The 115,343-nt window shown below is 51.9% G+C and carries 91 protein-coding genes, 2 pseudogenes and 1 riboswitch (1 of these 94 only partly in view); of the genes and pseudogenes, 43 read left to right on the plus strand and 50 right to left on the minus strand.

Annotated features, from left to right (window positions below):
• The 10 genes from R2103_RS02815 to gatC all read right to left on the minus strand — a co-directional run.
• Nucleotides 1-311 carry the 5' portion of an SCP2 domain-containing protein gene (locus tag R2103_RS02815; protein ID WP_317530025.1) on the minus strand. It extends 277 nt beyond the left edge of the window, so the window shows 311 of its 588 coding nt (coding positions 1-311); its start codon is at nt 309-311; its stop codon lies off the left edge, out of view.
• 138 nt (nt 312-449) lie between these two features.
• On the minus strand, nt 450-3,695 hold the full coding sequence (locus tag R2103_RS02820) for a type I restriction endonuclease subunit R (RefSeq protein WP_317530026.1): 3,246 nt from the start codon (nt 3,693-3,695) through the stop codon (nt 450-452).
• Nucleotides 3,688-4,062, minus strand: coding sequence for a type II toxin-antitoxin system VapC family toxin (locus tag R2103_RS02825; RefSeq protein WP_317530027.1), 375 nt, complete (start codon nt 4,060-4,062; stop codon nt 3,688-3,690). The genes R2103_RS02820 and R2103_RS02825 overlap by 8 nt, the downstream gene beginning before the upstream one ends.
• An 8-nt stretch (nt 4,063-4,070) precedes the next feature.
• Nucleotides 4,071-4,265 carry a type II toxin-antitoxin system VapB family antitoxin gene (locus R2103_RS02830; RefSeq protein ID WP_317530028.1) on the minus strand — a complete coding sequence of 65 codons (195 nt, stop codon included), beginning with the start codon at nt 4,263-4,265 and terminating at the stop codon, nt 4,071-4,073.
• 78 nt (nt 4,266-4,343) lie between these two features.
• Nucleotides 4,344-4,883 (minus strand): transposase, encoded by a 540-nt coding sequence (locus R2103_RS02835; RefSeq protein ID WP_317530029.1) that lies wholly within the window; start codon nt 4,881-4,883, stop codon nt 4,344-4,346.
• Nucleotides 4,884-4,928: 45 nt separating this feature from the next.
• Nucleotides 4,929-6,101, minus strand: coding sequence for a restriction endonuclease subunit S (locus R2103_RS02840; RefSeq protein WP_317530030.1), 1,173 nt, complete (start codon nt 6,099-6,101; stop codon nt 4,929-4,931).
• Nucleotides 6,098-7,723, minus strand: coding sequence for a class I SAM-dependent DNA methyltransferase (locus R2103_RS02845; RefSeq protein WP_317530031.1), 1,626 nt, complete (start codon nt 7,721-7,723; stop codon nt 6,098-6,100). Before R2103_RS02845 ends, R2103_RS02840 begins: the two co-directional genes overlap by 4 nt.
• An 86-nt stretch (nt 7,724-7,809) precedes the next feature.
• On the minus strand, nt 7,810-9,249 hold the full coding sequence (gene gatB / locus R2103_RS02850) for an Asp-tRNA(Asn)/Glu-tRNA(Gln) amidotransferase subunit GatB (RefSeq protein WP_317530032.1): 1,440 nt from the start codon (nt 9,247-9,249) through the stop codon (nt 7,810-7,812).
• A gap of 46 nt (nt 9,250-9,295) precedes the next feature.
• Nucleotides 9,296-10,744: an Asp-tRNA(Asn)/Glu-tRNA(Gln) amidotransferase subunit GatA gene (gatA, locus tag R2103_RS02855; protein WP_317530033.1), complete on the minus strand. Its 1,449-nt coding sequence runs from the start codon at nt 10,742-10,744 to the stop codon at nt 9,296-9,298.
• 100 nt (nt 10,745-10,844) lie between these two features.
• Complete coding sequence (gene gatC / locus R2103_RS02860; RefSeq protein ID WP_090317486.1) at nt 10,845-11,132, minus strand: Asp-tRNA(Asn)/Glu-tRNA(Gln) amidotransferase subunit GatC; 288 nt, start codon at nt 11,130-11,132, stop codon at nt 10,845-10,847.
• 129 nt (nt 11,133-11,261) lie between these two features.
• Here gatC and R2103_RS02865 point away from each other — a divergent pair, with 129 nt between their 5' ends.
• From R2103_RS02865 to R2103_RS02895, 7 genes are all read left to right on the plus strand, one after another.
• Entirely contained in the window at nt 11,262-12,320 is a 1,059-nt protein-coding gene (locus tag R2103_RS02865; RefSeq protein WP_090317483.1) for a rod shape-determining protein, read from the plus strand.
• Between the two features lie 77 nt (nt 12,321-12,397).
• A complete protein-coding gene (gene mreC / locus R2103_RS02870; RefSeq protein WP_317530034.1) occupies nt 12,398-13,288 on the plus strand; it encodes a rod shape-determining protein MreC in 891 nt (296 codons plus the stop codon).
• Nucleotides 13,289-13,334: 46 nt separating this feature from the next.
• Nucleotides 13,335-13,820, plus strand: coding sequence for a rod shape-determining protein MreD (mreD, locus tag R2103_RS02875; protein ID WP_317530035.1), 486 nt, complete (start codon nt 13,335-13,337; stop codon nt 13,818-13,820).
• Nucleotides 13,817-15,745: a penicillin-binding protein 2 gene (mrdA, locus tag R2103_RS02880; protein WP_317530036.1), complete on the plus strand. Its 1,929-nt coding sequence runs from the start codon at nt 13,817-13,819 to the stop codon at nt 15,743-15,745. The genes mreD and mrdA overlap by 4 nt, the downstream gene beginning before the upstream one ends.
• 62 nt (nt 15,746-15,807) lie before the next feature.
• Entirely contained in the window at nt 15,808-16,908 is a 1,101-nt protein-coding gene (rodA, locus tag R2103_RS02885) for a rod shape-determining protein RodA (protein WP_317530037.1), read from the plus strand.
• A complete protein-coding gene (locus R2103_RS02890) occupies nt 16,905-17,876 on the plus strand; it encodes a septal ring lytic transglycosylase RlpA family protein (protein WP_411172585.1) in 972 nt (323 codons plus the stop codon). The genes rodA and R2103_RS02890 overlap by 4 nt, the downstream gene beginning before the upstream one ends.
• A gap of 641 nt (nt 17,877-18,517) precedes the next feature.
• On the plus strand, nt 18,518-21,844 hold the full coding sequence (locus R2103_RS02895) for a PAS domain S-box protein (protein WP_317530039.1): 3,327 nt from the start codon (nt 18,518-18,520) through the stop codon (nt 21,842-21,844).
• 33 nt (nt 21,845-21,877) lie between these two features.
• Here R2103_RS02895 and R2103_RS02900 read toward each other — a convergent pair whose 3' ends face one another.
• The 6 genes from R2103_RS02900 to R2103_RS02925 all read right to left on the minus strand — a co-directional run bounded on the left by R2103_RS02900 (nt 21,878) and on the right by R2103_RS02925 (nt 30,501).
• On the minus strand, nt 21,878-22,567 hold the full coding sequence (locus R2103_RS02900; RefSeq protein ID WP_317530040.1) for a thiopurine S-methyltransferase: 690 nt from the start codon (nt 22,565-22,567) through the stop codon (nt 21,878-21,880).
• Nucleotides 22,564-26,172 (minus strand): urea carboxylase, encoded by a 3,609-nt coding sequence (gene uca, locus R2103_RS02905; RefSeq protein WP_317530041.1) that lies wholly within the window; start codon nt 26,170-26,172, stop codon nt 22,564-22,566. Before uca ends, R2103_RS02900 begins: the two co-directional genes overlap by 4 nt.
• Before the next feature lie 27 nt (nt 26,173-26,199).
• Nucleotides 26,200-26,859 carry an urea amidolyase associated protein UAAP2 gene (locus R2103_RS02910; RefSeq protein WP_317530042.1) on the minus strand — a complete coding sequence of 220 codons (660 nt, stop codon included), beginning with the start codon at nt 26,857-26,859 and terminating at the stop codon, nt 26,200-26,202.
• Nucleotides 26,856-27,581: an urea amidolyase associated protein UAAP1 gene (locus tag R2103_RS02915; protein WP_317530043.1), complete on the minus strand. Its 726-nt coding sequence runs from the start codon at nt 27,579-27,581 to the stop codon at nt 26,856-26,858. Before R2103_RS02915 ends, R2103_RS02910 begins: the two co-directional genes overlap by 4 nt.
• A 24-nt stretch (nt 27,582-27,605) precedes the next feature.
• Nucleotides 27,606-29,042: an APC family permease gene (locus R2103_RS02920; RefSeq protein ID WP_317530044.1), complete on the minus strand. Its 1,437-nt coding sequence runs from the start codon at nt 29,040-29,042 to the stop codon at nt 27,606-27,608.
• 62 nt (nt 29,043-29,104) lie between these two features.
• Nucleotides 29,105-29,210, minus strand: a riboswitch (guanidine-I (ykkC/yxkD leader).
• A 298-nt stretch (nt 29,211-29,508) separates the two neighbouring features.
• Nucleotides 29,509-30,501: a VWA domain-containing protein gene (locus R2103_RS02925; RefSeq protein WP_317530045.1), complete on the minus strand. Its 993-nt coding sequence runs from the start codon at nt 30,499-30,501 to the stop codon at nt 29,509-29,511.
• Between the two features lie 454 nt (nt 30,502-30,955).
• On the opposite strand from R2103_RS02925, the gene R2103_RS02930 reads away from it, so the two are divergent.
• From R2103_RS02930 to R2103_RS02940, 3 genes are all read left to right on the plus strand, one after another.
• On the plus strand, nt 30,956-32,173 hold the full coding sequence (locus tag R2103_RS02930) for an alanine--glyoxylate aminotransferase family protein (protein WP_317530046.1): 1,218 nt from the start codon (nt 30,956-30,958) through the stop codon (nt 32,171-32,173).
• Between the two features lie 130 nt (nt 32,174-32,303).
• Nucleotides 32,304-33,278, plus strand: coding sequence for a glycosyltransferase family 4 protein (locus R2103_RS02935; RefSeq protein ID WP_317530047.1), 975 nt, complete (start codon nt 32,304-32,306; stop codon nt 33,276-33,278).
• 1 nt (nt 33,279) lies between these two features.
• Nucleotides 33,280-35,175 (plus strand): nucleoside-diphosphate sugar epimerase/dehydratase, encoded by a 1,896-nt coding sequence (locus tag R2103_RS02940; RefSeq protein WP_317530048.1) that lies wholly within the window; start codon nt 33,280-33,282, stop codon nt 35,173-35,175.
• Between the two features lie 69 nt (nt 35,176-35,244).
• On the opposite strand, the gene R2103_RS02945 is transcribed toward R2103_RS02940, so the two are convergent.
• Complete coding sequence (locus R2103_RS02945) at nt 35,245-37,017, minus strand: ABC transporter transmembrane domain-containing protein (RefSeq protein WP_317530049.1); 1,773 nt, start codon at nt 37,015-37,017, stop codon at nt 35,245-35,247.
• 112 nt (nt 37,018-37,129) lie between these two features.
• On the opposite strand from R2103_RS02945, the gene rfbA reads away from it, so the two are divergent.
• From rfbA to R2103_RS02965, 4 genes are read left to right on the plus strand one after another with little or no spacing between them, the layout of a single operon-like run.
• Nucleotides 37,130-38,047, plus strand: coding sequence for a glucose-1-phosphate thymidylyltransferase RfbA (gene rfbA, locus R2103_RS02950; RefSeq protein ID WP_317530050.1), 918 nt, complete (start codon nt 37,130-37,132; stop codon nt 38,045-38,047).
• Nucleotides 38,047-38,592 carry a dTDP-4-dehydrorhamnose 3,5-epimerase gene (gene rfbC / locus R2103_RS02955; RefSeq protein ID WP_317530051.1) on the plus strand — a complete coding sequence of 182 codons (546 nt, stop codon included), beginning with the start codon at nt 38,047-38,049 and terminating at the stop codon, nt 38,590-38,592. The genes rfbA and rfbC overlap by 1 nt, the downstream gene beginning before the upstream one ends.
• A gap of 11 nt (nt 38,593-38,603) precedes the next feature.
• A complete protein-coding gene (gene radA / locus R2103_RS02960) occupies nt 38,604-39,953 on the plus strand; it encodes a DNA repair protein RadA (RefSeq protein WP_317530052.1) in 1,350 nt (449 codons plus the stop codon).
• 32 nt (nt 39,954-39,985) lie between these two features.
• On the plus strand, nt 39,986-40,765 hold the full coding sequence (locus R2103_RS02965) for a ceramidase domain-containing protein (RefSeq protein ID WP_317530053.1): 780 nt from the start codon (nt 39,986-39,988) through the stop codon (nt 40,763-40,765).
• 82 nt (nt 40,766-40,847) lie between these two features.
• Here R2103_RS02965 and R2103_RS02970 read toward each other — a convergent pair whose 3' ends face one another.
• Both R2103_RS02970 and tyrS read right to left on the minus strand, forming a co-directional pair.
• A complete protein-coding gene (locus tag R2103_RS02970; protein ID WP_317530054.1) occupies nt 40,848-42,218 on the minus strand; it encodes a DEAD/DEAH box helicase in 1,371 nt (456 codons plus the stop codon).
• Nucleotides 42,219-42,482: 264 nt separating this feature from the next.
• Nucleotides 42,483-43,685 (minus strand): tyrosine--tRNA ligase, encoded by a 1,203-nt coding sequence (gene tyrS, locus R2103_RS02975; RefSeq protein ID WP_121165659.1) that lies wholly within the window; start codon nt 43,683-43,685, stop codon nt 42,483-42,485.
• A gap of 260 nt (nt 43,686-43,945) precedes the next feature.
• Between tyrS and R2103_RS02980 the strand changes: the two genes are divergently transcribed.
• Entirely contained in the window at nt 43,946-45,175 is a 1,230-nt protein-coding gene (locus tag R2103_RS02980; protein WP_317530055.1) for a M23 family metallopeptidase, read from the plus strand.
• 78 nt (nt 45,176-45,253) lie between these two features.
• Nucleotides 45,254-46,354 (plus strand): anhydro-N-acetylmuramic acid kinase, encoded by a 1,101-nt coding sequence (locus R2103_RS02985; protein ID WP_317530056.1) that lies wholly within the window; start codon nt 45,254-45,256, stop codon nt 46,352-46,354.
• A 32-nt stretch (nt 46,355-46,386) separates the two neighbouring features.
• On the opposite strand, the gene erpA is transcribed toward R2103_RS02985, so the two are convergent.
• The 6 genes from erpA to rplM form a co-directional block, all read right to left on the minus strand.
• Entirely contained in the window at nt 46,387-46,731 is a 345-nt protein-coding gene (gene erpA / locus R2103_RS02990; RefSeq protein ID WP_090317411.1) for an iron-sulfur cluster insertion protein ErpA, read from the minus strand.
• 54 nt (nt 46,732-46,785) lie between these two features.
• Entirely contained in the window at nt 46,786-47,247 is a 462-nt protein-coding gene (locus tag R2103_RS02995) for a polymer-forming cytoskeletal protein (RefSeq protein WP_317530057.1), read from the minus strand.
• A 12-nt stretch (nt 47,248-47,259) separates the two neighbouring features.
• Nucleotides 47,260-47,994 (minus strand): DUF6776 family protein, encoded by a 735-nt coding sequence (locus R2103_RS03000; protein ID WP_317530058.1) that lies wholly within the window; start codon nt 47,992-47,994, stop codon nt 47,260-47,262.
• Nucleotides 47,995-48,055: 61 nt separating this feature from the next.
• Entirely contained in the window at nt 48,056-49,084 is a 1,029-nt protein-coding gene (gene argC / locus R2103_RS03005; RefSeq protein WP_317530059.1) for an N-acetyl-gamma-glutamyl-phosphate reductase, read from the minus strand.
• A 105-nt stretch (nt 49,085-49,189) separates the two neighbouring features.
• Complete coding sequence (gene rpsI / locus R2103_RS03010; RefSeq protein WP_292983454.1) at nt 49,190-49,582, minus strand: 30S ribosomal protein S9; 393 nt, start codon at nt 49,580-49,582, stop codon at nt 49,190-49,192.
• 5 nt (nt 49,583-49,587) lie between these two features.
• The gene (gene rplM / locus R2103_RS03015) at nt 49,588-50,022 is read right to left on the minus strand and encodes a 50S ribosomal protein L13 (RefSeq protein WP_292985927.1); all 435 of its coding nucleotides are present in this window, start codon (nt 50,020-50,022) and stop codon (nt 49,588-49,590) included.
• A gap of 236 nt (nt 50,023-50,258) precedes the next feature.
• Here rplM and R2103_RS03020 point away from each other — a divergent pair, with 236 nt between their 5' ends.
• Both R2103_RS03020 and R2103_RS03025 read left to right on the plus strand, forming a co-directional pair.
• Nucleotides 50,259-51,971 (plus strand): glutamine--tRNA ligase/YqeY domain fusion protein, encoded by a 1,713-nt coding sequence (locus R2103_RS03020; protein ID WP_317530060.1) that lies wholly within the window; start codon nt 50,259-50,261, stop codon nt 51,969-51,971.
• A 45-nt stretch (nt 51,972-52,016) separates the two neighbouring features.
• A complete protein-coding gene (locus R2103_RS03025; protein WP_108697314.1) occupies nt 52,017-52,277 on the plus strand; it encodes a DUF5062 family protein in 261 nt (86 codons plus the stop codon).
• A gap of 202 nt (nt 52,278-52,479) precedes the next feature.
• Here R2103_RS03025 and R2103_RS03030 read toward each other — a convergent pair whose 3' ends face one another.
• The 3 genes from R2103_RS03030 to R2103_RS03040 are packed head-to-tail and all read right to left on the minus strand — an operon-like array spanning nt 52,480 to nt 53,816.
• Nucleotides 52,480-52,896 carry a hypothetical protein gene (locus R2103_RS03030; protein ID WP_317530061.1) on the minus strand — a complete coding sequence of 139 codons (417 nt, stop codon included), beginning with the start codon at nt 52,894-52,896 and terminating at the stop codon, nt 52,480-52,482.
• Nucleotides 52,800-53,102 (minus strand): hypothetical protein, encoded by a 303-nt coding sequence (locus tag R2103_RS03035; RefSeq protein WP_317530062.1) that lies wholly within the window; start codon nt 53,100-53,102, stop codon nt 52,800-52,802. The genes R2103_RS03030 and R2103_RS03035 overlap by 97 nt, the downstream gene beginning before the upstream one ends.
• A 3-nt stretch (nt 53,103-53,105) precedes the next feature.
• Nucleotides 53,106-53,816 (minus strand): TetR/AcrR family transcriptional regulator, encoded by a 711-nt coding sequence (locus R2103_RS03040; RefSeq protein WP_317530063.1) that lies wholly within the window; start codon nt 53,814-53,816, stop codon nt 53,106-53,108.
• Nucleotides 53,817-54,268: 452 nt separating this feature from the next.
• On the opposite strand from R2103_RS03040, the gene R2103_RS03045 reads away from it, so the two are divergent.
• Nucleotides 54,269-54,496, plus strand: a complete 228-nt coding sequence (locus tag R2103_RS03045; RefSeq protein WP_317530064.1) for a hypothetical protein — start codon at nt 54,269-54,271, stop codon at nt 54,494-54,496.
• 305 nt (nt 54,497-54,801) lie between these two features.
• Nucleotides 54,802-54,897 (plus strand): annotated as a pseudogene (locus tag R2103_RS03050) (FxDxF family PEP-CTERM protein); the annotation flags it as partial.
• A 111-nt stretch (nt 54,898-55,008) separates the two neighbouring features.
• Here R2103_RS03050 and R2103_RS03055 read toward each other — a convergent pair.
• Entirely contained in the window at nt 55,009-57,234 is a 2,226-nt protein-coding gene (locus R2103_RS03055; protein ID WP_317532049.1) for a Tex family protein, read from the minus strand.
• Nucleotides 57,235-57,406: 172 nt separating this feature from the next.
• On the opposite strand from R2103_RS03055, the gene R2103_RS03060 reads away from it, so the two are divergent.
• From R2103_RS03060 to R2103_RS03070, 3 genes are read left to right on the plus strand one after another with little or no spacing between them, the layout of a single operon-like run.
• Entirely contained in the window at nt 57,407-60,205 is a 2,799-nt protein-coding gene (locus tag R2103_RS03060) for a DEAD/DEAH box helicase family protein (RefSeq protein WP_317530065.1), read from the plus strand.
• 16 nt (nt 60,206-60,221) lie between these two features.
• The gene (locus R2103_RS03065) at nt 60,222-61,922 is read left to right on the plus strand and encodes a class I SAM-dependent DNA methyltransferase (RefSeq protein WP_317530066.1); all 1,701 of its coding nucleotides are present in this window, start codon (nt 60,222-60,224) and stop codon (nt 61,920-61,922) included.
• A complete protein-coding gene (locus tag R2103_RS03070; protein ID WP_317530067.1) occupies nt 61,919-63,115 on the plus strand; it encodes a restriction endonuclease subunit S in 1,197 nt (398 codons plus the stop codon). Before R2103_RS03065 ends, R2103_RS03070 begins: the two co-directional genes overlap by 4 nt.
• Nucleotides 63,116-63,172: 57 nt before the next feature.
• Here R2103_RS03070 and R2103_RS03075 read toward each other — a convergent pair whose 3' ends face one another.
• Nucleotides 63,173-63,469 (minus strand): putative signal transducing protein, encoded by a 297-nt coding sequence (locus R2103_RS03075; protein ID WP_411172641.1) that lies wholly within the window; start codon nt 63,467-63,469, stop codon nt 63,173-63,175.
• A 105-nt stretch (nt 63,470-63,574) separates the two neighbouring features.
• Here R2103_RS03075 and R2103_RS03080 point away from each other — a divergent pair, with 105 nt between their 5' ends.
• Nucleotides 63,575-63,802: a hypothetical protein gene (locus R2103_RS03080; protein ID WP_317530069.1), complete on the plus strand. Its 228-nt coding sequence runs from the start codon at nt 63,575-63,577 to the stop codon at nt 63,800-63,802.
• Nucleotides 63,803-64,012: 210 nt separating this feature from the next.
• Nucleotides 64,013-64,312, plus strand: a complete 300-nt coding sequence (locus tag R2103_RS03085; RefSeq protein WP_317530070.1) for a Fic family protein — start codon at nt 64,013-64,015, stop codon at nt 64,310-64,312.
• 25 nt (nt 64,313-64,337) lie between these two features.
• Here R2103_RS03085 and R2103_RS03090 read toward each other — a convergent pair whose 3' ends face one another.
• Complete coding sequence (locus R2103_RS03090) at nt 64,338-64,667, minus strand: DUF2007 domain-containing protein (RefSeq protein ID WP_317530071.1); 330 nt, start codon at nt 64,665-64,667, stop codon at nt 64,338-64,340.
• Between the two features lie 46 nt (nt 64,668-64,713).
• Between R2103_RS03090 and R2103_RS03095 the strand changes: the two genes are divergently transcribed.
• Nucleotides 64,714-65,604, plus strand: a complete 891-nt coding sequence (locus R2103_RS03095; protein WP_317530072.1) for a recombination-associated protein RdgC — start codon at nt 64,714-64,716, stop codon at nt 65,602-65,604.
• 21 nt (nt 65,605-65,625) lie between these two features.
• Here the strand turns inward: R2103_RS03095 and R2103_RS03100 are convergent, their stop codons facing one another.
• The 7 genes from R2103_RS03100 to R2103_RS03130 all read right to left on the minus strand — a co-directional run bounded on the left by R2103_RS03100 (nt 65,626) and on the right by R2103_RS03130 (nt 73,833).
• Nucleotides 65,626-66,324, minus strand: coding sequence for a DUF6781 family protein (locus R2103_RS03100; protein ID WP_317530073.1), 699 nt, complete (start codon nt 66,322-66,324; stop codon nt 65,626-65,628).
• Between the two features lie 42 nt (nt 66,325-66,366).
• Entirely contained in the window at nt 66,367-67,683 is a 1,317-nt protein-coding gene (gene serS, locus R2103_RS03105) for a serine--tRNA ligase (protein WP_317530074.1), read from the minus strand.
• 36 nt (nt 67,684-67,719) lie between these two features.
• Nucleotides 67,720-69,054, minus strand: coding sequence for a replication-associated recombination protein A (locus R2103_RS03110; protein ID WP_317530075.1), 1,335 nt, complete (start codon nt 69,052-69,054; stop codon nt 67,720-67,722).
• Nucleotides 69,032-69,658: an outer membrane lipoprotein chaperone LolA gene (gene lolA, locus R2103_RS03115; protein ID WP_317530076.1), complete on the minus strand. Its 627-nt coding sequence runs from the start codon at nt 69,656-69,658 to the stop codon at nt 69,032-69,034. Before lolA ends, R2103_RS03110 begins: the two co-directional genes overlap by 23 nt.
• Nucleotides 69,659-69,711: 53 nt before the next feature.
• Nucleotides 69,712-72,009 (minus strand): DNA translocase FtsK, encoded by a 2,298-nt coding sequence (locus tag R2103_RS03120; RefSeq protein WP_317530077.1) that lies wholly within the window; start codon nt 72,007-72,009, stop codon nt 69,712-69,714.
• A 179-nt stretch (nt 72,010-72,188) separates the two neighbouring features.
• The gene (locus R2103_RS03125; RefSeq protein ID WP_317530078.1) at nt 72,189-73,058 is read right to left on the minus strand and encodes a GGDEF domain-containing protein; all 870 of its coding nucleotides are present in this window, start codon (nt 73,056-73,058) and stop codon (nt 72,189-72,191) included.
• 283 nt (nt 73,059-73,341) lie between these two features.
• A complete protein-coding gene (locus R2103_RS03130) occupies nt 73,342-73,833 on the minus strand; it encodes an RDD family protein (protein ID WP_317530079.1) in 492 nt (163 codons plus the stop codon).
• A gap of 299 nt (nt 73,834-74,132) precedes the next feature.
• On the opposite strand from R2103_RS03130, the gene R2103_RS03135 reads away from it, so the two are divergent.
• Genes R2103_RS03135 through R2103_RS03145 form a run of 3 tightly spaced genes read left to right on the plus strand, consistent with a single transcriptional unit; the run spans nt 74,133 to nt 76,027 of the window.
• Nucleotides 74,133-74,840, plus strand: coding sequence for an energy transducer TonB (locus tag R2103_RS03135; RefSeq protein WP_317530080.1), 708 nt, complete (start codon nt 74,133-74,135; stop codon nt 74,838-74,840).
• A gap of 3 nt (nt 74,841-74,843) precedes the next feature.
• Nucleotides 74,844-75,605, plus strand: coding sequence for a MotA/TolQ/ExbB proton channel family protein (locus tag R2103_RS03140; RefSeq protein WP_317530081.1), 762 nt, complete (start codon nt 74,844-74,846; stop codon nt 75,603-75,605).
• Between the two features lie 2 nt (nt 75,606-75,607).
• Nucleotides 75,608-76,027, plus strand: coding sequence for an ExbD/TolR family protein (locus tag R2103_RS03145; protein WP_132425422.1), 420 nt, complete (start codon nt 75,608-75,610; stop codon nt 76,025-76,027).
• A 44-nt stretch (nt 76,028-76,071) separates the two neighbouring features.
• Here the strand turns inward: R2103_RS03145 and R2103_RS03150 are convergent, their stop codons facing one another.
• The 4 genes from R2103_RS03150 to R2103_RS03165 all read right to left on the minus strand — a co-directional run bounded on the left by R2103_RS03150 (nt 76,072) and on the right by R2103_RS03165 (nt 81,537).
• On the minus strand, nt 76,072-78,579 hold the full coding sequence (locus tag R2103_RS03150) for a cation-transporting P-type ATPase (protein WP_317530082.1): 2,508 nt from the start codon (nt 78,577-78,579) through the stop codon (nt 76,072-76,074).
• Between the two features lie 201 nt (nt 78,580-78,780).
• A complete protein-coding gene (locus R2103_RS03155; protein ID WP_317530083.1) occupies nt 78,781-78,936 on the minus strand; it encodes a hypothetical protein in 156 nt (51 codons plus the stop codon).
• 364 nt (nt 78,937-79,300) lie between these two features.
• A complete protein-coding gene (locus R2103_RS03160) occupies nt 79,301-80,602 on the minus strand; it encodes a deoxyribodipyrimidine photo-lyase (protein ID WP_317530084.1) in 1,302 nt (433 codons plus the stop codon).
• A gap of 26 nt (nt 80,603-80,628) precedes the next feature.
• On the minus strand, nt 80,629-81,537 hold the full coding sequence (locus R2103_RS03165) for a TIGR01777 family oxidoreductase (RefSeq protein ID WP_317530085.1): 909 nt from the start codon (nt 81,535-81,537) through the stop codon (nt 80,629-80,631).
• A gap of 404 nt (nt 81,538-81,941) precedes the next feature.
• Between R2103_RS03165 and R2103_RS03170 the strand changes: the two genes are divergently transcribed.
• Both R2103_RS03170 and R2103_RS03175 read left to right on the plus strand, forming a co-directional pair.
• Nucleotides 81,942-83,708 (plus strand): DUF262 domain-containing protein, encoded by a 1,767-nt coding sequence (locus tag R2103_RS03170; RefSeq protein ID WP_317530086.1) that lies wholly within the window; start codon nt 81,942-81,944, stop codon nt 83,706-83,708.
• Between the two features lie 270 nt (nt 83,709-83,978).
• Nucleotides 83,979-84,770, plus strand: coding sequence for an adenosylcobinamide-GDP ribazoletransferase (locus R2103_RS03175; RefSeq protein ID WP_317530087.1), 792 nt, complete (start codon nt 83,979-83,981; stop codon nt 84,768-84,770).
• On the opposite strand, the gene zapE is transcribed toward R2103_RS03175, so the two are convergent.
• Genes zapE through R2103_RS03190 form a run of 3 tightly spaced genes read right to left on the minus strand, consistent with a single transcriptional unit; the run spans nt 84,767 to nt 88,142 of the window.
• On the minus strand, nt 84,767-85,978 hold the full coding sequence (zapE, locus tag R2103_RS03180; RefSeq protein ID WP_317530088.1) for a cell division protein ZapE: 1,212 nt from the start codon (nt 85,976-85,978) through the stop codon (nt 84,767-84,769). The genes R2103_RS03175 and zapE overlap by 4 nt on opposite strands.
• A gap of 17 nt (nt 85,979-85,995) precedes the next feature.
• Entirely contained in the window at nt 85,996-87,372 is a 1,377-nt protein-coding gene (locus tag R2103_RS03185; protein WP_317530089.1) for an AmpG family muropeptide MFS transporter, read from the minus strand.
• On the minus strand, nt 87,369-88,142 hold the full coding sequence (locus R2103_RS03190; protein ID WP_317530090.1) for an exodeoxyribonuclease III: 774 nt from the start codon (nt 88,140-88,142) through the stop codon (nt 87,369-87,371). Before R2103_RS03190 ends, R2103_RS03185 begins: the two co-directional genes overlap by 4 nt.
• Nucleotides 88,143-88,169: 27 nt before the next feature.
• Here R2103_RS03190 and pyrE point away from each other — a divergent pair, with 27 nt between their 5' ends.
• Nucleotides 88,170-88,814 carry an orotate phosphoribosyltransferase gene (pyrE, locus tag R2103_RS03195; protein ID WP_317530091.1) on the plus strand — a complete coding sequence of 215 codons (645 nt, stop codon included), beginning with the start codon at nt 88,170-88,172 and terminating at the stop codon, nt 88,812-88,814.
• Between the two features lie 105 nt (nt 88,815-88,919).
• A complete protein-coding gene (locus R2103_RS03200) occupies nt 88,920-89,534 on the plus strand; it encodes a PEP-CTERM sorting domain-containing protein (RefSeq protein WP_317530092.1) in 615 nt (204 codons plus the stop codon).
• Nucleotides 89,535-89,740: 206 nt separating this feature from the next.
• On the opposite strand, the gene R2103_RS03205 is transcribed toward R2103_RS03200, so the two are convergent.
• Both R2103_RS03205 and R2103_RS03210 read right to left on the minus strand, forming a co-directional pair.
• Nucleotides 89,741-90,043, minus strand: coding sequence for a HigA family addiction module antitoxin (locus R2103_RS03205; protein ID WP_317530093.1), 303 nt, complete (start codon nt 90,041-90,043; stop codon nt 89,741-89,743).
• Nucleotides 90,043-90,384: pseudogene (locus R2103_RS03210) on the minus strand (type II toxin-antitoxin system RelE/ParE family toxin). The gene R2103_RS03205 and the pseudogene R2103_RS03210 overlap by 1 nt, the downstream one beginning before the upstream one ends.
• A 198-nt stretch (nt 90,385-90,582) precedes the next feature.
• Between R2103_RS03210 and R2103_RS03215 the strand changes: the two are divergent.
• The 3 genes from R2103_RS03215 (at nt 90,583) to R2103_RS03225 (ending at nt 95,111) form a co-directional block, all read left to right on the plus strand.
• Nucleotides 90,583-91,317, plus strand: a complete 735-nt coding sequence (locus R2103_RS03215; protein WP_317530094.1) for a hypothetical protein — start codon at nt 90,583-90,585, stop codon at nt 91,315-91,317.
• Between the two features lie 187 nt (nt 91,318-91,504).
• Entirely contained in the window at nt 91,505-91,972 is a 468-nt protein-coding gene (gene bfr, locus R2103_RS03220; RefSeq protein WP_317530095.1) for a bacterioferritin, read from the plus strand.
• 325 nt (nt 91,973-92,297) lie between these two features.
• A complete protein-coding gene (locus R2103_RS03225; protein WP_317530096.1) occupies nt 92,298-95,111 on the plus strand; it encodes a CHASE domain-containing protein in 2,814 nt (937 codons plus the stop codon).
• 17 nt (nt 95,112-95,128) lie between these two features.
• Here R2103_RS03225 and R2103_RS03230 read toward each other — a convergent pair whose 3' ends face one another.
• Nucleotides 95,129-95,734 (minus strand): DUF882 domain-containing protein, encoded by a 606-nt coding sequence (locus R2103_RS03230; protein WP_317530097.1) that lies wholly within the window; start codon nt 95,732-95,734, stop codon nt 95,129-95,131.
• 50 nt (nt 95,735-95,784) lie between these two features.
• Nucleotides 95,785-97,422, minus strand: a complete 1,638-nt coding sequence (locus tag R2103_RS03235; RefSeq protein ID WP_317530098.1) for a murein L,D-transpeptidase — start codon at nt 97,420-97,422, stop codon at nt 95,785-95,787.
• Nucleotides 97,423-97,668: 246 nt separating this feature from the next.
• On the opposite strand from R2103_RS03235, the gene R2103_RS03240 reads away from it, so the two are divergent.
• The 7 genes from R2103_RS03240 to R2103_RS03270 all read left to right on the plus strand — a co-directional run bounded on the left by R2103_RS03240 (nt 97,669) and on the right by R2103_RS03270 (nt 109,000).
• Nucleotides 97,669-98,973, plus strand: a complete 1,305-nt coding sequence (locus R2103_RS03240) for a M18 family aminopeptidase (RefSeq protein ID WP_317530099.1) — start codon at nt 97,669-97,671, stop codon at nt 98,971-98,973.
• A 422-nt stretch (nt 98,974-99,395) separates the two neighbouring features.
• The gene (locus R2103_RS03245; RefSeq protein ID WP_317530100.1) at nt 99,396-100,736 is read left to right on the plus strand and encodes a SulP family inorganic anion transporter; all 1,341 of its coding nucleotides are present in this window, start codon (nt 99,396-99,398) and stop codon (nt 100,734-100,736) included.
• Nucleotides 100,737-100,872: 136 nt separating this feature from the next.
• The gene (locus tag R2103_RS03250; RefSeq protein ID WP_317530101.1) at nt 100,873-101,556 is read left to right on the plus strand and encodes a response regulator transcription factor; all 684 of its coding nucleotides are present in this window, start codon (nt 100,873-100,875) and stop codon (nt 101,554-101,556) included.
• On the plus strand, nt 101,543-102,826 hold the full coding sequence (locus R2103_RS03255) for a HAMP domain-containing sensor histidine kinase (protein WP_317530102.1): 1,284 nt from the start codon (nt 101,543-101,545) through the stop codon (nt 102,824-102,826). Before R2103_RS03250 ends, R2103_RS03255 begins: the two co-directional genes overlap by 14 nt.
• A gap of 151 nt (nt 102,827-102,977) precedes the next feature.
• A complete protein-coding gene (locus R2103_RS03260; RefSeq protein WP_317530103.1) occupies nt 102,978-104,369 on the plus strand; it encodes a P-loop NTPase fold protein in 1,392 nt (463 codons plus the stop codon).
• Nucleotides 104,370-104,687: 318 nt separating this feature from the next.
• A complete protein-coding gene (locus R2103_RS03265; protein ID WP_317530104.1) occupies nt 104,688-107,519 on the plus strand; it encodes a hypothetical protein in 2,832 nt (943 codons plus the stop codon).
• On the plus strand, nt 107,441-109,000 hold the full coding sequence (locus R2103_RS03270; RefSeq protein ID WP_317530105.1) for a hypothetical protein: 1,560 nt from the start codon (nt 107,441-107,443) through the stop codon (nt 108,998-109,000). The genes R2103_RS03265 and R2103_RS03270 overlap by 79 nt, the downstream gene beginning before the upstream one ends.
• Before the next feature lie 13 nt (nt 109,001-109,013).
• On the opposite strand, the gene R2103_RS03275 is transcribed toward R2103_RS03270, so the two are convergent.
• A complete protein-coding gene (locus R2103_RS03275) occupies nt 109,014-115,238 on the minus strand; it encodes a DUF4214 domain-containing protein (RefSeq protein ID WP_317530106.1) in 6,225 nt (2,074 codons plus the stop codon).
• Nucleotides 115,239-115,343 lie beyond the last annotated feature (105 nt).

Genomic DNA, 115,343 nt, shown 5'->3' on the forward strand with positions numbered 1-115,343 from the left:
TGCTTGCCAATCGCGATCAATTCATCCGCCAGCGCTTGGTCGCCGGTAATGGCGATCGAATCGAATGCGCTTGTTTCCCGTGTCAGCAGCTTGGACACAATCAACGGTGAAAAAGTAAGCGTCGCGTCCGTGCTTATAGCGTTGCTGGCTTGTTGCATTTCTCCCGCCGCATCGATGAGCATACTGAAGTTAACCAACGGCGGCACCCGGATACCGATCGTTTTGCCGGCAAAAGTTTGCAATCGCTCGCATGCCCACCGCTCACTGCGTAAAACATGATTGATGGACGTGGTTACAACGGATGTCAGCATTATATTTAACGTTAGAAGATTGTAATAAGCGGAATAAAAGAAAAAGCCCCGGTTATTTCTTCCACCCTTACAACAGGCTCTCGAGTATAGCACTATAACCGCTATCCATTATACCGGTCTGCATGTCTTCCTGCATGCTCAGGCTGTTGCCAGCTCATTGGCAATCATCGCAGCCTGCTTCAACACCCTTTCAGTCGCCAGCAATTGCATATCCGGCGGGTAACCGAATTGGCGCAGCGTGCGTTTCACGATCACTTTTAGCTTGGCTTTCACGCTTTCCTTGATGGTCCAGTCGATGGAAGCATTTTGACGCACGCGCTGGGTCAGAACGATGGCCAGTTCGCGTAATTGATCGTTTTGCATCAGCTCGCGGGCGCTATCGTTACTGGCGACGGCAGTGTAGAAGGCATACTCAAAGGTGGATAAATCAAGTTTGCCGGCTTCCTTATCAGACGCAACGATTTCCTTGCTGATCTTGATCAGTTCCTCGATTACTTCGGCAGCGGTCAGAATTTTGTTGTGATATTTCTTGATGGCATTTTCCAGCATTTCCATCAACGAACGGCTTTGCATCAGATTGACCTTGGCACGTACTTTCAGCTCATCGTTGAGCAGTTTTTTCAGCACTTCCAACGCGACATTCTTATGCTGATAATCTCTGAGTTCGGCCAGGAAGTCTTCGGACAGGATGGAAATATCGGGTTTTTTGATTCCGGCGGCATCGAAGATATCAATCACTTGTTCCGATACCAAAGCCCGGTCAATGACTTGCCGGATGGTGGTTTCAATGTCCTCATCGGTTTTGCCGCCGCCGCTGCTGTCGAATTTGGCCAAGCGCGCTTTCACCGCCTGAAAGAAAGCCACTTCATCTTTCACGTCCAGTGCCTGATCATGCGGGATGGCAATGGCAAACGCCTGAGACAGTGCGGTCACTTCATTGATGTAGCGCTTCTTGCCGTCGTCCAAGCCGAAAATATGATCCTCAGCCGCCAGGATTAAAGCTAGTTTTCTCGAAGTATCGGCCTCAAAATAATCTTCATACGCAAAGCCGTGGTACATCGCCGCTACCACTTCGAGTTTCTCCAGCATGAGCTGTACCGCCTGCTCCTGCATCAAGGTGGGATCGCCTTTGCCGCCCGCATCGGAATAGAATGACAACGCTTCTTTCAAGTCTGACGCGATGCCGAGATAATCCACCACCAATCCGCCGGGCTTGTCGCCATAAACACGGTTCACCCGTGCGATGGCTTGCATCAGGTTGTGGCCTTTCATGGGTTTGTCGATATACAGCGTGTGCATGCTGGGCGCATCAAATCCGGTCAACCACATGTCGCGCACGATCACCAGCTTCAGTTCGTCGCTGTTATCCTTCATGCGTTCAGCCAGTAGCTTGCGTTGCTGCTTGGTGGTGTGGTGTTGCGCCATGGCCGGGCCATCGGAGGAAGCCGTCGTCATCACCACTTTGATTACGCCTTTGTTCAAGTCGTTGGAATGCCAGGCTGGCCGCAGCTTGATGATCTCACGATAAAGATCAGCCGCAATGCGGCGCGACATGCACACCATCATGCCTTTCCCGGCAAACACTTCCTGGCGTGCTTCAAAATGGCTGACCAGATCCTGCGCGATGTTCCGGATGCGGCGTTCACTGCCGATCAATGCCTCCATTTGCGTCCATTTGGCTTTAGCCTTCTGGGTATCGGTCAATTCGTCCTGATCCAACTCATCATCCAGTTCCTTGATCAGTTTGCGGCCTTCCTCGCTTAACGCGACTTTTGCCAAGCGGCTTTCATAGTAGATGCGCACCGTGGCGCCGTCTTCCACCGCCTGCGCAATATCGTAAATATCCACATAATGGCCGAATACCGCTGGCGTGTTGATATCGGTTTTTTCAATCGGCGTACCGGTAAAGCCCAGATAAGTCGCATTCGGCAACGCATCGCGTAAATACTTGGCAAAACCGTACACCACTTTCTTGCCGATCACTTCACCGTCGGCATTTTTGTCGTCCACCGTTTTGGCCGAGAATCCGTATTGCGTGCGATGTGCTTCATCGGCGATCACCACGATGTTGTCGCGATCTGAGAGTTCTTCATACACATTGCCTTCTTCCGGCTGGAATTTCTGGATCGTGGTAAAAATCACGCCACCGGAGGCGACACGCAACAGCTCTTTCAATTGCTGGCGGTTTTCCACCTGCCTGGGTTCTTGCCGCAGCAATTGTTTGCACGCGGCAAAAGTATCGAACAGTTGATCATCCAGATCGTTGCGGTCGGTAATGACGACAATCGTGGGATTATTCAGCGCCAGCACGATCTTGCCGGTATAAAACACCATCGACAATGATTTGCCGCTGCCTTGCGTGTGCCATACGACACCGGCTTTTTTATCGCCCTTGGGTTGCTGCGTCACATCCGGCAGCCCATAGCTGGCCGGGCTTTGCATGGCTTTGGAAGCCGCGCTCATATCGGCGGCGCGCAACGTGGAAGCCACGGCGGCATTGACGGCGTAATATTGGTGATAGGCAGCAATCTTCTTGACCGTATGGATGCTGATCACGCCGGTTTGCGGGTCTTCCTTCTTGGATTTCTCGAATACCACAAAATGCCGCACCAAATCCAGCAAGGTTTTTTTGTTCAGCATGCCATTGATCAACGTTTCCAATCCCGGTTGTTGGGGGAAATGACGTTGGGGCAAATGATTATTTGCCTCTACCATACCGTCAACATCATCGGGAATCTTCCACGTCATGAAACGGCTGAATCCCGCCGACAGCGAACCGGCTTTGGCTTCCAATCCATCCGAAATCACCAGCAAGGCATTGTAAGTAAACAAACCAGGGATGGCTTGCTTGTAGGTGTCGATTTGCTTGAAAGCGGATTGCAGCGTGGCGTTTTCATCGGCGGCATTTTTCAGCTCGATCACCACCAGCGGCATGCCATTCACAAACACCACCAGATCCGGGCGTTTGTTCTGGTTGTTGTCGATCACGGTGAACTGGCTGGCCACGACAAATTCGTTATGGCCGGGGGTGTCGAAATCAATCAACCAGACGATCTCGCCGCGTTCATTGCCTTCGTGCTGGGTGCTGACTTTAACCCCTTCGGTCAGCAGGCGATGAAAGGTTTCATTGTTACTGAGTAATTCAGGTGAATGAATACGCGCAACTTCCTTCAACGCAGCCTGCAGTACTGTATCCGTCATGCCAGGATTGATGCGATTGAGCGCTTTTATTAATCGCCCGGTGAGCAGCACCTCGTCATAGCGGCTGCGTTCCGGGTGATCGCCATCGGGGGAAATATCGGGTGCGTGGATAGCGCTGTACCCGAGTTGCTCGAACAGTTGGATCGCTAAGGTTTCTATCGCGGATTCGTTGAGTTTAGGCATGGTGAACCAGTGCCGCCAAATTAAGACGTAATGCAACTGCCTGAAGCCGCTTATCCTGTGTCCAAAGCCGAGTATTGCCGGATAATTGTGTTGAAGCTAACAGATGCGCGTCGATCAACCCGATACCCAAACCATATAAAGCATGTTTTTCGATGAACATATTCACTTCATCGGTAAAAGCAACGGGGGCTTGGGGCAGGTTATCCAGTGCGGCCAGAATGGTTTCACGCTGGCGCAAATTGCCCAGCGCCAGTTCGCCACGAACAAAGGGATGACTTAATACGCTGTTTCCGGTCAGCAGGCGGACTAAATGCGGATCGTTATTGCGCAGATGGTTAATCCAGACCGAGGTGTCGACCAGAATCATTCCGGCGGTTATTCGCTGGTTTGCCGGCGAGGGATGATTTCCAACTGCGCTTCGGTGCCACCCAAGCTGGCCAGCCTTCTGGCGCTTTCGCGCTCGATCAGGGCTTTCAAGGCTTCTTTAACCAAGGCGGACTTTTCCTGAACGTGGGTCAGGGCCTGCGCTTTTTCCAGTAATTCATCATCCAATACGATGGTGGTTCTCATGGCTTTCCTCCGGATACGTCATCGAATGATGCGCTTTGTTGTGCACGAAGACAAGTAGGGGCCAATAATCATTGGCCCCTAGACATGGTAGGTATCCGTTTCCCAGCGCTGCGGATTGGTTTGAATGTATTCCGCAATTTTCAGGTAAGCATCCTCGTTGCGGATAATGTGCTCGTAATAATTGCGCTGCCAAACCGCATGAATATCGGTATTGGCGCGAAACCACCGGGTAACGCCAATTTTGAATCCCCTCACCATCGATCCAATCGTGCGGGATGTGCCATGTTGTAATGGCCGGGGTGTTTTTTTGGATGGTTGGGGCAAATAATCATTTGCCCCTACGTTATTTACCCCAACGGTAATAATCCCATGCACATGATTGGGCATCACCACGAATTCATCCAATGTGACCTGCGGAAAATGCTCGGGTATCGCACACCAGCATTTTTCAACGATCTGCCCCGCTGTATTCAACACCATAACCCCATCAACAATTTCCCCGAACAACGGCGCCCGGTTATGGGTGCAAACGGTAATGAAATAGGCCCCAGCCTGTGAATAATCATAACCTTGCAATCGAATCGATTTGCGCTGATGGATGGTTGGATTGTAGGTCATGGTGTTCTTTTATGTGGTGTTGTTGGGGCAAATGATTATTTGCCCCTACGGATAATCGACCCGCACCTCGCCGCTCATCAGTTTGGGGAGCAGGGTGTCGCGCAGGGATTCTAGGGTGCGGATTTGAATATGGTTTTTCTCAATTTTCTCCCATAAATTTTGAGCGATAACTGAAAATTCTTCCAACTTGCTATGTGGTGGAAGTTGGAAAGCAATAGAACCAATATCCGAAGGTTTCAAAGATGGATAAGTTGACGTAGAGCCTTCGGCTATCGTATGTAAATAATCCGTCATTTCATCATTGGTCAGAAGCAAGTATATGAAGTGTGGATCAATTTTTGTGCATGTTAAAACACAGAAACCAGTAGATACGACTAAATTTTCAATTGGATTCTTGATAATCCCATAGTGCTTTTGATCCGGCCTTACTGTAGAAATCAGAACATCATTATGCTGTACGAGACGTTTTGCCCTACTTGGTGCGTCATTCAAGGAAAAAGATTGAAAGCTCTCAATTTTTCCGCTAATTAGAGATCCGGTATCCAGATATTCGATTGTTTGGTATGGATAGTTTTTGTCGATACTTGCACGGTTTAACTCAACGAAATCGGCAATCTTTACTTCTTCCCAATTATCCTTCGCTTCCTCCACAAACCACTGCCTGAAAAGCGTTTCAGCCATGGCTTCGAGGGTTTTGTTCTGGCGGTGCAGCAGGTCGATTTTGTCGTCAAGACTGCTGAGGACGGAGGCGATAGCTTTTTGTTCGGGGAGAGATGGAAATGAAATATCAATTGATTTTATTTTTTCTCGTCCAAGCTCGACTTGACCAGTAGAGCCTTCGGCATAACTTTCAATCTCATCTTCTCGTTTTCTAAGATTATAAAAGACATATTGAGGGTAAGCTTTGTGATGATTTATACGAAGTATTGAAACATGACTATCTACAAGAAAAACACCATTCAGTTTAAACATTGCCACACGTCCGGCGGTACCAATCCCCGTTGAATTGATTAAAATATCACCAATGCGCAAGAGCTTATCATTTAGATAACTTTTCTCAACATTGTGATATTTAATATGGTCGATAGAAATAACCCCATGTCTTATACACTTCTGATTGATCACAGGAATGCCTTCGCCTTCTACATATTTTGGCGAGATCCCTCTATTTACATATTCTGCAATTTCGCCTATCGAGCATTCCTCCCACTTACTCACACCTTCACCCTCGCTAAACTCTCAACAATCGCCCGGTTCAACGCTGCTTCTTCCTGCAACTGCGCTTCAAATTCTGCCTTCAACGCGGCAAAGCGCTCGGGGAAAATAAAATCGTCTTCTTCGTCCGGCAGGCCGACGTATCGTCCCGGTGTCAGCACGTAATCGAGTTCGGCGACACGTTCCACCGGAACTGAGGCACAGAAGCCTTTGATGTCTTGATACGGCTGGATTCCCGCCTGTGCGGGAATGACGGCGGCGTTGCGCCAGGCGTGGTAGGTGCTGGCAATTTTTTGGATGTCGTCATGCGACAATTCGCGCGTGCGGCGGTTGATCAAATGGCCGAGGTTGCGGGCGTCGATGAACAGAATTTCGTGGGGGTGGCGGTGTTGTTGGGGCAAATGATTATTTGCCCGTACATCATTTGCCCCAACGTTATTTGCCCCTACGGTTGCGGCAATGCGATTCCGATTCAAAAACCACAATGCCGCCGGGATCTGCGTATTCAGAAACAATTTGGCGGGCAGGTTGACGATGCAGTCGATCAGGTTGCCATCGGTAATGAGGCGCTTGCGGATGTCGCCTTCGCCGGAGGTTTTAGAGGTGAGGGCGCCTTTTGCCAACACCACCCCGGCAATGCCGGTGGGCGATAGGTGATAGACGAAATGCTGTAGCCAGGCGAAGTTGGCGTTGCCGGGCGGCGGCGTGCCATATTGCCAGCGCGCGTCGCCGCGCAGTTGTTCGCCGCTCCAGTCGCTGACGTTGAACGGCGGATTGGCGATGATGAAATCGGCTTTTAGGTCTTTGTGCGCATCGTTCAGGAACGAGCCTTCGTTGTTCCATTTGACTTGCGAGCTGTCGATGCCGCGGATGGCGAGGTTCATTTTCGCCAGCCGCCAGGTGGTTTGGTTGCTTTCCTGGCCGTAAATGGAAATGTCGCTGATGCGGCCCTGATGTTCTTCGACGAATTTTTCCGATTGCACGAACATGCCGCCGGAGCCGCAGCACGGATCGAATACCCGGCCTTGGTATGGTTCGAGCATGTTCACCAGCAATTCGACGATGCTGCGCGGAGTGTAGAACTGGCCGCCTTGTTTGCCTTCCGCCAGTGCGAATTCCCCGAGGAAATATTCGAACACATGGCCGAGTACGTCTTGACTGCGCGCTTTGGCATCGCCGAGCGCAATATTGCCGATCAGGTCGATCAATTCACCCAGTGAGGTGGGATCGAGGTTTTGCCGCGCGTAGACTTTCGGCAGCACGCCCTTGAGCGATGGATTTTCCTTTTCAATCGCGTCCATGGCGGTATCGACATGAGTGCCGATAGCGGGTTGCTTGGCGTGCGCCACCAGATGCGGCCAGCGCGCTTCGGCGGGAACGAAGAAGACATTTTCCGCCTGGTATTCATCCTTGTCTTCCGGGTCGGCTCCGGCGAGATCGCCTTCACCTTTTTCAAGCCGGTCATGCAGTTCCTCGAACGCATCGGAAATGTATTTCAGGAACATCAATCCGAGCACGACATGCTTGTATTCGGCCGCGTCGATGTTCTTACGTAACTTGTCGGCGGCTTTCCACAGTTGCTTTTCCAGCGGTTCTTGTTTGATCTCTTTCGTGGCTTTCTTCATACCGGCTTCATTTCCTCGATGACAGAAAGCGCTTTACGGCCTCATTCTGTTGATCCGGTGCAAGGGCAAATCCATCAGGCGGTTGTTTAGCCGTCCAGCTTTTTCTTCAATATGGCGTTTACTTGCGCGGGATTGGCTTTGCCTTGGGTGGCTTTCATGATTTGACCGACCAGCGAGTTGAAGGCTTTTTCCTTGCCGGCGCGGTAATCGGCGACTTGCTGCGCGTTGGCGGCGAGGACTTGATCGACAATTTTCTCGATGGCGCTGTCGTCGGAAATTTGCTTCAGTCCTTTTGCGTCGATGATGGCGTCGGCATTCTTGTCCAGTTCGCCGTTCCACATACTTTCGAATACCGTCTTGGCGGCTTTGCCGGAGATTGTGCCGTCGCCGATGCGTTTCAGCAGCGCGGCAAGCTGCGCCGGGTTGATCGGGCAGGCGGTGATTTCGATGCCTTCCTTGTTCAATTGCGCGCTGATCTCACCCATAATCCAGTTGGCGCACAGTTTGGCTTGCGCGGGCAGTTCCCGGATGGCGGCTTCAAAGTAATCCGCCATTTCGCGCGAGCCGGTCAGCACGGCGGCATCATAGGCGGACAATGCAAATTCCGCTACATAACGGTCGCGGCGCGCTTGCGGTAGTTCCGGCAGGGCGGATTTGACTTGTTCGATCCAGCTTGCGGAGATCTCCACGGGTAACAAATCCGGGTCGGGGAAGTAGCGGTAGTCGTTGGCGTCTTCCTTGCTGCGCATGGTGCGCGTTTCGTCTTTGTTGGCGTCGTACAGCCGGGTTTCCTGGCGGATCGAACCGCCGTCTTCGAGAATTTCTATTTGCCGCCGGGCTTCGTAATCGATGGCTTTTTCCAAAAAGCGGAACGAGTTCAGGTTCTTGATTTCGCAGCGCGTGCCGAGTTTTTCCGTGCCGCGCGGGCGCACCGAGACATTCGCATCGCAGCGGAACGAGCCTTCCTGCATGTTGCCGTCGCAAATGCCGATCCAGCGCACCAGCGCGTGCAGCGTTTTGGCGTACGCCACCGCTTCCGCGCTGCTGCGTATATCCGGCTCGGAAACGATTTCCAGCAACGGCGTGCCGGCGCGGTTCAGGTCGATGCCGCTCATGCCGTGAAAATCCTCGTGCAATGACTTACCGGCATCTTCTTCCAAGTGCGCGCGCGTCAAGTGGACGGTTTTTTCAGCGCCGTCGACTTGAATCGCAATCGTGCCGCCTTGCACCACCGGCAATTCGTACTGGCTGATTTGATAGCCTTTCGGTAAATCGGGATAAAAATAATTCTTGCGCGCGAAAATAGACGGCGAATTGATTTTCGCGCCGACCGACAAGCCGAACTTGATCGCCCGTTCCACCGCGCCTTTGTTCAACACCGGTAGCACACCGGGCAGCGCCAGGTCGATCACGCACGCTTGCGTGTTGGGCGGCGCGCCATAGGCGGTGGAAGCGCCCGAGAAGATTTTGGAGTGCGTTGAAAGTTGCGCATGTACTTCAAGACCGATGACAATTTCCCACTGCATAATGAATGTTCCAGCTAAATATGTATTTCACAAATGAAGGTTAGTTTTAAACGGGCGACCGGCTATGCCAATCCGTAGCCAATTGGTACTGGTGCGCAACGTTGAGCATCTGCGCTTCCTTAAAATAATTGCCAATGATGTGCAAGCCGATGGGGCGGTTTTTGTCGCCGAAACCGATCGGAATCGACATGGCCGGCATGCCGGTCAGATTGGCCGCGCTGGTGTAGATGTCAGACAAGTACATCTGGATCGGGTCGCCGCTTTTTTCACCCAGATTGAAGGCGACCGTCGGTGTCGTCGGACCCATGATGATGTCGCATTGCTGGTAGGCTTCGGCAAAATCCTGCGCGATCAGGCGGCGCAGCTTTTGCGCTTTGATGTAATAGGCATCGTAGTAACCGTGCGATAACACATACGTGCCGATCAGAATACGCCGTTTCACTTCGGGGCCGAATCCTTGCGCGCGCGATTTGCGGTACATGTCGGCCAGATCGCTGTACGACTCGGCGCGATGGCCATAGCGCACGCCGTCAAAGCGGGATAAATTGCTCGATGCTTCGGCGGGCGCCAGCACATAATAAACCGGGATTGCCAGCGGCGCGTTCGGCAAGGAAATCTCAACCGTTTGCGCACCCAGTTTGCGGTATTCATCCAACGCTTTGTCGATTGCGCTGGCAACGTCGCTGCTCATGCCCTCGGCGAAATATTCCTTCGGCAGACCGATACGCAAGCCCGCTAACGGTTTTTGCAGATCGCGCGCATAGTCTTCGGCTTCGCGTTGCAGACTGGTGGAGTCACGCGGATCGAAGCCGGTCATGACATTCAGCAGCAGCGCCAGGTCTTCCGCCGATTTGGCCATCGGGCCGCCTTGATCCAGGCTGGAAGCGAAGGCGATCATGCCGTAGCGCGACACCAGTCCGTAGGTTGGTTTGATTCCCGAAATGCCGCACAGCGCGGCGGGCTGGCGGATTGAGCCGCCGGTATCGGTGCCGGTCGCTGCCGGGGCCAATCTGGCGGCCACCGCGCAGGCTGCGCCACCCGAGCTGCCGCCGGGTACCGCAGCATGATCCCAGGGGTTTTTCACCGGACCATAATAAGATGTTTCATTGCTCGACCCCATGGCGAATTCGTCCATGTTGGTCTTGCCGATGTTGACTGCACCGGCTTGATTGAAGCGTTCGATGACACCGGCGTCGTACGGTGAGACGAAATTCGACAACATTTTTGAACCGCACGTGGTCAGCCAGCCTTTGGCGCAGAAAATGTCTTTTTGCGCGATCGGAATACCGGTTAATGGACCGGCTTGTCCGGCGGCGATCATTTGGTCGGCTGCGCGCGCTTGCACCAGACTGATGTCTTCGTTGACGGTGATGAAGGCATTGTATTCCGGGTTAAGCTGCTTGATGCGTTGCAGGAATTCGCTGGTCAGTTCAGTGCTGGAAATTTTCTTTCCGGCAAGCTGAATCGAGAGCTGTTTAAGGCTGGCGTTAAACATGGATTTACTGATGAGAGAAAAATAAAATGTTGCGTATAATTGCGCTGTTCTTTAAGTCTTGTGCTTTCTTTGGCTTGCCTTGCTACGATAGTCTGTTCTGCTATTCAATAACTTGCGGCACCAGATACAGACCGGCTTCGACTTGCGGTGCTATTGATTGATATAATTCGCGTTGGTCGGTTTCAGTAACTTCATCTTCACGTAAACGCTGCACGACGCTTTGCGCATGAGACATGGGTTCCACTGTCGATGTATCGACCGCTTGCATGGATTCAATCAAATTGAAAATACCGGATAACTGAGTCAAAGTTTCTTTGGCCTCATTGTCGTCAATTTCGATATACGCAAGATCGGCAATGCGTTTTACGTCGCTAACAGATAAAGTCATTTTAATCGGTAACCTTATATTCAAATAACTATTAGAGTATCATGCCCCGTTTTAACCGGCGTATTATTTTTTGATGGTTTTATTTATTATTCGCTCTCATCATAATTATTAATAACGGATTCTGCCACTATGTTTAATTTCTTGAACAACAATATCCTTGGAAGCTATTTCTCAACAGACATGGCGATTGATCTGGGCACGGCGAATACGCTGATTTATGTCCACGGCCAAGGTATCGTGTTGGACGAACCCTCTGTAGTCGCAATCCGTGAAGAAAGCGGAGCCAACGGCAAAAAAATGATCCAGCAAGTGGGTCTCGCCGCCAAGCAAATGCTGGGCCGCACGCCGGGTAACATTACCGCGATCCGTCCGATGAAGGATGGTGTGATTGCCGATTTTACCGTTACCGAGCAGATGCTCAAGATGTTTATCCGCAGAGTGAATCCGCCGCGCCTGCTTTCCGCCAATCCGCGCATTGTCATTTGCGTCCCGTACGGCTCCACGCAAGTGGAACGCCGTGCGATTCGCGAAGCAGCTTATGGCGCAGGCGCACGTAAGGTGGAGTTGATCGAGGAGCCGATGGCGGCGGCGCTGGGTGCGGATATGCCGGTTGAGTCGCCCACCGGTTCGATGGTGGTCGACATCGGCGGCGGTACCACCGAAGTGGGCGTGATTTCACTGGGTGGTATCGTGTATTCCAATTCGGTGCGGGTGGGCGGGGATAAATTTGACGAAGCGATCATTAATTATATCCGCCGTAACTACGGCATGCTGATCGGCGAGGTCACCGCGGAAATCATTAAAAAGGAAATCGGTTCGGCTTTTCCCGGTTCGGAAGTGCGCGAAATTGAAGTGAAAGGCCGCAATCTGGCGGAAGGCATACCGCGCAGTTTCACCATTTCCAGTAACGAAATTCTGGAAGCGCTGGCGGAACCGTTGAACAGCATCGTCAGCGCGGTTAAATCGGCACTGGAGCATACGCCGCCGGAATTGGGTTCGGATATCGCCGACAAAGGCATGGTGATGACCGGTGGTGGCGCGTTGTTGCGCGATATTGACCGGTTATTGATGGAAGAAACCGGCTTGTCCGTTATTGTCGCCGATGATCCATTGACCTGCGTGGTGCGCGGCGCCGGTATCGCGCTGGAGAACATGGATCGGTCCATCGGCATTTTTGCCCGCGATTAAATCTATTAGTTGGTTAATTATTTTTATCTCTTTCCTTATTGGTTGAAAAATAAATCGATAGTTGAATACGGGACGTAATGGAAACAGTTCCTCAGTTTTTCAGACATGGCCCCGGCCCGTTCACGCGGCTGTTTGTATTCACCTTATTGTCCTGTTTACTCATCGCTGAAGATACGCGTCTCAAGTATTTCCCGCAATTCCGCCAGACCATCGGGGTGATCATCTTTCCATTGCAGAAAATTGCATATATTCCCGCCAGCATTTACGACCAAATCGGCGAATTCATCGCCAGTTTCTATTTGCTGGAAGAAAACGAGAAGCTCAGACGGCTCTATCTGGACAATCGTGAACAGCTGCTGAAATTGGATGCCCTGGAAGCCGAGAATGCGCAACTGCGCAAACTGCTGGGCGCGGTGCAGCAAATTGAAACGGCCACTAAAACCAAAGCGGTTCTGGCAGAAATTCTGTACACGCCGCGCGACCCGTTCAGTCATAAGATTACTTTGAATAAAGGCAGTCGGCATCATATCCAGCTGGGTCAAGCGGTGATTGACGATCAAGGCATCGTCGGGCAAATCACGCAGCTGTATCCCTGGTCGTCGGAAGTTACGCTGCTGACCGATAAGGATCATTCGGTGCCGGTGCAAGTGGTGCGCAACAGTTTACGTTCGGTGGTGTCCGGCACCGGTAGAAACGATGAATTGGAATTGCGCTATTTATCCGTTAACACCGATATTCAGCGTGGTGATCTGCTGGTGACCTCCGGAATCGGCGGGGTTTATCCTCCCGGTATTCCTGTTGCGGCGGTGTTAAGAATCGAACGCGATCCGACCGGTGATTTCGCGCAGATTATCAGTACCCCCGTTGCCGGTGTGGACCGGAACCGGCAAGTTTTGATTCTGGCGCTGGTGCAACCCGAATCCAACGAATCTCAAGAGACGCCTGCAATTGAACCCGGGAAAAATTAAAGCGGGCCATGTCAACAAGGACCAGTACATCAGACAGGATGTGTTCGTGCCTGCCAGTAATTGGTTTGTCGCCGCCAGTTTGATTGTTGCGTTGATTCTGAATTTCTTGCCGCTAGAGGGCGAATTCCTGTTGTTACGCCCGGACTTTTTAGCGCTTACGATCGCGTATTGGAATATTAATTATCCGCACAAAATGGGTATGAGCGTTGCTTTCGGCTTGGGGTTGATGATGGATGTCGGTAACGCTGGCATACTGGGGCAGCACGCCTTGGCTTATTGTATCGTGGTCTATCTCACTTTGGTTTTTGGCCGCCGGTTGCGGCTGTTCACGCCGGTAAAACAAGCGCCGCAGATTGGTTTGGTGTTGTTGATGATGCAGTGGATCATTGTATTGGTTGCACTATCGACGGATTCTTTATTACCGGATTGGCAATATTACCTGGCTACGGTGGCGGGAGCGTTACTGTGGGTGCCGGTTTCTTATCTGTTTACGCTGCTGCTGCGGCAAAAACCAGATCCTGATGCTTTATGAAACAACATGTTGAACTGAGAAATCATCCGGCCGAATTACATAAATTCCGTCTTCGCCTCAGCATCAGCGCGGGTTTTGTATTGATCCTGTTGTTGATTCTGTATGCGCGTTTCTATTACTTGCAGGTTATCCAGCAGGAACACTATCAGACGCTAGCGGAAGCGAACCGGATTTCCATTTCGCCGCTGGTGCCCAATCGCGGGCTGATTTATGACCGCAGCGGCAGGATACTGGCGCAGAATTATTCCGCCTACACGTTGGAAGTCGTGCCCAGTCAGATCAAGGATCTTGAAGCGACATTGAATGAATTGGCGGACATTATCGAGATCACGCCGACCGATCGCCAGCGTTTCAAAAAATTGCTGAAGGAAAGTAAGCGCTTTAAAAGCCTGCCGGTTCGAAGCCGCTTGACCGATGAGGAAATCGCCACTTTTGCGGTGAATCGTTACCGTTTCCCGGGGGTTGAAATTAAGGCGCGCGTGCTGCGGCAATACCCGGAAAAGGAGATTGTGTCGCATATTGTCGGCTATATCAGCCGCATCAACGATCAGGATCTCGATCAGCTGGAACGCGACGGCGAGCTGCATAATTATCGCGGTTCCCAGCACATCGGCAAAATCGGTATCGAACAGAGTTATGAAAAACAATTACACGGCATCACCGGTTTTGAGGAAGTCGAGACCGATGCGGCTGGCCGCTCCATTCGCGTATTGTCACGCACGCCGCCGCTTTCCGGCAGTAATCTGATTTTATCGCTGGATCTCGGGTTGCAGGAAGCCGCGGAAAAAGCATTCGGCGACCGCCGTGGCGCGCTGGTTGCGTTGGATCCAAATAACGGTGAAGTGCTTGCGTTTGTCAGCAAGCCGGGCTACGACAACAATCTTTTTATCGGCGGTATCGATCAGGAAAACTGGAATCTGCTCAACAAGTCGATTGACAGACCGCTCAACAACCGGGCGCTGCGCGGTGTGTATCCGCCCGGTTCGACATTCAAGCCATTCATGGCGCTGGCGGCGCTCGAACTGGGAAAACGCACGCCGGAATACAGCATGAGCGATCCCGGTTTCTTTTCCCTGCCGGGCGTCGATCGCCGTTACCGCGACTGGAAACCGGGCGGGCATGGCCGGGTTGATTTGCATAAATCGCTGGTTGTTTCATGCGACACCTATTACTACAGCCTTGCCAACGATCTTGGCATCGACAATATCCATAGTTTTATCGGTCAATTCGGTCTGGGCAAAAGAACCGGGATCGATATCGAAGGCGAAGTGGCCGGATTGCTGCCTTCGTCTGCCTGGAAGATGAGCCAATATAAACAGAAGTGGTACGCTGGCGATACCATCTCCGTATCCATCGGACAGGGCTATAATCTGGCCACGCCGCTCCAGCTGGCGTTCGCCACCATGGTTATCGCGAATAACGGCAAGGCGTATGCGCCACGTCTGGTGAAACAGATTCAGAACAGCCAGACCGGCGAAGTGGAGGATATCCCGGCGAAGCTGCTGTACAGCCTGAATCTCAAGCCGAAGAATCTGGAGGTGGTCAAGAACGCGCTGGTGGATGTGACCCGTCCCGGCGGCACTGCGGCAAAAGCCGGTGCCAATGCAGCGTATACGTTCGCCGGTAAAACCGGCACTTCGCAAGTGATCGCCATCAAACAAGGGGAGCGCTACAATGAAAAAGCGATCAACGAGCGGCATCGCGATCATGCGATGTTTATCGCCTATGCACCGGCCGAGAATCCCAAAATTGCCCTGGCGGTGCTGGTGGAAAATACCGGAACCGGCGGTTCGACTGCGGCACCGATAGCGCGGCAAGTGTTCGATTATTTCTTATTGGGAAAACCGTCCGAAGCGGCGATTGCGCAATTGGCCGAACCGGCCGCGGATCATGATCATAATCATCACCATCATGATCATTTATAGGTAATACAAACCGGCAGGCGATTACGGATGAAGAATCCGCCAATATACTGAAACTCTCCAGCATGGACGACATTAAAAAAATCTGGCACTTTCTGACACGCTATATCGATAGTTTTTTGCTGATCGGGCTGCTGACATTGATGGCTGTCGGATTGATCGTGCTCTACAGCGCCACCGGGGCGAATATGGCCAGGGTCAGCAATCAAGTGATCAACATGCTGATTGCGCTAGTGATCATGTGGCTGGTTGCGAATATTCCGTTGCAGCAGATTATGCGGCTGGCTTTGCCCATGTATATCCTCGGGCTGGTTTTACTGGTTGGCGTGGCTTTGTTCGGTGAAATCAACAATGGCGCGAGACGCTGGTTGAACATCGGCGTGACGCGCATTCAGCCGTCCGAATTGATGAAAATCGCTATACCGCTGATGATGGCCTGGTATTTCGACAAACATGAGATCACGTTGCGTCTGAAAGACTATATCGGCGCGACGGTGCTGCTATTATTGCCGGTTTTGCTGATTCTGCGGCAGCCTGATCTCGGCACCGCCATTCTGATTGCCTCGAGCGGTTTTTACGTGCTGTTTCTGGCGGGGTTGTCGTGGCGCATCATTATCGGATTAATGGTGGCGGTGGCGGGCAGTTTGCCGGTATTCTGGACGGTCATGCATGATTATCAGCGGCGGCGCATTATCACGCTGCTTGATCCTTCACAGGATCCGCTCGGTGCGGGGTATCACACCATACAATCTTCCATCGCCATCGGTTCCGGCGGGATTGTGGGCAAAGGGTGGCAGAACGGCACGCAGACGCAATTGGATTTTCTGCCGGAACAGAGCACTGATTTTATCTTTGCGGTTTTTTCCGAAGAGTTCGGATTGATGGGGAATACGGTATTGCTGCTGCTGTATTTATTGGTGATCGGCCGGTGCCTGGTGATTACCGCCAATGCCTCGACACAGTTTACGCGCTTGATTGCCGGTTCAATTACACTGACTTTCTGTACTTATATCTTCGTTAACATGGGCATGGTTAGTGGTATCCTTCCGATCGTCGGTGTTCCGCTGCCATTGATCAGCTATGGCGGCACGTCGATGGTGACAATGTTGCTTGGTTTTGGTATTTTGATGAGTATTCAGACGCATCCTAAACTTGTAAAGACATGACAAACCTGTATTCAAGATTTCACAAGGCGCATCACTATTTGTCCGCAAGAACCGCGCCGGGCGCTGGAATGGCCTCGGTGATGGTGTTAGCGTTATTGACCGCTTGCAGCACTACACCGCAATATCCCGGCACTATCGCATCGAAGCAAAAAAACAAATGGGTTGCGTCTCTACCGGATACCGGCAAGGGCCCCGGTTCAGCCGCCAGAAAAAGCGGAGGATATTATCTGGACGATGGTCCGGAGGATAATCCCCCGGCTGACTTGCATCTGGTTCCGGATGCGGTGCCCAAGGCCGAACCGTTGCGGCAGGCCAATATGCAGCCTTATGTTGCCTTGGGAAAGAATTTCAAACCGATGACGGAATTGAAGTCGTATAAAAAACGCGGCATCGCTTCCTGGTATGGCCGCCGTTACCATGGCAATAATACCGCCTCGGGTGAAGTCTACGACATGTATGCCATGACCGCGGCGCATCCTACCTTGCCCTTACCCAGTTATGCCCGGGTGACCAATCTGGATAATGGCAAATCCGTGATCGTGCGTTTGAATGATCGCGGGCCGTTTTTGTCCGACCGCTTGATCGATTTGTCGTATACCGCAGCCTATAAGTTGGGCATTCTGGCGGGTGGCAGCGGCCGTGTTGAAGTCGAAAGCATCGTGCTGGAAGGTTCGGCCGCATTGGCCAGCGCCAAACCGTCGGCATCGCTGTCCGCAGCCGATAGCGATGCGGTGATGAATATGGTTTACTTGCAATTGGGTGCATTCGGCTCATCCGATAACGCGCATAATTTTCTCACGCAAGTCCGGCAGAAGCTTCCATCGCTCAAGGACGCCGTCAGTATTACAAAAAATAACGGCTTGTATAAAATTCACGCCGGTCCTTATCCCGACCAAACGGTTGCGAAACTGGCAGCCAACACCATCAGCCAGCAACTGGCGATAACACCCGTACTGGTGACCGACTAAGCCGGGGCAAAAAAAATCCCTATTGCAAGCAATAGGGATTAAAGGGCCTCGTCATAAAATCATTCATCGCACAAGCTACGGTCGAATGTAAAAACATCTTCCTCAGTAAAAGTATCACGACAATTTTTACATTCCGGCTTCGATATTTCTATCGATATTGCGATAACTGATTTTAAGTTTAATACCTACTGAGTACCTTTGAAGATGAAAACAGAGAGGAAATATACCCTTATATTCAAATTATGCTTGTGACATTTGTCACATACGGGTGTAACCTCGATGTAAAGATTCATTAACAGATTAATTTAAAAGTATTTACATGTTGAAATTGGTAGATTGGATGATTTACCGTTAAATACGTTCAACGCGGTGTATTTTCAGCACTGGCCAGCTTTTGCAGCATTTATGCCGTGCCGCTGAGTATGGTAGCGCTGCTTTGATGCCGGTCACCGGTTTTTGCGGCGAGTGATAATAGCCGTTAATTCCACCCATTTCTATAGGATGAATTCCCTATTTTTTAACAACTGCATATACGCTATAATTCGCAGGCATTTGTATTTTAGAGAGAAATTTTATCTCTCGATATCCGAAGATTGAGCAACAGCACGACTCCGAATTTTTTCTTATTGTAAGTTCATTGCATGAATAGTGATGGTTTTGTTCCGAAGGATCCTTTAGATTGTGATACAGCAATTCCCGCTTCGATTGTTCTGAGTGAAAAACAGTTGAGAGAATTGTTCGATGATACGAAAGATTTAATTCAGAGTGTTGCACCGGATGGCCGTCTTCTTTTTGTCAATCGCGCCTGGCGCGAAGCGCTCGGTTATACAGCCGGCGAAGTGGCAACATTGACTATCTTCAATATCGTTCATCCCAGCCACCATGTGCAGTGTCAGGAATTCATTCAGCGGATCATGGCGGGAGAAAATACCGGATTGATTGAGATCCCTTTTCAGACTAAGGATGGGCAAACCATCATGGTCGAAGGCAATGTCAGCTTGTACGTTGCAGATGGTCAGCCGGTTGCGACGCGCGGCATTTTCCGGAATATTACCGGACGCAAGGCGGCCGAAGCGGAAAGCCTGGCGCTGAAGCAAAATCTCGAACACACTGTAATTCAGCGGACTGTCGAGCTGCAAGCCAGTGAAAAGCGTTTCCGTAATTTGGTCACCAGCATACCGGGCGCAGTGTATGAATTTTGTGTCGATGCCGCCGGATGCCGTTCACTTCCCTTCATGAGTGAAGGCATTGCCGATTTGATTGGGCGCACTGCGGCTGAATGCATGGCGGATGTTGAAATTTTGTTTCAAATGATACCCGGCCATGCGGTACCGGCTTTGGAAAAATCCATCCGGGATTCCATGGAAAAGCTGATCCCCTGGTTTTATGAGTTTCCCGTGCAAACTTCGTTCGGAGAGAAATGGTTGCGTGGTCATTCGATACCGCAGCGCGAGGCGGATGGCAATACGCGCTGGCAGGGTGTCTTTGTCGATATTACCCGGCAAAAACAGATGGAAATCGCGCTGCGCAATAATGAGCAGCTTTTCCGCAGTTTGACCGAAGCCTCGTCAGTCGGCATCTTTCGCACCGATGCGGCGGGTAAATGTTTATATGTGAATGAACGCTGGTGCCATATGACCGGTCTGGATGCCAGTGCAGCGGCAGGTCATGGATGGATTGCAGCCATTCATCCGGAGGACCGGGAAAGAGTCATCGCGGAATGGAATGAAGCAGTGCAGTGGCAACAGCCGTTTATGTGCGAATATCGTTCTCAAACTAAAGAACAAACAACGGCCTGGATTCTGGGGCAAGCACAGGCGGAACGCGATCAGAATGGCGATGTGCGGGGGTTCGTCGGCACAATTACCGATATTTCCGACCTGAAAATGAAGGAAGCCGAATTGGCGGAATCGCGCAATCTGCTGAAAACGATCGTCGATACGGTTCCGGTACGGATTTTCTGGAAGGATAAGCAGTCGTGTTACCTCGGTTGCAATCCTATTTTTGCGCGAGATGCCGGGATGGCATCACCGCAGGAGATTATCGGTAAAGTTGATTACGATCTGAGCTGGACAAAGGAACAAGCCGATCACTACCGTAATGACGACAAGTGGGTGATCAGTTCGGGAACATCCATGCTGTATTACGAAGAACCCTTGAACAATGCCGCCGGTGAAAAGCTTTGGATAGAGACTTCCAAAGTGCCGCTGCTCAGTACCCAGGAGGAAATCATCGGCGTGCTCGGAATTTATCAGGATATTTCCAAGCAAAAGCAGGCGAGTGACTCGATGCGCCTAGCGGCCGCGATTTATCAGTCGAGCAATGAGGCCATTATGGTCATGGATGAGAACAACCGGATTATTCAGGTTAATCCCGCCTTTACCCGCATGACCGGCTACGAGATGGCGGATGTGCTGGGTAAAGATCCGGCCATGTTCCGCTCAAACCGGCACGATGAAGCCTTTTATCAGGAAATGAAGCGCAAGCTTCTGGATGAGAGCCATTGGCAGGGGGAAATCTGGGATCTGCGCAAGGATGGCTCGATTTATGCCAAATGGCTCAATATCAGTGTGATCCGTCATCCATCCGGGCATGTTCATTATTACGTTTCGCAGTTTTCCGATATCACTGAGAAAAAGAAAAAAGACGAAATCATTCTGTTTCAAGCTAATTACGATCCATTAACCGGATTGCCCAACCGTAATTTGTTTAAGGAACTGCTGGATCAGGAAATCAAGAAGTCGCAGCGCGGCAAATCACCGTTGTCGTTATTACTGATGGACTTGGATCATTTCAAGGATATCAACGATACGCTGGGGCATGACAAAGGGGATGAACTGCTGAGAGAAGTGGCTTCGCGCATTAAATCCTGTGCCAGTAAAACCGATATCGTTGCCCGTTTGGGCGGGGATGAATTTGCGATTATTCTGTCGAAGTGCGGCGACAATAAGGCGGCGGAAACGATCGCGCAGCAGATTACACAGAAACTGAACAAACCTTTTAAACTCCGGCATAACCGGGCTGATCATTACATTTCCACCAGTATCGGTATCGTTTTTTATCCGCAAGACGGCGCCGACCGGAAAAGCCTGATGAAGCATGCGGACCAGGCGATGTACGCAGCGAAACTGGAAGGGCGTAACCGTTTTTGCTACTTCACCCCTTCCATGCAACAAGCGGCACATGAAAAAATGCTGTTGATGCAAGATTTGCGGCAGGCCATCGTCAAGAACGAACTGCGTGTTTATTATCAGCCGATCCTGGAGTTGTCCAGCGAACGCATCGTCAAGGCCGAAGCGCTGCTGCGCTGGAATCATTCGAAACGAGGCATGATCAGTCCGGCTATCTTCATCCCGCTGGCGGAGGAAAGTGGTCTCATCCTGGAAATCGGCGAAATGGTATTCCGGGAATCGATCGATCTAATCGATCAATGGCGGAAAAGGCTGGGTTATATCATACAAATCAGTGTGAATATTTCGCCGGTTCAGTTCAAACACATGAACGATTACCGCTGGCTCGACAGTCTGATCCAGCTGGGACTGCCCGGCGACTGCATCAACGTGGAAATTACCGAAGGCTTGTTGTTAAAGGATTCCGCCGTGGTGCAGCAGAATTTGCTGGAACTTCGCAATAATGGTATTGAAGTCTCCATCGATGATTTCGGCACCGGGTTTTCCTCGTTATCTTATCTGAAAAAATTCGATATCGATTTTCTTAAAATCGACTACTCCTTTGTGCATCAGTTAATGGGCAATGCAACCGACCGTGCGCTGGTGGAGGCTATCATCGTCATGGCGCATAAACTGGATATCAAAACCATCGCGGAAGGAGTTGAAACCGAAGCGCAGCAGGATCTGCTGACGCATTTCGGCTGCGATTATGTGCAGGGCTTTCTTTATTCGGTCCCGGTTCCCCAGCAAGAATTTGAACAATTATTGATCGACCAGGAAAACCGCAAAAAAGCGTAAGTTGACCAGCAATTCTGACGGTCTGCCGCAATGTCACCGCGCGAATGTTTTCAGCAGAACCGTGCTTTCCTCCAAGCGGCTGACTCCGCGCTCCCGGAAACGCGGATTTTGTGCCAGCACATTGTGCTGCGACAGCAGGGTAATTCCGGCATGCGCCCGGAACAGCGTGGTTACTTCATGCAAGGATACCGCAAAGGGCGGGCCGTTCATTTCATACTGCGGATAGTCGAGTGTGATGAGCAGGATTTGCGTATTTGCCGGAACAATCCGCAGAAGATGCTCCACATAACGTTTACGCAGATCGGGCGGTAACGCGATGAACGCGGCGCGGTCGTATACGGCGCTGACATTGCACATGTCTTCTGTACTCAGATCGAAAAAATCGCCGCACAAAATAGCGATATCATCCGCTTCCCAGCGCGTGAAGCGGCCATGCGCATGGCTCTGGGCTGTCAAAGCGTTTTCGCTGAAAAATGCCTGCGCCGCCGTGGCGCTTAACTCGACACCCCGCACTGCATGTCCCTGTTGACGCAGCCATAGCATGTCCTGACTTTTGCCGCACAGCGGCACGAAGACGGTACTGTCACGGCTTAGTTGCAACGTGTGCCAGAACTCAAGCAAATACGGATTGGTCCCGTTCTGATGAAAACCGGTGTCATTCCGCTCCCACCGTTCCAGCCAGTATGTTTTTCTGCTGTGTTCTTGCGGATTATCGTCAATCATGGCGCAGTCTTCTTCAGTACCGCGAGCAATTGCCCGGCGGAGACACCATCCCCCTGGCGGCACAGAATGCGTTCGACGGTGCCGCTGAGCGGAGCTTCCACGGCAATTTCCATTTTCATCGCTTCGATGACGATCAACACATCACCAGCCTTAACCTGCTGGCCTTCCTGGGCCAGTATTTTCCACACGGTGCCGGTGACTGGCGAGGCGATGGCGTGACTGCCCTCGGGTAAATCCAGCTCGCTTTGCGCATCGGCTTCGTCGAGATCCGATTCGCTGGCGAACTCCATTTGCCCGTTGATGCTCCAGCGCTCGCGCTCGGCTTCAAAGGCGGCTTGCTGCCGGGTTTTGAAGTCATGGATTGCCGCTTGGTTTTGTTGCAGAAACAGGTGATGTTGCTGCAAACTGAACGTGGTTTCTTCAACGCGCAGTTGAAATTGCCCGCGGATAAAATCCTTGCGCAGTTTCAGCAGCTCGCTTTCGCTGACCGGATAAAAACGGATCTGGTCGAAGAAACGCAGCAGCCAAGGTTTGCCATCTTTAAAGTCGGCGGTTTGACGGTAGCGGTTCCACACTGGCAGCGTGCGTCCGACGAATTGATAACCGCCCGGGCCTTCCATGCCGTAAATGCACAAATACGCGCCGCCGATACCCACGGCATTTTCCGGCGTCCAGGTGCGCGCCGGATTGTACTTGGTGGTGACCAGGCGATGCCGCGGATCGGCCGGTATCGCGACCGGCGCGCCCAAATATACATCGCCCAAGCCTAGAATCAAGTAACTGGCGTCAAACACGATCCGATGCACCGCTTCGATACTATCCAGTCCATTGATACGGCGGATGAATTCGATATTGCTCGGACACCACGGCGCATCGTTGCGCACCGATTGCATGTATTTCTCGATCGCCAAGCGTGTCGCCGCATCGTCCCAGGATAGCGGCAGGTGCACGATGCGCGACGGCACCGACATGCTGGCGCTGTCCGGCAGCGATTGTTCCGCGGCGAGCAAGGTTTGCAGCAGGCTGTCGCGCGGCAGAATTTGCGCGTCGAAATGAATTTGCAGCGAACGGATTCCCGGCGTCAGATCGATAATGCCGGGCAAATTGGCGTGTTGCAGCCATTCCATCAAGGCATGCGCGCGAAAACGCAAATCCAGATCGAGCACCATCGGGCCATATTCCACCAGCAAGTTACGATCGCCGGATTGGCGGTACGTCACTGCCATTTGCTGCGGGCCTTCGGCGATCTGATGCAGAATCGGGCTCGGCAACGTTGCAATCGCACCGCTGGATGCTAATGCGGGCGGCGAACGCAACAACCGGATCGATTCGTTCTGCTGTTTTTCCAGCGTTTGTGCTTGTTCCATGGTCAGCGGGCGGAAACGGATCTGGTCGCCCGGTCTGAGTTGTCCGACCTTCCATAATTCAGCATGAGCCACGGTTACGGGACAAACGAAACCGCCCAGACTCGGGCCGTCCGGCCCCAGAATGATCGGCATGTCGCCGGTAAAATCGACCGCGCCGATGGCGTACGCCGTATCGTGAATATTAGACGGATGCAAACCGGCCTCGCCGCCGTCGCTACGCGCCCACTGCGGTTTCGGGCCGAGCAAGCGCACACCGGTGCGGCTGGAATTGTGATGCACTTTCCAATCCGTGTTGAAGAACGTTTCAATATCCGCATCAGTGAAAAAATCGGGCGTGGCGTGCGGGCCGTACAACACACCGATTTCCCATTGATGCGTGTAGCAAGGGATCAATTCCGCTGCCAGCACGGTTTGCGCCGGTTCATATTCCGCTGCGATGTGCAGCACATCGCCCGCCCGCAGCGCACGCCCGGCATGGCCGCCGAATTGCCCCAGCGTGAAAGTCGATTTGCTGCCCAGATAATCCGGGACTTGAAATCCGCCTTGCATCGCGAGGTATGCCCGGCAACCCTGATTCTTGATCTTGCCGAATTGCAGAATGGCTCCGGCTTTGATTTCGTACGATTGCCATAAGGGCAGCGGCTCGCTGTCCAGATAGACTTCAATCGTCGCGCCGGTCACGGCGATGAGGCAATCGCTGTTGAAACGCAACGTTGGGCCGGTCAATGTGATTTCCAGCGCTGCTTTGTCTGTGGAATTATTGACCAGCCGGTTGGCCAGGCGGAAAGCGAGCGCATCCATCGGCCCGGAGGGCGGCACGCCGATTTGCCAGTAGCCGAGCCGTCCGGGGTAATCCTGCACGGTGGTTTGCACGCCGGGGACTAAAACATCCAGGGTATGCGCATGGTAGTGAAAGCCATTGAGAAAGCCGGTGGTGTAATGGCCGTTCTGAAAAGCGGTGCTGTGCAGAATTTGCTGCAAGTAATCCAGATTGGTTTCGATCCCCTGCAACGAACTGCTTTCCAATGCACCCTGCAATCGCGCGATGGCTTTTTTCCGGTCTGGCGCGTGCACGATGATTTTTGCCAGCATCGGATCGTAAAACGCGGATACATCGATGCCGAGTTCGACCCAGGTTTCAACGCGTGCCGATGCGGGAAATTCCGCTGCGGTGAGTGTGCCGCTGGAAGGTTGAAAGTCTTTGGCCGGATTTTCGGCGTAAACCCGCGCTTGAATCGATACGCCACGGGGTTCGATGGTAAAGGAATCAAGCGGCGGCAAATCGCCCGCGGCTTGCCGCACCATCCATTCCACCAGGTCAATGCCGGTTACTTCCTCGGTCACGCCATGTTCCACCTGCAAGCGCGTATTGACCTCGAGAAAATAAAACTGGTTGCTGGCGGCGTCAAAGATATATTCCACCGTGCCAGCGGATTGATAATTGACCGCTTTGCCGAGGCGTACCGCCGTGTCCAACAAGGCTTGACGGAGTTGCGGCGTCAGGTGGGGCGCGGGTGTTTCCTCGATGACTTTCTGATTGCGCCGTTGCATGGAGCAGTCACGTTCGCCCAATGCGACGACTTGGCCGTGACCATCGCCAAAGATTTGTACTTCGATGTGGCGTGCCTGGTCGACAAATTTTTCCAGGAACAAACCGGCATCCTTGAAATTATTTTGCGCGAGATTCTTGACCGACTCATAAGCACCGCTGAGCTCATCTTGGTTCCAGCACAAACGCATGCCGATGCCGCCGCCACCGGCGGTGCTTTTCAGCATCACGGGATAGCCGATATGCTTGGCTTGATGGCAAGCATCGTCGAGATTCGCCAGCAAACCGGTGCCGGGCAACAGCGGTACCTGGTTTTCCAGCGCCAGTGCCCGGGCTGTGTGTTTCAGGCCGAACGCACGCATTTGCTGCGGAGTAGGGCCGATAAAACAGATGCCGTGCGCTGCACATTGCCCGGCAAAATCGGCGTTTTCGCTGAGAAACCCGTAACCGGGATGAATGGCCTGCGCGCCGGATTGCTGCGCGATGGCCAGGATCTTATCGGTGCGCAGGTAACTTTCAGCCGCGATACCGTCACCGATGCAATAAGCTTCATCGGCCTCATTGACATGCCGCGATAATGCATCGGCTTCGGTGTATACCGCGATGCTGGTGACGTTCATGCGGCGCAGCGTGCGGATGATGCGGCAAGCAATGGCGCCACGGTTGGCGATGAGCACTTTATTGAACATACGATCCTCCGGAATCTGAAACTGACGTTAATCCCAAATCAGTAAACGTATCGGTGTCGGATTATAGGCATTGCACGGATTGTTCAGCTGCGGACAATTCGAGATCAATACCACGACATCCATTTCCGCGCGCATTTCGACATACTTGCCGGGGGCCGAAACACCATCGGCAAACTCCAATTCGCCCGTTTCCGTGACCGGCACGTTCATGAAGAAGTTGATGTTGCTGGGCAGGTCGCGCTTGCTCATGCCCAATTGCTGGCACAGCGGATCGTGTGCCAAGGCATGCAGAAAATTGTCGCGGCAACTGTGCATCGGAAATTTTTCCAAGGCATAGCGCACCGTGTTGCTTTCCGCCGCGCAAGCACCGCCCAGGGTGTCGTGCCGCCCACAGGTATCGGCAACGATTGTGAGCATGACGTTGCCGGAATTGGAATACAGCTTGCTGCCGGTGGTCAGATACAGTTTATTCTGCCGGTTGATGGTATCGGTCGCGCTGTAGCGCTCTTGCGCATCGTGCGCATTGTAAAACAGCGTGTCGACCGCTTGATTGCCTTCCAGATCGACAATACGGAATGTTTGTCCGCGTTTGATTGCTTTGACCCACGGTTCACCGGCCGGGCAGATTTCATTGATCACCGCTTGTCTGGGATCGAGCTGGCTTACAAATAGAGTAGAGGTATTCATTTTTCACCCTCGCAATAAAAGTGTTGTGCGTTCTGCAGTGCGCGAATATTTTCGGCGATATGCAGGCATTCGCTGGCAGCATCCGATGGTGTATCAAACAGTTCCAGATTAACCGCGCCGGGTTGATACGGCTTTCCCGGATCCAGCGGATGCGGCGCGGCGGACAATATCATCAGGGTATTCATGACAAAGCTGAGGTCGACATAATCGCCTGCTTTGCTGTGATTGACCTGATATTGCAGTTCTCCCAAGTGATCGGCAGTCACTTTGCTGAAAAAATTGATATTGGCGACGACATCGCGCATGCCCAATCCCCATTTCCCGAGTTCGATCAGCACGCCATCCAAGCCGCTGCGGAACATGTCATTGCGGTGTTCCTGATAACGTGCGGTGCCATATTTTTGCTGGATCAGATTGGCATCGCTCAGACCGCATACGGTATCGTTCCAACCGGCGGTATCGGCTGTGATGCAACAAAATATCCGTCCCATATCGGAATGGCACGCATGGCCTTTGGTGAGGCGGAAAGTATGCTGCGATTTCAGGGTGTCCGCCATGTTATAGCGCTCCAGCTTTTCTTCCTGATTGAAGAATAGCACAGCAGCATTCGCGCCTCCGCTGACATCGGTCAGACGCAGCGTGGTACCGCGGCGCACGATGCCGGACCAGTGGCATCCGCCTGGGATTAGTTGTTGCCAGATGATGTTATTTTGCTGATTCATGATGAATTCCTTATAAAAATGGATTTATTGGGATTGCATCCATTTCTTGCACAGTATATAGAGGGTTGTGATGGTTAAAATACTGCTCAGCACCAGTGGTGTCGCCCATAACTGCCACCACGGCGCGTCAGGAGAAATCGCATAGGGGCGCGGCCAGGCGATATTGATGAGTTCAAATAGCGACCAGATAAACGCCAGGCCATTGATGATCAGTCCCCATGCACCCAGTTTTAATTCGCCCAACGCGGGATTCCATCGCCCTGTGAGCCGGGCGAACAAGGCAAAGCCCGTGGTGAACGTGAACATGGCGTATAAACCGCCAGTACCGAAAGCGATGATGGTGGCCACGGCATCGTCATTGAGCCCGAAAATCAATCCGCAACCCGCCAGCAGAACGGTAAAGAGAATCGCATTGCGCGGCGTTTTGCTTGCCGTGACTTGACTCAATACCGCGGGCATATTGCCTTCGCGCGCCATGGAAAAAACAATGCGCGAGGTGTATTTGACCATGGATGCGCCGCAGGCCAAGAAAGCCGTCATCACGATAGCCAGAAACGGTTTTTCAAACCAAGCGCCGATGCTGCTGGCGATCAGCGGCGTGACCGGATCGGTGGTATGGCTGGAATTTCTCAAGGTGTCATGCTCAAAAGCCAAAATCAGCGCAGCTGAATTGAACAAGACGACTGTGCCGACAACGAGTAGCGACATGAAAATGGCGCGAGGAACCATGCGCTTCGGTTGATGCGTTTCTTCCGCAGTGGTGGAGCAGGCATCGAAACCGATAAAAGCCCAACCGGCAATGGCCAGTGCCGCCAGAAAAGCCGCCGTTTCACCGGGCGCTGTGCCGGTACCCATATGCTGGAACAATTCCATGACAGGATGCTGGCGGAAGAAAAAAAATAATAACAGCGCCACGCCGAATGACCCGGCAACTTCCGCGTAAACGCCCAGTTTGATCACCAGATTGAAAATACTGACCGGGGCGAGATTGAGGAGCGTGCAAAGCAGCAGAAACAGAGCGCCCCACAGTACCATCATGCCGCCGCCGTCACTTGTCGAGCCGCAAAAAGTGGCCAACCAGAAGCCGCCGGTATACGCGGTCGTGGTGACCATGGCGATGGTGGAGCAAATGTAAATCACACCGGCATATTGCCCGGCGATGGCGCCGCCGAGTTGCCGCGCCCACTTATAGGCGCCGCCAGCAATCGGGAACTGTGAAGATAATTCGGCGTAAACGGTAGCCACCAATAACTGCATGAGCAAGCAAACCGCCAGCGCGGCAAACCAGCCGCCACCGGCGACCACCGTTTGCACACCGATGATGGCGTACAGTCCGGCCACCGGTGAAACCACCGCAAAACCGAGCGTGAAACTGTGCCATACACTCATGCTGCGGCTAAGCGTATCGCTTGTCACAGGGGCATTTTGCGAAGCAGAGATTTGTTTTGTTGAACCTGACATAACCAGTCTCCATACCAAAGGGTTTAGCGGGATTGTAATGTACTTCGAGCACATTACGCTTAATCTCCCGGGCTTTTATCCCTCCGTGGAGCCTCGTTATCGCGAGACCGGAAACTCTTGGACCTGACGCCGTTGACTGCACCGGCCGGAACCCTAGTTTCCCATTGCGTTACCGCTTTTTGAGTTGTCTATGCCGCCAATCGTTCAGTGAGCGTTTTAGAAAGCGAGTAACGGACGGCATTTTAAGTTTGAATTTTGGAAAAAGCAATGGGAAGGTGTGAATTGTTCGGTTGTTGGGAATATTTGTCATTAAGGCACTGTCTTGTATATGAAAATATTGAATTGGGATGTTAGGGAAGCATTGGAGAGTTATAAAGCGGTTATGCTTGAAGCAGCATGAGCAACTGAGAAAATAAAGAAGCCGCACTGTTTAGAAGTGCGGCTTCAGTTTATGCTGCGCGTATGATCAAACAATGCGGCGGCGGTATGCACAGCCTACTAACAACAAGCCTAATCCGAGCATTGCATAGGTGCTGGGTTCCGGTACTGCGGTGAGGATCAGTTCTGCAGTGGCACTATTGCCCAACGTATCGTATGCAACGGCAGTAAACACATTAGCACCGAAGAATAGCGTAGCATCGGGTAATACGAAGTTGCCTAAGCCGTCGATAGCGATGTGGCTGATGAACGAGCCGTCATTCATCGTCACGTCTACGTAATCGATACCCACTAGGTTGCCGGCTGTGCCATTGAACAGGTTAATCAGGCTCGTCAGGTCACTAGCATTAGTATAGATACCGTTGCCCGCCGTAGCGATGTTTTGCATAGTCACTGCGTCATGGCCAGGGATACCAACCGTGTGGATCGCATCGATACCTAAGCCCAGCGCGGCGGCTGCACTGGCGACCGGATTACCGCTGCTTACACCGTCGGATACCACCACCATCATTTGGGTGCGGCCGTCAGTGTGGTTGGGACCAGTAAGTTCGGTGCTCGCGCGATTAATACCGGCACCGATGTTAGTTCCACCCGAAGCATCAATTGCTGTGATTGCCGAGAGTACTGCAGCTGAGCCGCTGGATAGCGGTGTGAGTCCTTGCAGTAGCAGAGCATCACTGTCGAAATCGATAACACTTACCGAAGTGCTATCCACTGGTAGAGCGTTTACCAGTGCTGCCGAGGCTTCCTCCAACCAAGCATTACGGGATTTTCCGCTGCTTATAGTTCCCATACTACCCGAAGAATCGAGCACTAAGGCTAGGTCGAGGCCGGTGCCACCGATAATGCCACTAGCGTTGGCATTGCCAAACGGATTGACTATTTCGCCTACAGAATAGGTCGCCAGAGGAGAAGGTCCGGTCCACGATACCGCCACCGCGGCCAAGGATGCACTTGATGCACAAAATCCAACTGATGCTACCGCGGAAACCGCAAGCCAATGTTTAATAGTTCGTTTCATAAGAATACTCCTTTTGTTTTTTATTAATGGATGTTAGTGGTTTAAACAAACTCATTATTGTTAAGCCTTGTCATATCTTCCTGATCCATTCATTTACCTTTAGAATTACTAGGATGAATCATCTGATCAGGTTCAAAAAATGGTTTTTGATCATATCACTTCTATGCGGCAATGAGGTGCTCAGCGAGGAGGTACCCTCTTAATTGTGATTCAATACAACGCGCAGATTCTTAGGTCCGGCTAATTGGTCTTCGTTGCTTGCTTAGCTTAGATCTACTTCTTGCAATCAATTCATATTATTTCATTTTTCTTAGAATGATATGAAAATCTCTTAGCCTATCCATAAGGATAATTTATTGAGCACATCGTTGTTTATAGTAAACTCTGCGTTCACTTGTTAGAATCACCCTTTTTCAAAAATAAATCAGACTCTATTATTAATTTAGGATTGTTCATGAATACCGAAGATTTTCGCCCCGAAAAAGAAGTCAAAGTTTTTTATCCGCCGCAACGTGTTTTGATGGGACCTGGTCCGTCGGATACGCATGCGCGCGTGCTGAACGCCATGGCGCGTCCGACCTTAGGTCACTTGGATCCCGTTTTCACTGAGATGATGGAAGAAATCAAAGGCTTGATGCGCTATGCATTCCAAACCAAGAACCGCATGACCTTCCCGGTTTCCGGGCCTGGCTCGGTGGGTATGGAAATGTGTTTCGTCAATATGATCGAACCGGGCGATAAAGTCATCGTGTGCCGTAACGGCGTGTTTGGCGGCCGTATGATCGAAAACGTCGAGCGTCATGGCGGTGTTGCCGTGGTGGTCGACGATAAATGGGGTGAGCCGGTTGATCCGCAGAAAGTGGAAGATGCGCTGAAAAAGAATCCCGATGCCAAAATTGTTGCGTTTGTTCACGCCGAAACTTCTACCGGCGCGCAGTCCGATGCTAAAACATTGTGCGAAATCGCGCGCAAATACAATTGCCTGACCATCGTCGATACCGTCACTTCGCTGGGTGGAACGCCAATTCGAGTGGACGAATGGGGCATCGATGCGATTTATTCCGGCAGCCAGAAATGTTTGTCTTGTCCGCCGGGTTTGTCACCCGTGAGTTTCTCCGACCGCGTGACCGAGCTGGTTAAAAATCGTAAAAGCAAGGTGCATAGCTGGTTTATGGATATCAGCCTGCTGTTGAATTACTGGGGATCGTCCGCACGGACTTATCACCATACCGCACCAACCAATGCGCTGTATGGATTGCATGAATCCTTGCTGATGCTGGCGGAAGAAGGACTGGAGCATTCCTGGGCGCGCCATCGCTATAATTATGAGGCGTTAAAATCCGGGTTCGCGACATTGGGTATGAATTATGTGGTGAAAGAGGAACATCGCTTGCCGCAACTGAACTCTGTGTTTGTGCCTGCCGGTGTCGATGAGAAAGAAGTGCGCCGCCGCTTGTTGGATGAGTACAATCTTGAAATTGGCGCTGGGCTGGGAGATTTCGCCGGAAAAGTATGGCGTTTTGGCTTGATGGGTACCTCCTGCCGGGTGGAAAATGTGATTTTCTGCTTGAATGCGCTGGAAACCATACTATCTGACTTGGGTATGAAAGTGGAACGCGGTGCCGCAGCTGCAGCCGCTCACAAGAGCTATGCGGCTAAGCCTATGTTCTAAGGTTGTTTCAGGCTAGCTGAGTTGGTTCTTCCGATGCCACTTTCTTGTCATGCACGATGAGAAAGTGGATTATTTTTTTATTGATTCACCCCGGATAATCCGGTCACTAAAGTAGGTGTTGGATTTTCCCGTGACAATTATCACAGCGCCGCTGTTATCGTTTGTTTTATCATTCTTCTTCATTTTATGGTTGATTAAAAGAAAGGCGCGTTGGGGGCTGGATCATCCTAATGCGCGTTCGCTTCATACTGTGCCCGTACCGCGTACCGGCGGACTGGGCTTGTTATCGGGTGTAATCATCACATGGTTGTGTTTTTCCGTAGTGATTCCGCTAACCGTTTGGGCTGGTGTCGGTTTACTGATGGTAATATCATTGCTTGACGATATCCGGCATGTGCCGGTGTGGTGCCGGTTACTGGTTCACAGTATCGTTGCTGCGGTGTTTTCCGCGGTTCTTTTACTGGATGTCTACGGTTGGCTGACTGTGCTATGCGTTACGGCCGCAGTGATCTGGATGTCTAATCTGTATAATTTCATGGATGGTTCGGATGGGTTGGCCGGTGGAATGACGGTGATCGGGTTTGGATACTATGGTTTGTTTGCGTACTTGGTCGGGAATAACGATTTTGCCGTGATCAATTTTTCGATAGCGGCGGCGGCTCTGGCTTTCCTATGGTACAACTTTCATCCCGCGCGTATTTTCATGGGCGATACGGGTGCAGTCTCGCTTGGGTTTCTGGCAGCGGTATTGGGGCTATTGGGATGGCTCGATCAACTATGGTCGTTATGGGTGCCAGTGCTGATATTTTCACCGTTCATCGCGGATGCGACGGCAACGATAACCAAGCGCCTGATGCGCGGCGAGAAAATCTGGCAGGCGCATCGTGAACACTATTATCAGCGTATGGTGCAAAGCGGCTTGGGTCATCGCAATACTGCGCTTTTAAGTTATGCGCTGATGCTGGCTGTCGGCGGCAGCGCGGTCTGGGCAGGCGGACAGGATCTTACGGTGCAAAGCAGGGTCGCCATGGCCTGGGGAAGCATTTATTTGCTGTTCATGTTCCTCTCTGATTGCCACCGGAAATATTATTCCAACCGGGGATAGCATGCTTCTCAAAAAATACGGAATTCGCACATTCATTGCTTTCACCCATGATTTCATTGCGATCGCTGTGGCGTGGTGGCTGGCTTATTTATTCCGTTTTAATTTTGAAATTCCAGCTGACTCGGTTCAGTTGTTGCTGGAAATGCTACCCTGGCTGGTGCTGGTGCAAGGTGGCTTCTTTCTGTGGTTCGGATTGTATCGAGGGTTGTGGCGGTATGCCAGTCTGCCCGATTTGAAGCGGATTTTTGTGGCAGTGATGTCCGGCTCGATGACCGAGTTGCTGCTCCTGTGGTTGTTTGGTCTGCTGGCTAAAATTCCAGGGGCGGTGGCCGTGTTGGTGCCATTGCTGTTGATGCTGATCATGGGCGGCAGCCGTTTGATCTATCGTGCCTGGAAAGAGCGCCGGTTGTACGGCTTGGAGAGTAATGAAGCCAAACTGGTTTTGATCATTGGCGCGGGCAGCACCGCGGTGAATCTGGTCAAGGCTTTGACGGGAAGCCGGGAGTGGCATGTGGTCGGTATGCTGGACGACGATCCACGCAAATTGGGCACACGCTTGCAAGGGATCCGGGTGCTGGGCAGGATCGACGAGTTGCCGCACTGGGTGCACACCCTGAATGTCGAGCATGTGATTATCGCCACACCGTCGGTATCCCGTCAGATTCACCGCAAGGCTCTGGAAATGTGCTCGGAAATCGATGTGAAAGCGATGACGGTGCCGTCGTACGCGGATTTGATCAGCGGTAAGTCCATGGTGACGAGTATCCGTGAAATCCAGCTGGACGACTTGCTCGGTAGAGCGCCGGTGGTTTTGGACGATGACGGTCTGCACGGTTTGTTGACCGGAAAAGTCATTCTGGTGACGGGAGCGGGCGGTTCGATCGGTTCCGAGCTGTGCCGCCAGCTGGCCGCATTTGGACCGGATCGTATCGTTTTCCTGGAACTGAACGAATTTGCGCTCTACAGCATTCAGGAAGAATTTTTGCCGCGCTTTCCCGCGATGAAAATGTCGTTTGTGATTGGCGATATCAAGGATCGCGCGCGCATGATGCAATTGTTCGAGCAGTTCCATCCCGCTGTGGTTTTTCACGCCGCCGCTTACAAGCACGTGCCACTGATGGAAGAAGAGAATGCTTACCAGGCACTGCTGAACAATGTGTTGGGGACATACGTGCTGGCGCAGGTCGCGATCAGTTTCGCGGTGGAAAAATTTGTTCTGATCTCGACCGACAAAGCGGTCAATCCGGTCAGCGTCATGGGCGCCAGCAAACGCCTGGCGGAAATGGTATGCCAGGCCTTACAACAATCCATTGCGGCTAAGCAAAATCAACTGGACCGGAATAACCAATCGCGCCCGACTTGTTTTGTGATGGTACGTTTCGGCAATGTGCTGGGCAGCACCGGCAGCGTTATTCCGAAATTTCGCGAGCAAATTGCCAAAGGCGGCCCGATTACCATCACCCATCCGGAAATGACGCGTTACTTCATGTCCATCCCCGAAGCGGCGCAATTGGTATTGCAAGCGGCATTGATGGGCGGAACCAATGGCGGCGGGGAAATTTTCGTGCTGGATATGGGCGATCCGGTCAAAATTGTCGATCTCGCCAATGACTTGATCCATTTATCCGGATTGGGAGAAGATGATATCCGTATCGTTTTCAGCGGATTGCGGCCAGGAGAAAAGCTGCATGAAGAGTTGTTGTCCGCCAGCGAAAGCACATTGCCGACACCGCATCAAAAATTGCGTATTGCCCAAGCACGCCAAGTGGATGAGCAATGGCTGTCCGATATGACGGCGTGGTTGAACAAAATTTCGGTATTAAGCGATCAAGAAGTCCGGGATCAACTGGTGAACTGGGTGCCGGAATATAATAGTAAGGAATGGAACGGCAAGTAGTGCGCACCTGAATATCAGCGCGTCCTTGCATCGACGGAAGAAACGGCAGCGGGGCGAATTTGAATGGGGTTAAGTGTGCTGAGGACTGTCTGCTGCTCTTAAGCTTTCGGCAATACACCCATTTTCCAGCACAAAGATTCGGTCGATCTTTTGCAATTGCGGGATCGATGGATTGAAAATCAGCGTGGTGCGGTTTTGCATCAATTTTTCCAACACGGGCAGCAGATTTCCCGGATCGGGTTCCTGGGGAGTGAATAATTCATCCAGGATTAGGATGCGAGGGTCTTTCACGAATGCGCGCGCAATGGCGAGCTGCTGTAGTTGGTGCCGGGTGATTGCCGTGCCTTTGGCACTGATATCTGTCTGCAAGCCTTCGGGCATGTGCCGGACAAATTCGATGGCGTGTGATGCCTGCACGGCTGCGGTGATTTTTGCTTCATTGCTGCAACGCATCGCGCCATAGGCAATGTTTCCGGCAATTTTATCGTCGAGTAGAAAGGTATCTGTGGCAACCAAAGCGATGTTCGCGTACAAACGGTTTAATTGGATATCCGGCAGCGGCTGATCATTGAGTAAGATTTTCCCGCTGGCCGGTCGACGCAAGCACAGTATCAAATCGATCAATGCATTTTTTTCTTCCAGGGTATAGCTGGTAAACACCACGACCTCGCCCGGCCGTACGGTGAAATGCATGTGATTGAGAGTCGGTTTGGCGCCTGTGTCGTCTTCGTAACGTACTTGGTCAAATACCAGCTTGGCGCAACCCTGCGGAGTGCCAAGAGTGCCGCTATCCTGTTCGGATGGCTGATCGAGGAATGCAAAAATGGCTTCCAAAGTCGTTTGATCATGCTCCAGTTGTTTGGGTAGATTGGCGATGCGTTGTAGCGGCAGGATAAACAGCAATACGATGGTGATCAGCGCGCCGGTTTCGGGCAGATCGAGTGCGCCATTGATTGCTTGCAACGCGATAATGTAGGCTACGGCGAGCATAATCAACATCATGATGAGCTGACCTGCGGGAATCGCCATGGCCTTGATTTGCGTTTGTTGCATGTCGGCTTGATAGATCGCTGCGGAAATTTTGCCAAGACGTTGGCTTTCATGATGTTGTCCGCCGTCCAGTCTGATTTTTCTGTAGTGCGCGACGGATTGCGCTAAGTGTTCAATCAGATCGCCAACCGCTGGTGAGTGTTGATACTCGGGTTTATTGAAACGGCTTTGCGTCATTTGATGGATCAGCAGGATGAGCGGTATCGCCAGCAGGAGCAGGATGGCAAACTCTTGATTGAGACGCAACGTGCAAATCATTAATGCGATGATTGTCAGACAATCTTGCGTTAACCGGGCGAGGTGTCCGGCAGTGGTTTGCGCAATCGTGTTGATATGCGCTATCAGTGCGCTGGTTTGATGAGAATTGAAATGCGCGTAGCAATGGATGGGCAGCGTCAACAGCTTGTTAAAGAATTCCATGCGCAAATCGGCGCCGAGCTTGCCACCGGCTTTACCAGTGGCGTAAAGGCTGATATAACCCGCCAATCCGCGCGCGGCAAATACCGCAACCATCGTCAGTGACGTGGTTTGTATCAGCGATGGGTCTTGCAGGACAAATGCGCCTGCCAGCATGTGCTTAACGAGCAGGGGCAGAAACGCCAGCAATACCGCTACAATCAGCATGGCGGATAATGCCAGCAAGAGTAGCTTCCAGTAAGGCGCCAGTTTTCTGACTAAGCGATGGTAATGTTGCAAGTCGATCATAACGCACCATTTTACATGAACCGGCTGCGGATTCGCTGGTTGCTTGATGCGGACAATGGCGATTCGCGGCAGCAATGATCCCGGCATCGTGCAATTATCCGGAGCGTGAAGCGGATATAGTACAATCGCCATTCTTTTAATGAATGGATCCGGATGACAACGATGCATTGATGCGTTTTGAAAATCCGGGTTTTTATTTATGCCAATATTCAATACTTCCAAAACTCTATCCACGCTTCCACGGAGAAAAGGCATTGTGCTGGCCGGCGGTTCCGGAACGCGGCTTTATCCGGTGACGCAAACGATCTCGAAACAATTGCTGCCGGTATTCGATAAACCGATGATTTATTATCCGCTCAGCACACTGATGCTGGCTGGGATCCGGGATATTCTGGTGATTTCAACCCCGCGCGATGTCGGCAGTTTTCAGGAATTATTACGTGACGGAAACCAATGGGGCTTGAATATTTCCTATGCCGAGCAGCCATCTCCCGATGGCTTGGCGCAAGCTTTTCTGATCGGCGAATCGTTTATCGGTAACGATAATTCGGCACTGGTTTTGGGCGACAATATTTTTTACGGGCACGATTTCCATCATTTGCTGACGAGTGCGATGCAGCGCGTGCAAGGCGCAAGTGTTTTCGCGTATCACGTGCACGATCCGGAGCGCTATGGTGTGGTTGAATTCGATGCCGGTGGCAAGGTCGTGAACTTGGAAGAAAAGCCCGAACAGCCGAAATCGCATTATGCCGTGACCGGTTTGTATTTTTACGATGCCCATGTGGTGGATTACGCCAAAAGCTTGAAACCATCGGCGCGCAACGAACTGGAAATTACCGATCTGAATCGCATTTATTTGGAACATGACGCGCTCAGTGTCGAAATCATGGGGCGCGGCTATGCCTGGCTGGATACCGGCACGCATGAATCGTTGCTCGATGCGAGTCAGTTCGTTGCTACCATCGAGCACCGCCAAGGCTTGAAAATCGCCTGCCCGGAAGAGATCGCCTTCCGGCAAGGCTGGATCGATGCCGCGCAACTCGAAGCGCTGGCGCTGCCACTGGCCAAAAACGGTTACGGTCAATACCTGCAGCAAGTTCTGAAACGGGAGTTTTGATGAAGGCGACACCCTTGCGTATCCCCGATGTTTTTCTGCTGGAACCGCGTGTTTTCGGCGACGATCGGGGGTTCTTCTATGAAAGCTTTAATCAGCGTGCATTCGAATCCACCATTGGTAAGCCCGTCTGTTTTGTGCAAAGCAATCATTCGCGCTCCGCGCATAACGTGTTACGCGGCTTGCACTACCAGATCCAGCACGCGCAAGGAAAACTGGTGCGCGTCGTGGCGGGGGAGGTGTACGACGTTGCGGTCGATATTCGCCGTTCTTCGCCGACTTTCGGGCAATGGGTGGGAGAGATCTTGAGCGCGGAAAACAAAAAACAATTGTGGATTCCCGCTGGTTTCGCGCACGGCTTCGTGGTGTTATCCGATAGTGCCGAGTTTCTCTATAACACTACCGACTATTGGGCACCGGAGTTCGAGCGTTGCATCGTGTGGAACGATGAAATCTTGGCGATAAACTGGCCGATCTCGGGATCTCCGGTGCTATCCGGAAAAGACGCGCGCGGTGCGCAGTTTACTATCGCCGAAGTCTACGATTAGCAGGCTTTTAAATGGCCAAATCAAAAACCATTTATTCCTGCACCGAATGTGGCGGCCAAACGTTGAAATGGCAAGGCCAGTGTCCGCATTGCCAAGCCTGGAATACACTGATCGAAACCATCGCGGAAAAATCCGTGTCGCGCTTCAGTCCGGTATCCGAAACCGGGCAGGTGCAGAATTTAAGCACCATCGAAGCGCGCGAAGAACCGCGTTATCCGACCGGCATCGAGGAATTGGACCGGGTGCTCGGCGGTGGCATGGTGCAGGGCGGGGTGGTGTTGCTGGGCGGCGATCCGGGCATCGGTAAATCGACGTTGCTGCTGCAAGCGCTGTCATTCATGTCGGCGCAGCATTCCGTGTTGTATGTCAGCGGCGAAGAATCGGCGCAGCAAGTCGCATTGCGAGCCAAACGTCTGGCGCTCGATGTGCGGTCAGTCAATTTGTATGCCGAGATTCAACTGGAAAAAATCCAAGCGGTGCTGGCTGAACGTAAACCGTCGGTGGCGGTGATCGATTCGATCCAAACGGTTTATTCCGAAGCGCTGCAATCCGCGCCGGGTTCGGTCGCGCAGGTGCGCGAATGCGCGGCGCAATTGACGCGTCTGGCGAAATCGAGCGGCACCTGCATCATTCTGGTTGGTCATGTCACCAAGGAGGGCGCGCTGGCCGGTCCGCGCGTGCTGGAACATATGGTCGATACCGTGCTGTATTTCGAAGGCGATATGCACTCCAGTTTCCGCATGATCCGTGCGTTCAAGAATCGTTTTGGCGCGGTCAATGAATTGGGTGTGTTCTCGATGAGCGAGAAAGGCTTGCGCGAAGTGAAAAATCCTTCCGCGTTATTTCTGTCGCATCACGACACGCAAGTACCGGGATCGTGCATCATGGTTACGCAAGAAGGCACACGCCCGCTGCTGGTGGAGATTCAGGCCTTGGTCGATGAAGCGCGTTCGCCCAGTCCGCGGCGATTATGCGTCGGGTTGGAACAAAACCGCTTGGCAATGCTGCTGGCGGTGTTGCATCGTCATGCCGGGATTCCGTGCTATGACCAGGATGTGTTCGTCAATGCCGTGGGCGGTGTCAAAATCACCGAACCGGGTGCCGATCTGGCGATTCTGCTGGCGGTAGTGTCGTCGCTGAAAAACAAACCGCTGGCGGAAAAAATGATCGTCATCGGCGAAGTCGGCCTGGCCGGTGAAATCCGCCCCGTGCAGCGCGGACAGGAGCGATTGAAAGAAGCCGCGAAACTGGGTTTCAAACAGGCGATTATTCCGCTGGCCAACAAGCCCAAACAAGCGATTGCCGGTATGAACATCATTCCGGTGGCGCGCATCAGGGATGCGGTCGCGCACATGCATTAGCCGCCGTTGAAAATTTCCGTGCACATAAACCCATGAACCGGCACATTTGGATACTGACGGGAATTTCGACTCTGATCATCGTGGCCGCCCTGTTGCTGGCGCCGTTTGCGCAGCCTGCCGGTTACCATCATTTCGCCGATCAACGTGGTTTTCTCGGCATTCCGAATTTCAATGATGTGGCCTCCAATCTGGCTTTTCTGTTCAGTGGCACCGCCGGTTTGATATTTCTGTGGAGCGTGCATCAAGATCCCGCGCAAACCACGTTTCAAGATCGCAGGGAAAGTTTGCCGTATTGGGTGCTGTTTTCAGCTATCGCCTCCGTCGCTTTCGGGTCCATTTACTACCACTGGACACCGGATATCGATCACTTGCTATGGGATCGCCTGCCCATCGTCATCGCCATAACCGCCCTGTTATCGGCCACACTGGTTGAGCGCATAAGCCGGGACGCCGGTCTTTGGGCTTTACCGCTGCTCGTTGTGCTGGCCGTGCTGAGCGTGTTGTATTGGTACTGGACGGAGCAGCAAGGCGCAGGCAACCTGAATTTTTATATTGTGATGCAGTTTTATTCGATCCTGCTGATTGTATGGATCAGTCTACGTTTTCCATCGCGTTACACGCATGGTAACGGCATCTATCAGATCATTGCGCTCTACGCGGCCGCAAAAGTATTTGAAATGCTGGATGCGCAAATTTTTGCCTGGACAAACGGTTGGATCAGCGGGCATACGCTCAAGCATTTGGTTGCTGCGTTTGCGGCTTATGGGATTGTGCGGGTGTTGCGGAAACGAGAGGCAGTGAAGTTATGTTAACGAATGCGTGTTGGCGTTGGGAAAATGCGATGTGATGGATCGCTTTGCCCCGCTATTGCGGAGCAAAGGATTTTAGAAGTGCTTACTTTGTGCGTGCAGCCTGAAAGCCTGCTTTGTTGCCGCTATTACTGCGGAAAGAATTGCCACGGTTTTCCTGATCGAATGGACGGCCGCGTTGTCCGCTGCGGGGTCTGCCTGATTCGTTGGCGGCGCCGAAGGCGGGGCGAGCGTCTTGGTCTGAGAAAGGCGAGCGTTTACGTTTTTGTGCCACACTCGGCGCGCTTTTCGGGCCATTACTCTGGAAACGCGGTTTGACGCGTGGTTCCAGGCCGGGAATGATGTGCGACGCGATGCGCTGGCCGGTGTAGCGTTCGATTTTCGATAAGTGTGCGCTATCCTTATTGGACGCGAACGAAACGGCAATGCCGGCTGCACCTGCGCGGCCTGTACGGCCAATGCGGTGCACATAATCTTCGGCGAATTTTGGGAGATCGAAATTAATCACGTGCGTGATGTCAGCCACGTCGATACCGCGCGCAGCGACATCGGTTGCCACGAGCACTTGCAAGCCGCCGTTACGCAACCGGGTCAATGTGCGGGTACGTTCGCGTTGATTCATATCGCCGTGTAATGCCGCTGCTGAAAAGCCTTGCGCATATAAGTTATCGGCCAAGGTATCCGCATCGCGTTTGGTCGCTGTGAAAACGATGGCTTGTTTCACTTTCTCGTCGCGCAGCACATGATCCAACAGGCGGTTCTTGTGCGACATGTCATCGGCATAATGTAACCGTTGTTCGATGTTATCGAGTTTGGCTTTTTGCGAGGCTACTTGAATACGTTTTGGCGTTTTCAATAGTTTTGTCGCAACTTTATCGATGGCATTGTCGAGTGTGGCGGAGAACAGCAAGGTCTGGCGTGTGTCCGGTGTTGCGGCTGCAATGGTTTCGACATCGTCGATGAAACCCATATCCAGCATGCGGTCGGCTTCGTCGAGCACGAGCATTTGCAAGCGTTTGAAATCGATACGGCCACGTTGGATGTGATCGATCAACCGGCCTGGGGTGGCGACCAGAATATCAACGGGTTGTGACAACAGTTTGTTTTGCAAGGGATACGGCATGCCGCCCAGGATGCTGACCACATTGATACGCGGCAGATATTTGCCATATTTCTTGGCTGCTTCGGAAACTTGCAATGCCAGTTCGCGGGTTGGTGTCAATACCAAAATGCGCGGTCCGCGGCTGCGCGCTTCCGATGGTGTTGCCAGCAGATGCAATGCCGGTAGCATGAAGGCGGCGGTTTTACCGGTTCCGGTTTGTGCGCTGGCCATCACATCGTGACCGGCGATTAATTCTGGAATCGCTTGTTTCTGAATCGGGGTCGGAGCGGTATATCCCGCTTCGCTAATGGCTTTGATAATAGCAGAGTGTAGATTTAAATCTTCAAAAGACACGTTGATTTCCTAAAAAAGTGAAATAGAACGCGCGGGCAAGAAAACATTGCCAAAATGGTGATGGTGCATAACCTTGCAAGCGCATTAATAAAGCATCGCCGCTAACCAAAGTTGTTGCACATTTTCCGGAAAAACTTGAAAAATTTAGGAGAGGCCAGGAACGATGAGACCAGGAAAGTTGATCGAATCAGAGATTCCGATCAACTTAGGCCGCGCAGTATAGCGGGTTCTTCCCGAGCATGCAAATTATTCGCAGCCGGTGAGTTACTGAATGATGGCTTTGGCGAATTTTCGTTTGCCGACCTGAATAACGACGGATTCTCCCCGTTTAATTTTGGTGGATTTATCTTCCACTTTTTCACCATCCAATTTGACTGCGCCTTGCTCGATCATGCGCAGCGCTTCGCTGGTGCTGGCAGTCAATCCGGCTTGTTTTAATAATTGCACCAGGGGAATTTCTCCATCCGTGGTTGGGATGATTTTTTCCGGTATTTCGTCGGGCAACGCGCCGTGTCGAAAGCGTGCTTCAAAATCGGCCAGTGCTTCTTCGGCAGCTTGCTGGCTATGAAAGCGTGCGACGATTTCCTGTGCGAGCTTGACCTTGATGTCGCGGGGATTGCGGCCATTTTCGACTTCTTCGCGCCATGTCCGGATAGTTTGCAGCGATTCAAAAGAAAGCAGCTCCAGATAGCGCCACATCAATTGATCCGATACCGACATCAGCTTACCGAAGATTTCTTTCGGACTCTCTGTGATACCGACATAATTATTCAGCGACTTGGACATTTTATTGACGCCATCGAGTCCTTCCAGCAGCGGCATCATGAGAATACATTGCTGTGGCTGGCCGAAATGCCTTTGTAATTCCCGCCCCATCAGCAGGTTGAATTTTTGATCGGTGCCGCCTAACTCCAGATCCGCTTTCAGTGCGACGGAATCGTATCCTTGTATCAAAGGGTAGAGAAATTCATGAATGGCGATGGGCTGGTTGTTGCGGTAGCGTTTATCGAAATCATCCCGTTCCAGCATGCGTGCGACGGTATGCGTTGCGGCGAGTTTGATCAGATCGGCGGCGTTCAGCTTATCCATCCAGGTGGAGTTGAAAACGACCTCGGTCTGTTCCTGTTTCAGTATTTTGAAAACCTGTGTGGTATAGGATTGGGCATTTTCCGCGACCTGTTCCCGTGTCAGGGGCGGGCGGGTGCTGTTCTTTCCACTGGGGTCACCGATCATGCCGGTGAAATCGCCGATCAGGAACAGAATATGATGTCCCATATCCTGTAACTGACGCAATTTATTCAGTAAAACCGTGTGTCCGAGGTGCAAATCTGGGGCTGTCGGGTCGAATCCTGCTTTAACCCGGAGCGGATTTCCAGAAATAAGCTTACTTTCCAGCTCTGTTTCCACTAATAGTTCGTGACTGCCGCGTTTTATAATTTCAAGATCAGATAATATTGATTTTTTCACGATATTGCTAAATTAATGATTCTTATTAAAATTTGTGTAATTAGAGAGAGTTTATTAGTACAATATTAGTTGTTTCCTAGTACAAATTAACTATTTTCGTGTTAGACTCGCGCCTGTTTGCAAAAATGATACAAATGACTGGAGGTACTTCATAGATGCTATATACGCCTATTAGCAATAAACAAGGGATTCTAGCTCAAAAATCATCAAAACTAACAAAAAAATCAATTCGCTGGCTGGTAGCTTTATCCAGCATACCATTGTTCGGTATAGTCACTGCATTCGGTATTGCACCTAATTCCCCCTCATTTGAAGAGATTCAAGTCGAAGAAGTCATTCTGGATATATCCATTCCAGAGGCTATTGCTGAGACTCAAGCGAATCAAACCTTCTGGCGCCAGGAAAATATCCGCCGGGGTGATACGATTGCAGCGATATTGAACCGCTTGGACGTGAGTAATCAGGATTCAACGGATTTTCTGCAGGCTGCGCGTGGAAGCCGCGCGATGCGTCAATTGAAACCGGGACAAACCGTTTATGCGCAAACGACGGCAGACGGCGAGTTGTTAACGTTGCGCTATTTCTTCGGTAACGAAGAGCTGTTTTTGATGGAAAAAACAGATGATGCATTCAAAATGACCGAACAATCGGTCGAGCTGGATACGCGGGTTCATATGAAGTCCGGCGAAATTAACAGCTCACTGTTTGCGGCAACCGATAATGCAGGCATACCCAATAACATCGCGATGCAATTGACTGAAATTTTTGCATCGGAAATCGATTTTTACCGTGATTTACGCCAAGGCGACCGTTTTACCGTCGTCTATGAAACATTCGCCAATGACAATGGCAAGCGCGCCAAAACCGGCCGTGTTTTAGCGGCTGAGTTTGTCAATAAAGGCAAATCGCATCAAGCGATATACTTTAAAGCATTCAATGGCGCGGACGGATATTACACTCCGGCAGGGGAAAGTTTACGTAAAGCATTCCTGCTTTCGCCGCTTACTTTTTCGCGCGTCAGTTCCGGTTTTACCAATGCGCGTTTTCATCCCATTCTGAAAGAATGGCGCGCCCATAGAGGCATAGATTATGCCGCGCCGACCGGTACGCCGGTTAAAGCGACAGCCAGCGGGATCGTGGCGTTTTCTGGTTCGCAAAAAGGATACGGCAATTTGGTTGTGCTGAAACATAACGGTAAATACGAAACCGCGTATGGCCATTTATCACGATTTGCCAGTGGGATGAGTAAAGGTAAGCGTATCAGCCAGGGAGACGTGATCGGTTATGTCGGCTCGACCGGCATGGCGACCGGCCCGCACTTGCATTACGAGTTACGTATCGACGGTGTGCAGCGCGATCCAACCAACGTGGTGCTGCCATCGGCCCCGCCGATTGCAAAACGGGATTTGAATACTTTCCAGAAGGAAACCCATGCGCTGGTTGCACGTTTGAACATCATGCGTAATATTCATCTCGCTGTATTGGAATAATTCCGGCTGATCATCACGGACGGCGGTTTTGACCTAACACCGCCGTCATCAACTCTGCTTTAAGCATCGAAAAATCGTTTGGAATCCGCTTACTATATCGGAATCATGTCTGGCACCAGTCTGGACGGTGTGGATACCGCTCTGGTTGACTTCAGTGCGGCCGCACCGGTGCTGCTGCGAACATTTTTTTGTCCGTACGATGACGTATTGCGCGAGCAGCTATTGGCGCTGCATCAACCCGGTCACGATGAACTGAATCGTGCGGCTATTCTCAGTAACCAACTGTCCTCCCTGTATGCACAAGCCACTGCGGGAGTATTGGAAAACACCGGCATCGCAGCGCGGCAAATTACTGCCATCGGGTGTCATGGTCAAACGATCCGGCATTGTCCCGATGCCGGTAAAAATTACACCATCCAGCTCATCAACGCCGCTTTGCTGGCGGAACTGACACAAATTACCGTTGTTGCGGATTTCAGAAGCCGGGATATTGCGGCGGGCGGGCAGGGTGCGCCATTGGTTCCGGCGTTTCATCATGCTGTTTTTAAACATGCCGGTCATCATCGCGTCATCGTCAATATTGGCGGCATCGCGAACATCACTCGCCTTGATCATCATCAGTCTGTCAGTGGTTTCGATTGCGGCCCCGGCAATTTATTAATTGATGCCTGGTGCTCGCGTCATACCGGAAATACGTATGACAAAGACGGGCAATGGGCGGCTAGCGGGCGCATCATCCCGGCGTTGCTGGAGCGCTTCTTATCCGAGGATTTTTTTGCCCGCAAACCGCCCAAAAGCACCGGCAGGGATCTGTTTAATCTGCATTGGCTGGAACAAAAGCTATGCGGTGACGAAGCGCCGCGCGATGTACAGGCCACTTTGCTGCAATTGACGGCAACGACGATTGCGTGGTCGATTGAAGAACATTGCCCGGCGGCTGAAGAAATCTATTTGTGTGGCGGCGGGGCACATAATACGGCGCTGGTTGATCGCCTGACCGCAAGCATGCCGGGAAAAATTGTGGCGTTGACCGATCAGCTGGGTGTCGCGGCCGATTGGGTGGAAGCTTTTGCATTCGCCTGGCTGGCGCATCAGACTATTGTACGGAAAGCGGGTAGTTTGGCGGAAGTGACCGGCGCTAAAGGAAATAGGATTTTAGGCGCGATCTATCCCGCCTAAAGGGCGGCTCGATTAACACTGCCGCGTGAAATTCATACCGAGAACGACGAGCCGCAACCACATGTGCTGCTAGCGCCAGGGTTTTTGATAACGAACTGAGCGCCTTTTATATTTTCCTGGTAATCAATTTCGGCGCCGATCAGGTACTGAAAACTCATCGGATCGACCAGCAGTTTGACGCCGTTTTTCTCCATGATGGTGTCATCTTCGTTGATGGTTTCATCAAAAGTAAAACCATACTGAAAGCCCGAGCAGCCGCCGCCGCTGACAAAGACCCTGAGTTTAAGATTATTGTTGCCTTCTTCGTCAATCAATTGTTTGACTTTAAAAGCCGCATTTTCAGTAAATAAAAGCGGGGTGTGATTTTCAGTGCTCATATTTGTTTATCCTCATAATTTTTTCAGTATAGCAAACATCCGGCGGCTTGCTGGCTATGATGCTTCCTTTTCTACCGCTATGTGCGCCTGACCGGCCGAGGGTGGCAATAATGTTATCATTTTCTCGGGTTGCTGCGCATTTCCGGATTCTGGTTTGTTGTGATGCAGCATTTTTCCGTCAACGGAAGCACCGAGCTGGATCTCTATCGAACCGTACTGCACATCGCCATGTACTTTCGCTTTTTCCTGTAACTCCAAATAGCCTGATGCATCGATGGGGCCAACTACCGTACCGTTGATGACAACATTAGCGGCCTTTATTTTTCCTTCGATGCGGCCTTCGGTACTGAGAACCAAGGTGCTGTTCTCATCATCGGTTGCAATGACATTGCCGGTAATATGTCCGTCAATCCGCAGGCCGCCGGTAAAATGAATATCGCCTGAGATATTTGTGTTAGCGCCAATCAAGGTATCGATATGATGATGGAGCTGGTTTTTCTTTTTTCTACCGAACATATTCTTTCTCCTTCACGATGCTGGTTGGACAGTTTCAGTAGCGATAGGTTTTTTGTCGCCATTTTTGTAAATTTGTACTTGAATGTTTTCCACGCTGGTGTCCGGTGATACCTGAAAATGCTCTTCCAGCCGATGAATGAACTTGAAACTGACCGGAAAATCTTGCTTGGAATTCTTGTTGACTAGCGGTATTACTTTACTTTTATCCTTCTGCAGCAATTTTACTTTGAACCTTAAGCTTCCCTTGAAATCATTCGGTCTCTCTCCGCCCTGAATGAGTGTTAGCGCGTAGCGGTACTGACCCGGTGTTTGCGTTTCTTTCAGGCTGAATTGATAAATGGAAATACCGCTTTTTGTATTGTTGGCGACAAGATTGTGGAAAAACTCCAGCTTTTCCTTGAGATGATCATTTTCGGCAGCGAGTGACTTTACTTCTTCGGCGAGATTTTCGTTAGCGGTATTGCTGATTTGCACTTGTTGAATCAAATCGCCGATTTGCGTGCACAATTTTTGTTTCTTGGTTTGCCGGCAACTGCCTGGATCAAATAGATACGACGTTTTTTCCTCAGTCCTATCGTCCAGCTCATCCACAGAGTGCCGGCCTGCTTCGTACATGCCCCAAGAGAGCGCGGTCAGTAAGGAGCAGATTATTGCAGTGACTGCTAAATAAAATTGCCATGAACGGTGCGGCCGCACGACAACACGCTGGGAGAGGATCTGCGGTTTTTTCTGGAAAAGCCTGAACACCGTTAAGCGCCTCGCCGATGCAAATTCGATTTATGCGCGAACACCGGAGTATTCAGCATTGTCAAGGCAGGAGCGGAACCTGATTGATGCCGAGGGTTTCGGGTAAGCCGAATAGGATGTTCATATTTTGTATCGCTTGCCCTGCCGCACCTTTGACTAGATTATCGGTTACCGATAGGATCACGACAGTATCGCTGTTTTGCGGTTGGTGCACGGCGATGCGGCAAAGGTTGGAACCGCGCACGGAGCGGGTTTCCGGATGTTTACCGGCGGGCAGCACATCGACAAAAGCTTCATTCTGGTAACGTTTCTCGTACAGCGTTTGCAAATCCACCTGTTTGGTCAGCTTGGCGTAGAGCGTTGCATGAATGCCGCGAATCATCGGGACCAGATGCGGAACAAACGTCAAACCGACCGGTTTCTTGGCTATATTGGAAAGACCTTGTTTAATCTCCGGCAGATGCCGGTGCCCCGGAACACCGTAAGCTTTGAAATTATCCGATGCTTCGGCGTGCAGGGTATGTACCTCGGCTTTTCGTCCGGCGCCGGAAACGCCGGATTTGACATCGGCGATCAGATGTTTGATATCGATCACACCAGCCTCGATCAGCGGCAGGAAGCCCAGTTGCACGGCGGTTGGATAACAACCCGGATTGGCGATCAGACGGGCATTCTTGACTTGCTCGCGATTAATTTCCGGTAAGCCGTATACAGCCTCGGCAACCAGATTAGGACAAGCATGCTGCATGCCATACCATTTTTCCCATTCTGCGACATCCTTGATACGAAAATCAGCCGCCAGATCGATGACTTTTACATCCGCTTTCAACAGGGATTCCGCTTGCTGCATGGCAATGCCATTCGGTGTGGCAAAAAAAACCACATCGCACTTGGTGAGTTTGGCGTCAGCAGGATCGCTGAATTTGAGGTCGATATGTCCGCGCAGATTGGTGAATAATTCCGCCACATTCATGCCCGCTTCGCTGCGCGATGTAATCGCTTTGATTTTCACTTTGGGATGTTGCGCCAGTAAGCGCAATAACTCTACGCCTGTGTAACCGGTTCCACCGACAATGCCGACATTGATCATCGTAACTCCTGTGATATTTCTTCGCTATAGGTTTTACTTATTTGCTATCCAATAAAAAAGCCGCCCGGAAAGAGGCGGCTTTTTGATAATTCCTGCGATAAAAAATTATCGTTTAGAGAATTGTTTGCGTCGCCGGGCTTTCCGCAAGCCTACTTTTTTCCTTTCTACTTCACGTGCATCGCGGGTAACCAGTCCTGCTTTACTGAGTACAGATTTTAAAGCTGAATCATAGTCAATCAGTGCACGCGTAATGCCATGACGTACTGCACCAGCCTGACCGGATTCGCCGCCGCCATGAATGTTTACCATAATATCAAAAGTATTGGCATTATTTGTAAGTTCCAGCGGTTGTCTTGCGATCATGCGGCCTGTTTCGCGAGAGAAGTAAACATCAATCGGTTTATCGTTGATGATAATCGCGCCTTTTCCCGGTTTAATAAAAACACGGGCAACAGCGCTTTTACGCCGGCCAGTACCATAATTATATTGAGTAGCCATAGATATTATGCTCTAATTTCAAGTGGTTTTGGTTGTTGAGCGGCATGTGGATGCGTATCGCCAGCATATATTTTCAATTTCTTTAGCATCGCATAACCCAGTGGTCCTTTAGGTAACATGCCTTTGACAGCCTTCTCAAGCGGACGGGTTGGAAAACGCGCGTGCATTTTCTTGAAATTGGTTGCGTAGATCCCGCCTGGATAGCCGCTATGGCGATAATAAATTTTATCTTCCGCTTTATTGCCCGTGACACGCAATTTGTCGGCATTGACCACAACGATATAATCGCCGGTATCAACGTGCGGTGTGTAAATGGGTTTGTGTTTACCGCGTAAACGGTAAGCAATCTGCGAAGCAAGGCGGCCTAAAACTTTACCGGTCGCGTCAATGACAAACCAGTCATGATTTACTTCGTGTGGTTTGGCTGAAAATGTTTTCACAAAAACCTGTCCTGCGTATTCAAAAAGAGCCGCGAATTTTAAGTCAGGGATCAACAAAAGTCAAATATAGAATGCGTTATTTTATGCCGGGTTGGCGTATTTTTGCAGTAAACCGGAAGCCAGCACGGCTTACCGAAGAATGATGGATTTTAAACCAATCGCCGCTATAATCTCATCCTATAAGGAATGACAAGCATTCCGCCTTAACGTATCAATCACATACCGAGAGACCCGCTTTGAAAGAAAAACCAGAAACCAATTCATCTGTTGAGGCAACACCGGCCAATTTTATCCGCAATATTATCGACGAAGATAATCGTTCCGGAAAATGGAACGGACGTGTGGAAACGCGTTTCCCGCCCGAGCCCAATGGCTATTTGCACATCGGCCACGCCAAGAGCATTTGCCTGAATTTCGGTATTGCACATGATTACGGTGGCGTGTGTCACTTGCGTTTCGACGATACCAATCCGGAAAAGGAAGCGCAGGAATATGTCGATTCCATTTGCGACAGCGTGTCGTGGCTGGGGTTCGATTGGGGCAAGCACCTGTATTATTCGTCCGATTACTTCGATCAGCTGTACGAATTCGCCGAATACTTGATCACTCAGAACAAAGCCTACGTCGAGAGTCTTTCCGCCGATGAGATCCGCGAATACCGCGGCACACTCATTCATCCCGGCAAGAACAGTCCCTATCGTGACCGCCCGGCCGCTGAAAGCCTGGATTTATTCCGCCGTATGAAGGCCGGTGAGTTTGCCGACGGTCAATACGTGCTGCGCGCCAAGATCGACATGGCGTCGCCCAACATCAACATGCGTGATCCGGTGATTTACCGCATCCGTCACGTGCATCACCAGCGCACCGGCAATCAATGGTGCATTTATCCGATGTACGATTACACGCATTGTATTTCCGACGCACTGGAGCGCATCACGCACTCCCTGTGTACGTTGGAATTTGAAGATCACCGCCCGTTGTACGATTGGGTACTGGATCAACTGGTAGGTAAAGTGCCGTGCCACCCGCAACAGATCGAATTTGCCCGGCTCAATCTGACCTACACAGTCATGAGCAAGCGCAAACTGATTGAATTGGTGGAGAAAAAACTGGTCGACGGCTGGGACGATCCGCGCCTGAGCACCCTCGCTGGTGTGCGCCGCCGCGGTTTTACGCCGCGTGCGATCCGCCTGTTTGCCGAGCGTATTGGTATCAGCAAGGCGGATTCCTGGATCGACATGAGCGTGCTGGAAGATTGCCTGCGCGAGGACTTAAACGAACATGCGCCGCGCCGTGTTGCCGTTCTGAAGCCGCTCAAACTGATCATCGATAACTACCCGGAAGATCAGCAAGAAGACTGCTTTGCGCCGAATCACCCGCAAAAACCGGAATGGGGCAAACGCACGATCCCGTTTTCCAAAGTGCTGTACATCGAACGTGACGATTTCATGGAAACGCCGGTCAAAGGCTATTTTCGTCTGTCGCCGGGCGCGGAAGTGCGTTTGCGTTATGCCTATCTGGTCAAATGCGTCAGCATCGATAAAAATGCGCAAGGTGACATCGAAGCGATTCACTGCACTTACGATCCCGATACCAAAAGCGGAACGCCCGGCGCGGATAGCCGCAAAGTCAAAGGCAATATCCATTGGCTCTCGGTCAAGCATGCGCAAGTAGCGGAAGTGCGCTTGTACGACCGCTTGTTTACCGATCCCCATCCGGATAGCGGCGACAAGGACTACAAAACCGCACTGAATCCCGGATCGAAACAAATCATCACCGCGTATGTGGAACAATCGCTGTGCGATGCGCAACCGGAACAAAGCTTCCAGTTCGAGCGTAACGGCTATTTTGTCGCCGACCGGCTCGATATGAAACCCGGTAAGCCGGTGTTCAATCGCGCGGTGACGTTGCGCGATTCGTGGGGGAAGGCTGTGGCTTCAAGTGTGTAAGGAGACAAAACAGAACCGGACAACCGGGCATTAACGAGGGTCGCCATGAAAAAACTGAAAAATGAGGCTGCTTTATTCAAGGAAGCCATGCTTGCGGGCGTGAAGTATGCGGAAGGACGGGGCGTGGTGCAATTTGAAGCGACCGATTCGGCGAGTGAGAAATTGCTCTACATTTATCGCTTGCTGGTACACGATAAAGTTATGCAGCCCTTACCGGAAGATCAAGTCGCCGAGAAAACCATGCGGCATAAGCTTACCCTGTGGTATGCCAAACAGCTGCCAAAAGATCATCCGCTGTTGAAGTGATATCTAATAGAGATGTATCAAAGGCGAAGAACATTGTATTGGATGGATAACTTGTTGCAGCGATCAGATCGCGAATTAAGAATGAAGAAACAAAAATTTTCTCAATTCACGACCTGGATTTCTTAATTACTTCGGTGCTTCCTTTTTAGGTTTTTTCGCTTCCTTGGTTTTGCGTTGCTGTCCTTTGGCCATGATGGTCTCCTTATGTGATGGTTACTACATCATAAACTGAATGGTACCGTTTGTGTTGCCATGCATGCAGCGTGCGTGTGCGCTTTGTGGCTGTGCTGTCAGTCGATATAGAAAATCCCCGTTGCCGGATCATTTTCCAATCGGTGTGGCCGTTCTGGCGGCATACGCCGTAGCGGAAAGAGGGCGGTAATTCCGGGAATTTGAAGCGCAGATCGTAGAACCAAGCGCACTGTCCTTGTTCCGAAATATCGATGCGTTCCAGCACCGGGAATTGGGCAAATGCCCGGAAGGGCGCAAAAGCGGGGTGCAGCCAGGCTTCGCGGGCGAGCTTTATTTCTGCCGGATCGCCGCCGAATTGCTGCTGGAGCTGCCAGTTATTTTCCGCAACCGGGCGATATAAGCGGCAGCCATCCGGGTGAGCAGCCAAGTGGTTTGATTGTGTTGCGGATGACTGAATGGTAATAAGCTCACATTAGCGAGGTGATAGTTGTCATCGTGCCGGATGATGATTTTCCAGTGGAACGGCGATAGCGGTCGCGGCAAAGCGCTTTCTTCGCGCTGCCGTTGCGCCATGGCTGGCGCCGCAGCCCGTGCCAGGAGGGCGCCACTTAATGCATGCGTGATGGGATCCACGGTTTAACCGGATTTCGCATGCCTTTCATGTACTACCGGTTCGGTCAACGGTGAGGATTCAAGCGATTCCGGGATTTCATGGGGGGATTGTGTTTCTGTGGCGGTGTCGGCTACGGTTTCTTCATGCGATGTCCTGTAGACCAGATGATCCAAGGATTCCGCATACTTCAGTTTGTGCGCCAGAAAGTCCCGTGTGTTCTGTGAATTTTCCGAGTCATCCTGCATCCAGTAGGCGAAAGTCGCGAGGTATATTGTCGTTAGCGCGGTTTCCTCCAGCGCGCGGCGCACCGAGGTGGCATCGCGTTGCGCGGCTTCGCGCAGCCATTGCACGGTGCGGCTGACGCGCATGATGGCGGGAATCTGGATATGCAGGTGACCGGGCTCCAGCTTGGCGCCGATCATCTGCCGCGTAACCTTACGGTGTGCGGTCAAGGCATCCAGCCAAGCCATCGTGAGTAACTGCAAGCGTTCGCGTGGCGGCAGCGACATGAATTCAACCGTTTCCGCCGCCCGTAGCATCTGGCTGTCGGCCCGGTCGAACCAGGCATCGACCAGATCTTCCTTTTCGCGGAAATGAACCCGGATTTCATCCAGCGTAATATCGAGTTCCGCCGCTACATCAAACAACCGTACCGCTTCCCAGTTAGAACGTTCCGCGATGGCGATTGCCGTATCAACAATTGCTTCACGTAAATCAAGCTTACTTTTCTTCATCTCGATCCTCCACATAGCGTTAACAGGAGTGGCGTGATGCGATGCCGTTTTCACTATAACACACTCAAAAATGCGATGTGATGCGGTCACAAATATTCAGAGATCGCTGAACGCCGGGTGGGATCAACGGATTGGCGGAAAGTAGGGGGTACCCATAATAATGACAAATATCCTGGTAAAAAAGCAGTATCAACTATGGCTATCTTGTTGTTCTAACACTTATTATAGAAAGGCACTTATTTTTATGGTGGTTCATCCGGTAAACCAGCGTTAATTTTTCCTACATGCTTGTAACTTGATGAATATATAATTTATTTCGCATTATTGCCGTGAAATTTGATACTGAGCATCTTGCAAAAAACTTTTTTATTTTTTAATGATGAGACGAGTGATCGTTAGATTGCGTGCACCTCGGCACAACAATAATACTGGCCGCATCGGCTCACGCTACAGTGCTGACTTTCGATTTGGACCCGGATATACCGAACTATGGTGATATTCCCGGAAGCTACGGCGATAACGTGAGCGCCGCAAGCGACGCGGTTGGAACGTATTTGATGGGTAACGGCTATACGCCCAATGTGACGACCGAATACCGCACATGGCAAATCAGCACCGATACGGTGGCCTACAATAATCTGGATTTTGGCATGATAGGTACGGCGATTTGTCGAAAGTAGCTTTTAGCGTGACCAGTAGCGATCATTTCGCGGAAATCACCCTGGTGCCTGAACCCGGTTGGGCGATTCGCTTGAACAGCTTTGATATGGCCGGTTACCCTGTTACCGATCACCCTAATTCTCAAGTGCGGATTCTGGATGGCACCAGTAATACGATATTGGTTGATTATTCACCCGTAACAATCTTAGGGTCGGGCGGAACACATAGTACTTTCACACCCGGGCTGACGCATAATGGCCCTATATCGATCCGCTTCGGTTATAACGATTGGAATGTGGGTATCGACAATATCAATTTCGATCAAGTGACCGCCGTACCCGAGCCCGAAACCTATGCAATGCTGCTGGCTGGATTGGGATTGATCGGTTTCATGGCGCGGCGCAGAAAGCAAAGCGTTTAAGTTAGTCTAACAATATTTGAAGACAACCCCGTCCGAGTGGCGGGGTTTGTTTTTGTGCCAGAACTGGTTTTATCAAGAAGAAAATTCTATGGCGTAAGAGAAGTGGGTGTTTCAAGCATGACTGCCGGAAGCCCGGTCAGATCGCATCGTCAGCGCAATCCTTTTGCGCTTCTCATCCACTTCCACCACTCTGACGGTGACCACTTGACCCACTTTCACTACCGTATGCGGGTCTTTGACGAACTTGTCCGCCAGTGCCGAGATGTGCACCAGGCCGTCTTGATGCACGCCGATGTCGACGAACGCGCCGAACGCCGCGACGTTGGTGACCACGCCTTCGAGCACCATGCCGGGGTGCAGGTCCTTGATCGATTCGACGCCTTCCTTGAACGTGGCGGTTTTGAACGATGAACGCGGGTCGCGGCCGGGTTTTTCCAGTTCATGCAGGATGTCTTTCACGGTCGGCAGACCGAATTGGGCGGTGACGTACTTTTCCGGGCGGATCGATTGTAACGCGGACGAATTACCGATCAAGGCCGTGACATTGAGTTTAATGTCATTCAGAATTTGCTCGACCAATGGGTACGATTCCGGGTGCACGGCCGAGGCGTCGAGCGGGTTGGCGCCGTTCGGGATGCGCAGGAATCCGGCGGCCTGCTCGAAAGTTTTCTCGCCTAACCCCGGTACTTTCAGCAATTCGGCACGCTTGGCAAACCGGCCTTTGCCGTCGCGGTAAGCGACGATATTGTGCGCGATTTTGCCGCTCAGCCCGGCCACGTAGCGCAACAAAGCCGGGGAGGCGGTGTTGACATCGACACCGACGGCGTTGACGCTGTCCTCCACCACGGCGTCGAGCGATTGCGCCAGCTGGCCTTGATTGACGTCATGCTGGTACTGGCCGACACCGATCGATTTCGGGTCGATCTTGACCAATTCGGCCAGCGGGTCTTGCAACCGGCGCGCAATCGACACCGCGCCGCGCAGCGACACATCCAGATCCGGCAATTCCTCGGACGCGAGTTCGGACGCGGAATACACCGAAGCTCCGGCTTCCGACACCATGATCGACGTCAGCTTGAGCTGCGGATAACGCTTGATCAGCTCCTTCGCCAATTGATCGGTTTCGCGCGATGCGGTGCCGTTGCCGATGGCGATCAGTGTGGCCTGGTGGCGCTCGGCCAGTTGTTTTAGGGTTTGAATTGCGCCATCCCAATCGTTCTTTGGCGCATGCGGATAAATCGTCGCGGTATCGAGCACTTTGCCGGTGGCGTCGACCACCGCCACCTTCACACCGGTGCGTAAGCCCGGATCGAGTCCGATGGTCACGCGCGCACCGGCGGGCGGGGCGAGCAGCAGCGCTTTGAGATTCTGCGCGAACACTCTGATCGCCTCGGTTTCCGCATGCTCCTGCAAATTGCTCATCAATTCGGTTTCCAGGTGCGAGAAAATTTTTGTGCGCCAAGCGGCGCGCGCCGTGTCGATCAACCAGCCGTCCGCCGCACGGTTCTGGTCGCGGATATTGAATTGCCGCGCGATCTGCTGTTCGCAAGGATTGAGCGTCAAGTTGCGGGTTTTTTCCTCCAATTCGGAATCAAGCAGCAGCTTGATCTTCAACACCCCTTCGCGTTCTCCGCGCAGCAACGCCAGCGCGCGATGCGACGGGATTTTTGTGATGGCTTCACTGTAATCGTGGTAATCGGTGTATTTGGTATCGCCGTCCTTTTTGTCCTTGGCCACTTTCGCGGTCAGTACGCCATGCGTGCGCAAATAATCGCGCAAGGTTTGCAACAGCGGCGCATGTTCGGCAAAACGCTCGATCAAAATATGCTGCGCGCCTTCCAGCGCGGCGGCCGCATCGGCAACGCCGGGATTGTCGCCTTCCTCGCTGGTGAACGGCGCTTTCAAGTACTTGGCGGCCTCCACAAGCGGATCGAGCCGCGGATCGTTCAGCAGCGTATCCGCCAGCGGCTGCAACCCCGCCTCCAGCGCAATCTGCGCCTTGGTGCGGCGTTTCTTGCGGTACGGCAAGTACAAATCCTCCAGATGCGCTTTATCCGCCGCATGCGTCAACGCATCGAGCAACGGCGGTGTCATCTTGCCAAGCTTCTCAATCGCCCCGATGATCGCCGAGCGCCGCTTCTCCAGCTCGCGCAAACCATGCAAGCGCTCCGCCAGCAACCGCAACTGCGCATCGTCCAACCCGCCGGTTGCCTCCTTGCGGTAACGCGCAATGAACGGTACCGTCGCCCCTTCGTCGAGCAATTGGATGGTGGCTTGGATTTGCGAGAATTTAACCGCGAGTTCGGTGGCGAGGCGTTGTTCGATGGAAGGCAGCATGGGGTTGTGTTTGAATAAAGACAGGGAGAGGATGGTAAACCAAGAGGAGGTGGGGTCGCAATGGGTTGCACCAGCCAAGTAAAATTGACTCAACAGGTCATATTCAGATATTTTCAAATTATTTTGAGAACTTATTCATTCATCTTGCGTATAAAACAGGGAAAGTGGCTGCATGACCAAAACTGAAGCGCAAACCCGTTCGGAGTTAATTGATAGGTTGCTGGCGCAATCGGGCTGGAATGTCAAAGATCCAACGCAGGTCATTGAAGAATTCGACATTGTGACTCCGCTTCCGGAAGGTGTTGCCGAGCCGCGCACGCGGTATGAGGGGCATCAGTTCAGCGATTATGTTTTGCTTGGCAAGGACCGGAAACCGCTCGCGGTGATCGAGGCGAAGAAGACCGCTCGGGATGCTGCCCTGGGCCGTGAGCAGGCCAAGCAATACTGCTACAACATCCAGAAGCAGCTGGGCGGTGAGTTGCCGTTCTGCTTCTATACCAATGGCCATGATCTCTATTTCTGGGATTTGGAAAACGCTCCGCCCCGAAAGGTCGCCGGTTTTCCCACGCGCGACGATCTGGAGCGATTCGCCTACATCCGCCGCAATCGCAAGCCACTGACACAGGAATTCATCAATACTTCCATTGCTGGGCGTGATTACCAGATCCGTGCGATTCGCTCGGTGCTTGAAGGCATCGAACAAAAAAAGCGCGATTTTCTGCTGGTGATGGCTACCGGAACTGGCAAAACCCGCACCTGTATTGCCATGGTCGATGCACTGATGCGTGCGGGGCATGCCGAGAAAGTGTTGTTTTTGGTCGACCGTATTGCGCTGCGCGATCAGGCACTGGCGGCTTTCAAGGAGCACATGCCCAACGAGCCACGCTGGCCTAATTTAAGTGAAAAGCTGATCGCCACAGACCGTCGCGTGTATGTCGCTACCTATCCGACCATGCTCAACATCATTCGGGACGAGTCGCAACATTTGTCTCCGCACTTTTTCGATTTTATCGTCGTCGATGAAAGTCATCGTTCCATATACAACACGTTTGGCGAAGTGCTCGACTATTTCAAAACCATCACGCTGGGTCTAACGGCGACGCCGACCGACATCATCGACCACAACACCTTCCAGCTTTTCCATTGTGAAGATGGTTTGCCGACTTTCGCCTACACCTTTGAGGAGGCCGTGAACAACGTGCCGCCATACCTCTGCAACTTTCAGGTCATGAAGATTCAGACCAAGTTCCAGATGGAGGGTATCAGCAAGCGCACGATTACGCTGGAAGACCAGAAAAAGCTGATCCTGCAGGGCAAAGAAGTTGAAGAAATCAACTTCGACGGCTCACAGCTCGAAAAACAGGTGATCAATAAAGGCACAAACACCCTGATCGTCCGAGAATTCATGGAAGAGAGCATCAAGGACGCCAGCGGCGTACTTCCAGGTAAAACCATCTTCTTTTGCGCCACCAAGGCCCACGCCCGGCGCATGGAAGAAATCTTCGACAAGCTCTACCCGCAATACCATGGTGAACTGGCCAAGGTGCTGGTGTCGGACGATCCGCGCGTCTACGGCAAAGGCGGACTGCTTGATCAATTCACCCACAACGATATGCCGCGCATCGCCATCAGTGTGGATATGCTCGATACCGGCATCGATGTGCGCGAGATCGTCAACCTCGTATTCGCCAAGCCGGTGTATTCGTACACCAAGTTCTGGCAAATGGTCGGGCGCGGCACGCGCTTGCTGGAAACCAGCAAACCCAAACCCTGGTGCCTGGAAAAAGACGTGTTTCTGATCCTCGACTGCTGGGACAACTTCGAGTATTTCAAACTCAATCCCAAAGGCATGGAACTGAAAGCCCAATTACCGCTGCCGGTGCGGCTGGTGGGGCTGCGGCTCGATAAGATCGAAAAGGCCAATGACAGCGGTCATACCGATATTGCCGCGCGCGAAGTTGCTAAGCTGCGCCAGCAAATTGCTGCGCTACCCAAAGATTCGGTGGTGATCAAGGAAGCCGCCGCCGCGCTGGTGCGGCTGGAAGACGAAAACTTCTGGATCAGCCTCAGCCACGACCGTCTGGAATTTTTGCGTGCCGAAATCAAGCCGCTGTTTCGCACGGTTTCCGAGGCCGATTTCAAAGCCATGCGTTTCGAGCGCGACCTGCTGGAGTATTCACTGGCCGTGCTGAGTGAAGATAAGGAACAAGCCGAGACGCTCAAGGAAGGCATCGTCGAACAGATCAGCGAACTGCCGCTCTCGGTCAGTTTTGTAAAGCAGGAAGAAACCCTGATCCGCGCTGCGCAAGCCAGCCACTTCTGGGTCAAAGCTGGCGAAGATGCGCTTGACGAAATGGTCGCCAAGCTCGGGCCGTTGATGAAATTTCGCGAACCAAGTGCCGTTCAGGAGCAAACCCACCTCGATCTGATCGACGAACTGCACAAAAAGGAATGGGTGGAATTCGGTCCGCAGCACGAAGCCGTGAGCATCACTCGCTACCGTGAAATGGTCGAGGCCTTGATTGCCGATCTGACCGGGCACAATCCGGTACTGCTGAAAATCAAAAACGGCGAAACCGTGAATGAAGGGGAAGCCAAAGCGCTGGCCGAGTTGCTGCACGAGGAACATCCGCACATTACCGAAGACTTGCTGCGCCAGGTGTATAGGAATCGCAAAGCGCGCTTTATCCAGTTCATCCGGCACATTTTGGGTATTGAAGCACTCAAGAGCTTTCCGGATGAAGTCAGCGCCGCTTTCGATCAATTCATCCGCGACCACACGATACTCGGCAGCCAGCAACTGGAATTCCTCAGCTTGCTGAAGAAATTCATCATCGAACGCGAAAAAGTGGAGAAGAAAGACCTGATCAATGCACCGTTCACGATCATCCACCCGCAAGGCATCCGTGGCGTGTTCAGCCCGGCCGAAATCGACGAAATCCTGCAGCTGACCGCACAGTTGGCTGCTTAAAAAAACAGGTAATCCCATGCTGCAAAATAACCCCGAACTCAAAAGCAAGATCGATCAGCTCTGGAACAAATTCTGGGCTGGCGGCATTAGTAATCCGCTCACCGCCATCGAACAGATCACCTATCTGCTGTTCATGAAACGGCTGGACGAACTGGACCTCAAGCGTCAATCCGATGCCGAATGGACCGGCGAAAAATACATCTCCAAATTCGAGGGCAAATGGATACCGCCGGAATATCGAGCCAAGTCAAGAGATGGCGACACCCAAAGTGAGACGGACAAAAAACTCGTCGACGGCAAAATGTACGAAATCGACAAGCGCACCCTGCGCTGGAGCGAGTTTAAACGCATGCAGGCCGAAGAAATGCTACAACACGTACAGGGCAAAGTGTTTCCCTTCCTCAAGGATCTCAACGGCACGGCGTCCAACTTCACCCATCACATGAAAAACGCCGTGTTCATCATTCCCAAGCCAGCTCTGCTGGTGGAGGCGGTGAAGACCATCGACGACATTTTCGAGGTGATGGAACGCGACTCGCGCGAAAAAGGCCAGGCTTTTCAGGACATCCAGGGCGATGTCTACGAAATGCTGCTGTCCGAGATCGCCACCGCGGGCAAGAACGGCCAGTTCCGCACCCCGCGCCATATCATCAAACTGATGACCGAACTGGTGCAGCCGCAGCTCGGTCACAAAATTGCCGATCCGGCTTGTGGTTCCAGCGGATTCCTGCTTGGCGCCTACCAGTACATCGTCACGCAACTGGCCATCAAGGCCGGCACGACGAATCTCCTGCCGGATGAAGACGGCTTCGTGCGCACCTCGGTCGCCGCCGCCCTCACCGAAAAAGCCCAAGCCATTCTGGCCAGCTCGCTATGGGGTTACGACATCGACGCCACGATGGTGCGCCTCGGGCTGATGAACCTGATGATGCACGGCATCGACGAGCCGCACATCGACTACAAGGACACCCTCAGCAAGAGCTACACCGAGGAAGCCGAATACGACATCGTGATGGCCAACCCGCCGTTTACCGGCAGCATCGACAAGGGCGACATCAACGAAGCCCTGAGTCTTTCCACCACCAAAACTGAGCTGTTGTTTGTCGAAAACATCTACCGCCTACTGAAAAAGGGCGGCACCGCCTGCGTCATCGTGCCGCAAGGCGTGCTGTTCGGCTCCGGTGGTGCGTTCAAAACGCTGCGCAAAATCCTGATCGAGCGCTGCGAACTGAAAGCGGTCATCGCCATGCCGAGCGGCGTATTCAAACCCTATGCCGGGGTCAGCACCGCCATTCTGCTGTTTACCAAGGTGTGGGGGCCGTTGGACAAGGTCGCACAACCGGCGACCGAATACGTCTGGTTCTATGATATGTGTGCGGACGGCTACAGCCTGGACGACAGACGCACCAAGCAGGAAGGCTATGGCGATTTGCAGGATATCGTCACTCGCTACCAAGCCCGCTATCCCGAAACCGATACCGATCGCACCGCCCAATGTTTCATGGTGCCGCGCGCCGACATCGAGGCCGAAGATTACGACCTGTCGTTGTCGCGATACAAGCAGGATGTGTTCGAGGAAGTGCATTATGATCCACCCAGTGTGATTCTGGATCGGTTGATTCAAGCCGAGGTTGGGAATGTGAACGAGGCTGATCTGGCCAAGGTGCAAAGCGGGATTGTGCGTGAGTTGCTGGAGTTGAAGGGGATGGTGGGATGACTGAACTGATGCTTCAAACTCTCGGCTCAGTTATTTCAATTGCCAAGGGTAAAAAACATGAGATAACAGATTCACCCTCTGGCAAAGCAAAACGTCTAATAGGCATCGACGATCTCCGGAACGATGATCTGATTCGTTACACAGATGATACTAGCGGTATCGAAGCGATTTCAGAGGACGTTTTGATTGCTTGGGATGGCGCCAACGCGGGAACAATTGGCTTCGGAAAAAGAGGCTATATCGGCAGTACTATTGCGCGCCTTCGAGTCAGAGCTGATATTCATCTGTTTGCGCCCTTTCTCGCAATGTACCTGAAGTCTAAGTTCGATTATCTGCGACAGACAGCCACGGGTGCAACGATTCCACACATCAACAGAAATGCACTGGAAAGCATCCCGTTGCCAACTATTGAATTTGCCGACCAAATCCGCATTGCCCATCTGCTCGGCAAAGTGGAAGGACTGATCGCCCAGCGCAAACAACACCTGCAACAACTCGACGACCTGCTCAAAAGCGTGTTTCTGGAGATGTTTGGATCCACGAGCCCCAACTATGAGGTTTGGCCGCTGGTTGAGATTCGCGAACTCGCGGCAAAGCACAAGGGTGCGATGCGGACAGGGCCTTTTGGCTCCAATTTGCTGCACAGCGAATTTATTCCTGAAGGCGATGTGGCAGTGCTAGGCATAGATAACGCTGTTCAGAATCGATTTGCCTGGGGCGAACATCGTTTCATTTCCAATCAGAAGTATGAAGAGCTCCAAAACTATCGAATTTTTCCGGGTGACGTAATCGTGACGATCATGGGTACTATTGGTCGTTCGGCGGTAATACCTGACGACATTCCTATCGCGATCAATACCAAGCATCTCGCAGCGATTACTCTTGACCGAGAATTAGCCAACCCGTTGTTTTTGTCTTACTCGATTCACTCTAGCCCCTTTGTTTTGAGGCAGTTCGCTAGCAAGAATCGAGGAGCAATCATGAGCGGCCTTAACTTGGGCATCATCAAGGAAATCAAGATTAAGCGCCCACCGATTGCTCTGCAAAATCGTTTTGCCGATATACACACGCGCGTTGACCAGCTGAAATCCCGCTACCAGCAAAGCCTCACCGATCTCGAATCTCTCTACGGCGCGTTGAGCCAGCAAGCGTTCAAGGGCGAGCTGGATCTGTCGCGGATGCGGTTGGATTGACATTCATTTCAAGGCGATTCGGGAGAATCAACGACCAAGTACCGACTAAGTAACCGATCAAGTCAGCTGACGGTTTCCAGCCGTTTCCAACCCGCCCCCACACTTCCAGCACAACTGAAAATTGGCCGGATTCTCCTCGCCGCAGGATGGGCATTGCACGTTGCCGGTAGTGACCGGGGTATTTTCGTAGGTTTCAATCACATGTTTGCCACGTTCATAGTCTTCGTCGCGCTTGATCCATACTTCCGGGCAGGCGTGGTGAACCGGTATTTCTCCGGCCATGCCTTGCGCGTACTGGTTGAAAATTTGCGCCGGAATGTAGGCGTGTGCGAGGAACGCGGCAGCGGCGTCGATAAAGTGGTTTCCCAGTCCGAGTATTACCAGCTCCCGGCTCCCTTGTTTGAGACGACTAACGATCACAACCGAGTTGTCCTCTTCGCTCATCGTGAATTTCGTGCCATGGATAAAGAGGATCGTATTCGAGCCTGTTACCTGCATGCCTGTCTGCGCTATGTGCAACGTGACTTCATGACCAATACCACCCTTCGGGAACGGTTTGGAATTGAAGAAAAGAACAGCTCTATGGCCTCACGAATCATCAAGGATACGATGGAAGCTGACCTTATTCGCTGTCATGATGAAACTGTCGGCAGTAAGGCTAGAAAGTATCTGCCGTGGTGGGCATAACAGAGTCAACAGATTTGCTTGACTGTTGCTTGACTGGAATGGTGTTATCTCAATTGCCATTAAATATAGTCATTATTAATCAGTTATCTGATGACTTATATTTGCTTGATCAGTATTTAATGGAGCGCACCAATATCCCTTTGCCGACGGGAACGGCCGGATGGGGCGGCAGCGGATGAACGAGCGGATGCGACACCTTTCGTCGAATATATGCTGAGCAAGTTACTTGCTGCTATCAGTGAGGCGGTCGATATCCATCAAACGACCGACCAAGTAACCGATCAAGTAGTAAAACTTATCCAGGCAATGGGTGGCGGCGAACTTAGCAGTAATGAGCTGATGCAGGCTTTGGGACTGATGCATCGTCCGACTTTCCGGGAAAATTATTTGAATCCGGCATTGGCAGGTGACTGGATCGAGCGCACGCAACCCGATTCACCGCGTAGTCCCACACAACGTTATCGATTAACCCCGAAGGGACGGCAATGGCCTCAACAGCAAATCGGGTGACGAGAGATCAAAAGCCAGCATCAACTCAGGGTTGGCGATGTTCAGCAGCCTCCAACCCACCCCCGCATTTCCAGCACAACTGAAAATTCGCCGGATTCTCCTCGCCGCAGGATGGGCATTGCACGTTGCCAATCGTCACCGGGGTATTTTCGTAGGTTTCAATCACATGTTTGCCGCGTTCATAGTCTTCGTCGCGCTTGATCCATACTTCCGGGCAGGCGTGGTGAACCGGTATTTCTCCGGCCATGCCTTGCGCGTATTGGTTGAAAATTTGCGCCGGAATGTAGGCGTGTGCGAGCAGATCAAGTACTATCTGCGCTTCCATCAGATTATTGGCGGAATAAATTTTTTTCATGCCGTGATGAGTACCCAACAGATCAATCGATTAACTGACAAAAACTATGTGGTTCAGAAATATACAAGCTTATCGTATTACCAGTGGAAATATAACCCCGGATAGCCTGGAAGAGGCGCTTTCCCAGCACGCGTTGCAGCCCTGCATGCAAATGGAATTGCAAAGCCGCGGCTGGCTGACGCCGCGTGACGAGCAGCCGAATTTTGTGCATGCCTATGGCCAGCATTGGTTGATTGCTTTCGGGGTGGAGAAAAAGCTATTGCCCGCTGGGGTGATCAACCAGCATGCGAAGAACCGTATCGTGCAGATCGAGCAGATGCAAGGTTACAAGGCGGGTAAGAAACAGGTGCGCGATATCAAGGAAGCGACCATCGTCGAGTTGCTGCCGCGTGCTTTTGCGCAGCGCCATAAAACCTACGCTTGGATCGATGCGCTGAATAACCGGTTGATTCTGGATACGTCCAGCAGCCATAAAGCCGAGGAATTCATCGAAGTGCTGGTGAAAACGGTGCCCGGAATTACGCTGGCGCCGCTGGAAACGAAGATCTCGCCGTCATCGGCGATGACGCGCTGGCTGACGGTCGATGGCGATTTGCCGTCGATTTTTACCGTCGACCGCGATTGCGAGCTGCAAGGGATGAGTGATGAGAAGGAAACTATCAAGTACTCCCATCATATTTTGGAAGCAGAAGAAACCGCGCGGCACATCCGCGCCGGGAAAAAGGCGATCAAACTCGCCATGACATGGGATAGCAAAATCTCGTTTGTGCTGCAGGACAACTTGCAACTGCGGCGCATTGCACCGCAGGATATTCTGAAGGAATCCACCGAGAGCGCAGAGGAATTATTCGTCAGCGATTTTACCATCATGACCGGCGAGCTGAGCCAGCTGATCACGGATGTCATTGATGCGCTCGGTGGTGAAGATCACAGCTAACGCGGCTCTCAGCGGGCCTGTTTAGTGTTTGCCGGTTTTGGTTTGATCCTTGATTCCCGACAGTACACCGCTGGCGGCTTTGCTGACAATATCAGCCGTCTTTTGTGCCAGACTGGCGCCGGTTTCCACTTGCACATTGCCAACCGAAGCGATCTGCTGCGCAAAAGTCGCTAAGGTTTCCTTCAGCTGCGAGCCTACGTTAGTGCCGGTATTTTTGGCATGGTGGCTCAGATCGAGCAGCACATCGGCAATCAGCCCTTGCGCTGCGGTGGCGGTGTGATGCAGCGTCTCCACGAACAAGCTTTCGAGGCTTTCCAGTTCGGAACGGGTGCGCGCCAATTCGGTATCGGAGAATCGCTTGGCCTGACCTGCGGCTTCTTCGACGGCCAGCTTGGAGGCTTCGGCAAATCTTGCCAGCGCAGAATCCAATCCGGCTACGGCATCGGTAATTTGTGACTTGGCCGCCTGGGTTTGATTGGCTGCTTGTTGCAATTGCTGCGCCGCGCCATCGTGTATCCCTTGCATCACGGCCGTGATGATGCGCCGCAACGATTCCGGATCGATGTTTTTCGCATTCATGGCTTTTAGCGTTAAGCGGTGCACCGTTTCCTGAATATGCGAACCGCTGGCGATGGCTTCACGCACTTCCGCTTCCAGTGCTTTGATATCGTTGTCGCTGCCCGGGGTGTTATTAGGCTCATGGGTATTTTCATTGTGCATGATGACGTGTCCTATAAGAAGGTGAAAAGATGAGGTCCGTTTTCATTGTCCTCTGCTACTTGCGAGTTGGTCAAGGCCATTCATGTAAGGGCGCAAAACTTCCGGGATAGTCACGCTGCCGTCGGCGTTCTGATAGTTTTCCAGCACCGCCACCAGCGTGCGCCCGACGGCCAGGCCGGAGCCATTCAACGTGTGCAGCAGCGCCGGTTTGCCGTTCTCGTTGCGGAAACGTGCTTGCATGCGCCGCGCCTGGAATGCTTCGCAATTGCTGCACGAAGAGATTTCGCGGTAGGTATTCTGCGCGGGCAGCCAGACTTCGATGTCGTAGGTTTTGGCCGCAGAGAAGCCCATATCGCCGGTACACAAGGCCATGACCCGGTACGGCAGCGCCAGCTTTTGCAGAATTTTTTCCGCGTGGCCGACCAGTTGCTCCAGCGCTTCGTACGATTGATCGGGGTGGACGATATGCACCAGCTCGACCTTATCGAACTGATGCTGACGGATCAGCCCACGCGTGTCGCGCCCGTAACTGCCCGCTTCGGAACGGAAGCAGGGCGTATGCGCCACGAATTTCAACGGCAGCGCTTGCAGCGGCACGATGTCATCGCGCACCATGTTGGTGATCGGGACTTCGGCGGTGGGAATGAGGTGGAAACTGGCGGCGGGCGCTTCACCGGGAGCATTTGCGCCACCGGCATGTACGGAAAACAAATCTTCCTCGAATTTGGGCAACTGTCCGGTGCCGCGCAAGCTATCGCGGTTGACCAGATAGGGCACATAGGTTTCGGTGTAGCCGTGTTCCTGCGTGTGCGTATCCAGCATGAATTGCGCCAAAGCGCGGTGCAAACGCGCCAGTCCGCCTTTCATCAGGCTGAAGCGCGCGCCGCTGAGTTTCGCGGCGGTTTCAAAATCCAGCAATCCCAAACCCTCACCGACACTGACGTGATCCTGGATGGCAAAGTCAAATGAACGCGGCTCGCCCCAGCGGCGGATTTGCACGTTGCCGGTTTCGTCTTTGCCTTCCGGTACACTGTCATGCGGCAGATTCGGTATTTCCAGCAAGATTTTCTGCAGCTGCTGCTGAATATGCTCCAAGTGATCTTCCGCTTGTTTCAAGGCATCGCCCAGATGGGCGACTTCGGCCATGATGGCAGAGACATCTTCCCCTTTGCTTTTGGCATGGCCGATTTTTTTCGACGCCGAATTACGCTGCGCTTGCAATTCCTGGGTTTCAGTCTGGACTTTTTTCCGTTCCGCTTCCAGGGCATTGAACGCTTCCACGGGAAAGGCGTAACCTCGTTTGGCCAGCTGCCGGGTGACAGTGTCCAGATCGGTGCGTAATTGTTGAATTTCTAACATGCAAAGACTCCAAAAATAATCGATAGAAACAGATGGCTATATTTTATGCTTGGCTTTCTCATCCAGGTTGCGCAAATAAGCCAGTTTTTCCCGGATTTTCTGCTCCAGGCCATAAGCGGTCGGCTGATAAAAACTGACTTCGGGCATATCTTCTGGAAAATAATTCTCTCCCGCGGCATAGGCTTCCGGGCAATCGTGCGCGTAGCGGTAGGCATCGCCGTAGCCGATATCCTTCATCAGCTTCGTCGGCGCATTGCGCAAATGCACCGGCACACGGCGCGATTTGTCGTGCGCAACCAATGAACGTGCTTTATTGTAAGCCAAATAGGCGGCGTTGCTTTTCGGTGCGCAGGCAAGATACAGCGCCGCTTGCGCCAACGCCAGCTCGCCTTCCGGACTGCCCAGCCGCTCGTAAGTCTCGCACGCATCCAGCGTCAAGCGCAGGGCGCGCGGATCGGCCAGGCCGATGTCTTCCGTGGCCATGCGGATCAACCGCCGTCCGATATACAGCGCATCGGCGCCGCCATCGAGCATGCGGCACAGCCAGTAAAGCGCCGCATCCGGCGAGGATCCGCGTACCGATTTGTGCAACGCGGATATCTGATCGTAAAACGCATCGCCGCCTTTATCGAAGTTGCGATTATTGCGCGACAAGGTATTAACGACCATATCCTTATCGATATGCATGATGGCTCCGGTTTCCGCCGCAGTATGGACTTGCTCGAGCAGATTCAACAGACGCCGGGCGTCGCCGTCGGCGAATTCGATCAACAGTTGTTGTGCTTCAGCGGAAAATTGCAAGTTACCGAGCGCCAGTTTTTGTGCACGCTCCAATAGCTGGGATAATTCCGCTTCCGACAAGGCGGTCAGCACATAAACCTGCGCCCGCGACAGTAACGCGTTATTGACTTCAAACGATGGATTCTCGGTGGTGGCGCCGACAAAGGTGATCAATCCTTGTTCGACATACGGCAGAAAAGCATCTTGCTGCGATTTGTTGAAACGATGCACTTCGTCGACAAACAGGATGGTATGCCGTCCGCTTTGCTGCAACGTCAATTCGGCTTGCTCGATGGCGGCGCGGATGTCCTTGATGCCGGATAGCACGGCGGATAGCGCGATAAATTCGCTGTTGAATTCGGTCGACATGATGCGCGCCAGCGTGGTTTTGCCGGTTCCCGGCGGACCCCACAAAATCATCGAATGCGGTTTGCCCGATTCAAACGCCAGCCGTAACGGTTTTCCGGCGCCGAGCAGATGGCTTTGCCCGATGATATCGTTCAGATGCTTGGGGCGTAATTGTTCCGCCAGCGGTACTTGAGGTTGATTCGGTGCGAACAGACCGGCTTCATTCACGGATGACGTCGGCATTTCCAGGCGGTGTGAATTGGAATAAATCGGCGGGTAGCGTTGGATTTTTGTCCAAATCGGAGAATGACAGAATGGTGGTCTGGCCGAAATTATCGCGTAATGCCATGATCTTGAGCACGCCATCTGGAGAAAAACCCATCTGGATGAACTCGAATGCGCTTTCCTTGCTTTTGGGAATGGCTTCGAGCCATTCCATCTCGTTTTGCACGCCCAGCTCAACCAGCTCAAAATTGTCTTCGATAGCGCTGCTGCCTGCCAACAGCGCAGCCGGGCTGCTGCCGATGGCGATATTGAAGGGCCGTTCGGTGACTTGATTCAGATCGCGATCATAAAACCATACCTTGCTGCCATCGCCAACGATCAATTGCTCGTAAGGTTTGTCATACGTCCAGCGGAATTTTTCCGGACGTTCAAATTGCATCGTGCCTTGCGATTCTTGTACCGTGCGCGCGCTTTTGTCGTACAGCGTTTGAGAGAAATTAGCGCGTACCGTGCGCGTTTGCTGGATGAAGCTTTTCAGGCTGTTGATGGCAGCTGCTTCAGCCCAGTGGGGTGTCAGACTGCTAACGAGCAGGAGAAAAACGAGACAGCTTGAGCGAGCCATAGTATTCCTAAGATGAAATGGGTGTATGAAGCGCATGACGGCAGGGACATTGTTCATTCGTTGCGTGCCGGAGCCAATACTTCCCGGTTGCCGTTGCTTTGCATGGATGAGACCAGACCGGCGCGTTCCATGTCTTCAATAAGACGGGCGGCGCGATTATAGCCGATGCGTAAATTCCTTTGTACCAGGGAAATCGATGCGCGGCGGGTTTTGACGACGATGGCGACCGCTTCATCATAAAGCGGATCGGCTTCGCCTTGCGGTTTTTTCAGTTCGGGCGAATCGCCGCTATCGTTTTCTTCATCACCGGCTTGCAGAATTTCCTCAATGTAATTGGGTTCGCCATGTTCTTTCAGATACTCAACCACTTTGTGGACTTCGTGGTCGGCGACAAAAGCGCCGTGTATGCGTTGCGGGTAGCCGCTGCCTGGCGGTAAATACAGCATATCGCCTTGGCCGAGCAGGGCTTCCGCACCCATTTGATCGAGAATGGTGCGCGAATCGATTTTGCTCGATACTTGAAAGGCAATGCGGGTCGGAATGTTGGCTTTGATCAGACCGGTAATCACATCGACCGACGGGCGTTGTGTCGCCAGCAGCAGATGGATGCCGGATGCGCGCGCTTTTTGCGCCAGCCGGGCGATTAAATGTTCGACTTTCTTACCGGCGACCATCATCAAATCGGCCAATTCGTCGATCACCACGACAATGAGCGGCAGCTCATCCAGATATTCCGGCTCTTCTCCCGGCGGCAACAGTGGGTTAACGACGGGTTCTTCGCTTTTAGCCGCGTCGCGTATTTTCTGATTGTAGCCGCTGAGATTACGCACACCCAATGCCGACATCAGCTTGTAACGCCGTTCCATTTCGCCCACGCACCAGCGCAGCGCGCTGGCGGCTTCGCGCATGTCGGTGACAACCGGTGTGAGCAGATGCGGGATGCCTTCGTATACCGACAATTCCAGCATTTTCGGATCGATCAGGATCAGGCGGGTTTGTTCCGGCGTGGTTTTATAAATCAAGCTGAGAATGACTGCGTTGATCGCGACCGATTTGCCCGATCCGGTGGTTCCGGCGACCAAGGCGTGCGGCATTTTGGCCAGATCGGATACGATCGGACGGCCGCTGATATCCTTACCCAGCGCGATGGTGAGCGGAGAAGGGGAGTCGGCGTAGACCTGCGAGCTGAGGATTTCCTGCAAGCGCACGATTTGCCGTTTCGGATTCGGGATTTCCAACCCCATGCTGGTTTTTCCCGGAATGGTTTCCACCACGCGGATACTGGCGACGGACAAAGCGCGCGCCAGATCCTTAATCAAGTTGATGACTTGATTGCCTTTGACGCCCACGGCGGGCTCGATTTCATAGCGGGTGATCACCGGTCCGGGGAAAGCGGCGACCACTTTGACATCGACGCCGAATTCCTTGAGTTTGCGTTCGATCAAACGGGAGGTGAATTCGAGGGTTTCTTTGGACAGTACCTCAAAATCTTTATCCGGCTCGTCCAGCAGATGCAAAGGCGGCAGCGGCGAATCGGGCAGGTCGGAAAACAGCGAAGGTTGTTTTTCTTTGATGATGCGCTGCGATTTGATAATTACCGTCGTGGGCGGTTCGATATGCAGTAATGGCGTGCTCTCTACGCGTTTTTTTTCGCTTTCGACGATTTTATCGCGCGTCCGTGCGGCAATGATACCGGCGAGTTTATCCTGCCGCGTTTCCCAAGTGTTTATTAGCAGGAGCAGCAGATTTTCGACACTTTCACCGATTTTTTCTACAAATCGCACCCAGGACAACCCGGTAAACTGACTGAAGCCGACAGCGATGAGGATCAACAAGGTCAGTGTCGCGCCGGTAAAACCGAGAATTTGCGACAGATAATGGCTGATGGCATTGCCCAGCATGCCGCCCGGCATCAGTGGCAGGGCAATATTGATGGAATAAAATCGCAGTGATTCCAGTCCACTGCTGGCGGCCAGTAGTAAGAGAAAACCGCCCAAGGTCAGGAACAAGGAGTGACGGTCAAAAATGCCGGCGCTATCGATGCGGCGGTAGCTCCAGGCAATTGCGGACAGAAAGAATGCCACCCACCACCATGCCGATGCGCCGAATAAATACAGCAGCAAATCGGCGAGCCAAGCACCGGCATGTCCACCAGCATTCTGGATTTGGTTGAAATCGCCGCTATGCGACCAACCGGCATCGCCACGGTCGTAACTGAAAAATATCAACACCAGATAAAGTGCCGCGCCCATGAGTATCAGCAGGCCGGATTCCCGCAATAACCGGGCTACTCTGGGTGAGAAGGAATGGCCGCTTGATTTCTTGGCCATCGGCTTGTTAATTAAACTCATGGGTATCTCAGAAACGAAAAATTTTGTCTGGCGGATACGCTGAATTATATAAGAGAATATGCAGTAATTTCTTTAATGCAGCAGTAAATGCATTTAGTTACTGTATTAACAGCGGGTATTGATGTGTGGCAAGTCGTATTCAGCGATCTCAAACGGGCAAAAAGCGCACGCTAAGAAGCTTAAACGGTGTCTGTCGATCTTGAACGCGATAAAATCGCAGGAACCGTCGATTTATCTTTATTGACGATCTGCGGCAGCGTGGAAACCTGGTTTCCGCCGTTTCGTTTCGCGACAAAGAGTGCATCTTCGGCACGTTTACACAATTTTAACTTGTTATCGGTTTCATCCAGCATGGCAATGCCGATGCTGACCATGATTTTATTTTCAGTGTTTTTATCCATTTTGGTAGAAACTTTTTTGCGCACCGATTCGCATACTTTTTTCGCTTCGCATAGATCCGTTTCCGGAAATAAAATAGCAAATACATTGATATCAATGCGATAAAACAGATCGGTGATTCTGATATTGGTTTTAATCTCGTGAGAAATTTGTTTTATCGAATCATTCTTGTTTTTGTAATCATAGTCATCGCTAAATAGCTTAAGCAGATCGAGATCGATAATGGCGATGGAGAAGCTCCGGTGATACCGTCTTGAACGCAAGATTTCCGTATCCAGCTCGGATTCAAAAGCCTGTCTGTTTTTATAGCCAGTGATTGGATCAATCAACACCTGGGTCAGCAAGGTTGACATGTCGATATTCGTTTTTTTGATCTTGATGACCATCAATGCGGAGCAAATAATCAATAACAAAGTCAGTCCGCGATTAAATACCACGACATTCATCGGCATTACAATGCCGGGAGATAGATAAAAGCCAACGATGGTAAGAATAAGCGTCATTGCGGTAATGCAATAGGTAAACCGGATTCCGCTCACCCAGAGGCTGGAAAATACCACCAGCACATACGGTACCGCAGCAGCAACTCCTAATGGAGTATTTAAGTCAACGACAAAAATGCACAGCATTAAGGCTATGACAATGAACATGTTTGCCTGGATTGCACATTCTCTGAATAGGACTTTCAAAGCAGCGGCTGCTGAGATAATTTGGCTACGCATTGGCTATATAGTAATTTGTAAAAAAGTCGGGTTGCTTATTTTTACGGATTCCGGAAATTAAACTTTATGAACAGATAAGCGCATAACTAAATTGATAACAATCAATTTATTATACATTCTTTTAAAAATTAGATTGTAAATTTTGCATGTAAATTTATGCTAACAAATGAAAATTTATCATTGGCTTGCCAGTGGTGATCCGGTCCGGCAATTACTCCTCTAAACGGATAATACGCGTTCCGGCTAACCGGTCATGCAGATACTGGCGATCGCGATCGAATAATGCCCAAATGAATCCGGAGCCAAAAATAAGAATGCTGATCAGTACGAGCTGATAGTAAGAAATAAAATTAATGGGAAAAACCCAATCGATAACGACAAAAATGAATATGCCCGCTAAGGAAAATAAGTACCGGGCAATGGCTTGTTTTTTTGTCAGGCCGTGGCCATCCGCGGTGACAAGCCGCATCTTCCAGGTTTGCATCGCGAGCGTTTGTCCGCCATGGGTCCAGAACCAGGTAAAGTAGTATCCCATGATGGCAAACAGATAGCATTGAAAAAGCGGTTTGAAATAAGCGGCTTGGGTGTCGGCGAAAATAAAATGAAAAATGAAACTGGCGATAAATAAAACAGCCAATATCAAAAGAAAATCATAAATCAGGCAGACGATGCGGCGCCAGAAACTAGGTGTGGAATAGGTCATGTTAATTGTTGTAAATGAAAGTGATGAAACTATCTGTGCGATGACTGCAAATGAATCGCCCGGAATCGATCACATTGTATGTTGAAATGGAATTTAATATAAGCTTTGGTTATTGATAATTATTATCGTTTTCGTTAAAATGTTTATTTGACTGGCTTAATCTGAATCAATGCGCGTTTAATTGCAGTGTAGCGTAGTTCTCAGGGATTGTTGCCGGTGAGTCAAAAATCAAAATCAGCGGTATCCGGCGTATTTTAGATCAAGTAAATAAGAAGTTTGTCTGATTTGTCTATTCTGTAATGCATTCACTATCCCGGAAAAATATTGACTATTTAGGGCGGCAGCAGCGCCTTATTTCATTACCTGGGCTGTTGTTTGTACTCGTTGTTCATGCTGCGTTATTTTATTTTTTGTGGCATCAGCGCTTGATTCCACAGCCGGAACAGGCACTGACATTGTTTGCCGAATTGATTACACCGCCCGCGCCGGTTACGCCGCCAAAAGCATCGCCTGAACCGGCGCCGGTTAAACTCCAGCCGGTAAAAAAGCCGGTGGTCAAACCAAAACAGGAACAGCTGGTAGCGAAATCCCCGAAAGTCTCCGAAAAGAAACAAGCCGAACCGGCGCCGAAACCGGTGCAGGAGCCGGTGACCGAGCAAGTGAAAGCAGCGCCGCCCGTGGCTGAAGCGCCGCCCAAGCAAATGCCAACAGCACCGGTGGCTCTATCTTCGGAATTGTCGGTATCCTGTCCCAAATTAACGCCCCCCGAATATCCCGCAATTTCCCGGCGCATGGGGGAAGAAGGGAAACTGGTGCTGCGTGTGGAATTGGATGAAAACGGGCATATCGATAATGCCAAAGTGCTTAACAGCAGCGGCTATGAACGGCTTGACGCTGCCGCGTTGAGCGCTGTGAAGAGCTGGCAATGCAATCCGTCGCTGCGTGACGGCCAGCCGGTGCGGGCTGTTGCCTTACAACCCTTTAATTTTGTACTGCAAGGAAATTAATTCATGGAACAAGGGCTTGGTTTTTCTCATTTTCTCGATCAGATTGACGGCGTAGGCATGAGCGTGCTGGTGTTGCTGCTGTCGCTCTCGGTGGCGAGCTGGTATCTGATCATCACCAAAAGTATCGCCAATTTGATGGCAAAACGCCGTGCCGAGGCATTTTTAAAACACTTCTGGAGTTTCGATTCGTTGGAGGCGGTGCATGTCGAATTCAGAAATGCCGCGCCGGATAACGCCTTTGCGGAGCTTGCCAAACTGGGCATTGACGCGGCGGCTGATTCCAAAATCCACAGTTCGCACAAATTGGCTGCCGCGGGTGGAACCAGCGAGTTTCTGACACGGACCTTGCGCAACGGTATCGATCAGGAAGCGACGCGGGTTGAAAACGGCCTCACGTTAATCGCAACAGCCGGTTCGGCCGCGCCTTATATCGGTTTGTTTGGAACCGTCTGGGGTATTTATCACGCGTTGATTCAGATCGGACTTTCCGGTCAAGGCACCTTGGACAAAGTGGCCGGTCCGGTCGGCGAAGCGTTGATCATGACCGCGCTGGGGCTGGCAGTGGCCATCCCGGCGGTGCTGGCTTATAACGCTTTTGTCCGCCGTAACCGTATCTGGCTCGCGCGCTTGGAAGCTTTTGCGCATGATCTGTTCATACTGATCACCGTCGGCGATAACAATGAACCGCCGGAAGCCGCATCGCAATCGGCAGTTACGGCTGCAGTTCCCGGAACTGCCGATATCGCGATTGAAAGGGGGCAATAAGAATGGCGTTCGGAAGCATGCAGGATAGCGGGCGCCAGGCGCCCATGTCGGAAATCAATGTGGTGCCGCTGGTGGATGTCATGCTGGTGCTATTGATCATTTTCATCATCACGGCTCCGCTGCTGACGCATTCCGTCAAAATCGATCTGCCGAAAGCGGAAAGCAATCCCAATATTACCCAGCCTGAACATGTCGAGCTGGCGATTCGCGCGGATGGCAGTCTTTTCTGGAACGGTGAGCCGGTGTTGCAGGAACAGCTGGCGCCGCGCTTTGCCGCAAAAGTAGCGCAGGCACCCAATACCGAATTGCATATTCGCGCCGATAAGCTGGCGCATTACGAACATGTCGCCCGGCTCATGAGTATTGCCGCCAAGTCTGGTTTGACAAAAATCGGTTTTATTACCGATCCGTCCGAGCAGTAAAAGCAGTTCAAGGCCGATGATGCAGATCTGCATCACCGGTTAAGTTAATCGCTGCGTTGTTGGGAGGGTGTTTTTTGCTTTTGAAAGATACTCAATCCATCGGCGCGACTCAGTAACGTCAACGCCGCAGCGATCATTCCGCTGGCAATGGCCAATAGCCAGTCGTCAACATGCAGCGGTGCGAGGTGCAGAAATCCGGCCAGCGCAGGGATCTGCACCAGCAAGAGTGACAATCCAATGGTGCTGCTGACGATGTACCACGCAGCACGTGAATGCATACGGCTCAGCACGGCAGTGATTCCCACGCTGGCGGCGATCAAGGTCACCAATGCCATCGCACGGGCATGATCGACATCGTATCCAGCCCCCAGGCTGCGGATGTAAGCCAGCGTCACGATCACAGTTATGGTTAATCCCGCCAATCCCATCACGAACCACTGCCAACTGCTGAAAAAGCGCAATTGCTTTGAGGGCGGCTGGTACACCAATTTTTTGTTGCCGGCTATCTCCTGAAATACCAGCATTGCAGTGGGATGAATGATGAGTTCCAGCCAGACGATATGAATGGGCAAATATAGCATCGGGTATCCAGCCAGCGGAATGAGCGCGGCGGTGAGCACGAGCGGTAAATGAATCATCAGCAGATATTGGAAGCTCAGCTGCAGGTTGGTGAATAATTGCCGCCCTTCGGCGATGGCTTGCACGATACTGTGGAAATTGTCGTCAAGTAACACGATCGCGGCGACTTCGCGTGCGCTGCGGGTGCCGCGTTGTCCCATCGCGATACCGATGTCGGCCGCTTGCAGGGCAGGCACATCGTTAATGCCATCGCCCGTGACGGCGACGATTTCTCCGCTGTTTTGCAGCGTTTGCACCAGTAGCAATTTTTGTGCGGGCACGGCGCGTGCGATCACATCGATGTTGCGCAGAACATCCGATTCACCGCGCGCCAACTGGGTTTGGATTTCATCCGCGGTTACCACCTGCGGTGTGGCTCCACCTAAACCGATTTCTCTGGCGATTGCGCGCGCAGTGGCGGGATGATCCCCGGTTATCATGATGATGCGGATCTGTGCATCGCGGCATAAGCGTACTGCTTCGGACACGCCTTCGCGTACCGGATCCTCGAATGCCAGTACACCGGCGAAAATGAAATCGCGGTCCGGTTCGCCGCCATGCCAGCTCGCGCCATCGATTGTCTGCCAGGCGCAGGCGATTACTTTGTGGCCGCTGCCGGCCAGCTCATCGACGCGTTGTTGCCAGCCGGTAAGTGCCGTTTCATCAAGCTTGCAGCGCGCCAGCACAATTTCCGGAGCACCCTTGACTACGGCGAGCAGCGCATCGTTGGAGCGGATGATGGCGGCTTCGCATTTGCGGTCTTCGGTAAATGGAAAACTGTCAACCACTGCGGCATGCAACGGTGTTGCCAGCGCATTGAGAATAGCCAGATCCACCGGATCGCTGGTTTCGTGGCGCGAGGCCATTGCGGCGATTTCCAGCAAGCGCGCTTCGTTGAAACCTTGTGCCGGGTAACGGTGCGATAACAGTAAGCGGCCTTCCGTCAGTGTGCCGGTTTTATCGGAGCAGATACAGGATACGCGGCCAATGTTTTCCACTACGACAGCGCGTCGTACCAGGGCTTGCCGCTTGGCTAAGCGGTACACGCCAACGCCGAGGAAAAAGGTCAGAACAACCGGAAATTCTTCCGGCAATGCAGCCACTGCAAGCGTTACCGCACTCAGCAGCGCATCCACTAAACCGTGCCCTTGCTCCCAGCGCACCCACGCTAAGCCCAAACAGATGACAGCGGCTGCAGCCAGCAGTATTGCGACGAGGTTGCTGACGGCACTTTGCAGCGGTGTGCGGGCATGCGTGCCGAGCATCGCCGAATGCACGATTTCACCATAGAGGGTTTCCACGCCGGTGAAAACAATACGCAAGCGGACGTTTCCCTTTAACAGGCGCGTACCGGCAAATAGCCAGGATTCACTGGCGATGTGCGCGGCGTGTTCCTGATGTGGCAAAGCGGCGACGGCGATTTTACGTACTGGGAAGGCTTCTCCCGTCAGTAACGATTCATCGCATAATACATCGTCGGCATATTCGATCAGTCCATCGGCAGGGCATGATTCGCCCGTGCCAAGCAGCACCAAATCGCCGGGAACCAGTTCCGCCGCAGCGATCCGCCGCTGCTGACCGTCGCGTATCACGGTGGTTTGCGCCGCCAGGCAGCTGCTCAGACCGGCTACGGAAGCTTGCGTGCGCCGGTGCAGATAAGCATCCATACCGAGAAAAGGAATCAGCGCCACCAGCAGAATCAAGGCTTCGGCTAATTCTCCGACAATCAAAAACAATGCGCTGGTGCCGAGCAGGAACCACAACATCGGATCTTGCAGGGTATTACGTAGAATATCCCGCCAGCCGGACGGCGGTATTTCAACGATGCGATTATCGCCATATTGCTGCTGGAGAATTTTTATTTGTGCGGAATCAAGCCCATCTTGCAATGAGCCGGGAATATTCAGACGATCCGGGGGCGCGTAGCGCAGCATCTTAAATGTTGATTCGGGTTGGCCTGAAACAGTATGGGTAAGCTACATCAAAGCAATTATTGTGAACGATAACCGCGCTGACTGATGTGACTGTTACGAAAAGATTGGAGCTGTGGTGATGAGAATTGCTTCTCTGCATAATCCGCAATAAAAAACGGCTCCTCATAACTGCTAGGAGCCGTTTGATAATCGCTCAACCGATTATTTTTTACCGGCGTCGGCACCCAGTCTTTCGCCTGACTCAGGATCTTTATATAAGCTTGGCGGTTTGTTATAGGGTTTTGGCTCGCCACATCCAGCAAGTATGGCTGTGGCTGTAAATGCGAAAAAGACGATAGCTAAGAGTGAGTATTTCATGAAAATCTCCTTTGTTATTAAAATCAAAAATTGTTTATCAACAAATTTAATGTCACGTTGGAACTTAATCAGCTACAAGTCATATCCGGAATCTAATTCAGCATTAAACTATCTTTCGCAGAAAAAGACCTTTTTAGAAGATCAAATGATTGTGCAACCTAAGAATCTTCTAAACAAGATATGGTTTCATCACGAATAAGAAAATTACTTATTCCTAGTAAGGATAACACTAAAAAAAAAAGTATGGAATATATTACCAACTCTGCCAGCCTGGAAAATCAACCGTGGGCATAACGAATCAGTAAGTCGGTTTGCAGCCAAAAGCAATAATTCAGGAAAAAAACCGGAAAGTTATGCCGTTCAGCTACCCTACGGCTCGTTGGTACGCTTGCAAGCAGCGTTCGCGCGCGAACGTGTGATCAACGATCGGTGCAGGATAATTTAAGGTATGCCAATCGCTCACCCAAGTTTGAATATACGCGAACTGTTTGTCGAATTTTTCCGTTTGCGCGCTCGGATTAAAAATCCTGAAGTAGGGCGCGGCATCAACCCCGCAACCTGCTACCCACTGCCAGTTGCCGACATTGCTCGCCATTTCATAGTCCAGCAATTTTTGCGCGAAATACGCCTCGCCCCAGCGCCAGTCGATGAGCAGGTGTTTGCATAAGAAACTGGCGGTAATCATTCTCACGCGATTGTGCATGGTGCCGGTTGCATTGAGTTCGCGCATACCGGCATCGACCAGCGGATAACCGGTGGTTCCTTCGCACCAGCGCTGGAATTCCGCCGCATCGTTGCGCCATTGAATACGATCGTACTGCGGCTTGAAGCTGCGTTGTGGCGTATGCGGAAAATGCCACAGAATCTGACTGAAAAACTCACGCCAGATCAATTCATTGCAGAAAATATCGCTACGGCTGAATGCATGCTGGAATATTTGCCGGATGCTGACCGTGCCGAAGCGCAGGTGCGGCCCCAGCAACGATGTGGCAGCTAGCGCCGGAAAATCGCGGTCGCGCGCGTAGTGCTGCAACATGTCGTGCTCCAACCGGTAAGCAGGGATGGCCATGGCCGAGCGGGTAAAACCGATATCCGCTAATGACACGTCCGGCAGTGCTACATGTTTGATCAAATTGACCAATTTGGCCGTGGTCGCGTAAGGTGTCAACATCGTCTGGCTGTGCACCTTTCTCCATTTGCGCATGTATGGGGTGTATACCGTATACGCGCCGCCGCCATCCTTGCTGATCTCGTCTTTTTCAAACAGCACATGGTCTTTGTAGGTGCGAAACGCTACCCGCTGTGCTTCCAGCCATTGGCGCACAGCCTCGTCCCGTTCACGGGCGTACGGCTCGTAGTCATGGTTGGTGTAAACCGCGGCAACCGGATATGAACGCAGAATTTGCGCGAAAACTTCCAGTGGTTTGCCGTGATAGAGCGCGAGCGAACTGGCATGCTTTACTTCAAGCTCGGTACGCAAAGCTTGCACAGTGTCGTGAATGAACGTGACGCGGGCATCGTCCTGCGGTAATCCGGCCAGAATGGCCGGGTCGAAAATGAAAATGGGTAAAACCGGGCGTCCCGATGCCAGAGCATGCGAAAGTCCGGCGTTATCGTCCAGACGCAAATCGCGCCGGAACCAAAAAACTGCAAGCGGGGTTGTCATGGTATTGTTCTGCCGGACCGGAAAATTCAGTGATGGTTAAATAAATCCGCCAATGCCGCCGGTAAATGATCGAATTTGAATTGAAAGCCGTATTCTCCCAGCAATCTTTTGGGCGCGATGTGATAACTGTTCAAAGCCAGCGCGGCAGCTTCGCCTAATGCCAGTTTCAGGATAAATGCCGGGGTAGGGAAGAATGCGGGCCGGTGCAATACGTCTCCAAACGCCGTTGCAAACTCACGGTAGCGCACCGGATGCGGTGACACGGCATTGACCGGGCCCCGGTAGCGGGTATCCAGTGCAGCATTGCAGTAGATCGAAACAATATCATCGAGATGTACCCACGGCAACCACTGCTGGCCGTTGCCAACCGGTCCGCCCAAGCCCAATTTGAAAACCGGCAGCAATTTTTTCAGCATGCCGCCATGACTGAGTACCACGCCGGTGCGAATGCTGACCCGGCGTACGCCCCTGCTTTCGATTCTTGCCGCTTCCTGTTCCCAATCGTGGCAAATGGTCTGCATAAAACTGAGCTGCTCAGGAACGGTATACGATTCATCATAGAGATCATCGCCAACACCCGGATAAATGCCGATGGCGGAGCCGCAGACAAAGGCCTGCAAACTATCCGGCGCAGCCGCGACCAATTTTCTCGTGCTGAGGATGCGCGAGGCATAAATCTCATGTTTGCGTGCTTTTGTCCAACGGCCTTCACCCAGATTCTCACCCATCAGATTGATGATGATCTGGCAATCGTGCAGCGCTTCGGCGGGTACATCTTGCGTCGCATAATCCCACTCAAATGCGGGCACATTCAGCAGTTCGCTTGCCTTGCTGCTGTTGCGGCTCAGTACCGTTATGGTGTGTTGATCCTGCTGTAAACGCTGTACCAAATGGCGGCCGATAAACCCGGTTGCGCCGGTGATCAATATGTTCATTGTGCCATGCTCATGGGCAGATTAAAGATGAGCTCAGGATACACTCATTCCGGGGTTTTTTCAGTCCGCCGGTGCATTGAAACTGGTGGAAGGTTCTTACAATTAAAACAACTTTTGTCTGGAGTATCTGAGTGAGATGGCAAGGTATGCGGAGATGCTGTATGACCATAGTTCATTGGTTTTACAAGAGATATTGTTTGGCATGATATCAATTGCAAGTAATTTTTATAGTGATGATTGGCGTGATTAGACGGGTTTGCAAGGCTTAGAAGTGTGTCAGTTAACTTTCAACTGCATTTAAAAGAGGCTGTGATGTTGAAAAAAACAATCGGGTGAAATTGATAGTGAACCATCGCAACTCATCAGATATTATTAATGCTGGTAGTCTAAAACCCGGAAAATATATGAGCGAACTCAAAACATGTTTTAAACGCGTTGATTACGACCTTGCAGGTTTATTGCATTACATAGACATAGGCGACATCGGTTTGCCAGACATCCAGCGTCCTTTTGTATGGTCCAATGCTAAAGTCCGTGATTTATTTGACTCGATGTATAGAGGTTTTCCAGTTGGCTATTTGCTGTTTTGGGCAAACCAAGCAGTGCAAGGTGTTAAGCAGATTGGCACGGGTGATAAAGCGCACCATGTACCGTCATTGCTTATTGTGGATGGCCAGCAACGTCTTACCTCGCTTTATGCGGTATTTCGTGGCAAAACGGTACTCGATGAAGATTACCAGGAACGGCGGATTGAAGTAGCTTTCCGTCCGCGTGATAGTAAATTTGATGTTGCTGATGCCGCCATTCGTCGCGATCCAGAGTGGATTGCAAATATTTCTGAAATCTGGTCATCAGGAAAATCGAGCAGGAAGCTGGTCAATGATTTTATTCATCGGCTATCCGAAAAAGCCCCCCTGACCGAAGACGAAGAAGAGGCAATATCACATAATCTTGACCGCTTGTTTGATTTGCAAAAGTTTCCTTTTACAGCTTTGGAAATAGCTCCATCTGTGGATGAAGAGCAAGTCGCAGATATTTTTGTGCGCATCAATAGTGAAGGTGTGAAGCTAAAACAGGCAGACTTTATTCTGACATTGTTATCTGTTTTCTGGGATGAAGGACGCAAGGCACTTGAAGATTTTTGTCGCCAATCTCGCAAAGTGCCAAGTCAAGGTAGCGGAGCTTCGCCGTTCAACTATTTTATACAGCCAGACCCAGATCAATTGCTCAGGGTATCTGTCGCTCTTGGCTTCGGGCGTGGGCGGCTAAAGAGTGTTTATCAGGTGTTACGTGGTAAGAACATGGATACCGGCGAGTTTTCAGCCGAAAGACGCGAATCTCAGTTCAAAGTGTTACAAGCGGCGCAAACGGAAGTATTGAATGTAACGAGCTGGCATCAGTTTCTCAGCAGTCTTGTGGGTGCCGGTTTTCGTGGCGGAGAAATGATCTCTTCGCAAAGTGCGCTGCTCTACGCTTATGCTTTTTACTTGATAGGTAGAAATCGTTTTAATGTTGTCGAACATGTATTGCAACGTCTAATTGGTCGCTGGTTTTTCTTCAGCGCTCTGACCGGGCGATATAGTAGTTCGCCAGAAACAGTAATGGATGGTGACTTGAACCGTGTGCTTGTAGTGACGAATGGTGATCTTTTCACCAAGATGCTGGAAGATATTATGGCTTCGGAGCTGACAAATGATTTCTGGGGAATAACGCTGCCCGCTAATTTGGAAAGTTCATCAGCTAGGAACCCTGAATTGTTTGCCTATATCGCTGCTCAAAACAAACTGTCTGCACCTGTTCTTTTCTCGCATAAAAAAGTGCCGGAGTTGCTTGATCCATCGTTAAAGTCAAATAAAAAGCCATTAGAGCGTCATCATCTTTTTCCGAAAGCTTGGCTTGCAGGGCAAGGTATCGATGATCTGAAAATTATCAATCAGCAGGCTAATTTCGCCCTCATTGAATGGCCGGACAATATAGACATAAGCGATACAGCTCCAGCAGAGTATGTACCGAAAATTCGATCCCGTTTCACTGATGAAGCATGGAAGTCGATGCACGAGTATCATGCACTACCGAAGGATTGGGAGACTTTGTCGTATCAGGATTTCCTTCAACAACGGCGGAAACTCATGGCTGCGATTATTCGATGTGGTTTTGATTCACTGAAATAATCATTACGAGCAAAAAGAAGGCAGCTATAGAATTGCGAATCCGCTAAAAGTAATGAGCACTCTACGAGATCACAAGATTAAAAAATACATACTCAATTCGCGCCCTGCCTCCATGCTGCCCAAAACTAAAGTAACCGGACCTCCTCTGTTACTTTATTAACATGCAGGTTTGTCAGAAAAAATGACTTGATATAATGTGGTGTGGCTTGGATTCTGTTCCCTGATGCAGTCACTAGCGAAAAAAACCGGTTGCCGCTACACTCAACTCCCATGACGATCCCGTCGCACACTCCTTCTCCGAATCGCCCTTTTCTCCAGCAGGAATGGCGCAGCTTTTTACTCGCGATCGGTTTCTTTACGCGCATTCCAGTCCCCGATTTGCCGGATTTTCAAGAACAAGAGCTGAATCTGGCGGCCAAGTATTTTCCTCTGGTGGGCATCATGGTGGGGGCTTTTGCCGCCCTGGTGTACATGCTTGCCAGTACAGTGTTGCCGCAGGACATTGCCGTGCTGCTCAGCATGGTTGCCACTTTACTGCTCACCGGCGCTTTCCACGAAGATGGCTTGACGGATGCAATCGATGGTCTGGGGGGTGGCTGGGAAAAGGAACAAGTGTTGCATATCATGCAAGATTCCCGGATTGGCAGCTATGGTGCGGTGAGTATTGTCATGGCGCTGTTGTTAAAATTTACCGCGCTGACGCATTTTTCGCCGCTGCTGATACCGGCTGTGCTGATTGCAGGCCATGGTGTGAGCCGTTTTTGTGCGGTGTTGGTGATGGCGACGCAACGCTATGTGAAATACGCTGGCAAATCCAAACCGCTTGCGACCGTAATGCCGCCTACCCATCTGTGTATTGCCGCTTTATTCGGTTTATTGCCGCTGTTTTGGTTGGATTACTCCTGGTATTTGGGCTTAGTGCCGGTAGTGGCTGTCTGGGTATGGTTTAGCCTCGTGATAAAAAAGCGCATCGGCGGCTATACTGGCGATTGTTTGGGCGCGATGCAGCAGCTCACTGAAATCGCTTTTTATCTGGGCGTGTTGGCCTGTACGGCTATTTAACGTGTTGCATCAATGATTTTGCCGTGACCTCTGGTCAGATAATCTTCCGATTGCATTTCCGTCAAGCGTGAGACCGTGCGCTCAAACTCAAAACCGGCATCGCCATCGCTGTACAGCGAAGGCAGCGGCACGGCGGCGGAACAGAGGAATTTGACGCCATGTTCGTACAATGCATCGATAAAATGAATGAAGCGCCGGGCTTCATCGCTGTTTTCCTTGGTGAATTGCGGGATCGCGACCATGATGACGGTGTGATAGGCGCGGGCGATGGCGAGATAATCGGCGCTGCCGAGCGGATTTGCGCACAAGCGTTTAAACGAGAAAACGGCCACGCCGCGCGCCGCTTTCGGTACAAACAAGCGGCGTCCCTGCACGATCAGTTCTCCGCTCGGCACCTTGGCGCGGTCTTCCACGCGGCGGTCGGTGAGGCGGAAGAATGCCGCCGATAACTGCGCAGTGGTTGCCGCATTGATGGGGAAATAATAGGTTTCCGCGCCTTGCAAGCGGTTGTAGCGATAATCGACCGGTCCTTCGAGCGGAATAATATCCAGCTTCTCCTTGATCTGCTCGATAAAAGGCAGAAAGCGCTGGCGGTTCAAACCATTCTTGTACAGGTCATCGGGTAGGCGGTTGGATGTTGCGACCACCACCACGCCCTGGGCGAACAATTCCTTGAACAGCCGCGTCAACACCATGGCATCGGCGATATCGGTGACTTGCAATTCGTCAAAGCACAAAAGTTGTGCTTCCTGGATGATTTTCCGCGCAATAAATGGCATGGGATCGTCATCGTTGGCGCGTCCGCCTTGCTGGATCTTTTCGCGTGCGGAAAGCTCGTGCCAGGCTTTGAGCCGTGCGTGAATATCCAGCATGAATTCGTGGAAATGCACGCGCCGCTTGGCTGTGACCGGCGCCACCGCATAAAACAGATCCATCAGCATCGATTTGCCGCGCCCGACACCGCCGTAGAGATAAATCCCTTTCGGCGCCGGTTTGCTGTTGTTTAGCCAGCCGAACAATACCGTCGATAAACGCGATCTGGAGCGCTCGCCGCGCGCGTGTCCGGCCGGAAGATCGAGCAAATCCTGGTATAGGCGCTCGAGTGCGGCTACTGCGTGGGCTTGACCGGCATCCGGTTTCAGTTCGCCCGCTTCGATCAGGGCATGGTATTCCGCTTCGGGGCCGTTTTTTTGTGATGCTTGTGACATGGATGAATGATGGTGGTTTATTCGCTGGAATGGGCAAATGTTGCTTGTCCAGCCAGCCAAACCAGGATTAATACCGGCAGGCCCAATAGCGCAGTGGCGATGAAGAAGCTTTCGTAACCGTAAGCGTCGACGAATTGACCGCTGAAACCGGCGATGAACTTCGGCAACAGCAGCATCACCGAGCTGAATATCGCATATTGAGTCGCCGAATACGCTGAGTTGGTCAAGCCGGACAAGTAAGCGATAAAAGCACTGGAGGCGATACCGGCGGAAAGATTATCGGCCGAGATGGTAAACACCAGCCCGCTGACATCGTGGCCGCGTCCGGCGAGCCAGACAAACAGCAAATTGGTCGCGGCGGATAACACGGCACCGAGAAACAGTGTGCGCATGATGCCGATTTTTGCCGTCAGCACGCCGCCGATCGCGGCTCCGGCGATCGTCATGATCACGCCGTACACTTTGGAGATCGTGGCGACTTCGTCCTTGCTGTACCCCATATCGACGTAAAACGGATTGCTCATCACGCCCATGACGACATCGGAAATGCGGTAGATGGCGATCAATCCCAAAATCAACAAAGCCTGCCGTCCATGCCGCACGATAAAATCGCGGAATGGCGCGATCAGTGCGCCGTACAGCCACACCAGCAGATTGCCGATGCGTGCAGGCAATTGCCACTTCGCAATGGCTTGGCGGGCGATTTTCTCATTGTCGGAAAGCAACCGGCTGTACGGCACATCCGGTTCGCGGATGATCAGCGTCGTAATCATCCCGACCGCCATGCTGACCGCCATCACCAAATAAGCGAAGCGCCACGGCGCGTGGTCGTAAGTATCGGCCGTTGTATCAATCGCAGCGGCGATCCACAGCACACCGGCGGAAGCCAGAATCATCGCGATACGGTAACCGGCTTGATAAGTCGCTGCCATCGCGCCTTGTAATTCCACTGCGACGGCTTCGATGCGGTAGGCATCCAACGCGATGTCCTGAGTCGCCGAAGCAAACGCCACCGCGAGCGCGAAGAAAACCAAATGTGTCAGATTGGCGGCCGGGTCGGTCACGGCCATGCCCATCAGCGCGCAGGTAATGACGATTTGCGACAGCAACAGCCACGCACGGCGGCGGCCCAGCCAGCGCGTCAGCAGTGGCAGCGACATGCGGTCGACCAGCGGCGACCACAGCCATTTGAAACTATACGCCAGCCCGATCCAGCTCAAATAGCCGATGGTTGCGCGGTCGATGCCTGCTTCGCGCAACCAGAACGACAACGTGCCCATGATCAGCAGCAGCGGCAGCCCGGCGGAAAATCCCAGCGACAGCATGCCAAGCACGCGCGGGTGCGTGTAAACCCGCAGCGCCTGCAACCAGCTGGACGGTGCCTGAGAAGTCATAACAGGTGGTCGTAATCGACGATCAACGGCGCATGATCGGAGAAGCGTTCGTCTTTGAAAATCGAGGTGCTACGGGCTGTTTGCGCGATGGCGGGTGTGGCGATCTGATAATCGATACGCCACCCGACGTTTTTCGCCCAAGACTGGCCACGATTCGACCACCAGGTGTACTGATCGGGTTCGGTGTTCAAGCGGCGGAATACATCGACAAAACCGATTTCATCGAACACATTCGTCAGCCAGGCTCGTTCTTCCGGCAGGAATCCGGAGTTTTTCTGATTCGAACGCCAGTTTTTCAAATCGATTTCCTTGTGCGCGATATTCCAGTCACCGCACAAAATGATTTCCCGTCCGCTGGCCATCAGGCTTTGCAACACCGGAAGAAATTGCTCCAAGAAATAGAACTTTGCCGTTTGCCGATGCTCACCGCTGGAGCCGGACGGCAGATAAAGCGACACGATGCTCAGATTGCCGAAATCCGCTTGTAAAAAACGGCCTTCGGCGTCGATATCTGCAACGCCGATGCCTTCGATAATGCGATCCGGTTTTTTGCGCGTATAAATGCCCACACCGCTATAGCCTTTTTGCTCGGCACAATGAAAATAACCGTGATAATCGTCCGGCGCTTGCATCTCGGCGGAGAGATCGGGCAACTGCGCTTTCAATTCCTGCACGCACACCACATCCGCCGTTTGTTGGGCCAGCCAGGGGAAAAAGCCTTTTTTCGCCGCCGCGCGGATGCCATTGAGGTTAAGCGTTATAATTTGCATCTTTTTTATTTCGGGATGGTTAAGTGTATGTCCGATTTCCGGCAAGCCTTCATTCAATTCGCCATCGAGCGCAACGTGCTGTGTTTTGGCGAATTTAAAACCAAAGCGGGGCGCATGTCACCGTATTTTTTTAACGCAGGACTCTTCAACGATGGCGATGCCTTACGCAAACTCGGGCAATTTTACGCCAAAGCGATCGCCGATGCCGAGCTTCCGTTCGATACCCTGTTCGGCCCCGCTTATAAAGGTATCCCGTTGGTCAGCACCATTGCTATCGCTCTGGCGGAAATGGGCAAGAACTATCCGTTTTGTTTCAACCGCAAGGAAGCCAAGGATCATGGCGAGGGCGGTGTGCTGGTCGGTGCGCCGATGCAAGGCCGCGTGCTGATCGTCGACGATGTCATCTCCGCCGGTACCTCGGTGCGCGAATCGGTCGAATTGATCAAAGCCGCAGGTGCAACACCCGGCGGCGTCGTGATCGCGCTCGACCGCATGGAGCGCGGCACCGGCGAGCTTTCTGCGGTGCAGGAAGTGCAACAGGCGCACGGTCTGACAGTCACACCGATCATCGATCTGGACGATCTGGTCGCTTATTTGCATCACCATCCGGAACTGGCGCAGCACTTGCAAGCGGTGCAACGCTACCGGGATCAGTACGGCGCGAATTATTAATTGCATTTTTCGCTACCAGGTTTGACTCTGCATTCTTCTTTCGCTACATTAACTTCTCGCAACAAAGTGTTTATTTTTAAAAAACTTTCCATAAGGAGCGTTTCAATGAAAAAATCACTCGTCAGTGCATCCTTGATGTTGTGTTTAATCGGTGGTACCTCGGCGCATGCCACAGTAACGCTGTATACCTCGCAAGCCGATTATTTGGCGGCGGTCGGAGCAACAACCACCTACATCGACTTTGCCGGATCTCCGGCGCTGACCGTCAACGGCGGCAGCTTCAGCCCGGCGGTCACGTTCGGAACCTGCGACCTCGGACTGGCAAGTTGCAGTTCCAGCGTGTTTCATAACAGCGACGGCATCACCGATACCGGCGGCGTCGCTGCACCGAATTTTGTCGCGGCAGTTGGCGGCCACTTCACCAATCCGGTGCACGCTTTTGCTTTTAACTACATCAGCGGCGGTATGGGTTCCATCGAATTGAACGGATCGACAATCGTTCCGGTTGGCAGCACAACCTCGGGATTTGTCGGCATCGTATCGACGGACCCGATTGATGGTTTTGTCGGACTCAATTACATTTTTCCATCCACCGGCGGCCGTGACCGCTATTTCATCGACGATTTCTACATCAACCCAGTCCCGGAACCCGGCGTATGGGCGATGTTGCTCGCTGGTTTGGGCTTGCTGGGATTCCGTATGGCCAGAACTCGCCGATAGGTTTTCGTTTTTGAATTGGGTGGAGTCAGAGACTGTTATGGCGGGACAGGACTCCACTCGTAAAGTAAAACCTTACAGGATCATTCCTCATAACAGCCGTTTTTATATCAAGATTGTGTTGTGTTTAAGTGTTGCAGGCGGTACGTATGTTAGGGTAAATTTTTGATAAAAAATAAAAAATAAAAAATAAAAAAGAAAGAATCTATTTAAGCGATTTCAAATTTGATTGGTTGCAAATCATCGGTATTGATTGTCTGGCGGGCTTTCCACAAATCATAATGATTTTGCAGCAATAACCAGCTTTCAGGCGATCTGCCCAGTACCTTGGAAAGCCGGATCGCCATTCCCGGTGAAATATCGGAAATGCCGTTGATTAACCGGTTGAAAGTACTCACGGCCACACCCAATCGCTTGGCGATTTGATTGGCGGAAATATCGCCGAACGGATCGATGTACGTTCTTTTAATCAATTCGCCGGGGTGCGGCGGGTTAAATTGCTGAATTGTCATTAGTGATAATCCTCGTAATTCACCACATAAGCATCGCCGTCTTCAAAGCGGAAAACGATGCGCCAGTTTTTATTCACATCAATGGCTCAATGGCCTTCCAGTTCGCCTTTCAGTTGATGAAGCCGGTAACCCGGGATATTCATATCGTCGATAGTCACGGCCGCATGCAGAAACGCCAATCGATCACGGATTTTTTCAGCATGCGCGATTTGAATACCTGCCATGCTACCGGTGGTAAAGAATTTTTCCAGTCCTTTATGCTTGAAACTTTTGATCATATGGGTATGCACATTATAAGATAATTCATTGTTCTGCAATATGGAATGTAACTTGGCAGTCATTGATTCAAGGCTTGCGGTTAGAAATATCCAGGATAGTCACCTAGGGCGGATTTGGAAGCAGCGGAAAAACTGATCGATACTTGTGGCTACCATCGTCGTGATGAAGAGTTGGCCGATGCTAAGCGAGCTTTGTTCGATTGATTTTTATGAGAATATTTATTCATTTCGACATCACAAAAACAATCAAGGAGTCTGAGCATGCTGAAACAGGTTTGTATCTATATCTCCATCGTACTCCTGTCCAGTTGTGCGACGCAGCAAAGTAGCATTCAACACGATACTATCGCTGTCTACAACCGTGCAGTCGATGACTCCGCAGTTGCGGAACAGACCGAAATCAACGACCGGCTTTTCGCCATCAATTCAGCGAATCAAGCGTTGCAATGGAAGGACGGCAAGGTGCTGGTGGTAAGCTGGAAGAGCAAGTCTTCTTTTGAATCGAACTATAAGAGCCAGACGCATACCGCGCCGCAGGAGAAGTATGTGACTTGGGTGACGGCGGCGCCCCAGTTGCAGGCGTTTTGCCGGGATTTCGTCAAAAATAATCCGCATGGGGATCTCAATCAGCGGTTGAAGCAATATTTGGGGCTCAATCCGGATTGGCATTACGAGGTGTTTATCGAGTTGTGGGTCGATCCGGCGGATGTGTTCCGGCCTTGTGTCGATCCGGAGATTGACGACGCCAGTTGTCAGCTCAAATTTGCCGAAGACAAAGTTCCAACGGTGAAGAATATCGCCGATTATCCGGCTTTCTACAAGAATCTCTATTTCAATGATTTCCGCTATCGCCCCGGCGTGCCGTGGACTGGGTTGGGTTACACCTACGATTGGGGTAATCCGGCAAGCCGTGTCGGCGCGAGTGAGTATATTCTCAGTCCAAACTCACCGTATCAAATCGAGCGGGTCGTGGAGACGGCCGAGTATTGCCGCTAATAATCAACTAAACCTAATGATAACGGTATCAAGAATTATTATCGTTTTTAATCAATAATTTGTTGTTGTTTTTGTAGATTCCGGCTCGTATAATGCCGAGTGTCTGCAAAATATTTCACGGCTCTTGTGCGCTGAGAAATCTGCCAAGAGCTGCCTGTGTCATCCAATCGCGTTAAGGAGCAACATCATGAAAGGCAATTCCAAAATTATCGATTTGCTGAATAAATTGCTGGCTGAGGAATTGACGGCCATAGATCAATATTTCGCCCATTCGCGCATGTATGAGGATTGGGGATTCAGCAAGCTGTATGAACGCATTGATCACGAAATGGACGATGAAAAGCAACATGCCGATCAGCTGGTTAAACGGATTCTGCTGCTCGAAGGCGTGCCGGTGATCGGCAACCGCAGCGCGTTGCGGATTGGCCGGGACGTGCCGGAGATGTTGCAGAATGATCTGGCGCTGGAACGTTCGGTGATTGTCGCGTTACGCGACGCTATCGCGATTTGCGAACAGGAACGCGATTATCAAACGCGGGAAATTCTCGAGAACTTGTTGGCCGAAACCGAGGAAGACCATGCGCATTGGCTGGAACAGCAATTGGGATTGATCAACCGGGTAGGGCTACAGAATTATTTGCAATCGCAGATGTGATTGTGGATGTATCGCTCATGCTGCAAGGAATGGACTGCGTCATGAGCGATCGCTTCAAACTGGTTTCGTATTCACGAAATCACGACCGGTCAGGATTCACCTGGTAGCCTGAACAATAGATCCTCAACCGGCTACCGGTTGTTGCAACGAATACCCTCTGAAATTTGTCATTGCTTGCGGAATCAGAAAAACGCATTCCGGGGTACGATTCCGCATATAATCACAACGTTAGTGCAGCTTAATCCGCTATTGGCCGGATCAATCCTCTTCTATAACCAATTTTATTTGCATGCTGGATCAGACCCGAACATCAACTGGAGTGTCTTTGCAGATCATACGGCACAATGCTTTTGCGGCTACCGGTTATGCCTTGTTAGGCTTCCTGGGGTTGTTGCTTGCGATTCCGCCGGGTTATGCGAGTCCGGTGTTTCCCGCCGCTGGTTTGGCGCTGGCGCTGACGCTGGTGTCGGGTTATCGCGTGTTACCGGGCATCTGGATCGGTTCGATGGGACTCAATATCTGGGTTGCATGGAATCATAACGTTTTCACGCAGGATAGTATCCCGATCGCTGCGTTTTTAGGCGTGGGCGCGATGCTGCAAGCCGCGATAGGGGCTTGGCTCGTGCGACGGTATATCAAGGACCGCTGGCAAACGTTGATGCGGGAACAAGAGATCTTCGCTTTTTTTCTGCTGGGTGGCCCGTTGTCTTGCGTGATCTCAGCCAGTGCCGCGCATCTGACGCTGTTTTTTTCTGGCGCTATCCATGCGGACGATATCTCCTGGTCGTGGTGGAACTGGTGGGCCGGTGATACTTTCGGGGTGCTTGTCTTCGCACCATTGTCGCTGGCTTTTTTCGGCAAGCAATCCTACTGGAAAACGCGGAAGACCGTCATTGCACCCATTACGCTGATTCTGGTGGTGTTGATCGTGACTGGGTTCGTTAACACATCGAAACTCGAAAACAGGCAACAGCAAGCGGAAATTCAAGGCATAGGACAAAATATCGCTTTCCAGTTACAGGAACGTTTCAATGCCTACAACGAAACGCTATCGGCATTGCGGCGCTTGGCCGAGCTGAATCCGGCTATGAGCTTCCAGCAATTCGATTACTTTACCCAAGAAATACTACAGGAATCTCAAGGTATTGCAGGATTAAGCTACAATTATTTTGTGCGTGACCGGGACCGGAAACACTTTGAACGGGCTCAATCCGGAGGTGTTCCCGGGGAACCTTTCCGGATAACCGAAATGGATGCGCAGGGCGAATTAACCGTAGCAAGCAAGCGGCCGGAGTATATTGTCGTGACCTATATCACGCCGCTTGGAAGCAATCAAAAAGCGATCGGTTACGATATTTATTCCAATCCTATTCGAGCAGAAGCCATTGACCGCGCCCGGCATTCCGGACGGCCAGCAGCGACCGGTCTGATCAATCTGGTACAGGATCAGCACAATAAGGCCGGCATATTGGTACTGCACCCTACCCACCGCCAGAATTTTGATCAAAATGGCAAGGAACATTCGCCGGAATTTATCGGTTTTGTGGTGGGTGCATTGAAAATTCCCGATATGGTCAACTCCGCTGTTGGTAACGTTGCAGCACCCGGTATTGTTTTTCAACTACGGGATTCTGCCGGGCAACGCGACAGTCAACTGTTGTTCAGTTCTGCGCCGGGAGTTGCAGCAGATCCTTATTTCGATTGGCGGACAACATTGATGATGGCCGATCGCAGCTGGGAATTGGTCATTTTTCCGGATGCGAAATGGCTGAGTGCGCACCGGCCATGGCAGGCTTGGGCGCTGTGCTTCGCCGGGTTGCTCGTGGCCAGCATGCTGCAAATGCTGATGCTGGTCACTACAGGCCGGACTCTGCTGATTCAGGAAACCGTCGATGAGCAGACGGCGCAATTGCGCGCGAACAGCGAAGCGCTCCGGCAAGCTATGGTCGCGGCGGAATCGGCCAATTTGGCCAAGAGTCAGTTTCTGGCCACCATGTCGCATGAAATCCGCACACCGCTGAATGGCATTCTGGGTATGGCCTACCTGCTTCAAATGCCGGACATCAACGATAACGAGCGATTGGATTATGCCCGGGTGATCATCACTTCCGGCAATAACTTGCTGGTCATACTCAACGATATCCTTGATTTGTCCAAAATCGAGGCCGGACAGATCAAATTGGAAAGTCATGTTTTTGACCCCGGGCAACTGATGCTGGAAACTGCGGCACTATTTGCCGAGAGCGCGAATATGAAGGGACTGGCACTCGATGTGTCATGGCACGGAGAGCCGCACATGCGCTACTGCTCGGATTCGTTCAGAATAAGCCAGATGCTGGCCAATCTGGTCAACAATGCCATCAAGTTTACGCCGCAAGGTTTCGTGCGTATCGAAGCACGCGAACTCAGAAGTGCATCCGCGGAAACCTTGCTGGAATTTGTGGTGACCGATAGCGGCATTGGCATTCCCGCGGACAAGTACGATAAATTGTTTAAACCATTCTCCCAAGTGGATGCCTCGACCACCCGTCAATACGGCGGTACCGGTCTTGGATTATCCATCGTGCACCATTTGGCCAAATTGCTGGGAGGCAGCGTTGGCGTCGAAAGCCAGGAAGGCAAGGGCACGAGAATATGGTTCCGGGTCCGTGCTAACCCGGCCAGTGGCGGCGATGCAGACAATCTTGCCGCAAGCGATACCCGTATCACCGGCGAAGTGCCGGTAAGAACAGCTGCTCCGCAAACCGGGGTGATTTTAGTGGCTGAAGATAATGCGATCGGCCGCACGGTCATCGTTGCTTTACTGGAGAAACAAGGATTCCGCTGCAAAGTTGTTGAAAATGGACAGGAAGCGGTGAATGCAGTGATACAGGGATTGCAACCGGCGCTTGTGCTGATGGATTGCGAAATGCCGGTGATGAACGGGTATCAAGCGACAGAGAAAATCCGGCAATGGGAACGGGAAACTGGAAAAGCGCATCTGCCTATCATTGCTTTGACTGCGAATGCCTTCGAGGATAACCGTCAGCGCTGCTTTGCCGCGGGTATGGATGATTTTCTGGCCAAACCCGTCAATATGAATCTGCTGGTGGTGACGCTGAACAAGTGGATCAATCGGTTCACCGGCTCCAATCGCTAGAAAGATTATTCAATCCGTTACCAGTAACGGAAATTGCCCGTATCCAAGTGAACAAAGTTGGAAGAAGGATAATAACCGACGCCACCGGCTTGCAGTGACATCGCAGCAGAACGGATATCGGAGAGTTTGCGGCCTGGCAGGCGGATGTCGATGGCTTTGCCGTGCGTATGCATGCTGTTTTTGGCGACGCCGCCGCTTTGTTCGGCCAGTTTGGCATTGGTGGCAGGTGAACGGTAGGCGGAGATGACGTGGAATTCTTGCCGGGTGCCTAAGCGGTGTTGCAATAAATAGAGTAAGTCGAACAGGTCGGGATCGATGGAACGCCGGTCGCCGGTGCGGTGATCGCGCAATACGTGGTTGATCGCGCGCATGCCTTCGGGAATATAGCGGCCATTGGCCCAAAAAACGGCTTGTGTGCGCTCGCCGGTATGTAAGTTAAGGAAACTGAGTTTCTTTTCAAATGGTCTTCTGATTGCTGCATGCACGGTCGATGCCGTCATGGGTAGCGCCAGTGCGGCGCATGCGCCTAATCCTGCACGTAAAAAACGGCGGCGGCTTAATTCTGGTGTTTGTTCTGATTCTGATTTTGATGAGTTTGCTTGATTGAATAAACTTCGTATCATCGGCTGTTTTCTCCCTGAAAATCTTGCGAATGTGTGCGAATAATCAATTGCTACCAGCGAGCATAACGCAAAGTGCTTGAATCCCGGTCATAAATATCGGGGTAAAAATGTACTAATTTGTCTGGCCCATTAGTCCAGGCCGTAATATACACTAAGTAAATCGGCAGCGGTTTAGGTAAATGCGTGGTGATGGTTTTGTCGCCTTCCATGTTTTCCGTGAATTTTTCCCATAAACTTTCTTTATTCAAAGCGAAAGCCGCCAATTCCAGCGGCTTTTCCAGCCGGATGCAGCCAGAGCTGAACGTGCGAATATCTCTCTGGAACAGCGATTTGGATGGCGTATCGTGCAGATAGATATCGAAAGAATTGGCGAACATGAACTTAAGCCGGCCCAGCGCGTTGTGCTTGCCGGGATCCTGGCGCAGGACATAAGGGAATCCTCGCTTGAGGCTATGCCAGTCGATGGTGTCCGGGTCGATGGGTTCGCCATTGCGGTTATTGCCGGGATAAATCTTGAAACCGCCATTCGTAAAGAACATCGGGTCGCTTTGCTGTTTCGGCAGCAGATCCTTGACCGCAATGCTGACCGGAACGTTCCAATAGGGATTGATCACCATGTGCGACAACGCGCCGTTGAAACTGGGCGTGCTGCGGTAATCGCGCCCGACGATGATGCGCATATCCAGCACTTGCTCGTCGTTTTCAAACGCGGAAAGCTTGAAACCGGCGGTATTCACCAGCAAATAGCGCGCCCCCAAATTTTCCGGCAGCCAGCGCAAGCGCTCCATGTTGATGCGCAGCTGGCGGATTTTCCAGGTCAGCGGCCGGTTCATGGCGCGCAGGGTGTTTTTGCCGATCACGCCATCGCTGTTCAAACCATGCTGCGCTTGAAAGGCCTTCACTGCCGTCACCAGCTCGGGATCGTAGTGCTGGTTTCCGCTGGCGGCGATGTGATATTCGGCAACACCGTCGGCCGCATACGCTTGCACCATGCGCTGGCGGATCAAGGGAATGTGCGGGTGTGTGTCGCCCGGCCGTATCGAGGGTGAACTGGGAATATGCACCCACTCGGTGTGATTACCGGCGAGCTGGCGGTAGTGTGCCAATGTTTGCTTGAGCGACTGATAACCGGGATGCTTCGGGGATAGTTCATCGAACGCTTGGTGCAAGCGGTTTTTCTTGAGCGCTTCCTGCAAGAATGCGACGGCATCGAAGGTACGCTGTGGGATGTGCCAATCCTTGTCAGCCGCGGCGGCTGTCAAATGACCGCGCGCTAAATCCCGCGCCAGCATCAGCACGGCATGCGTTGTCAGCACTTCCAGCTCGACCGCTGCGGATGACGATTGTCCGGCGTGATGCTGCAATTGCTGTAAATGTTGTAGTTGATAATCTTCGCTATCCAGCCCTTCGGTTTCCGCGCTGGCGATAAACGTTAACGCCGTGTCGAGCAAGGAAGATGCCGGGTTTGCCGTGACCCATACCGGCTGGGAATTCCGCGCGGCATAGAATCGTTGCAAGTCGGCAAGCCCGTTTTTGTTTAGCGAAAGCGCCGAAGGTTTTGCGAGTTGCCGTTCGATTTCTTTTGCATCCGCGATCAGCGCGAGGGTGATCGATGGATTGAACAGAAGAAACAAACAACAGAAAAACTGAAAATGCGGTAAGAAAAGTTTATTTTGAAAGCGAGGCACGCAGCGGTTCCTTTGCTGGACAGTGTTATTAAATGTAGTTGCCGGGATTTTATCATCAATGCCGTGTTGCCACGTACCGGCCTGAAAGGTGCAATCACCGTCCATTTCTAAATTTTTGCGGTCATTGGCTCCAAACATTTTCTGATAGCAGCACATTTGACTGTATCCGCGCCTTTCCGTATATTTTTCCCGCAACAAAAACGGTTTCCCGTTTCCCTGTATAACGCATTGAGAAAAATACCAATCATGATAGCCCAACAGCACGTGCAGCATTTACTGGATTTCATCGACCAAAGCCCGAGTCCCTGGCACGCGGTAGCTACGGTCGAGGCGGCGATTCAGGCAGCACAATTTACCCGCCTGGACGAAACCGCCAAATGGTCATTGCAAGCGGGCGGGCGCTATTACGTGGTGCGCGACGATTCGTCGATTGTGCTGTTTGTGGTGGGAAATAAAGCACCGGCTGAATCGGGATTCAAGATCGTCGGCGCGCACACCGATTCGCCGGGATTCCGCATCCGGCCGAACGCCGCGACTGCGAGCGACGGCCTTGCCCGGCTTGGCGTCGAAATTTACGGCGGGCCGATCCTGGCGACCTTTGCCGATCGCGACCTGAGTTTGGCCGGGCGGATCAGCTACCTCGATGAGCAAGGAAATCTCGCTTACAAACGAGTACGCTTCGACCGGTCATTGCTGCGTTTGCCGAATCTGGCGATACACATGAACCGGGGTGTCAATGAGGATGGTTTGAAGTTTCACAAGCAGAACGAATTGCCGCTGCTGTTCGCGCAATTGACCGGCGGCCAATTGCCGAAACCTTACTTTCTGCAACTGCTGGAACAAGCAACGGGCATCGGCGCCAAGCAACTGTTGTCGTGGGATCTGGCGGTGTACGATACGCAGAAGGGTGCGTTCTGGGGTGCGAACGAGGAATTTTACGCCGACAGCCAGATCGATAACCTGGCTTCCTGCCACGCCGCGCTGCAAGCCATGCTGGACGATAGCGTGCTGAACCATGCGGAAAGTACTTTGGTGTGCGCGTTTTTCGATCACGAGGAAATCGGCAGCGAAAGCCATATCGGTGCGGCTGGTAGCTTTTTGTCCGATGTGTTGCAACGCGTCAGCATCGCGGCTTCATCCGAGCGCGAAGACACGGCACGGGCGCTGGCACAGAGTTTCTTGATCAGCGCGGACATGGCGCATGCTTATCACCCCAACTTTCCTTCGGCGTACGACGCCGATCATCGCGTTTTCGTCAACAAAGGCCCGGTGATCAAATCCAACGCCAACCGCCGCTACAGCTCCGAAAGCGTGTCGATTGCGCATTTCATCCGCTGGTGCGAGGAAGCCGGTGTTCCCCATCAACGCTACTCGCATCGCAGCGACCTGCCGTGCGGCAGCACCATCGGCCCGATCGCCTCGGCGAAACTCGGCATCCGCAGCGTCGATATCGGCTGCCCGATGTGGGCCATGCACAGCATCCGGGAAAGCGCCGGTGTGCAGGATCATGAATATATGATTCAAGTGTTGAAGCGGTTTTTTAGCGATTAGGCACGGCAATTATTTCAAGAGTGTAAGCGCTTTTAAGGCGCTTACAGTTGTTGTAGCGAATTCCACCATCATATCGTGCCGGTTTCAGCGCTGCGCATCGTTCACAACCCCAGTGCAAGTACCGCAACAATGGATTGATTCGTCTGTTGTGGCCGTAGTCTGACTTTCTTTTAAGTATATTTGTCGTTAGGAAAGCGTGAATATCCGAAGGCAGCAAGGTATATCAAACTATTTAAGAGTTTTCTTAACAAAGTCTTAACGTAGATTTTACGAAAATTTTACATCAATTAAGATATAAGTAAATTGTCAAGACAATAAATCTTATAACCGATAATCAGTAAGAGGAGAGCTACACAATGGAGTCTCGAACATTAAATCTCTTGTTGTTCATTGTTATTTAATTTTATTGGGGGAAACAGTTTATGAAATCGCAAACAATAGAGAAATTGTTGCCTGGCGAACAAACAGCTACAGCTCCTGTAGCGAAGAAAGCCGGTTCCGCCGCTTTTCAATCGCAATACCTGTTACGCGATACTGCCGCAGGTTTCATTACCGGTGCAATGGCGATTCCGCTAACGGTCGGTATTGCGATCATGTCCGATTACCCAATCAAAGTGGGGCTGGCAACGGTCGCTTTTGCTTCCTTCATTGGCTGGATTAATGCCTGGTTCAAGCCAGGTAACTACATCGGTTCACCGGGTATCGCCGCGGGTTTGGCGCCGGTGCTGGCAATGGGCGTTGCTACTTTTGGCTGGGAAAATATGGCGTTTTGTATTTTTCTGACAGCGATCATGCAAGCCATTATCTGGAAATTCAATTGGCAGCGGTACCTGCTGGTCGCCGTTCCGGTTTATCTGGTGGAAGGATTGCTGGCCGGTGTGGGATTAAAAATATTGCTGAAGTTTTCGGAATTTACTTATGAAATTTCAGATACGCTGGTTACCGAGGAATTCTGGAATAGTGCGCGTATTCAAATGGTAGCGATCTCAGGTGCGGGTCTTGCGGTATTTTTATTGCTATTCTCCAAATTTAAGAATACGCAACCTGCCATTCCCTATTTCGTGCTCATTGTCGGCGGTGTCATCTTGGCCCGGTTTGTCAACGTGCCGATGATTTCCGTGCAAGATGTCGATCTTCATTTGCGCTTGCCATTGCCGCAAGCAGACGTATCTTTCTTGATGCTGGCCTATATGGTGCTGTTTTGTGCCATGCTGGCGATTGTTGACGTCATCGAACAGGTCATGAGTAATGCGGCGATCGAGAAAATCGATCCATTACAGCGCAAAACCAATAGCAATAATAGTTTGCTGGCTATCTGGATTGCCAATCTGGGGTCCAGCTTCTTTCATGGCATGACCAATCTGGACGGTTTGGCTAAAAGCACGACGAATAAGCTCGCCGGAGCAATGACCAAGTTTTCCGTGTTGATCATAGGATCAGTGGTTTGCTTCTTTACCTTCAATACCCATTATCTTAACTATTTGCCCAAGTTCTCACTGGCGGCGATCATGATGTTTACCGGGTATAAAATGATTGCCGGATTGGTGCATGTGACGCACTATGGTCCTTATGCGGTGGTACTTTCTTTTTTAACCGCTGGGCTGGTTTATAAAGTGGGTATTTTTGAAGGTTTGCTGATTGCAATGGTATTACACGGTATCATTCATTTTATGGTGTTTACCAAACACGACAACTTGTCAGGCAAAACGGTCGTTAAGCGGTACTTTGATAATCTAAGGAAAGATAGCAGCAATCTGCAGTAACATTTCGTTGTTATTTTCTTAGGAATCAGCGTACAGGGGGCGGACTAGCAAATCCGCCCTTCGTTGGCTGGGCGTGCGAAGCTGCTTGGCGGAAACCTGATTAATTCTTCTGGATTTTATTGGGTAAGGATGCGTCATGAAAGTGCTTGTCATAGAAGATAACCAAGATATCGCTGCCAGTATTCGCGATTATCTGGAGAACTTAAACTACTCAGTCGACATAGCCAGCGACGGTATGACCGGATTGAATCTAGCGATTACGAAAGATTATTGCGTGATCATCCTGGATCTCGGGTTACCGGATATCGATGGCATTGATATCTGCTACCGGATTCGCCATGACGCACGCCGCTCAATTCCGGTGCTCATGCTGACCGCCAGAGGCTTACTGGAGAACAAATTAGAAGGTTTTGAATCAGGTGCGGATGATTATTTGGTCAAGCCTTTTTCCTTGAAAGAACTCGCAGCCCGGATCAAAGTATTATCCGAACGCATTGCCCGTGTGCCGGATGCACGATTGCAGATCGGCGATCTCACGCTCGATGCGAGCACGCACGAAGTCTATCGCGCGGGCAAACGGATAGAACTCAGCTCGTCATTATTCCGGTTACTCATGTATCTGATGCAGAATCCACACCGCGTCATTACCAGGGAAGAATTGGAGCGTGCCGTTTGGCAGGGTCATCCGCCAGACAGCGATGTTTTGCGAACCTATCTTTTTAATCTCCGGCAGCTCGTTGACCGGCCGTTTGATCAGCCTCTTTTGCATACGGTACGCGGTTTCGGGTTCAAGATTACGGACAGGAATGCAGAAGACTAAACGGCTGAGCCGCAGCATTATCCTGTCGTTTCTATTACTGGGTACCGTGATCACACTGTTACTCGGTTTGAGTCTGGTCGTTGCATTGAAAACGATTGAAATCAACATACTCGATGAAATACTGCATGCCGAGCTTAAACGGTTCCAGCAGCAAGGCAATGACGCACAGAAATCCGGATTCTCGCATTCGCGCTCAACCATCGTCATTTATTCCGCACTGCCGGACGAAACGGATACTATTCCAGAATACCTGCGTAACCTTCCTCGCGGCATTCACGATGTCACATACAATGGCCGGGACTATCGCGTGCTGGTCGAAGATATCGGTGATGCGCGTTATGCCATCAAATTTGACGACACCAGCATCCATAAGCGTGAACTTGAATTCATCCGTCTCGTTGGATTGTGTGCATTCATTACCTTGCTGATCGCGTTTATCTTTGGCTGGGGAATGGCGCATTATGTGATCAGCCCCATCAGACGGCTGGCCTATCAAGTCATGGCGTTTAAGAATCAACCCGGCGAGGTTCTTGATTTATCCGAATTTGGCAATGACGAGATAGGCGTTCTGGCGCACAAACTACAGCATTATCATCAGCAATTACAGCAACTGCTGAGCCGCGAGAAAGAGTTTGCCAGCAACGTCAGTCATGAGTTACGAACACCCGTTACCAGCATCAGCATGGCGGCAGAGGTATTGGCGACTAAAAAGGATTTGTCCGCGGCGGAACATGAGCGGATTCAGCGCATTCAACGCGCCGCCGGAGAGATGTCCGAGCTGATCGAAACTTTCTTGATATTGGCGCAGATTCATAACGAACCGACGGATATTGGCACGCACAAAATGGGGCCTATCGTCCGCAAGGTGATCGAGCAGCAACGGGTGTGGCTGGGCAATAAGCCGGTTGAAGTTGTTGTCGAGGAGGATGGCCGGTTAGCCGTATCGGCGCCTTCCGGTATCCTAAGCGTTTTAGTCGCCAATCTGGTGCGCAATGCATTCCGTTACACCGAGCGAGGCAGTGTGGTGGTGACGCTGGAACCCGATCAATTCACCGTTACCGATACCGGTGTGGGTATCGATCCCGGGATGCAAGCGCAAATATTCAAAGGGTACGCGGTATACAATCCCAACAACTCGGATAGAGTCAGACTGGGTTTGTCGATCGTTCAGCGCATCTGCGAGCATTACAACTGGACCATTTCGGTTGAAAGCACAAAGGGGCAAGGTAGCCGGTTTACGGTTAAGGGTTTTGGAAGAGAAAGGGGGTAGAATCATGGAATTATCCGCAGTATTGACACCCGCGCCGGAAGGCGGCTATGTCGCTTTCAACCCCGAAACCGGTACGATCACGCAAGGCGACCGTGGAAGTGGCATTGATTAACCTGGCTAAAGTAATCCAGCTTTACTTATAAAATCCATCATGAATTTTAAGTTATCGCCCATAGAAATACCTGATGAAGATCCATTTAAAAATGATGCGTTGAATCGCAAGGCTGCCATTCACACTCTTACTTCATTGATTGGTAATCTGAATGGTCCGTTCGTTTTGGCTATTGATTCCCCATGGGGCACTGGAAAGACCACATTTATACAGATGTGGCAAGCACACTTAAAATTGAATGAATACATTTGTATTTACTTTAATTCGTGGGAATCAGATTTCGCTTCAGATCCGTTAATTGTTTTTCTTGGTGAAATAGAAAACTTTGTTAAAGCTTCTGGCTTATCTACTACTGAATTTAATGAGGTATTTGAGAAAACAAAGAAAATAGCAACTGGCGTTGCAAAACGTGCACTTCCTGTTGCAGGCAAGATACTGACAGCAGGGCTTCTTGAGATGGATGATTTCTCTGAGAAGGCATTGTCAGAATTGTCTTCTGATCTCGTAAAAGATGCTATTGATGAGTATCAGGCATTAAATCATCTGAACAAGAAATTTCATGTGTCCTTAACTACTGCTGTAGAAAAACTAAAGGCTTCCAAGGGTTCTAAGGATAAGATAATTATATTTGTTGATGAAATCGATCGCTGTAGACCAACATATGCAATCGAATTACTGGAAAGAATTAAACACTTATTTAATGTGCCGAATGTGATTTTTGTACTGTCATTAGACAAAGATCAGTTGAATACAAGCCTTTCTGTTGTTTATGGTCAAGAAATTAATGCTGATGAATATTTACGTAGATTCATCGATCTTGAATTTTCATTGCCAAAAGCAAATGCTGCGCAATTTACCAGACATTTGTATCGAAAATTTGATTTCCTCAGTTTCTTCTTAAATAGACAAGATGGGCAGCATGAGGAAAAAGATTTAGTTGAGTTATTTACTGAATTATCTGACCTATTTGATTTAAGCTTAAGAGCTCGTGAACAGTGTTTCACGAGGATTCGAATTGGTATGATGACCACTCCATCAGATTATTATTTTTATCCTGTTTTAATAGTAATCCTCGTAATACTAAAAGCAGTTCGGCCCTCAATCTATCAAAAATTTATATCGAGTGCTGGTACCGCAAGCGATGTATTAAATTGCATACGTGGCTTACCTAACGGTGAAAATTACCTCTTTCAAGAGCATTCAGGTGCTTTAATTGAAAGCTATCTCATTGCAGCAAAATGTGATCCGAGGGTTGCTAATGCAGAACTGGAGCATCATCAACAAATTTATGTAGATCAAGCCATTGATTTTAAAATAAGACAACGATCTCAAAAAATTTGTAATGTAGTCAATAGTATTAATCAAAAACACAGTGGCAAGTTAGACAGGTATGTTATTGATAAAATTGATTTAATCACTCAATTTAATTGAGCGATTAAATTGCTCTTAATTATCAATAAAAGGCTTCTCTGCAAAATTACCCCAAATCGACTTTCAAACCCCAGCTGCCGCTTATAAAAATCTGCTTTAATTTCGAGCAAATCGATTTCATCATTACTTTTAGGACTGAGAACAAGTTGGATTCGCCGAAATAACGATCAGATCTCATAGATACTAATCCACTATGCCTAACAAGGATGGTGGAGATACGCCCCTCGCCGTTTGACGTCCCCGCCGCTTTTGCCTATAGTCGCAATTAGATGTGTTCCCTATCCTTACCGGCAATATTCAACGAAAGGAGCATCCGTCATGAAGAAAATCAACGACTTTTCGCGGTACAAAAATATCCTGCCTTACGATAGCGAGATCTTCGGTGTGTATCAGCCGATGATCGGCTGGAAATCCAAGCGCATCAAGCAACGTATGGACAAGGGTTTCAGCGCGGACTTGAGCAAGGTACGCGATCAGCTGTTCAAGCGTTTTCGCGGCGATTTCGAGATGGTGCTGGACGAACGTGGCGTGTTGCAGAAGATCTCGCGATTGGAAACGGGCGGCAGCGATGTGCCGCGCAAGGGGCCCCATGGTGCAATGGGTAGTTTTGTCATTGAGAATCTCACGCGCGAGTTGCCGCCGCTGGAGCGTTACGACGAGCGCATCTGGGACAGATTGATCGATGCCGATCGCATCAAGACGACATTGAGCCAGGATGTGATTCCCAAAGTGACGGAATGGTACAAGACTGCGCAGGACGCGCGGGCGAATCCTCGTAGCGTGGAAGTTGCCAACGAACTGGCGGCGGAGCAATTGCAGCGCGAATCCACGGTGGCGGGTTATGTGCTGCACTTGAAGCAAACCAAGCAGTACGACACCCTCAAGCAGTTGTTCTACAAGCAGGACAATCAACTGGCGAATCTGCAAAAGCTGCTCAGTTTCAAGGACCCGCTCGATTACATGGATCCGTTCAAGGATCTCGACCGCGCCGGATTGTCACCGATCGGTATCGTGCATTTGTTCCGCCAGTATTTCTTTGAGTTCGATACGTTTCTCGGTCCGGCGGTCGGGCATGTCTGGCTCAGTCCGGGCAGCAGCGTGGAACTGGTCGAAGTCAGCACGCGCCGGACGTTGGTCGAGCGCACGCTGGAAACATCGTTGGAAACGGTGCTGAGAACCGAAAAGTCGCTGACCGAGGAAGACGAGTTGTCGCAGGCGGTGAAGGAAGACAACAAGTCCGATACCAAATTCGGCATGAACGCCACCGCCAACCAAAGCTGGATCGGCGGCAGCGCCAGCGCGTCCGCCAGTATCGATATGGCCAATACGCAATCGAAGGCGCGAGAAGTTTCGCACAAGCACATGCGCCAGCAGACCGAAAAAATTTCCACCGAGATCCGCAAGAACTATAAATCCACTTTCCGCACCGTCACCGAAACCACCGATACCTCGAGCAAGCGTTACGTGCTGAACAACACGACGCCCGATCTGCTCAATTACGAGATGCGCCGCAAAATGCGTCAGGTCGGCGTGCAGGTGCAGGATATCGGTACGTATTTGTGCTGGCAGACGTATGTGGACGATCCGGGCCGCCAGCTCGGTATCGCCAAGTTGGTGCATCTGGCCAAAGGCCCCGAGGTGGGTGAGATACCGCCGCCGGAAGCGATTCCGATGCCGCAACCGGTGACGACCGACTTGAGCATCGATATTCCGTTTGTGCCGAAAACCGAGGATACGCTGCCGGAAGACGATATGGACGAAGTGTACCGCGAAGGCAAGGAAGTGAATCTGGATGACAATGAAGGCGAACCGGAGCAGATTCAATGGAAGTTTGGCGGTTTCAAGGCGCAATGCGATCAGCCGGGTTACGAATACGGTGAAGCCGGTTTCATCAGCTTTGACTATGGCGGCAGCGATATCCGCTTACAGTTGGACGAAGTGCAGGAGGACACGCCCGGCGCGATCCGTTTTTCCGTCAGGGTCAAGCATGTGAACTTCCACAATGTGTCGCCGTTGCGCGTGATTGCCAAGATTACCTGGCAACCGGGCAAAAAGCTGAACGACGAGGTCACCGCGCAGAACGAACTGAAAATCAAGGAATTCAACGAGAAAACCAAGTTTGAGTACGAACAAGCGTTTGTTGAAGCGGCGCGCGACCGCATCAACAAGATGTCGCGCATCGAAACGCGCAAGTTCGAGGATTTGCGCGAGGAAGAACGCATCGTGGTGTACCGCAGCCTGATCCAGGATATGCTGACCAAGGGGCTGCCGATGCCGGACGACCGCACGCGGCATGTGGTGTCGGAACTGCTGAATACAATTTTCGATATCGACAAGATGCTGTACTTCGTTGCACCGGAATGGTGGCGGCCGCGCTTGCACCACAGTCATCAAGGCTTGGGCGGCATCCGCAAACCATCTTCCGTTACACCCGCGCCGGTGAGCGCCGCCGCTGCGGGCGGTTCGGTTCATACGCAAATCAAGAGCAAAGCGGCCAAGAACCTGATCACCGTTGCGGCTGCGGTAGCGGAAAACACGCGAATTGCGTCGATGGATACCGTGACCTGGGGCGGGGTGCACGATAACCGGGTGGATAACTACTACATTACCGAAGAATCCGATCCCGCCAAGCTGGGGTCATCATTGGGCTGGCTGTTGCAACTCGATGGCGACAACATGCGCAATGCGTTCCTGAATGCGCCGTGGGTCAAAGCCGTGATTCCGATCCGTCCCGGCAAGGAGCGCGCGGCGATGAACTGGTTGCAGCGCTTGCATGTGGAAGGCACCGAAGGGCTGGACGATAACTACGTCGCACCTGCGGATGAGCTGGCCAAAATCCCGCACAGCGGCCCGAACGTGACGATCCGCGATGCCATCAATCATTTGTGCGATGTGGTCGCGGATAAACACGCCAAGTCGATGAAAGTGGGGCGATATCCCGGCGATGAAATCAACGACGATAACCGCGTTTCCGCCACGCCGGTCGACAAGGTGTATGAGCACGGTTTTTATCCGCTGCAAGGCGGTTTCCGTGCGCTGCAAGGTGGCGAGGATTTCGAGGTGTTCGATCAATGGGTGGAGGTGTTGCCGACCGATCAGGTCGTGCCGGTACCGGTGGCTTACGATCCGAAAACCGGGCGGCAGTTGTAGGCATGGCCGATTTCGAGGTGCAGTTTGCCGATCCGCCGTTCATTGAACCGTCGGCGCAGGAAGCGGCTTTCGGCTGGAAGAACAACGAAGTCGTAGTGTTTCGCGGCGCCAATGAGTCTCAGGTTTTGCAGCCCGACGCCAGCGGATCGTGCAAATGGTCGAGTGGCACTACCGATCCTTGGAGTATTTCCGATATCCGCCGACGCGTGTTGAATGTGCCGTATGCGTGGCGAATGATCGGCCAATCGGCGTTAATTCCCAAGGTCGAGGCCGGTACGCCATTGCGTGCTGTTGTATCGGCACGGTCCCGGTTGTCGCTGTGGACGGGATTGGCCAATTTCACCAAGCGTGTGGCGGTCGCGCATAAAATCGAAGGCCAGATTCCATCGGCGCAGCAATATGAATCGTTCATGAGCAAATTTTGCTCAGGCCTGGATGATATTTCGCTGATCGCCACGATTAGCAGACGGCTGGATGGTTCGGTCGATCTCTCTCCGGAGCTGGCTGTGTTCGGCCACGTGGTTGGCAATAAACCCGGCAAGGAGCGCAATTTTGTTGAGCTGGCGCTCAAGAACTTGATCGCCGCTTGCCATTCGCTCGGCATTCAAGTCACTGCCGGTTATGAAGTGCGTGACGACTTCGGCAAACAAACACAGGGCAATTTTGTGTCGTTCATCACGTCACGCAATTCCGATATGACCGATCACGCCAACCGCATCCGCGATGTGCTCGATACCTGGGATTTCGATGGCGTTGGTTTCGATATCGAGGTGAACGGTATTGGCCCGAGTGAACAAAGCGATACCATGAAAGCCTGGTTCAAACAGGGTAAAACGATCAAGGACTGGGTGGTTGCGAGACCCACATCGTCCGATCCGGCCGCCAAGAAGGAACAAGCTGCGGCGGATAATATACGCATCCTGTATCACACGCTAGCGCAATTGCTAATTACCAAGAAACGGTTTGTGTCGTACGCCACGGCGGCGTTTGTGGATGCCAAGTCGGGCAAGTTTGATGATGGTGTTTATATTTTCGGCCACACCCGCGTACAGCCGATCGGGCTGGCTGCGGGGCGCGCCAATGTGATCGCGCGGATTATGGCGTACGACGAAGGGTTTCAGGCAGGGGGCGGGAAAAAAACAGAAAAATCTGCCCCTGTGCAGGATTCTCTGACGAAACGCCATGTGCAAATCCTGAAGTCGATCACCAGCGCCGGTATTCATCCATCGGTAGTACAGTTAGGCATCAAGATGGAAAGTCTGAAGGATTTTGGCATGAAAAGCGGGCATATGACCGTCGCCCAAGCGGTGGAACGTTGCGTCGATTTGCGCCGTTTTCGTACCGGACTCATCACATTTTCGGGCAGTAACAGTTCGCCTGCCGACGAAGTGGCGGCATTCGCCCGCTACGACAAAGTGCTGAATGAATCGGAATTTACTCGGCGGCACTTTCTCGGCGTGCCGTTCCAGGCGCCGCATTGAGAAGCCGGTACATTTATACCCAGCCTTCGTGCAGCATCACACTGCCGACCAAATGCGTTGCAGCTTCATCGCTTTGCGCGATTTCGACTGTGAGCCAGTTGCGATCGATCGCGTGATTTTCCAGCCGTGCTAGTTGCTGACTGAGTTCATCGTCCGTTGCCGGGCGGCCCAGCGTATGGTTGTAAATGGCCTGAATGTAACCGGTATCGGACAGTTCCTGCAAACCAGCGCGCTGCTGAAACCACTCCAGAATCGCATCGGCATCGTAAGGCTGTTGCAGTGTTTCGCGTCCGAGTTGCCATTCTTCCGCTGTGGCGTCGCGGTTAAAGAAACTGTGCACCAAGCGCGCTAGAATGCCTTCGGTTTGGTTATGCGCGATCACGACGGTTTCATGGTTGTCGAATGCGATCATTTCGGTGTTTCTCAAGCTGAACATAGCGCCGTCGCTGAGTTGCGTCAGTTCCAGGCGATCACCGGAAAATTCCAGGTGCACGCCGTCACGGCCGCCCGGCATGCGCAAGACATCATAGCCTGCGCCACCATCCGCATTGATGGCCAGCCCGGACGGCAAATAGCCCTGATTGTTTTCACCGCCGAAGGTGACGTCACGCACTGCATCGACCCGGATAATCGCCGGATCGGTATCCCAGCCGGTCAGCAGTTCACTGCCGGTTTTGTTGAGAAATGGCACAGCTTCCGGCAAGCTGTGGAAGGCCGCTAAAATATCCGCAGCAGTCGCACCGGACCAGTTTTGCACCGCGCTGCCTTCCGCAACCGTCAAATCACGCCCCAGCCAGGTTCTGGCCAGATGGTGCGCAACCGCTTCAGTTTCAGAGTAGGCAATCGCCAGACTCGGGCCGCTGACAAACCGGACTGATTCGACATCGGTCAGCGTATCGGCTTCGCCATTCGTCTGCGTCAGCGTGACCGTATTACCGGCTACCGCAACCCAGTAACCGGATAACTGCCCGGCCTGAATAGCGCTGTCGAAACCAAAGCCGCCATTGAGCCGGTCACTTCCACTACCGCCGTTTAAGACATCGTTGCCAGTGCCGCCGTACACCGTGTCGTTACCGGCGTCGCCGGAAGTTTGATCGTTGCCGTCCAGACTGCCGATGGTGTCATCACCGCTGCCACCGGACAAAATATCGTCTTCGCCGCCGGACACGATGAATTGATCCCGATTGTCACCCGCGGCAAAACTTTTACCATTACCGCCGGTAACTCTGGCAGCGCCGACAATCGATGCGAAACGCACATTATCCAGTTGAATAATGGTGCCCAGGGGCAGCTGACGAGCGTCGATTACCAGCATGCTGCTAGCGGTGTTTGCAGCAGGGTGGCTAATGATAATTGGAAGCGCTGGCGGCTGATCGCCTGCAACACGCAGTGTCACGCTATGAATATTGAGAGGATTGCCATCCGGCAGTTGTGCTAAAAACGCACTGGCTTTGGCGGTCAGGTCGTTGACAGTGTCACTGCTCAAGCCGTTCATATGTGCCAGTGCGGTGGCTATGTCTGCTTCGGCTTGCACCGGATCCAGTGTTTGTGTCCAGTCAGTGGTGGTTAATCCGGAACCCGCAGGCAAGCTGACCATCAGCAGGTGGTCACCCTGTGTATCCGCTGCGACCGGAATATCCGCGTGCGTAAAAAATAGCGAAGCGGGATCGTCTTGCCGCGAAGGCTGGATAACCGGGACGTTGACGACGACGGTGTCATCCGATTGCGTGGTTGTCGTGATGATGGTGCCATCGACGATTGTGGTCGTGGTGCCGCCATTGCCACCTCCACCTCCACCCGGAGAAGAAGAGATCGATACGGTAATGCCGTTGCCGCCGGTGTCGGCGATTGTGATGGCGGCATCCGCGCCCGCCGCCCAGTCTTCGGCGGCGGCCAGATTGTAACTTGTCGCATCATTGGAAGCCGTACCGGCCTTGTTCAACAGCAGATTGACCGCGGTCTTGTCGGTACTGCTTAACGTTAAGGTAAATGTGGAACCGGAAGTAATGTCCACATCGGCGGTATCGCTCAGAGCATAGGTTGCGCCGCCTTCACCGGTAAATGTGAATTTCGAGGCATCAATATCGTTGGCTGTGCCACCGGCTTTTAAAAATCCCGATCCCGTGACGATCAGCACGCCAGTGCCGGTATTGTAAGTGGCCGATGTAATTACCGGCGCCGCTACGTTGGAAGTCATAACAGTGTTACCGGCCGCATCGGCGACAGTGACCGCAGCACTTGCGCCTGCGGCCCAATCTTCTCCGGCGGTCAGGTTATACGACGCGCCGTTGGTCGAAGTAGCGCCATTTTTGTTGACGATCTGATTGACGGCGGCTCTGTCGTTGCTGCTCAATGTGATGGTGAATGCCGTGCCGGACGTGATATCGACATCGGCGGAGCCGGTTAACGTATAGCTATCGCCGCTTTCACCGGTGAAAGTGAACTGGGAGGCATCGATATCGTTGTTTGTGCCGTTCAACTGCAAGAAACCGCTGCCGGTGACTGCCAATGTGCCGGTGCTGGCGTCATAACTGGCCGAGATGATCGACGGTGCGGCGACGTTCGATACGGTGATCCCGTTATCAGTGGTGTCGGCGGTGTTCCCGCTGGTGACGTTGGTATCCCAATCGTCCGCAGCTGCCAAGTTATAGACAGCGCCGCCGGTGGAGGCAGTGCCGTTCTGGTTGATAATCTGGTTAACGGCGGCTTTGTCGGTGGCGCTCAGTGTGAGTGTGAATGCCGTGCCCGAAGTGATTTCGACATCGGCGGAATCGGTTAGCGTATAAGTGCTGCCGCCTTCACCGCTGAACGTGAACCGGGAAGCATCAATGTCGGCTCCGCCGCCGTTGGCTTGCAGATTGATGGCGGTTACCGCTAAGGTTCCGGACACGGCATCGTACGTGGCCGAAATGATGCGCGGATTGAGCGAAACCGTTGCTGTAATCGCATTGGTGGTGTCACTGATGACAGTCGCGCTATCGGCGGCGCTTAGCCAGTGGTCGGCAGCTGCGAGATTATAGGTCGAACCGCCGGAAGATGCAGTCCCGGTTTGATCCAGCAGGGCATCGACAGCGATTTTGTCCGTGCCGGACAGCGTCACACTGAACGATGTGCTGGATGTGATTTCAACGTCCGAGGAACTGGTGATCGTGTAGGTAGTGTTCGCAGTTCCGCCGGTCAAAGTGAGCGTGGAAATGTCAATGTCGTTATCGGTGCCGATCTTTTTGAAGAAATTGCTGCCAGTCACAGTCAATATACCGGTGTCGGAATCGTAAGCGGCCGATGTAATTGCCGGTGTCTGCACATTGCTGACGATGATGCTATTACCCGTCAGATCGGCGACTGTCAGCGAAGCTGCGCTGCCAGCCATCCAGTCTTCAGCTGCGGCGATATTGTAGGCCGTTGCACTGGAAGAAACTGTGCCATTCTTATTCAACAATCCGTGAACCGCCAATTGGTCGGCGGCATTGAGTGTGATGCTGAAGGCAGTGGCTGAAGTCACGTCGACAGCGGACGAAGTCAGCGTGTAACTGCCGCCTTCGCCCGTTAACGTGAGCAATGAAACCGTCACATCGTTGCTGGCGCCGCTGTTGGAAACGAAATTGGATCCGCTGACTGTCAGCACGTTGGTGCTGGTGTCAAACGTTGCGGAAGTAATCATCGGTACGGCATAGTGGCTGACCGTGATGCCATTACCCGTCAGATCGGCGACCGCAACGGCGCTATCCGCACCGGCCGCCCAATCCTCGGCGGCGGCCAGGTTATAGATCGTGCTGCCGATTGCGGATGCGCCGTTTTTATTGAGTAATGCCTCGACATTGGTCAAATCCGCATCCGTCAGCGTCACTGAAAACGAAGTCCCGGATGTAATCTCTATATTCGCCGCACTGGTGAGCGTGTAAGTTGCGCCGCTCGCGCCGGTGATGGTCAGCTTGGATAAATCGATGTCGTTGCTGGCGCCGCTTTTCTGTAGAAAACCGCTGCCGGTAATAGTCAGCACATTGCTGCTGTAATCATAGGCGGCCGATGTGATCGCCGGTGCTGCAACATTTGAGACAGTGATGCCGTTGCCGGTGGTGTCGGCGGCGGCATCCGCACCGGCGGCCCAATCTTCCGCCGCCGCCAGATTATATGTGGTGCCGTCTGTCGAGGAAGTGCCGTTTTTGTTGATGGTTTGGTTGACGGTGGCCTTGTCGGTGCTGCTCAACGTGATCGTGAATGCCGTGCCCGAAGTGATCTCTACATTGGCGGAATCGGTGAGTGTGTAAGTGCTGCCGCCTTCGCCGCTGAACGTGAACTTGGATGCGATGATATCGTTAGCCGCGCCGCTGGCTTTCAGGAAGCCGGAGCCAGTGACGGCCAAAATGCCTGTGCTGGCATCGTACGTCGCCGACGTGATCGCCGGTACTGCAACGTTCGACACGGTGATGCTGTTGCCGCTGGTATCGGCGGTGACGATGGCGCTGTCGGCACCCGCCGCCCAATCTTCTGCTGCGGCTAGGTTGTACGTGGTACCGCCGGTTGAGCTGGTGCTGTTTTTGTTGACGATCTGATTGACAGCAGCTTTGTCGGTGGCGCTCAATGTGATCGTGAATGCCGTGCCGGAAGTGATCTCTACATTGGCGGAATCGGTCAGGGTGTAAGTGCTTCCGCCTTCGCCGGTGAACGTGAACTTGGATGCGATGATATCGTTGGCAGCGCCGCTGGCTTTCAGGAAGCCGGAGCCTGTGCTGGCATCGTACGTCGCCGACGTGATCGCCGGTGCGGCAACATTCGACACGGTGATGCCGTTGCCGGTGGTATCGGCGATGACAACGGCAGCATCCGCACCGGCAGCCCAATCTTCCGCAGCCGCTAGGTTGTATGTCGTGCCGCCGGTAGAGCTGGTGCTATTCTTATTGACGATCTGGTTGACGGCGGCTTTATCGGTGGCGCTCAACGTGATCGTGAATGCCGTGGCGGAAGTGATCTCGACATTAGCTGAATCCGTGAGCGTGTAAGTGCTGCCGCCTTCGCCGCTGAACGTGAACTTCGATGCGACGATGTCGTTGGCCGCGCCGTTGGCATTGACCAGGTTCGAGCCGGTGACGGTCAGTGCGCCGGTGCTGGCATTATACGTTGCTGAGGTAATCGCAGGTATTTGCACGTTGCTGACGGTAATGCCGTTACCCGTGGTGTCGGCGTGACCGCTTAATTCCCGGCTCCAGTTATCCGCTGCTGCAATATTGTAAGTGACCCCATCCGTCGAAGCAGTGCCGTTCTTGTTCAGTAACCCTGCCACATTGACTTGATCGGTAGCATTGAGCGTGACGTTGAATTGCGTGGCGGAATCGATCTCGACTTGCGCGGAGGTGAGGGTATAGGTTGCGCCGCCTTTTCCGGTCAGAGTGAGTTTCGATACATCGATATCATTGTTCGGCCCGCCTTTTCGTATTAAGCCGGTTCCGGTGACGGTTAAGATATGGCTGCTTATATCATAGGTAGCCGAGGTGATCGCCGGTGGAGGAACATTCGAGACTGTAATGCTGTTGGACGTATCGGCAATATTAGTATTGCCGATCACCGTATTCCAGTCGTCCGCTGCGGCCAGGTTGTACGAAGTACCATCGTTTGAAGAGCCGCCATCTTCGTTGAGAATCAGGCTTATCGCGGCTTTATCCGTGCTGCTGAGTGTTATGGTGAATGAGCTGGCGGAGGTAATTTCGACATCACTGGTATCGATCAGCGTGTACGTGGCGCTGCCATCGCCGGTAAAAGTGAACAGCGAAGCATCGATGTCGTTGGCCGCACCACTGGCTTTGACAAAGTTCGATCCGGAGACGGTCAACGTGCCGGTGCTGGCATCGTATGTCGTGGAGCTAATTGTCGGGATTTGCACATTGCTGACGGTAACGCCGTTACCCGTGGTGTCGGCGTTGCCGCTTTGCGCCGGATTCCAGTCAGCCGCCGCGGCGATATTGTAGGTAGTGCCGCCGACCGAGGACGTGCCGTTCTTGTTCAGCAAACCTTCGATGTTGATTTGATCGGCCGCATTCAACGTAATGGTGAATTGTGTGGCGGAATCGAGCTCGACATTCGCTGAAGTGAGGGTATAGGTTGCGCCACTTTGTCCGGTCAGAGTCAGTTTCGATACATCAATGTCATTGAGCGACCCGGCGGTGGCCGCCATATTGGTTCCGGTGACAATCAGCTTGTTATTGTTGGCGTTGTACGTGGCCGAGGTAATGGTCGTCGTCATTGGATTGAACCGCCGTTGTTGAAACTGCCCGGTTGCGCATGGCGTGCAGTTTTACCGCTGATTGTTTTTAAGACCTGACCGTCATTCAATGGAACATTTGCAGCA

This window comes from Nitrosomonas sp. Is24, from assembly GCF_033063335.1.
Taxonomy (GTDB): Bacteria; Pseudomonadota; Gammaproteobacteria; order Burkholderiales; family Nitrosomonadaceae; genus Nitrosomonas.

Bases quoted from the DNA above. Each gene is read 5' to 3' on its own strand.
- R2103_RS02820 (WP_317530026.1), bottom strand. From the start codon at position 3,695: ATGCCTAAACTCAACGAATCCGCGATAGAAACCTTAGCGATCCAACTG.
- R2103_RS02825 (WP_317530027.1), bottom strand. From the start codon at position 4,062: ATGATTCTGGTCGACACCTCGGTCTGGATTAACCATCTGCGCAATAAC.
- R2103_RS02830 (WP_317530028.1), bottom strand. From the start codon at position 4,265: ATGAGAACCACCATCGTATTGGATGATGAATTACTGGAAAAAGCGCAG.
- R2103_RS02835 (WP_317530029.1), bottom strand. From the start codon at position 4,883: ATGACCTACAATCCAACCATCCATCAGCGCAAATCGATTCGATTGCAA.
- R2103_RS02845 (WP_317530031.1), bottom strand. From the start codon at position 7,723: ATGAAGAAAGCCACGAAAGAGATCAAACAAGAACCGCTGGAAAAGCAA.
- gatB (WP_317530032.1), bottom strand. From the start codon at position 9,249: ATGCAGTGGGAAATTGTCATCGGTCTTGAAGTACATGCGCAACTTTCA.
- gatA (WP_317530033.1), bottom strand. From the start codon at position 10,744: ATGTTTAACGCCAGCCTTAAACAGCTCTCGATTCAGCTTGCCGGAAAG.
- gatC (WP_090317486.1), bottom strand. From the start codon at position 11,132: ATGACTTTATCTGTTAGCGACGTAAAACGCATTGCCGATCTTGCGTAT.
- R2103_RS02865 (WP_090317483.1), top strand. From the start codon at position 11,262: ATGTTTAATTTCTTGAACAACAATATCCTTGGAAGCTATTTCTCAACA.
- mreC (WP_317530034.1), top strand. From the start codon at position 12,398: ATGGAAACAGTTCCTCAGTTTTTCAGACATGGCCCCGGCCCGTTCACG.
- mrdA (WP_317530036.1), top strand. From the start codon at position 13,817: ATGAAACAACATGTTGAACTGAGAAATCATCCGGCCGAATTACATAAA.
- rodA (WP_317530037.1), top strand. From the start codon at position 15,808: ATGGACGACATTAAAAAAATCTGGCACTTTCTGACACGCTATATCGAT.
- R2103_RS02890 (WP_411172585.1), top strand. From the start codon at position 16,905: ATGACAAACCTGTATTCAAGATTTCACAAGGCGCATCACTATTTGTCC.
- R2103_RS02895 (WP_317530039.1), top strand. From the start codon at position 18,518: ATGAATAGTGATGGTTTTGTTCCGAAGGATCCTTTAGATTGTGATACA.
- R2103_RS02900 (WP_317530040.1), bottom strand. From the start codon at position 22,567: ATGATTGACGATAATCCGCAAGAACACAGCAGAAAAACATACTGGCTG.
- uca (WP_317530041.1), bottom strand. From the start codon at position 26,172: ATGTTCAATAAAGTGCTCATCGCCAACCGTGGCGCCATTGCTTGCCGC.
- R2103_RS02910 (WP_317530042.1), bottom strand. From the start codon at position 26,859: ATGAATACCTCTACTCTATTTGTAAGCCAGCTCGATCCCAGACAAGCG.
- R2103_RS02915 (WP_317530043.1), bottom strand. From the start codon at position 27,581: ATGAATCAGCAAAATAACATCATCTGGCAACAACTAATCCCAGGCGGA.
- R2103_RS02920 (WP_317530044.1), bottom strand. From the start codon at position 29,042: ATGTCAGGTTCAACAAAACAAATCTCTGCTTCGCAAAATGCCCCTGTG.
- R2103_RS02925 (WP_317530045.1), bottom strand. From the start codon at position 30,501: ATGAAACGAACTATTAAACATTGGCTTGCGGTTTCCGCGGTAGCATCA.
- R2103_RS02930 (WP_317530046.1), top strand. From the start codon at position 30,956: ATGAATACCGAAGATTTTCGCCCCGAAAAAGAAGTCAAAGTTTTTTAT.
- R2103_RS02940 (WP_317530048.1), top strand. From the start codon at position 33,280: ATGCTTCTCAAAAAATACGGAATTCGCACATTCATTGCTTTCACCCAT.
- R2103_RS02945 (WP_317530049.1), bottom strand. From the start codon at position 37,017: ATGCCGGGATCATTGCTGCCGCGAATCGCCATTGTCCGCATCAAGCAA.
- rfbA (WP_317530050.1), top strand. From the start codon at position 37,130: ATGCCAATATTCAATACTTCCAAAACTCTATCCACGCTTCCACGGAGA.
- rfbC (WP_317530051.1), top strand. From the start codon at position 38,047: ATGAAGGCGACACCCTTGCGTATCCCCGATGTTTTTCTGCTGGAACCG.
- radA (WP_317530052.1), top strand. From the start codon at position 38,604: ATGGCCAAATCAAAAACCATTTATTCCTGCACCGAATGTGGCGGCCAA.
- R2103_RS02965 (WP_317530053.1), top strand. From the start codon at position 39,986: ATGAACCGGCACATTTGGATACTGACGGGAATTTCGACTCTGATCATC.
- erpA (WP_090317411.1), bottom strand. From the start codon at position 46,731: ATGAGCACTGAAAATCACACCCCGCTTTTATTTACTGAAAATGCGGCT.
- R2103_RS02995 (WP_317530057.1), bottom strand. From the start codon at position 47,247: ATGTTCGGTAGAAAAAAGAAAAACCAGCTCCATCATCATATCGATACC.
- argC (WP_317530059.1), bottom strand. From the start codon at position 49,084: ATGATCAATGTCGGCATTGTCGGTGGAACCGGTTACACAGGCGTAGAG.
- rpsI (WP_292983454.1), bottom strand. From the start codon at position 49,582: ATGGCTACTCAATATAATTATGGTACTGGCCGGCGTAAAAGCGCTGTT.
- R2103_RS03025 (WP_108697314.1), top strand. From the start codon at position 52,017: ATGAAAAAACTGAAAAATGAGGCTGCTTTATTCAAGGAAGCCATGCTT.
- R2103_RS03040 (WP_317530063.1), bottom strand. From the start codon at position 53,816: ATGAAGAAAAGTAAGCTTGATTTACGTGAAGCAATTGTTGATACGGCA.
- R2103_RS03055 (WP_317532049.1), bottom strand. From the start codon at position 57,234: ATGCTGCCTTCCATCGAACAACGCCTCGCCACCGAACTCGCGGTTAAA.
- R2103_RS03060 (WP_317530065.1), top strand. From the start codon at position 57,407: ATGACCAAAACTGAAGCGCAAACCCGTTCGGAGTTAATTGATAGGTTG.
- R2103_RS03065 (WP_317530066.1), top strand. From the start codon at position 60,222: ATGCTGCAAAATAACCCCGAACTCAAAAGCAAGATCGATCAGCTCTGG.
- R2103_RS03070 (WP_317530067.1), top strand. From the start codon at position 61,919: ATGACTGAACTGATGCTTCAAACTCTCGGCTCAGTTATTTCAATTGCC.
- R2103_RS03080 (WP_317530069.1), top strand. From the start codon at position 63,575: ATGGATAAAGAGGATCGTATTCGAGCCTGTTACCTGCATGCCTGTCTG.
- R2103_RS03085 (WP_317530070.1), top strand. From the start codon at position 64,013: ATGCTGAGCAAGTTACTTGCTGCTATCAGTGAGGCGGTCGATATCCAT.
- R2103_RS03090 (WP_317530071.1), bottom strand. From the start codon at position 64,667: ATGAAAAAAATTTATTCCGCCAATAATCTGATGGAAGCGCAGATAGTA.
- R2103_RS03095 (WP_317530072.1), top strand. From the start codon at position 64,714: ATGTGGTTCAGAAATATACAAGCTTATCGTATTACCAGTGGAAATATA.
- R2103_RS03100 (WP_317530073.1), bottom strand. From the start codon at position 66,324: ATGCACAATGAAAATACCCATGAGCCTAATAACACCCCGGGCAGCGAC.
- serS (WP_317530074.1), bottom strand. From the start codon at position 67,683: ATGTTAGAAATTCAACAATTACGCACCGATCTGGACACTGTCACCCGG.
- R2103_RS03110 (WP_317530075.1), bottom strand. From the start codon at position 69,054: ATGCCGACGTCATCCGTGAATGAAGCCGGTCTGTTCGCACCGAATCAA.
- lolA (WP_317530076.1), bottom strand. From the start codon at position 69,658: ATGGCTCGCTCAAGCTGTCTCGTTTTTCTCCTGCTCGTTAGCAGTCTG.
- R2103_RS03120 (WP_317530077.1), bottom strand. From the start codon at position 72,009: ATGAGTTTAATTAACAAGCCGATGGCCAAGAAATCAAGCGGCCATTCC.
- R2103_RS03125 (WP_317530078.1), bottom strand. From the start codon at position 73,058: ATGTTCATTGTCATAGCCTTAATGCTGTGCATTTTTGTCGTTGACTTA.
- R2103_RS03130 (WP_317530079.1), bottom strand. From the start codon at position 73,833: ATGACCTATTCCACACCTAGTTTCTGGCGCCGCATCGTCTGCCTGATT.
- R2103_RS03135 (WP_317530080.1), top strand. From the start codon at position 74,133: ATGCATTCACTATCCCGGAAAAATATTGACTATTTAGGGCGGCAGCAG.
- R2103_RS03140 (WP_317530081.1), top strand. From the start codon at position 74,844: ATGGAACAAGGGCTTGGTTTTTCTCATTTTCTCGATCAGATTGACGGC.
- R2103_RS03145 (WP_132425422.1), top strand. From the start codon at position 75,608: ATGGCGTTCGGAAGCATGCAGGATAGCGGGCGCCAGGCGCCCATGTCG.
- R2103_RS03150 (WP_317530082.1), bottom strand. From the start codon at position 78,579: ATGCTGCGCTACGCGCCCCCGGATCGTCTGAATATTCCCGGCTCATTG.
- R2103_RS03155 (WP_317530083.1), bottom strand. From the start codon at position 78,936: ATGAAATACTCACTCTTAGCTATCGTCTTTTTCGCATTTACAGCCACA.
- R2103_RS03160 (WP_317530084.1), bottom strand. From the start codon at position 80,602: ATGACAACCCCGCTTGCAGTTTTTTGGTTCCGGCGCGATTTGCGTCTG.
- R2103_RS03165 (WP_317530085.1), bottom strand. From the start codon at position 81,537: ATGAACATATTGATCACCGGCGCAACCGGGTTTATCGGCCGCCATTTG.
- R2103_RS03170 (WP_317530086.1), top strand. From the start codon at position 81,942: ATGAGCGAACTCAAAACATGTTTTAAACGCGTTGATTACGACCTTGCA.
- R2103_RS03175 (WP_317530087.1), top strand. From the start codon at position 83,979: ATGACGATCCCGTCGCACACTCCTTCTCCGAATCGCCCTTTTCTCCAG.
- zapE (WP_317530088.1), bottom strand. From the start codon at position 85,978: ATGTCACAAGCATCACAAAAAAACGGCCCCGAAGCGGAATACCATGCC.
- R2103_RS03185 (WP_317530089.1), bottom strand. From the start codon at position 87,372: ATGACTTCTCAGGCACCGTCCAGCTGGTTGCAGGCGCTGCGGGTTTAC.
- R2103_RS03190 (WP_317530090.1), bottom strand. From the start codon at position 88,142: ATGCAAATTATAACGCTTAACCTCAATGGCATCCGCGCGGCGGCGAAA.
- pyrE (WP_317530091.1), top strand. From the start codon at position 88,170: ATGTCCGATTTCCGGCAAGCCTTCATTCAATTCGCCATCGAGCGCAAC.
- R2103_RS03200 (WP_317530092.1), top strand. From the start codon at position 88,920: ATGAAAAAATCACTCGTCAGTGCATCCTTGATGTTGTGTTTAATCGGT.
- R2103_RS03205 (WP_317530093.1), bottom strand. From the start codon at position 90,043: ATGACAATTCAGCAATTTAACCCGCCGCACCCCGGCGAATTGATTAAA.
- R2103_RS03215 (WP_317530094.1), top strand. From the start codon at position 90,583: ATGCTGAAACAGGTTTGTATCTATATCTCCATCGTACTCCTGTCCAGT.
- bfr (WP_317530095.1), top strand. From the start codon at position 91,505: ATGAAAGGCAATTCCAAAATTATCGATTTGCTGAATAAATTGCTGGCT.
- R2103_RS03230 (WP_317530097.1), bottom strand. From the start codon at position 95,734: ATGATACGAAGTTTATTCAATCAAGCAAACTCATCAAAATCAGAATCA.
- R2103_RS03240 (WP_317530099.1), top strand. From the start codon at position 97,669: ATGATAGCCCAACAGCACGTGCAGCATTTACTGGATTTCATCGACCAA.
- R2103_RS03245 (WP_317530100.1), top strand. From the start codon at position 99,396: ATGAAATCGCAAACAATAGAGAAATTGTTGCCTGGCGAACAAACAGCT.
- R2103_RS03250 (WP_317530101.1), top strand. From the start codon at position 100,873: ATGAAAGTGCTTGTCATAGAAGATAACCAAGATATCGCTGCCAGTATT.
- R2103_RS03255 (WP_317530102.1), top strand. From the start codon at position 101,543: ATGCAGAAGACTAAACGGCTGAGCCGCAGCATTATCCTGTCGTTTCTA.
- R2103_RS03260 (WP_317530103.1), top strand. From the start codon at position 102,978: ATGAATTTTAAGTTATCGCCCATAGAAATACCTGATGAAGATCCATTT.
- R2103_RS03265 (WP_317530104.1), top strand. From the start codon at position 104,688: ATGAAGAAAATCAACGACTTTTCGCGGTACAAAAATATCCTGCCTTAC.
- R2103_RS03270 (WP_317530105.1), top strand. From the start codon at position 107,441: ATGGGTGGAGGTGTTGCCGACCGATCAGGTCGTGCCGGTACCGGTGGC.
- R2103_RS03275 (WP_317530106.1), bottom strand. From the start codon at position 115,238: ATGACGACGACCATTACCTCGGCCACGTACAACGCCAACAATAACAAG.